Below are 115343 nucleotides of genomic sequence, written 5' to 3'. Positions count from 1 at the left end.
CTCGCCGGACCGCTGCTGGACGTCTACCGGATCGCGTTCTGCCTGTGGCCGCTGGCCTTCCTCGTTGGTGTGCTGCGCTCCCGCGTCGGCAACGCCGAGATGATCCGGCTGCTGCTCGAACGCGACGGCACCGGGCTGGCCGCGCTGGTGCAGGACGATCAGGTGTGGAAGGACAGCCGGTCGATCGACGCGCTCAACGCGGCGGCCGGGCTGGTGCTCGACAACCAGCGGCTGACCGAGGAGCTCGAACAGCGGCTGGCCGAGGTGCAGGCCTCGCGGGCGCGCATCGTGGCCGCTGGCGACGAGGAGCGCCGCCGGATCGAACGCGATCTGCACGACGGCGCCCAGCAACGGCTGGTCAGCGTCGTCCTGCTGCTGCGGATGGCCGACCGGCGGCTCGGCCCCGAGCTGGGTCCCGAGCTGCGCACGCTGCTCGCCGGGACGGTCGTGGAACTCCAGTCGGCGATCACCGAGCTGCGGGAGCTGGCGCGGGGCATCCGGCCCGCGATCCTCACCGAGGCGGGGCTGGTCGCCGCGGTCCGCTCGCTGCTGGACCGGACCCCGGTCCCGGTCGAACTCACCGTGGACGAGGTCCCCCGGCTGGACGCGGCCGTCGAGGCCACCGCGTACTTCCTCACCTCGGAGGCGCTGACGAACGCGCTGAAACACGCCAAGGCCGACCAGGTGCGGGTGCTGATCGCGGTGGAGGGCGAGGGCCTGCGGGTCGAGGTCGCCGACGACGGGGTCGGCGGGGCCGAGGTCGACGGCGGCACCGGGCTCGCCGGGCTGCGGGACCGGGTGCGGGCGCTGGGCGGCGACCTGTACGTGCACAGCCACCAGGGCGCCGGGACCTGCGTGTCCACCACGATCCCGTTGCTGCGCGACCGGTAAAGGTCCGTGGGGGCCTCCCCGAGGGACTCTAGCTCCCTCAAGGAGGCCCCCACGGACCTTCGGAGTTCAGGATCTAGACGAACATCAGGAACAGCAGGCCGTTCGGCGAGCCGAGGCCGGTGACGTCGTCGTAGCCCTTGGTGGTGTGGATCGTCAGGTTCGGGTAGTCGAACGTCCGCGCCGAGCGGAGCAGCCCGCCCGAGGCGTCCACGCTGTTGGCGTAGTCGACGCGGGCCACGGCCCCGTCCACGTGCTGGACGTCGTTGATCGCCGGGGTGCGGGCGGTCAGCTTGTACAGCACCGGGTTGATGAACCCGTGGTGGAAGTGGTCGAAGCTGTCGGCGACGGCCATGATCCCGGCGAACACCGGCGACGCGAGGCTGGTGCCGCCGATCCGGTACTGGTCGTAGTGCGCGCCCTCGGGGAAGGTCTGCGTCTGGCCGACCAGGAACCCGGTGTTCGGGTCACCGATCGCGGAGATGTCCGGGACGACGCGGCCCTTCTTGCCCCCGGTCTGGTTCTTGGTCGCGAGCGCGTCCGGCACCGAGCCCTTCTGGTAGAACGGCTGCTCGAACTGACGGCTCGTGCCGCCACCGGAACCGCTGGTGTACGCGCCGGGGAAGCCCGGCGTGTAGGTCCCGTCGGTCAGCGCGGACTTGCCGGTCTCCCAGCCGGTCTCGAACAGCCGCTTGCCGTCCTTGCCGATCCCGATGCTGGTGCCGCCGACCGCGGTGACCCACGGCGAGGACGCCGCGAAGTCCGGGGTCGGGGTGCCGACGCGGGCGACCTCGTCGCCGTTGTCGCCCGAGGAGAAGTAGACGCCGATGCCCTGGAGCACCGCGTGCACCGCGATCTGGTTGAACGCCTTGATCTCGGTGGGCGGCAGGTCCTCGCCGGTGTCGCCGTAGGAGTTCGAGATGATGTCGGCCCGGTGGTCCGCGACGACGTAGTTCAGCGCCTGGTCCAGCGAAAGGTCCTGGCAGTCCGCGCCGCCCACGTAGAGGATGTTCGCGCCGGGGGCGAGCCCGTGCGCGGCCTCGACGTCGAGGGTTTCCTCGCCGTACCAGCCGGCCGCGTCACACTTGTCCGGCGCTTCCTGTCCCGGGGTGGGCGGGAAGATCTTCTGCGAGAACTGCGAAGCCTTCAGCGGGTGCTCGGGGTCGTTGCGCCGGGCGTACTCGCTGGCGTCGGCGTAGATGGTCGGCGACGCGAAGGCGTCCACGATCGCGATCGTGGTGCCCTTGCCGTCGGCGCCGAACCGCGCCGCCTGGTCGACGCCGTAGGCCGAGCGGAGCTGGGCCGGGGTGTAGCCGCACGGCGCGTAGGGCAGCTGCTTGCCGTTGTAGGCCGGGTCGGTGGTGTCGACCTTCTCGCCGTAGTAAGTGCTGCACGGTCCGGAGTTGCGGAAACCCTTGGCGGGCGGGACGTCACCGGGCTTGGCCGACTGGGTCGGCGCGGTGTCGGCGCCGTCCGTGTGATCCGGCTTCAGCAGGTTCGTCGCCTGGTCGACGCCGATGACGCCGAGCACGTCCTTCGCCAGCGACGCGGGCACGGACAGGTCCTTGTCCGCCGCCCGCAGCGTCCGGCCCTTCACGGCGTACTTGCCGAGCTTGACCGAGAACGCCTTCTGCACCTGGTCCGCGGTGCCGACGGCCTCGACGTACGCGCGGTTCGACGGCACTTCGCCGATGCCGAAACCGCTGCCGGTCAGCCACGACTTCACCGAGTCCACGGTGGACTGTGTCGCGGCGAACCGGTCGCGGACCTGTTCGGGGCTGAGGAACTTCCGGTAGGACGGACTGTCCGGATCGGACACCGCCCGCGCCGCGGCCTCGGCGCCCGCCGGGTCGCGCTGGTTCAGATACACGCGGAAGTTCAGCTTCGACGCCGGCGCCGTGTCGGCGACCTTGGCCTGCGGGTTCGCCCAGAACGGGTGCGACTGCGGGATGTCCTGACGCTCCTGTGCCGAGGCCGTGGCCGGCACGGTCGCGGCGAGGCCACCGGCCACCGCGAGCGACAGGAACAGGGTGAGACTTCTTCGCACAGGGTTCTCCCTCTTGAGAAACCGGGCCACAGGGGCCGGTGAACACCCGGAGAGACTAGGCGCGGATTCTCCTCGCGGGGAAGGTGCGCGTTGACCACAACAGAACCGTTATCTCGTCATTCTTTCCCGGCTTCCCGTGCCCTGCTTCGATAGACACCGGAAATCCGATTTTTCGCCCGAATCATCCTCGAAGGCGAATTAAGCCCGATTTTCCGGGCGTTCCGTGGAGCACGGCGCCCACTGTCGCGCCACCTACTTCCGTAGGGTGACCGCGCGGAGAAACCCGTCCGGAGTAACCCGACGCTCAGGAAGCCCGGGTGGCGTAGGCCGAACCGAGCCACGCCTCGTCGACGCGCAGCTGCCGGTACCGCTTCGTGTCGGTGGAGGCCGCCCAGGTGCTCGTGACCTCGACCCGCACGTGGCGCTTGGTCACCGCCGGGAGGTCGATGAACTGCACCCCGCGATGGCTCGGCAACTGGCCGGTCTTCACCGCGCTCCCCCAGTGCCTGCCGTCGTCGGACACGTACACGCGGTAGTCCTTGATCCGCGCCGACTGCTCGGTGTCCGAGCGGGCGTAGCTGACCGAGTCCTCGCGCTGGTTCAGCCCGACGTACTGGACCTTCTTCGCCGCGCCGAGGTCGAAGTCCAGCGAAACCGGCAGCGTCTTCCCGTTGTCCCAGTACGTCAGGTAGTCACCGTCGCCCAGCGCCGACGCCGGGTGCCCGCTCGCCGAGGCGCTCGCCTTCTCGGTGACGGTCTTCGGGTCGTGGACGCCCGCCCGGCCCGCGGTGTCCACTTCGAACACCGTGTCGTAGGGGTCCCAAGAGGACAGTCCGGTCAGGGTCAGGCTGCCGCCGCCCTGCGTGAACGCGATCGGCGCGCCGGTGCGCTGGTTCGTCACCGCGCGGACGCGGTAGCCGTTGTCCCTGATCACCAGCCGGTCGCTCGAAGGCCTGGTCAGCACGTGGACGTACTGGGTGTCCGGCGCCGCTTTGCGCACCGTGAGCACGCCGTGCGCGCCGTCGTTCCAGAACCCGGGCTGCATTCCGCCGTGCAGATAGCCGCCGCCTTCGGTGCCACCGAGTGACGGCCAGATGGCGTCGAGATAGTCCTTCGCGAAATTGTTGAACTCTTCCTGTCTGGCCGGGAACTTCCCGTTCACCATCGCGGTTTCGGCCATCAGGGATTTCACCGAGGAACCGGCGTTGCTGATCAGCCTGCCGAGCGTGAGCCGGTAGTCCACCGCCGAATCCGAGCCGCTGTACCACCATGCCCCGCTGCTCGGCAGTTTGAAACAGGCCTCGGTGAGCCGCGGCTGTGCGGTGTAGATCGCCTGCGGGTAGTCGTAGGCGGGGCTCATCCCGGTCTTCTGCTCGTTGCTGATCGTGTCCATGATCGGCGTGTCTTCGTTGTTGTTGGAGAGCAGGTAGTCCGGCCGCCGCTGGTAGATCTGCGCGTAGAGGTCGTGCGACTCCCAGTACGCGTTGTCGTTGTCGATCCAGAACCCGCCGAGGTCCGGGTAGTTCTTCATGACCTCGAAGAAGTTGTCGTAGCTGAACTGGCCGAACCCGTCGCGGGTGGTCAGGTCGACGTCGTGGCCCTTGTACTTCGAGTAGGCCGCGGAGTCGAGCCATTCGTGACCGCCCTCGCCGTGCCACTGCGGATCGTCGGTCATGTAGAGGATGACCTTGAGCCCCTGCGGTTTCGCGGCCCTGATCAGCTCGCCGAGGAAGTCCCGGTGGGTGGCACAGCTGCCGGGAATCGCCGACGGCCAGGCCCGCGAATAGCCGAGCCTGCTGTGGAAGGAGGCGAGCACCAGGTAGGAGGCGTGCAGCTTCTTCGCCTCTTCGACCCAGTACCCCGGCGTCCAGCCGCCGTCGGTGACCGCCTTTTCCCATGCGGCACAACTGGTGTAGCCGGGGGCGGTGCGCATGCCCCAGTGCAGGAAGAGACCGGCCTGACTGTCGCGAAGCCACTGTTGCCGGGGGTTCTGCAGGTCCGCCGACGCCGGCGGCGCGAGGCCGAGTACCACGAGAAGCGCGGTGAGGGCGACGGCCAGTACGCGCCGGAGCGAACGTCTTCCTGACATACCAGGGGGTGTACTCCGGCGACCCCGGGCGGTCAAGGCAAGTACCCGGCCACCGGTCCATCTCGTCGAAAATATCTGATATATGACACAGAAAATCTGATCGCTCTTGACGTGGGATCTCTTCGGCGGGTAGACGTTCCATCAGGGTTGGCGCGCTTGCTCACCCGGCCACCGCCCAGGCGACTCGGTCGCCCCCACGGCCGGTCGGGGATGCCGACGGACGGCGGATCGGCATCCCCGGCCACCTTGCTTCACCGCGTCACCGGGGCCAGTGCAGGAAAGGACCACGCATGTCCCATTCCCTCGACCCGGCACGGCTGCCGCGGCGCACGTTCCTGGCGGGCACCCTCGCGGCCGCCGCCGCGGCGGCCGTGCCCGGTGTGGCGACGGCCGCGGCCCCCACCGGCCCGCGGCCACCGGCCGGACAGGCGGACCTCTCCCGCGCGGTCATCGACTCCACGATGAAGCGCTTCACCCCCGCCACCATCGGCGGCTGGGGCTACACGCTCGGGCTCTACATGTACGGCCAGTACCTGTGTTACCGGCGGACCGGGGAGAAGAAGTACCTCGACTTCGTCATCGCGTGGTACGACCGCTTCATCACCGACAGCGGGATCTCCAACGGGTTCACCAATCTCGACGCCATGCGGTCGTGCCAAATGCTTCCGCTGCTCTACACCGAAACCGGCGTCAAGAAGTACAAGACGGCGGCCGACCAGCTGCGCAAGCGCTTTCCCACCTACCCGCGCACCGCCGACGGCGGCATGTTCCACGCGACGAGCAAGGTCGGGCAGCTGTGGGGCGACGGCGTCTACATGGCGCAGCCGTTCCTCGCGTTGTACGGCAAGACGTTCGGCGACGCGGAGTACTGTTTCGAGGAGTCGGCCAAGAACCTCGCGGTGTACTTCAAGCACCTCTCCGAACCGGCCAAGGGCCTGCTGTACCACGCCTACGACGAGGACGGCTCGGAATCGTGGTCGTCCGGGCCCGGTCACCATTCGAAGTTCCACTGGGCGCGGGCGATCGGCTGGTTCGGCATGGCCGCCATCGACATCCTCGAGGTGCTGCCCGCCGGACACCCCCGCCGCGCCGCGCTGATCGACATGGTGCGCTTCCTCGCGGCCGGGTACCGGCGCTACCAGGATCCGGCGACCGGACGCTGGTACCAGGTCGTCGACCGCGGCGGCGACGCGAAGAACTGGCTGGAGACCTCGGCCTCGTCGATGTACACCTTCACCCTCGCCCGCGGTGTCGAGCGCGGTTACCTGCCCGCGTCGTACCAGGGCGTCGCGGACCGGGGCTACGCCGGGGTGCTGCGGAAGGTGACCCGTGACGCGGACGGGCTGACGAACGTGGCCGACATCTGCGAGGGCACCAACGTCGGCGACCTGGACTTCTACTACGGCCGGGCCCGCCGGACCAACGACTTCCACGGCCTCGGCGCCTTCCTGATCATGAACGAACAGTTCACGAAGAAGCCGCACTAGCCCGCGCCGCTCCATGCCGGTAAGGCCGCCTTACGGACGTCAGACCCCCGTAAGGCGGCCTTACCGGTTTTCACGGTCCGTGGGGGCCTCCTTGAGGGACTCAGAGTCCCTCAAGGAGGCCCCCACGGACCTACGCGAGGATCAGCAGCGCGGAGTGGAGCCGGAGGTCGCGAGGCGTGGCGCGGCGCCGGTAGTCGTGGTGGTGCCGGTGACGCAGTAGCCGTCGACGCTCTGGAAGCCGACGTCGAACGGGCTCTTCCCGCCCCGCTGCACGACGAACCGGTCGACGGCGATGCCCGCGCTGTTGTTCGCGATGATCGCCGGGCGGCCGTCGTCCTTCGCGAACCGCAGCGAGCCGCCGTCGAACCGGACGTCCGACGCGTAGTGCAGGTACCAGCCGAACGCGGGCCGGGTGCTGATGCTCTTCGGGTTGTAGTCGGTGGCCTTGTTGTCCGGCACCCCGGTCGACATGGTCCCGTTCCCGCCCGGCACGGACAGCTCGACGTTGGTGAACCGCACGTCGCTGACCCGGTTCGCCGCCCCGGCACCCCAGATGGTCGGGCTGAACGAGCCGCCGCCGGTGTAGGTGCCCTTGACGTCGTCGAAGGTGATCCCGCTGATCGAGCCGACACCGGGATCGTTCCCGCACCGCTTCCTGGTCCCGATCTTCATCATGATCGGCGAGTACGTCCCGGACATGGTGACGTTCCGGTAGTGCACGTCGGAGATCTTCGCCCCGTCCATGGACACGATGCCGATCCCCGACTTGTGCGCGCCGGTGATGACGACGTCGGAGAAGTGGTACCCGGTGAAGTCGCCGCAGGTCTCCGAGCCGAACATCAGCGCGTTGCAGCACACCGCCGACAGCTTCGCGCCGGTCACCGTGACGTCGCCGTTCGGCAGTTTCTTCCCGAGCGCGTAGTCGCTTTTGAACACGAGCGCGTCGTCGTTCGCGGCGACGGTGATGTTCGTGATGCGCACGTTCGTGGTGCTGATGATGTTCCAGCCGTCCCGGTCACTCGCGGTGTCGATCACGAGGTGGTCCGAAACGACGTCGCGACAGCCGTTGATCAGCGCCGCGAAGTGCCCGCCGCGCCGGAGCTTGATCCCGTTCAGGGTGAGACCGTCACACCGGGTGAGCGACAGGATCTTGTCGGCCTCGCCGCTCTTCGGGTTCCCGGTGATCAGGTGCCCGCCGCCGTCGATCGTGCCCGCTCCGGTGAAGGCGACACCGGTGAGGCCGTCCCCGGTGAACATCGCGTTGTGGAAATGGCTGTGGCCGTAATCCTGGTAATCGTCCCACTGATTGGGTTCCGGTTTGTCGTAGGACTTCGCGTCCGCGCCGACGACCGTGGCACCAGCGTCCAGCTGGATCGTCACCCTGCTCTTCAGATGGACCGTGTTCGCCGATTTGTAGGTGCCGGGCGGGAAACGCACCGTCCCGCCGCCGGCGCCGCCCGCCGCGGCCACCGCCTTCTCGATCGCCGGTGAGTCGTTCGCGGAGCCGTTTCCCTTGGCGCCGTAGTCTTTGACGTCGAACACGCCACCGGGAAGAGCCGAGGAAACCTGCGCTCCGGAAAGGACAAGGAGCGCGGAGACGAGCAACGCGAAACCCGGCCTGGCCGACGCGACCAGGCCCCTTCTCTGCTTTTTCACAGGGATACCGCCCAATTCGTGAGGAGAATTTCGGGACACGACGGCGGAAAACCCAGAATACGAGCGAAAAGGGGCCCGCGCCACCCCCAGTCGGGCGCGGGCCCCTCCCGGTGTCGCGCACCGGCCGGGATCCGGAACTCAGACAGGGGAAGCGCTGTCCGAGTTCCCTGGTGTAGTCCGCGTCACACCCGAGCGGGTGACCAGTGCGGGAAAGCGCTTACTCGACCGGCTCGGCAACGCCGCCGACCACCCGCGGCGACCCCTGGCCGCGTCGCGACCGGCCCGGCCGGAACCACCCGGGGACCGGCGACCCGCGGGGGCTTCGAACACACCATGTCCCCAGCCTTGCGTCCCGGCGTACACGAGTCGTACAAATCGCTGGTCGCGGGCGCGCGCACCGGGGTTCACCGAATGGAGCTAGCGGATCACCCAGATCGCCCATAGCATCCGGGCCATGGGGAACCTGCCGACTGGGGCGGCACCTCCCGCCGGGCACGCGGCTGTGCGGTTCCGGATCCTCGGCCCGCTCGAGGTGACGGTGAACGGCCAGGTGCTGCCGCTCGGCGGGCCCAAGCCGCGCCTGCTGCTGGCCGCGCTGGCCCTGCAGCCCAACGTCGTGGTGTCCACCGAAGCGCTGGTCGAGGTGCTGTGGCCAGAGACGGCGCCCCGCTCGGCGGCGGCGAACATCCGCACGTACGTGCACTCCTTGCGCCGCCGCCTCGCCGAGCACGCGCCCGAGCTGGCGGACCGGATCAGCAGCCGCGCGTCGGGCTACCTGCTGACCGCGGAGCCGGACGAGCTCGACCATGTCCTGTTCACCGGACTCGCCATGAACGCCCGCGGCGTGCTCGAACGCGGCGAGCCTGAGGCCGCGCTCGCCCTGCTCGACCGGGCCGAGTCGCTGTGGCGGGGCGAGGTCCTCGAAGGGCTCCCGCATGATCACGCCTGGAGCGCGACCATCGCCCGTCTGGGTGAAGTTCGGCTGTCGGTCCAGGAGCAGCGGGTGAAGGCCCGGATCGACATCGGCCGCTGCGACGAGGCGGTGGCCGAGCTCCGCGGGCTCGTCACCGAGCATCCGCTGCGCGAGGAGCTCTGGGCCCAGCTGATCGGCGCGCTGCGTGCCGCGGACCGCACCGCGGAGGCGATCGAGGCCTACGACATTGCCGAACGCGTCCTCGCCGAGGAACTGGACGCGCGGCCGGGCGCCCGGCTACGGGAACTGCGCGCCTCCCTGGTCACGGCACCGGCGGAGCCGCCGCCGGTAGCCCGGGAGACCCCGGCGGCCCCGATCTGCCAGCTGCCGCTGGACCTGCCTGACTTCACCGGCCGCGACGAGGTCGTCGGCGCGGTGGTCACGCTCCTGCGCGAGCGCGCGGACCACGGCGCCCCGGCCGTCGTCGTGCTGTCCGGGGCACCGGGCGCGGGCAAGTCCGCGATCGCCGTGCGGGTGGCGCACGCGGTGCGCGAGGTGTTCCCCGACGGGCAGTTGCACGTCGACCTCGCCGGGACGTCCTCCGCGCCGAGGGCACCGCTGGGCGTGCTCGCGGAACTGCTGCGGACGCTGGGAGTGCCCGACGCCGGGCTGCCCCGCGAACTGCCCGAACGCGCCGCGCTGCTGCGGTCGCGGCTCGCCGGACGGCGCCTGTGCGTCGTGCTCGACGACGCGGGCAGCGCGGCCCAGGTACGGCCGCTGCTGCCGGGCAGCGGCGCGTGCGCGGTACTGATCACCAGCCGCGTCAAGCTGCCGGACCTGGCAGGCGCGGCCCCGGTCGACGTCGGCCTGCTGCCGGAGGCCGAGGCGGCGCGGCTGCTGTCGGGCATCGTCGGCGCCCGCCGGGTGGCGGCCGAGCCGGACAGCGCCGCCGCGATCCTGCGGCAGTGCGGGCACCTGCCGCTCGCGATCCGGGTGGCCGGGGCGAAGCTCACCCACCGGCCCGGCTGGACGCTGCGGGTGCTCGCCGACCGGCTGCGCGACGAGCACCGGCGGCTCGACGAACTGCGCGTCGGCGACCTCGCGGTCCGCGCGAGCGTGTCGCTGTCCTACGACCTGCTGCCGATGTCGGCCGCGACGGCGTTTCGCGGGCTCGGCGGGCTGGGCGCGGTCCAGTTCCCGTCGTGGGTGGTCGCCGCGCTGCTCGGCAGGCCGGGCGCCGAGGACGTGCTGGACGTGCTCGTCGACGCGCACCTGGTCGAGCTCGTCGGTTCCGACGCCACCGGCCAGCCGCGCTACCGGCTGCACGACCTGCTCCGCTGCTACGCCGTCGAACTCGCCGAGCGGGACGACGCGCGGAAGAGCCGGGCGGCGGCCCGGCGGGTGCTGGAGGGGTATCTCGCGCTCGCGGTCGAGGCCGCCGGGCGGATGCCGATCCACTTCTTCGGCCAGTATCGCGACGACGACGCCGGGGATCCTCCGCTGCCGCCAGGCATCGGTGAGCTTCCCGCCGACCCCGCCACGTGGTTCGCCGCGGAGCGGCACACCGCCGTCGCGGCCGTGACGTTCGCCGCGGAAACGGGCTGTGACGAGCTGGCGTGGCGGCTGACCGCGGCGCTGACACCGTACTTCGACCTGCGCGGGCACCAGGACGACTGGCTGGCCACGCACGCGGTGGCGCTGGCGGCGGCCCAGCGGTCCGGGTCGGCGCGCGGCGAGGCGATCATCCAGCGCAACCTCGGGCAGGTCTACCTCTACCAGGACCGGTACGCCGAGTCCGAGGTGGCGTTCGCGCGGTCGAAGGCGCTCTACGACCGGATCGGGGACGCGCAGGGCGCCGGGATCGCGCTGGCCGGCCTCGCCGCGATCGTCCGGATCCAGGGCGACAACGAGACCGCGCTGGCGCACTGCCACGACGCGCTGAAGTTGTTCGCCGAGGCGGAGGACCGGCACGGCGAGGCCGTCGCGAGGATCGCGACCGGCGCGGTGTGGATGGCCCGCCACTGCTACCACTCGGCCGAACGCTGGATCCGCGACGGGCTCGAACTGTCCGTCGCGATCGGTGACCGGCACCGCGAGGCACACGGGCTGAAACGGCTCGCGCTGATGTACCAGCACAAGGGAAACCTCGCGGCCGCGCGCGAGCACGTCGACCGCGCGATCGCGATCTTCACCGAGCTCGGCGACGACCACTGCGTCGGCTACGCCAACCAGAACCTCGGCGAACTGTGCCTGTACAGCGGGGATTTCGCGCACGCGCAGCTGTTGCTGGTGAACTCGCTGAGCGTGCACCGGCGCAACGGCGACCGGCGGTCCGAGGCCGAGGTGTCCCAGCTGCTCGGCGAGCTGCACGAGGCACTCGCGCAGCCGGAACGCTCGCGGACCTACTCCGAACGCGCGCTGGCGATCTGGCGGGAACTGTCCGCGCGCCCCGAGGAGTCCGCCCTCGCCGACCGCCTCGGCGACCCCGCCCCGGACAAACCCCGCGGCCCCCGCCGTATCGCCTCCGCCTGACCGTCCCGTTCCCCGATCTCGCGTGACTGGCAACGTAACTCGCGTGATCGGAGACGTAACTCGCGTGATTCGAGGAGTTACGCGTCCAATCACGCGAGTTCGGTGTCCCATCACGCGTGTTACGCCCCTGATCACGTGAGTTCGCCGAAGTAGGTTTGTATCGATCGTGTATGGGGTGTGTCCAGGCTTCACCCGTTCTCATGCGTGTGGGTGAAGGGAGACGGGCATGGCCCGGAACGTGATGCTCCGCCGGCTCGGCGCGGCGGCACTGGCCGCCGGGGCCGTCACGGCACTGGTCTCGGCCCCGGCCGTCGCGGCGCCGTCCGGCACCTGGCGGGCCGATCTGTCCACTGTGGATGACGACGACGTCAACGTGCGGTCCGAGGGCGGGACGCTGACGCTGGCCGACGCCGCCTGGCACCGAACCGCGCTGGTGACCTCGGGCAGTGAGGGCAGGCTGCTGCTGGCCGAACACCCGCTGGACGGCCCGGCGAGCCGGGTCACCGCCGAGGTCGCCGCGGACACGCCTACCGGCACCGCGGTCGAGGTCGACGTCCGCGGCCGCACCGGCGCGGACGACTGGACCGAGTGGACTCCGGCCGGCCAGGGCGCCGCGACTTTCGGCACGCCGGTCGGCGCGGTGCAGGTGCGGATTTCGTTGTCCAGCACCACCGACGGCGTCCGTCCCACCGTCCGTGACGTCCGGCTCAGTGCCGACACCGCTCCGCAGACCGACGCCGCCACCGCCGCCGCGCCGTTGACCTACAAGGTCTACGGCACCCGCGAGGGCCTGATCGGCGGCACCACCGCCAACGGCCACAAGATCGTCGCGCGCGATCACTTCGTCTCCTTCCCGTCCGGCAGGTCGTTGTCCCCCAAGGGAACCGGCAACTACACCGCCCGCGTCTGCCGCACCGACAACAGCCGCTGCGAGTACGCGCCGGTGTGGGAGGTCGGCCCGTGGAACGAGCAGGACGACTACTGGAACCCGGCTTCGAAGCGCCAGAAGTTCAAGGATCTGCCGCAGGGCAGGCCGGAAGCGCAGGCCGCGTACCAGAACGGCTACAACGGCGGAAAGAGCGGACTCGGCACCAAGGTACAGAACCCGGCAGGCATCGACCTCGCCGACGGCGTGTTCTGGGACGGGCTCAAACTGTCCGACAACGCCTGGGTGAACGTGACCTACCTGTGGACCGGCTCCGGCCCGACCGGCGTCGTCACCACCGCGGGCGACCCGATGAACGTGCGGGCGGGCGCGAGCACCTCGGCCGCGGTCAAGGGGCTCGCGGCGAACCACGCGAAGGTGACCATCGAATGCTACGTCGTCGGCGACTCGGTCACCGGAAAGTTCGGCACCAGCAGGATCTGGGACCGGATCGGGCCCGGTCACTACGTTTCCGACACCTATCTGAAGACCGGCTCGAACAGCCCGGTCGCTCCGAAGTGTTCCTGAGCGTACTCCGACAGTGTTGCCGACATCGGTGCGGAAACACCCCGATAACGAGTGAGCCGGAACTCCTCGAGCGGATCTTGAGCGGAGTACTGTTGACTCCTATCCCGGCGGGCTCGTCCCGCCGCCGACGCGAAGGCCCGGTGAACCCCCTGCACCGGGCCTTCGCCTTGTCCGGTGCCGCCTTGTCCGGTACACCCCTGTCCGGCACGGCCTCGCCCCGCCGCCCACGCGCAGCGCACCGATCCGATTCCCGGGACGAGCGACGAATTCACATCCTTGAACAAATAGGGACCGAGTAGTTCGAGAATGCCACCGAACGCGGCTGTACAGGCGCGTCACCATTGTGCGAAACTCGGCCGTTCCCCTTTCCGGCGAAGAAGGGCGGGTATCGTGAGCGTTTCCCGGCGCACCCTGCTGAGCACCGCGGCCGGCGCCGCGGTCGCGGCGGGCACCCTGACCCCCTCGGCCGCGTCCGGCGAGGCAGCGTCCATTAAGGCAGCGTCCATTAAGGAGATGCCCGGTGAGGCCTCGGTTTCCGCGACCCTGCGCGGCGCCGCGGACTACGCCGTGGCGAAGCTGCGCGCCGTCGCTCCCGGCGTCACGGCCTTCCCGGTCGGGACGCGGTTCGAGAAATGGACCTATTCGAACAATGGCGACTGGGTGGGCGGATTCTGGCCGGGAACGCTGTGGCTGGCGTGGCTGTACAGTGGCGAGGAACAATTCCGCGCGCTGGCGCTCGCCTCGGCGGAAAAGCTCGCGCCACGGCAGCACGACACCGGGACGCACGACCTCGGATTCCTGTTTTATCCGTCCTGGGTCACCGCGTGGCGGCTCACCGGGGACGAGCACTGGCGCGCGGGCGCGGTGCGGGCGGCGGACTCGCTGATCCAGCGCTACAACCCGCGTGGGCGGTTCATCCGCGCCTGGGGCGCGCTGAACGACCCGAAGAACGCGGGCCGGATCATCATGGACACGATGATGAACCTCGATCTGCTGGCGTTCGCGACCGAACAGACCGGGGACCCGAAGTACCTCGACATCGCCACCGCACACGCGAGGACCGCGGAAAGCGTGTTCCCCCGGCCCGACGGCTCGACGCCGCACGTGTTCGACTTCGACCCGGCCACCGGGGCGCCGATCGGGCCGGGCACCGTGCAGGGCTACAGCCCGGCGTCGTGCTGGTCGCGCGGGCAGGCCTGGGGGATCTACGGGTTCACCACGATGTACCGGCGCACCGGGAACCCGGATTTCCTGGCCACCGCGCGGAAACTCGCGGACTTCGCGCTGAAGGCGCTCACCACGGACCACGTCCCGGTGTGGGACTACCTCGCCCCGCAGCAGCCGGACGACGTCAAGGACGCCTCGGCCGGCGCGATCATGGCCTGCGGGCTGCTCGACCTCGCGGTCGCGGCCCGGCGCCCGCACTACCGCGAAGCGGCGTCGCGCCTGCTCACCGCCCTGTCCCGCACCTGCCTCACGACGCGCTCGGCCCGGGCCGAGGCGATCGTGGCGCGCTGCACCCGCAACCGCCCCGGCGAGGACGGCGTGGAGATCTCCCTCCCCTACGCCGACTACTACCTGCTCGAAGGCATCCTGCGGGTGCTGCGGCCGCACGACGCCGACCGCGCGATCGACCTGTCCTCGGTCTGATCGCGCGGCCGGCGCCCGTCGTGTTCAGTGGTGCTGGTGGTGCTGGGCGTGGACGACGGCGTGGCCGAGGCCGCGGCCGATCATCCACTTGTTGACCGGGACCGTCACTACGAAGGCGATGGCCAGCGAAAGCACCAGTGACAGCCAGAACAGCACGTTGCCCAGCCCGGCGTCCATGGCGCCGGGAATCGCGACGATCACGGTGTTGTCGACGATCTCCATCACCGCGATCGACACCGTGTCCGCGGCCAGCGCGACCTTGAAGGCGGCGCCGAGGCCGAGCCCCGACTTCAGCACGCCGCGCATGGTCAGCCCGTAGCCGAAGACGAACGCCAGCGCGATCGAGAGCACCACGGTCGCCGCGTTGTGCAGGCCGAACGCCGTCCCCAGGATCATGCCGAGCACCTCGCCGATGGCGCAGCCGGTCAGGCAGTGCAGGGTCGCCGTGGCGGCCATCGACCAGCTGGCTCCGTGTCGTGTCTCGTTCATGCCGACGACTATACCCCCCTGGGGTATTCAGGCAAGTGTGACCGCCCTCGCTCCGATGAACGATCCAGTAACCCTTCGCGCACAAGCCGTTGACCGCCGTAGCCGATTCCCCTACTTTCGCCCCAGGTCTCCACCGCGCGTGGACCGTTCGTGAGTCCCGTGAGGAATGAGTGGGGATGCCTGCGCCGAGAAGAACGCTCGTACTGGGCGTCGCACTACTGTCGCTGCTGTCCGGTGTGGCCGCGTGCGGGAGCAGGGCGGCGGACGAGCCCGCGAGCGTGGGGGAACCGCGGGTGGCGTTCGTGCCGAAGGTCGCGGGCATCCCATACTTCACCGCGATGGACACCGGCGGCCAGGCCGCGGCGCGGCAGCTGGGCATCCGCTGGGTCTCGACCGGACCGTCCACCGTGGACCCGGCGGCCCAGGTGCGGATCGTGCGGGATCTCGTGCAGCAGCGCGTGAACGTGATCGCGGTGGCGCCCAACGACCCGGACGCGCTGGCCCCGGTGATCGCGGACGCCCGCGCCAAGGGCATCCACGTGCTCACCTCCGACACGGACGCGCCCGGCACCCAGCGCGAGGTGTTCGTCAACCAGGCCAGCGCGGAGGGCGTCGGCACCGCGCTCACCGACGCGCTGATGACCAAGACCGGCGGGAAGGGCAAGTACGCGATCGTGTCCTGCGGCCCCGCCGCGGCGAACCTCAACGCCTGGATCGCGGTCCAAAAGCGCTATACCGCCGAGCGGTATCCGCAGGCCCAGCTCGTCGAGACCGTGTACGCCGGGGAAGACAAGGACAACGCCACCACCCTCGCCAAGGAGCTGATGGCCCGGCACCCGGACCTCACCGGACTGGTCGGCGAGTGCACGACGTCCGCGCCGGGGGTCGCGCAGGCGGTGCGGGACCAGCAGAAGATCGGGCAGGTGTTCACCGTCGGTGTCGGCACCCCGCAGGCGATCAAGCCCTACCTGCTCGACGGGTCGGCCTCGCAGTCGGTGCTGTGGAACGTCGAATCGCTCGGCTACCTGACCGCGTGGACGGCCAAGCAACTCGCCGAGAGCAGGCCGCTCACCCCGGTCAACAAGGTCAGCCTGGAACTGCCCGCGGTGAAGTACGACCTGCCCCAGCGAACCGTCCTGCTGGGTGACCCCCTGCTGATCACGAGCCAGAACGTCGACCAGTTCAAGTACTGACCGGCGTTCCGATGCACCGGGGTCGAACGACCACCGCGCTTACCGCACGGTGATCGTGACCGTGGCGGTGCTGGTCATGGCGGGGAGCAGCGCGGTGTCGACGACCAGGTACTCGCCGTCGTCCTGGGCACCGCCGGGCAGCAGCTTCGCGCCGAGCCGGTACGGCGGCGCCGCGTTCGTCACGCGGTCGATGCCGAAGTCGCTGTCGTTGGACACCACCACGGTCCGGCCGCCGTCCGGGCTGACCACGCCCTCGATCTTGTCGTGCCCGAAGAACCCGCCAGCCGGGTCGAGCGCGGTCACCAGCGCGCCGAGGTCCAGATGCGGCTTCTTCGCCACCGGCCGGATCCCCGCGGCCGCGAGGTCCGCGGTGGCGGTGGCCGTGTCGTCGGTGCCGACGTAGGCGTCGATGCTCTTGCCCTTGACCAGCAGGCCACCCTTCGCCGCCTCGTAGGGCCCCGCCGTGGTGCGCGGGCCGACGTCGGTGGCACCGGCGAGGTCGATGGCGAACAGCTTCTTGTACGCGCCGGGCTGCGTCGCCCCGTCCCGCTCGTCGACGAGGAACCGGGTCGCCGACAGCGCGGTGATCTCGCTGACCGCCGTCTTGGTGTCCTTCGGGTTGTCGAGCAGGTACAGGTACTCCCGCGTGACGCGCGTGCCCAGGTCGACCGTGACGATCCGCAGCGTGGTGACGTTGCCCGGCTTCTTGGTGAGATCCGGCTGTTGCAGCGCGGACTGCATGATCCCGACCAGCGTCCGGCCGTCCGGGGTCAGGGTCAGGCCCTCCATGCCCTTGTTCGGCACGCGGTTCGCGAGCTCGGCGGGCAGCGTCCCGTCGAACGGCGACAGCCGCTCGATCGCGCGCCCGTCCCGGCCGAAGTGGGTGATGAACGGGCCGTACTCGTCCGAGACCCAGAACGTGCCGTCCCGCTGCACCGCCAGGCCCTCGGAGTCGTAGCCGTTCGGATCGGCGGCGAGCGGGTGGCCGGCCAGGTCGACGATCTTCTCGCCGGTGTTCGCCTGGGTGTTGACCCGCCCGGAATACGGCGTCCCGTCCGCGGCGCGCAGCGGGATCGTCTTCTCCAGCACGGCTTTCCCACCGGTGAGCCGGAACTTCCCGATCGCCGGGGTGAACGCGGGCAGCGGTTCGACCTTCCCGCCGTCCGGGGCGTCGACGTTGGGGCCGCGGTCGGTCAGCCCGTAGACCTCGTGCGGCGAGCCCGGCACGGCGGCCAGCGACGAGCCGTACGCGCCGCCGGTGACCCGCACGCCGTCGATGGTGGCCAGCGGCGGCACCTCCGCCGGGTACAGCTTCACCGCGTCCGACGCCGTGTAGGTGAAGGAATCCGTGCCGGTAAACCCGGGCGCCGGTGTGTAGCGGAACGTGCCGGACGGGTCGAGGCTCAGCGCGCCGTGCGCCGGGGCGGTGTGCCGCACCACCGAGCCGAGCCTGCCGCGCAGCCTGTCGTTGGCCAGGACACCGTGGTGCCGCACGTCCAGCGTCCGCCCGGCCCGCGCGCGGTAGTGGTCGTCCCCGGCCCGCGGGCCCTGTGCCTCGGCAGTACCCGCGGTGAGCAGCGGCAGGACCAGCACTCCCACCGCGACCGCGATTCTCGCCCGCTTCATCCGTCTCTCCTTCTCCGGCGTCCGACGACGCCGGAGAAGGAGTCTGGGTGCCCGACATGGACGGCGGCCGTCTTCGAGACAACGGTGTTGTCACCGTCCGCGCCGGACGTTGGCCGCGACCGCGCCCGCGCCGAGGATCAGCACCAGCCCGGTGACGCCCCAGCGACGCTGCGTCTTCACGCTTTCCGCGTGGGACCTTTTGGCCTCGGCCGCCTGCGTGGTGGGGGTCGGCGTCGCCTCCGGACGCCGATGTCGTGACGGCGCCGGGGAGGGCGGCGGGGCCACCATCCTGGGCGTCGGCAGCGCCGAAGGCGGCGGAGAAGGCACCGGCGGAGGTGGCTGGGGTGACGGAGGCGGCTGGGGCGGGACCACCGAGGGCGAGGGTGGCGGCTCCAGCGGCGGTGGCGGCAGCGGGCTGGACGGCGGCGCGCTGGGCGGCGTACTCGGCGGAGTCGTCGGCGGTGTGGCCGGGGGCGTGCTGGGCGGGAGCGGCGGGCCGAGGCAGCCCGCGGCGTCCGCGCTCACCAGCGGCGGACCGGTCGCGACCTCGGTGGCCGGCGCCGAACCGTCCCTCGGCAGCCGGTAGGTCACGCTGCGGTGCCCGATCCGGTTCGCGGTGGCGTAGAGCGCGCCGTCCTTGCCGAGCACCACGGCGCCGTACGCGGTCGCGGGCGGGAACCGCAGGTCCGGCCGTTCGGCGACGTGCCCGGTCGCCGGGTCGATCGTGACCACCGCGCCGCCGCCACGCGAGGAGGTCGAAACGCCGTACAGCAACCCGTCCGCGGGGTCGTAGTCGAAGTCGTCGACGCTGATCGCCAGCGAGATCGGGCGCAGCGGCGCCTGCCCGATCACACGGACGTAGCCGGGGCTCGCCGGGTCTATGTCCACTGTGTACAGTTCGCCGTCCCGGCGCACGTACCAGACGCGACCCGCCACGGCGCCTGCGGTCGCGCCGGTCACCAGGCTCCACACCGGACGGCGGGCCCCCGCGCGGGCCACCGGGCCGAGGTCGGTCACCGCGTTGTGCCGGTCGATCGTCACCGCGTGCGCGCCGTCGAGGAACCGGCCTGCCCTGTTGCCGTCCGCGACCGCGTAGACGAGGTCCTGCTTTTCCGCGTAGCCCAGCGCGTTGAGCCAGTAGCCGACCTCGGACAGTGCCTCGGTGCGGCCGGAAGGCACCGCGAACCTGCGCAGCGTGGTCGGTGCGCCCGCGTGCTCGTTCTCGGCCTGCAGGACCAGGCAGTCCGGCGGCGCGCCCGCGGTGGATCGCGGGGGCGCGAACGCGCCGGTCAGCGCGAGCAGGCCGGCGACCGCGACGGCCGCCGCGAAGGCCACCCAGTGCGCGCGCATGGCTCAGGAAAGCCGTTCCAGCGCCGCGGTGAACGCTTCCGACGAGACCTTCGCGCCGCCACTGAACGGGTTCTGCAGCTGATAGATCGTGAACAGCACCAGCGCGACGGTGCCGGCCACGGTGGACACGATGAGCACGTGCGCCACCAGCCGCGTCCCGCCGAAGAGGTTGGGCAGCAACAGCGCGAGCAGCCCGCCGAGGATGAGGGCGAACCACACCACGTCGCCGACGCTGTGATGCCCGATGTCCTCGAGCCGGCTCTGGCGGGTCTGGAAGACCTCCCACAGCTGGCTGCTCGCCTGCTGCTTGCGGTCCACGAGCCAGCCGTCCTGGCCGTCCACCTGGACCTCCGCCACCGTCTGGCGCATCTGGTCGAGCTGGGACCAGCCGGTGTCGGGCACCTTCCCGCCGTCGGCGAGCCGGGGCCACTCCTGCTTCTCGACCGTGGTGAGGTAGGCCCGCGCGAGCTGGTGCAGTTTGTCCTTGACCTCCCCCGGCAGCGATTCGGCCGCCCACGCCGCGGCGACCACGCCGTTGGCCTCCTTGTAGGACTCCTCCCGCGCGACGTTGACCCCGTCGAACAGCGAGATGAGCACGAACGCCGCGACCACCGCCTGGAGCCCGCCGACGATCGTGAAGACCTGGCCCGCCGCGTCGTTGTTGTCCCGCCTGCCCTCGTCCCAGCCGAACCGGCGTACCAGGTAGCCGATCACCCCACCCACGACAGCGGCCCCGGCGACCCACAGGATCCCGGTGACGTACATGTTCATCCGGCGTACCTTTCCGGCGTATTCGACCCGGCGACTCGCCCAAACTAGTCAGCCATTCAATACGCGACAAGCCGAGATCGACGATTCATCCGAGTGGCCTTATCGCATGGCGGAATCATCGCCTTTCGGCCCAATTGCCCCGGCGGAAACTCCTTGTTCGCTCGCCCTGCGCACCAGCCATTACCCTGGTGAACAAGGAGTTTTCCCGGTCGAGTGACGCGCGGACACATGCGGTCACCGGTGTCCGAAATGATCATTTTCACGACTCGCGACAGCCTGTCCGCCTGACCCGATCGTGTGCTTGTGCGTCGCCCCCGTCTTGCTATGTTGATTCCGCGGTGCCCTCGACCCGCGTATAGAGCGGAAATAAGACGAAACCCGGCTGTGCGCCTTTTCGCGCGCGGTCAGACATCTCGACGATGGGTGGTTCTCACTGTGACTGTCACCGAGCCGGTCGACTCCGCGAACCCGACCGACCAACCGCAACTGAGTCTCGGCCGCGCCGCCGCGCGCACACTGGCGACGACGACCAAGTCGGTTCCCCAGATGCAGGGCATCTCCTCCCGGTGGCTGCTGAAACTGCTGCCCTGGGTCGAGGTCTCCGGCGGCACCTACCGGGTCAACCGGCGGCTGAGCTACACCGTCGGCGACGGCAGGGTGCAGTTCACCTCCGCCGGTTCCGAGGTCCGCGTCATCCCGGCCGAGCTCGGCGAGCTGGCGCCGCTGCGCGGCTACGAGGACGAGGACGTGCTGGGCGAGCTGGCAGGCCGGTTCAGCCAACAGGAGTTCCAGCCCGGCGACGTGCTCGTCGAGTTCGGACACCAGGCCGACCGCGTGTACCTCATCGCGCACGGCAAGATCAGCAAGGTCGGCGCGGGCGCGTACGGGGACCAGACGGTGCTCGGCACGCTCGCCGACGGCGACTACTTCGGCGACTCCGTGCTCACCAACGGGGACGTGATCTGGGAGTACACCGCGAAGGCGGTCACCGCGTGCACGGTGCTTTCCCTGCCACGCCAGTCGTTCGACGACATCGTCGGCCGGTCGGACTCGTTGCGCGAGCACCTCGAACAGTTCGTCGCGGGCGGACAGCTGTCCCGCAACGAGCACGGCGAGGCGGAGATCGACCTCGCGTCCGGGCACGACGGCGAACCGCAGCTGCCCGGCACGTTCGTCGACTACGACGCCTCGCCGCGCGAGTACGAGCTGAGCGTCGCGCAGACCGTGCTGCGGGTGCACAGCCGCGTCGCCGACCTCTACAACCAGCCGATGAACCAGATCGAACAGCAGTTGCGGCTGACCATCGAGGCACTGCGCGAACGCCAGGAACACGAGCTGATCAACAACGGCGACTTCGGCCTGCTACACAACGCCGACTTCGACCTGCGCGTGCCGACCCGCAGCGGCCCGCCCACACCGGACGACCTCGACGAGCTGCTCGCGCTGGTGTGGAAGGACCCGGGTTTCTTCCTCGCGCACCCGAGGACGATCGCCGCGATCGGCCGCGAGTTCACCAAGGCCGGGGTCTACCCGGAGTCGGTCGACCTCGGCGGGCACCAGGTGCCCGCCTGGCGCGGGGTGCCGATCCTGCCGTGCAACAAGATCCCGGTGACCGAGACCAGGACCAGCTCCGTGCTGCTGATGCGCACCGGAGAGGAGGCGCAGGGCGTCGTCGGCCTGCACCAGACCGGGCTGCCCGACGAGTACCAGCCGGGACTGAACGTGCGGTTCATGGGCATGAGCGATCAGGCGATCATCTCCTACCTGGTCAGCGCGTACTACTCGGCGGCGGTGCTGGTGCCGGACGCGCTCGCGGTACTGGAGAACGCCGAGATCGGACGGGAAGGCTGAGCCGTGACGCTCATCGACGAACCGGCCGCGCCACCCCAGCAGTCCCTCGGCACCACCGCGGCACGCCAGCTCGCCACGACGACCAAGACCGTCCCGCAGATGCGCGGGATCACCCCGCGGTGGCTGCTTTCGCAGCTGCCGTGGGTCGGCATCCCGGCGGGCAGCTACCGGGTCAACCGGCGGCTCACCTACACCGTCGGCGACGGGAAGGTCACCTTCCTCACCACCGGCGCGCGGGTGCAGGTGATCCCCGCCGAACTCGCGGAACTGCCGCTGCTGCGCGGTTTTTCCGACGAACAGGCCCTCACCGCGCTGGCCGAACGGTTCGAACAGCGCGAGTACGGGCCGGGTGAGGTGATCGCCACCGCCGGGTCCACTGTGGACATGGTGGTGCTGATCGCGCACGGCAAGGTGAGCAGGCTCGGCACCGGTGAGTACGGCGACCCGCAGCTGCTCGGCACGTCCAGCGACGGCGACCAGCTCGGCGGCGAGATGCTCAGCGGTGAGGCCAGGGAATGGACGTTCACCGCGAAGACCGCGACCAGCTGCACGGTGCTGGTGCTGACCGCGGCGGCGTTCCGGGCGCTGAACGGGCGGGCGGACCCGCTGCGCGCGCACATCGCCGAGGTGCTCGCGAATCCGGCCAAATCGCACAACAAGGCCGGTGAGGCGAGCATCGACCTCGCGTCCGGGCACGACGGCGAACCGCCGATCCCCGGCACGTTCGTCGACTACGACGCCTCACCGCGCGAGTACGAACTGGCCGTCGCGCAGACCGTGCTGCGGGTGCACAACCGCGTCACCGACCTCTACAACGAGCCGATGGACCAGCTCGAACAGCAGCTGCGGCTGACCGTCGAGGCGCTGCGCGAACGCCAGGAGCACGATCTGGTCAACAACACCGATTTCGGCCTGCTGCACAACGCCGATCTCGCCCAGCGGATCACCACCCGCACCGGGCCGCCCACCCCGGACGACCTCGACGACCTGTTGTGCCGCCGCCGCAAGACGCGGTTCTTCCTCGCGCATCCGAAGGCGATCGCGGCGTTCGGCAGGGAGTGCACCGCGCGCCGGGTGTACCCGGCCAGCGGTGTGCTGGACGGGAAGCGGGTCAACACCTGGCGCGGCGTCCCGATGCTGCCGTGCGACAAGATCCCGATCAGCGAGACGGGCACGACCTCGATCCTGGCGATGCGCACCGGCCAGGACGACCACGGCGTGGTCGCGCTGCGGCCGGAGTCGCTGCCCGACGAACGGCAGCCGGGGCTGAACGTGCGGTTCATGGGCATCAGCGAACGTGCCGTGACGTCCTACCTGGTCAGTGCCTACCACTCGGCAGCGGTGCTGGTGCCGGACGCGCTCGGGGTGCTCCAGGACGTCGAGATCGGCCGCTGAGATGACCACGGCAGACACCCGCGTCACCGAGCGGTCCGCCGGCGAGGTCCTCGGCTGGAGCCGGGATCTGCTCGACCCGGCGCTGCGCGCGTCGGTGGACCGGCTGCCGAAGGCGATGCGGCACATCTCCGGCTATCACTTCGGCTGGTGGGACGAGCGGGGCGAGCCGATCCACGCCAGGGCCGGGAAAGCGGTCCGCCCGGCCCTGGTCCTGCTCTGTGCGGAGGCGGCGGGCGGGGCGGCCGCCGAAGCCGTCCCCGCCGCCGTCGCGGTCGAACTCGTGCACAACTTCTCGTTGCTGCACGACGACGTCATGGACGGCGACACCACGCGACGGCACCGGCCGACGGCGTGGAGCGTGTTCGGCACGTCGGCGGCGATCCTCGCCGGGGACGCCCTGCTGTCGCTGGCGATGGAGATCCTCGCGCCGGGTGGCGCGGCGGGGATCCGGGTGCTCAGCACGGCGACACTGGAGCTGCTGGAAGGCCAGAGCGAGGACCTCGAGTTCGAGCGGCGCGGCGACGTCCTGCCCGACGAGTGCGCGCGGATGGCGATGGGCAAGACCGGCGCCCTGATCGGCGCGGCCTGCACCCTCGGCGGCCTGGCCGCCGGGGGCCGGGCCGAGCAGGTCGAGCGGCTCGGACTGTTCGGGCGGTCGCTCGGGCTGGCCTTCCAGCACGTCGATGACCTGCTCGGGATCTGGGGTGATCCGGAGGTCACCGGGAAGCCGGTGTTCTCCGACCTCCAGAACCGGAAGAAGTCGCTGCCGGTGGTGTCGGCGCTCGCTTCCGGCGCCGACGGGATGCGGGAGCTGTCCTGTCTCTACGCCCAGGAACTCCCGCTGTCGGAACCACAGCTGGCACGGGCGGCGGAACTGGTCGAGCTGGCAGGCGGGCGCGCGTGGAGCCGTTCGCAGGCGGATTTCCTGCTGTCGGAGGCGATGCAGCACCTCGCGGTCGCGAACCCGTCGCCCCGGCCGGGCGCCGAACTGGCCTCGCTGGCCAGGCTGCTCACCCACCGGAGCCGCTGATCTCGTTGTCCCGCATGGGGAAAGTCGGGTTCCCCTCAGCGGGCGTGTGTCCCGGGCGCGGCACCCGGGACACGCCGAAGTGGGACTCGCCGACCTCGCGCCGCGGTCGGCGAGTCCCACCTCCGCACACGCGAGTTCTCCACTCAATCACGCGAGTTACGTCTCCAGACACGCGAGTTCCGTCTCCACGCACGCGAGTTCTCCGTTCGCGTCCCGGTCATCGGTCTCTTGACACCCTCAGCGGCACGCACGAAAGTCGGTGCGGTATCCCGTTCCGCCGCCACGAACTCGCTGAGGAGTACGCACGAATGCGTTTTCTGGGAATCCGGGTGCCCGCGCTGCTCACGGCGGCGGTGCTGGCGTGCGGTCTGGCGACGGCCCCGCCCGCCGGCGCGGCCCCGGCGTCGTGCGCGGTCGCCGACGCGATGGTGTCCGCCGGGAACCACTGGCTGGCGCACGGGACGAACCTGGCGGCGCCGGACTGGCAGAACGCGACCTTCCACGTCGGGAACCTGGCCACCGTGCGCACGACCGGCGTGTCCAACCACCAGACCCTGCCGTGGGCGAAGGCCAACGGCTATCGGTTGCGACAGGACCCGAAACGCCCGTTCTTCCCGGATTTCGAGGCGGCCGGTGAGGCGTATCTCGACCTCTACACCTACTTCCACCCGGACCCGCCGATCCTCGCCGACCTGCGGTCCCGGATCTCCGCCGAGGTCACCAGCGTCGCACAGGGACACGACGACTACTGGAACTACGTCGACGCGCTGAACATGGCGATGCCCTCGTTCGCCAGGATCGGCCTGCTCGACCACGACGAATCCATTTTGGACACCATGCAGAAACTGTTCCACCACGCGGAAAAGGAAGCGGGTGGGCACGGGCTCTTCGACGAGCGGGCCGGCCTGTGGTACCGCGACGCGCGCTACGTCGGCACCGGGACGTTCTGGTCGCGCGGCAACGGCTGGGCGCTCGCCGCGCTGACGAAGGTCCTCCAAGTGCTGCCCGTCACCGATCCGCGTCGCCCGGAGTACCTTCGCGTGTTCACGAAGATGGCGGACTCGCTGCGGTTCACCCAGCGGGGCGACGGGTTCTGGAACTCCGACCTGCTGCGCCCGTGGCATCACGGCGGTCCGGAAAGCAGTGGGACCGCGTTGTTCACCTACGGCCTCGCCTGGGGCGTGCGCGCCGGGATCCTCGACGCGGCCCGCTTCCGCCCGGTCGTCGACCGCGCCTGGAAGGCCTTGTCCACCAAGGCTTTACGCCCCGACGGCCTGCTCGGCTACGTCCAGCCCGTCGGCGCCGCCCCCGGCCCCGCGAAACCCGGCGACACCGCCGCCTACGGCGTCGGCGCCTTCCTCCTGGCGGGCCAGCAGGTCGCCACCCTCACCCCCGGCTGCGGTCCCGTTCCGGCGATCTCGCGTGATTGACGACGTAACTCACGTGATCAGACAGCGATCTCGCGTGATTGGCGGCGCATCTCACGAGTGCGCTCCCCAATCACGTGAGTGCGCGTTCTGGTCACGCGAGACAGGCGGAGGGGTCGGCTCGGTGGAGGGCCGGGTCGGTCTGGGCGAAGGTGCGGGCGGCGCCGGGGCCGGAGGTCCGGGTCTCGAAGCGGACGGTGACGCGGCCCTGTCCGGCGCCCTGGACCCAGCCGGTGCCGAACTCCTCGTGTGCGACGTCGTCGCCGGGGCGCCAGGTGCTCGGGACGTCGGGGGCGGGCGCGTCGGGGGTGGGCGCTTCGACGGCGGGCGTCGGGGCGGCCGGGGCCACCGGAGCCGGAGTGTCCGGTGTGGACACCGTCAGGGTGAACAGGGCGTCCTGGTGCGGCACGGAAAGCCCGCTGAAGGCGACCCCGGCCAGCCGCACCCCGCCGAACTCCGCCGGGTCCAGCAGCAGTCGTTCGGCCGTGGCGGTCAGCTGCTCACGGTCGTCGGTCGGGGACGCGGTGGTCTCCGAGCGGGTCACCGTGCTCATGTCGGTGTGCCGCAGCTTGATCACCACCGTCCGCGCGACCCGCCCGGCCTGGGTCAGCCGCCGATGCGCCCCGACGGCGATCTTGCGGACCTCGGCGCGCAGCGTGGCGAGGTCCTTGATGTCGACGTCGAACGTCGTCTCGGCGCTGACCTGCTTGGCCTCGCCGCGTTCGGCCACCGGCCGGTCGTCGGTGCCCCCGGCCAGCCGCCGCAGCTCCCGCCCGACGACGCCGCCGAGCGTGGTGGCGGCGTCCGCCTCGGACAGCGCGGCCAGCTCCCCCAGCGTCTGCACGCCGATGACGCGCAGCTTCGACTCGGCGACCGGGCCGATCCCCCACAGCGCCCGCACCGGCAGCGGCGCGAGGAACTCCCGCTCGGTCCCGGGCGGGACCACCAGCAGGCCGTCCGGTTTCGCCTCGTCCGAACCGATCTTCGCGACCTGTTTGCCGGTGCCCGCGCCGATCGACGCGACGAGCCCGGTCACCGACCGGATCCGCGCCCGCAGCCGCTCGCAGAACTCCGTCACGGCCGCGACGTCCGCGCCGGCGAGGTCCGGTGGCTCGGCGAAGGCCTCGTCGAGCGAGATCCGTTCGAGCACCGGCGCGAACTCGCCGACGACCTCGAAGACCTCCTTGCTCAGCAGCTCGTACACCCGGAACCGCGGCGGCAGGATCACCCCGCCCGCGGGCAGCAGCCGCCGTGCCTGCGACATCGGCATCGCCGACCGCACCCCGTACACCCGGGATTCGTAGCTCGCCCCGGACACGACGCCACGCGGGCCCGTCCCGCCGACGACCACCGCGCGCCCGGCCAGCGTCGGCCGGGTCAGCTGCTCGGCCGAGGCGTAGAAGGCGTCGAGGTCCAGATGGATCACCCAGCGCGTCACTGCCCGGCCCCCGGCACCTCCAGCAGGCGGTGCAGCGCCCGGGTGTACTCCTCGAACGCCGCCCGCCCGCGCGGGGTGAGCCGCACCAGCGTCACCGGCGTGCGGTGCTCGTAGGCCTTGGTGATCTCGACGTAGCCGGCGTCCTCCAGCTTCCGCAGATGCGTCGAGAGGTTGCCCGGGGTCATGTCGAGCAGTTGTTGCAGGCGGGGAAAGGTGATCTGCTCGTCGGCGCACAGCCCGGCGAGCGCGACCGTGACGCGCAGCCGCGCCTGCGCGTGGATCACCGGGTCGAGCTGGGGCAGCTCCTGGTTTCCCATCAGACCGCGCGACCCCGCACCCGCTGTCCCCGGCGGGCCAGCACGAGGTAGGTCACCGCCGCGGCCAGCAGGCCGCCGCCTCCCCCGAGCGCGAGCACGAGGAAGTTCGCCGGGTAGCCGACCAGGACGCCGGCCACCGCGGCGAGGATGATCCACACGCCGAGGCCGTACTGCAGCCGGTCCTGGAAGATCGCCCCGCCCGCCAGGTAGAGCACCCCGGTCAGCAGCAGGCACGAACCCGTCCACAGCAGGGAAGTCGACTCCTCGGACAGGCCGAGCTTGCCGATCTTGACGTTGATCGCCACCAGCGCCAGGTAGCCGACGCACCAGCTCCAGCCGTACATCCCCCCGGCGGTCCGCGACGGCCCGCGGATACCCCGGTTACGCCGCGTGCCGTAGTACGCCGAGTAGCCGATCGCGGCGACGAAGAGCACCGAAACCACCAGCCCGCCGACCCAGCCCGGCACCACCGACCCCACCGTGGCGACGTACACCAGCCCCCAGCCGACGAACCAGGCCACTCCCCAGACGAACAGCAGCCGCGCGGGGTCGAACCGCAGTTCCCGGCGCACCTGCTCGCTCTGCCGGGCGATCAGCGCCAGCGACTCCTCCGCCGACATCGGCTCGGATTCGTCCTCCACCCGTACCGCCCCTCCCACCGTGCCGCTCCCCCTGTTCAGCACGAAAGTTAATCACAGCTTCGCCGTGTCCAGCCGGAACCGCCGCAGCACCACCAGCGCCGGCACCACCAGCCACGCGGCCAGCACCAGCACCGCGGTCCCGATCCCGGCCTCGTGTGTCAGCGGGGAGCGGCCGAGCGCGCCCAGCCAGTACGAGGGCAGGAACCGCGCGATCGTGCCCATCCAGTCCGGCAGCATCTGCAACGGCATCCACAACCCGCCGAACATGCCCAGCGGCAGCATCATCGCACCGGTGACCGCGCCGACAGTGTCGCCCTTGCCGTGCAGCCCGGCCACCAGTCCCAGCACCGCGAACGGCAGCGCGCCCAGCCACAGCGACACCAGCGCCGTCACCCACTGGCCGGCCGTGAGGTGTTCGCCGCGGAGCATCCCCGCGGCGAAGATCACCACGACCACCGGCAGCGCCATCGCCATCGCGGAGAACACCTTGACCGAGAGGTAGCTGGACGCGCGCATCGGCGTCACCCGCAGCTGACGCTGCCAGCCCTCGGTGCGTTCGGTGGCGACCCGCGCCCCGGTGAACAACGCCCCGGCCATCGAGCCGTACGCGGCCATGTTCATCATCGTCACCACCCCGGACCGGGTGCCGTTCGGCAGGACGGTGTCCCCGAACAGCCCGCCGAAGAGCAGGAACATCACCAGCGGCATGCCGATGGTGAAGATCGCGAACTGGGGGCTGCGGACGATGCGCAGGATTTCCAGGCGCAGATAGGTGAGGTTCATCGGAGCGCGCCTTCCGGCTCGACGGTGTCGGCGTTGTCGACGTTGTCCGTGATGCCTGCGTTGTCGGAGGTCAGTGCCAGGAACGCGTCTTCGAGGCCGACCGCGGTGATCTCGATGTCGGACGCGAGCGGGAACGCGGCGAGCAGGCCGCGGATCGCCGCGTCGGAATCGGCGCACGCCAGCTCGGCGCGGTCCCCGCGCAGCCGCGCGGTGGACACCCCCGGCAGCGCGGCGAGCGCGGCCTCCGGCGCGCCGGGCACGACCGCGCGCAGCACCCGGCCCGCCACCGCCGCCCGCACCCGCGCGATCGGCCCGTCCGCGGCGATCCGGCCGTGCCGCATCAGCACGACGCGGTCGGCGTAGTCCTCGGCCTCGGCGAGGTAGTGCGTCGCGAACACCACGGTCCGCCCGGAGGCGGCGAACTCCCGCATGGACGCCCAGAACTCCCGCCTGCCCTCGACGTCGAGCGCGGCGGTCGGCTCGTCCAGCACGAGCAGGTCCGGGTTCCCGGCCAGCGCCATCGCGTACCGGACCCGCTGCTGCTGGCCGCCGGAAAGCTTGCCGCAGCGACGGTTCGCGAAATCGGTGATCCCCGCCCGCGCCATGATCTCGTCCGCCGGGAGCGGCCGCTGATGGGTCGAGCGCACCAGCGTGACGTGCTCGGCCGCGGTCATGTCCCGAAGCAGGGACCCGTTCTGCACCATCGCGGCCATCCGGCCGTGTTCCACCGCCGCCCTCGGCTCGCCGCCGAAGACCCGGACCTCGCCCGCGTCCGGCCTGGCGAGGCCGAGCAGCAGATCGATCGTGGTCGACTTGCCCGCGCCGTTCGGCCCGAGCAGCGCGACGACCTCGCCACGCGAGACCTCGACGCTCACCCCGTCCACCGCGCGCACGTCGCCGAACCGTTTGGCGAGGCCACGCAGGCTGAACGCGGCCTCCCCGGTCGTTGCCCCCATCATGCTTTCCCCTCCGAACTACTCTGAACTACAAAGTCGCTGCCAACTTTGTAACACAAAGCTCCCTGCACAGGAAAGTCACGGAGGCTGTGACGTGGTCCGTGGGGGCCTCCTTGAGGGACTCCAGGTCCCTCGGGGAGGCCCCCACGGACCACGAACGCCCCGGCAGCGCGGGGCCGCCGGGGCGCTCGTGGGGTAGCGAGGAGTCAGCCGAACAACGGCTGCTCCAGCCGGGCGCCCTGCTTCACCGGCGCGTCCGACCTGGCCGCGGCGGACGGGGGCGGCGTCGGCTGCGGCAGCGGCGCGCATTCGACGTCGGCCGTCCGGCCCGGCTTGCGGGCGGGCAGCTTGCCGGTGGCGAGGTAGTCGGCGATCTTGGTGTCCACACAGGCGTTCCCGCGCGGGGTGATCGCGTGGCTCGTGCCGCCCGGCTCGGCGATCAGCGCCGCGCCGGGGAACCGGCTACGGACCTCGAGGCTGCCCTCGAACGGCGTCGCCGCGTCGAGCGTCTCGTCGATCATCAGCACGCTCTCCACGCCCTTGCCCTGGACGTTCACCGGCTTGCCCGGCTTCACCGGCCAGTTGCGGCACGGCGCGTTGTACCAGGCGTTCTGCCAGGTGTTGTACGGCGCCTTGGCGAAGGTCCGCCAGTTGTCGGCACGCCACTGGTTCCAGCTGACCGGCCACTGGATGTCGGTGCACTGGACGGCCAGGTAGACCGCGTAGCCGTTGTCGTCGCCGCGACCGCCGAAGTTCTCGAACAGCGTCTTCATGTTCTGCCAGTCGCCCTTGTTGACGAAGCGCGACAACGCGTCACCGAGCAGCGTCCAGCGCAGCTGGTAGTACCCGGCCTGCTGGAAGACGTCGATCAGCTCGTCCGGCCCGATCACGCCGCCAGCGGGGTGGAACGACGCCTTGAGCAGCTGCTCGTCGAACACCCGCTCGACCGCCTCCCCGGTCTTGCCGAGGTGGTAGACGTCGTCGTGCTCGGCGACCCAGCCGAACCAGATGCGGAGGTTCCGGTCGAAGGCGACGTCCTGGTTCAGGTTCGCCTTGTACCAGACGTCACGCGGGTCGACCGTGGAGTCGAGGACCATCCGGCGCACGCGCTGCGGATACAGCGTCCCGTAGACCTGGCCGAGGTAGGTGCCGTAGGAGTACCCGTAGAAGTTCACCTTCTCCGCGCCGAACGCGACACGGATGCTCTCCATGTCGCGGACGGTGTCGGTGGTCTTCATGTTCTCCAGCAGGGCACGCGGGTTCTTCTTGCCACAGTCCTCGGCGTAGGACTTGACCCGGTCCAGCCAGGTCCGCTCCAGCCCCGGGGTCAGCGGGAGGTAGCCGGGCCGGTTGTAGTCCGCGTAGTTCGGCTGGCACGACAGCGCGGGCTTGCTGCTCCCGACACCACGCGGGTCGAAGCCGATCCAGTCGTAGGCGTCACCGGCGTGGTTCGGCACCCGCGCGCCCGCCAGCGCCAGCCGCAGCCCGGACGCACCGGGGCCGCCGGGGTTGGTCAGCATGACGCCCTGGTACTGCGCCTCCGGCGTCTTGTGCTTGATCCGGCTCAGCGCGAGCTGGATCTTCTCGCCGCCGGGCTTGCCGTAGTCGACCGGGACCGAGAGGAGGCCACACTGGGCACCGGCGGCCGTCAGTGCCTGGTCCGCGCAGGCGCCCCAGGCGATCGGCTCGGCCGGCGCCGGGTCGGCACTCGCGGCCGGGGCGGCCACCAGCGTCGAGGCCAGCGCAGCGGCCACCGCGGCGAAAACAGCTCGTCTCACGAAAATCTCCCTTTTCCTCAGTGGAAGCGGATGCACCATAAACCCGGCCGGCGCTGTCCGGGACGGCATCGCGGCGGGGTTGGGCCGAACGCCCTACTAAAGAAGGACCAGAAGTCGGGACAATCCGCCGAAAAGCCCGGAAAACCGATTGGCTACCGGCGCCGGGTGCGGATACGGTGAGCACCATGTTGATCTACTTCTCGCGCTTGCGGCTGTCCTGAGACGGCGCGACCGCCGGGCCCCCGCCATCGGATGAGGCCCCTTCTTCTGCGCGCCGTCCACATACTACTTTTGTTCCCCGTAAAGGACTTTCATGCGTTCGCAGAAGCACATAGCCATGATCGGCTGCACCGCGCCGAGCCACGTCTACCCCTCCCTCGGCGTCATCCGCGAGCTGGTCGCCAGGGGCCACCGGGTCAGCTACGTGGTCGGTGAACCCCTCACCGACCTGGTCGCCCCGACCGGCGCCGAGGTCATCGCCCACCCGACGATCTTCCCGCTCGGCGAGGCCGCCGTGTGGCCGGAGGAACCCGCCGAAGCCATGCGGGTCTTCCTCGACGAGGCCGTCGCGGTCTTCCCCCGGCTGACCGAGGTCTACGACCAGGATCGCCCTGACCTGCTGCTCTACGACATCGGCGGCCTGCCCGCCCCGGTGCTCGGACGGCGCTACGACGTCCCGGCGGTGCAGCTGTCCCCGACGCTCGTGGCCTGGGAGGGCTACGCCGAGGACATGGCCGAGGTGATGGCGCCGATCCGGAACTCACCGTCCGGAAAGGACTATCACGCGACCTACTCCGCCTGGCTGCGGGAAAACGGCATCGACACCGACCCCTGGGAGTGGATCGCGCAACCGGAACACGTCCTCTCGCTGATCCCGAGGGCGATGCAGCCCAACGCCGACCGCGTCTCCGAGGCCGTGCGGTTCGTCGGGCCGTGCCTGGACGAAGGCAGGCTCGCCGACCGGAGCTGGACCCCGCCCGCCGACGGGAAGCGGGTCCTGCTGGTGTCCTTCGGGACCGCGTTCAACGACCAGCTCGACGTCTACCGCGCGTGTGTGGAGGCGTTCGCCGGTTCGGACTGGCACGTGGTGATGTCGATCGGGAAGCACGTCGACCCGGCCGACCTCGGCCCGCTGCCGGAGTCGTTCGAGGCGTACCCGCAGGTCCCGCAGCTCGCCGTGCTGGAAGCCGCGTCGGCGTTCGTCACGCACGCCGGGATGGGCGGCTGCACGGAATCGCTGTGGTTCGGCGTGCCGACGGTGGCGATCCCGCAGGCGGCCGACCAGTTCGGCAACGCGGCGATGCTCGAAGAGCTGGGCGTCGGCAAGCACCTGCCCGCCGAGAAGGTGGACGCCGAAGCGCTGCGGTCGGCTGTCGGCGAGGTGGCGGACTCCCCCGCCGTCGCCGCCCGGCTGGCCGAGCTGAAGGCCGAGATCCGCGCCCACGGTGGCGTGCGCGCCGCCGCCGACGCCGTCGAGTCCTATCTGGACTGAGCGGCGCCGCAAGGTCTCTGAAGGCCACCTTGAGGGAACTCAAGTCCCTCAAGGTGGCCTTCAGAGACCGCCGGGCTACGTGCCCCGGGTTTCGTTGAGGTAGTTGTAGATCGTGTACCGGGTCACGTCGAGGCGCCCGGCCAGGTGATCGACCGCGTCCTTGATGAGGAAGAAACCCGCCTCGTCCAGTTCCCGGACCACCGCGGCCTTGTGCCGCTTCTTCATCAGCTCCACCGGGATCCCGGCCTTGCCGATCGCCCGCTCGACGAGGAACCGCTGCAGGCTGTCCACGTCGGGCGGGAACGTCTCGCGCTGCGGGAGGTCGGCCTGCTCGGCGCCGTCGAGTTCGCTGTTGACGCACAGGCAGCCGATCGCGACGCCCTCGGCGTCCCGCAGGAACAACGTCGAGGAGCGGATCGCGTGCCCGTCCGGTCCGTGCGTGCGGTAGTTCGTCAGGTCCTGGGTGGTACCGCGGCGGACGAGGCCGAGCAGCAGGTCGGTCATCGGCCCGCCGACCGTCCGGCCGGTCAGCTCACCGGCGATGGCGATGATCGAGTCCGGCAGCCTGCTCAGGTCGTGCAGCAGCACCTCGTTGCCGGGGCCGAGCATCGTGGCGAGCCCGTGCACGGCGGGGACCAGCGCGGCGAGCAGTTCCGAGGTCTCCGGCGTGGCAGGGGCAGCTGAGGGTACGACTGTCCGAACAGGACGGTTGAGCCGGTCCAGCACCGATCGCAGCGTCTCGGCGGCCTCCGCCGGGGTCGACGCGTGCGGGGAAAGGCGGACGTGCTCGGGCCGCACCGTCGCGGCGATGCCCTCGGCCGTCAGCGCGGCGCCGACCTGCTCGGCCGGATGGCCCGGCAGGCTGAACGCGAGGATGCCCGCGCGGCGCTCGGTGGCCGACACGATCTCGGCGCCGGCGGCACGCAGCACCTCCTCCAGTTCCCCGACGCGTTCGGCGATCCGCGCGGCGATCGCGGCGACCCCGGCCTCCTCGACCAGTTCCAGCGCGGCGGCGAACGCGCCCGAGGTCACCGGGCTCAGGTTGCTGATCGACCACGCCGCCGCCAGCGGATCGCTCGCGTGGATCTCGTCGTCGAACAGGCCGGGGTCCCGCGCGCCGGTCCAGCCGGACAGCACCGGGTCCATCCGCTCCAGCGCGCGATCGGACAGCACCGCGAACCCGGTCCCCCAGCCCGCGCGCAGCCACTTCTGCCCGCCGACGACCAGGACGTCCGCGACCTCCCACGGGGCCTCGGTGACGCCGAAGCCCTGGATACCGTCGACCACCAGCAGCCGATCGCCGACGACCTCGCGCAGCGCGGCGAGGTCGGCGCGGTAGCCGGTGCGGAAGTCGACCGCGCTGACCGAGACCAGCGACGTCTCCGGCGTCAGCGCGGCGGCCACCGCCTCCGGCGTCACGTACCCGCGCGGCGGGCGCATCCGCCGTACGGTGAGCCGGCCGGCCTGCTCGGCCCGCGCCCAGGGATAGGTGTTGGCCGGGAACTCCGCCGCGGACACCAGCACCTCGCCGCCCGGCGCGTTGAACGCCGCCTGGAACAGGCCGAGGCTGGTGTTCGGGAGCAGCACGGTGTGGTCGGTGTCGCTGCCGCACAGCCGCGCCGCGGCCGCCTTGGCGCGGATCTCCTGCCGCATCAGGTCGTCCACAGTGGATGGACCGGCCGTCGTGGTCCGGTCGAGCAGACGCGCGGTGGTGTCCAGCACGGCGTGCGAGGGCGGGCCGAAACGCGCGAAGTCGAGGTAGCCCGCGGGTTCGTCGAACTGGAGCAGGTAGCGGGGCGGGATCCTCATGAGGCGAGGACCCGCGCCAGGAACTGCCGGGTGCGCTCGTGTTTCGGCGCGCTCAGCACCTCGCCCGGCGGGCCGGTCTCCACCACGGCGCCGTCGGCGAGGAAGACCACCTCGTCGGCGGCTTCGGCGGCGAAGCCCATCTCGTGTGTCACGACCAGCATGGTCATCCCCTCCGCGGCCAGCGTGTTCATCACCGCCAGCACCTCACCGACCAGCTCCGGATCCAGCGCCGAGGTCGGCTCGTCGAACAGCATCAGCTTCGGGCGCATCGCCAGCGACCGCGCGATCGCGACCCGTTGCTGCTGTCCGCCGGACAGCTGGGCCGGATAGGCGTCGGCGCGGTGCGCGAGCCCGACGCGGTCCAGCAACTCCAGCGCCTCCTCCCGCGCGGTCTCCGGTGCCGTCCCGAGCACCCGGACCGGGCCCTCGACGACGTTCTCCAGCGCGGTCCGGTGCGCGAACAGGTTGAACCGCTGGAACACCATGCCGATGTCGCGCCGCTGCCGGGCGACCTCGCGTTCCTTGAGCTCGTACAGCTTCCCGTCGCGCAGCCGGAAGCCGATCGGCTCGCCGTCGACCCAGATCTGTCCGGCGTCGATGGTCTCCAGGTGGTTGACGCAGCGCAGGAACGTGCTCTTGCCCGCGCCGGACGGCCCGAGCAGGCAGACCACCTGTCCCTTGTGGACTTCGAGGTCGATTCCCCGCAATACCTCGGCCGATCCGAAATTCTTGCGCACACCGACCGCGCGCAGCAGTGGCTCAGACACGGGACCCCCTCGTCAGCGGCGCGCCCTTCAACGCCTTGGCCGCCCGCGACATCGGACTGCGCCCTTTCTGGTCGGCGGCGTCAAAGGCGCGTTCCAGGTAGTGCTGGCCGACCCCGGCGACGGTGACCACGACCATGTACCAGATCGCGGCGGCGAGCAGGGTCTCCATCACCAGCAGGTTGTTCGAGGAGATGTTGTTGGCCGCGTGGATCAGCTCGGTCACCCCGATCACCGAGGCCATCGACGTCCCCTTCAGCATGTTGATGAAGTCGTTGCCGGTCGGCGGGATGATCACCCGCATCGCCTGCGGCAGCACGACGCGGCGCAGCGTCGCGCCCGGCGTCATGCCGATCGACTTCGCCGCCTCGGTCTGTCCACTGTCGACGCTGTTGAGCCCGGCACGGACGATTTCGGCCATATACGCGCTTTCGTTGAGCGCGAGGCCGAGCAGCGCGGCGGTGAACGCGCTGATCAGCACGTTCGTCTGCTCGTGGACGAGGTAGCCGCCGAAGGGCAGCGGGATCGAGATCGTCGGGAAGATCAGCGCGAGGTTGTACCAGATCAGGATCTGCAACAGCACCGGAAGGCCGCGGAAGAGCCAGATGTAGCCCGCGGCGAACCAGCGCGCCACCGGGTTGGCACTGCGCCGCAGCAACGCGATCACGATGCCGATGACGATCGCCGCCGCCTGCGCGATCACCGCGAGCACCACGGTGTTGAGCAGGCCGACGGCCATCACCCGGTACCACAGGAAGTCCGGCACCTGGTCCCAGGCGATCTGCGCGTTGCCGAGCGCGATCCCGAGCAGCACCAGCAGCGCGAGGATGACCGCCGCGCTGACCCAGCGGCCCCAGTGCCGGAGCCGGACGATCGGCAGCGGCTCGGCTCCCGGTGTGGTGACCTCAGCTCCCGCCATTGACCCGCACCTCCTTGACCGCACCCTGCTCGACGCCCCACGCCTGGAGGATCCTGCCGTACGTGCCGTCGTTCACCAGCGCCGCCAGTGCCTTCTGGACGGCTTCGGTGAGCGGCTTGTTCTGCTTGTTCACGCCGATGCCGTACGGGCCGCCGTTGATCGGCTCGCCCGGGACGACCTCGAAGAACTTGCCCTCGCCCGCGGTGCGCGAGATGTAGACGGCGCTGGGCAGGTCGTTGAGGATGGCCGCGACACGCCCGGTGCGCAGCTGGTTCTGGTTCTGCGTGTCGCTGTCGGTCGCGGTGACGGTGACCGCGGGCTTCCCGGCCGCGGTGCACCGGCCACTCTGCTCGGTGGCGAACTTCTGGTGGCTGGTGCCCTGCACGAGCGCGACGTTCCTGCCGCACAGGGTGTCCGGCCCGGTGACGCCGTCCGGGTTGCCCTTGCGGACCATGATCGTGATGCCCGAGGAGAAGTAGTCGACGAAGTCGATCTGCTCCTGGCGGGCCTTGGTGTCGTTCATCGCGGCCATGGTCAGGTCGACGCGGCCGGACTGGAGGCTGGTGATCAGCGAGCCGAAGGCCATGTCCTGGTGCGTCACGGTGACGCCGAGCTTGGCCGCGACGGCCTTGGCGAGGTCGACCTCATAGCCGATCGGGGTCTTGCCGTCGGCGGAGTAGAAGTTGTTGGGCGCGGACTGGATGTTCGATGCCAGGCGCAGCGCGCCCGCCTGCTTGACGTTCGCGGGAAGCGCTTCCTTCAAGGCCGGATCCGGCTTCACCCCGGCCAGGATCGCGGCGTTGTCCGGGATCGCCGCCGGGTTCGCCGCCCGCGAGGCACCGCCCGCGCCGTCCGGTCCGCCACCGCAGGCGGCGGTACCCAGTGCGACGAGCACGCCCAGCACGGCGGCGCGCCACGGACGGGACGGGGACGAGGGGACCGGCGGCATGACGACCTCCAGGGGTGTTGTCACTCGGATGGGCGGCACGCTACAACTCGCTGTTGAAAGCGTCAACGTTCTGTTGAAAACCGCTGACCGGGACGCTGCTAGCCTCGCCCCATGAGCGAAACCGGGAGCGAACCGCTCCGCGTCGGGGCGCTCGGCGCCGCCCGGATCACCCCGACGGCGCTGATCAGGCCGACGCGGGAAAACCCCGAGGTCGTGGTGACTGCGGTCGCCGCGCGGGACCCGCGGCGCGGCCGGGAGTACGCCCGGCGGCACGGCGTCGCGAAGGTCCATGACAGCTACGAGGCATTGCTCGCCGATCCGGACGTGGACGCGGTCTACAACCCGCTCCCGAACGGTCTCCACGGGCGCTGGACCCTCGCCGCGCTCGCGGCGGGCAAGCACGTCCTGTGCGAGAAGCCGTTCACCGCGAACGCCGAGGAGGCCCGCGAGGTGGCCGGGGCCGCGGTGGCGTCCGGCCTGGTCGTGATGGAGGCGTTCCACTACCGGTATCACCCGCTCGCCCTGCGGATGGAGGAGATCCTCGACTCGGGCGAGCTGGGCACGCTCCGGCACGTCGAAACGGCGGTGTGTTTCCCGCTGCCCTCGTTCTCCGACATCCGCTACGACTACGGGCTGGCGGGCGGCGCGATGATGGACGCGGGCTGCTACGCCGTGCACATGGCCCGGCTCTTCGGTGGGCGGGAGCCGGAAGTCGTTTCGGCGCGGGCGAAACTGCGCGGGCCGCGGATCGACCGGGCGATGACGGCCCGGCTGCGCTTCCCCGGCGGGCACACCGGGGTGGTGCGCGCGTCGCTGTGGTCCTCGTCGCTGGCGCGGATTTCGGTGCGGGTGGTGGGCTCGCGGGGAATCCTGAGCGCGCTCAACCCGATGGCGCCGCAGTACTGGCACCGGCTCACGGTGCGCGTCGCGGGCGGCAAGCGGGTCGAACGGTTCGCGCGCCGCCCGACCTACGCCTACCAGCTCGACGCCTTCGCCGCTTCGGTCCGGCGCGGCGCCCCCGTGCTGACGCCACCGGAGGACGCGGTCGCGACGATGTCGGTGATCGACGCCGCCTACCTCGCCGCCGGGCTCCCGCTACGCGTCCCGTCCTGAGCGCGCCAGGTGCTCGCGCGCCTGCCCCAGCGCGAAGCCCAGCAGGTTCAGGCCCCGCCAGGATCGAGGGTTCGCCGACCGCGGATCGTCGGCGGCCAGGCCGATCCCCCACACCCGGTCCACCGGGCTGGCCTCGACCAGGATCCGCGAGCCGGTCCTCCGCAGGAAGTCGCCGAGTTCCTCGTGCTGTGCGAACTTGGCGACGTTCCCGGCGACCACGACGTCGAACCGCGCCGCCTCCCACGCGGCGTGGTCAAAACCCCGTACCGAACGGCCGAAATCCTTGGCCTGCTTCGGATGTACCGCGGTCAGCACCTTGGCCGCCATCGCGTGGTCCTCGAACAACATCGCCTTGCGCCACATCATGTAGTGCTCGGCGGTCGCGAACCGCGCACCGTCCACTGTGAACGGAGCGGGCCACCACTGGCTCAGCCACCAGGGGCCTGGACCGCCGCCACGCGGCGGCGTGTGCCCCCAGAAGTACAGGAACTTGCACCGCCGCCCGGCCGCGATCGCGCCGACCAGTTCGCCGACGGTGCGTATCGGCTCGGACATGCCGGCCAGCATGCCGGACGCGCCGTTCTTCCGCACCGGATTTCGGCGCCGCGTGAAGGTCCGTGGGGGCCTCCCTGAGGGACTCTAGGTCCCTCAGGGAGGCCCCCACGGACCGGCGACGAGCATCAGGCCGCGACGTAGTTGCCGCTGAGGACGAGCAGGACCTGCACGGTGATCCCGGTGCCGTAGTAGTCCTTGCTGTCCGGCGAGAACGACGAGATCCGGGTGAACAGCTTGTCCAGCCAGGCCTGGCCGCCCGGGTCGGACATCGCCGCGACCGCGAACGACGCGGTGAAGCACGGGTGATCGCCGCTCTCGGTCTTCGCGCCGGCCAGCGTGTACCCGGTGGTGATCTTGGCCGGGTCACCCCCGGTGGCCTGCTGGATCCAGGTGTTCATCTTCCGCACCTGACCGGCCGCCGCGCTGCCCTGCGCGGTGATCGCGTCCACTCCGAGCCGCCACGGGTCACGGCAGGCGTTCCAGCTGTAGGCACCGTCGTACTTGCTCTCCAGGAACTTCCCGGTGGGCGGCTTCGGCGTCGAGTCGGTGCCGAGCACGAAGTCCGGCAGCAGCCCGGTCTTCGGCGCGTGGTTCTGCTGCAGCGAGGTGACCGCGCCCTCGTGCTTGGCGCGGATGGTGTTCCAGTCGTCGTCGCCGGTGGCCTTGGCGAACGCGCGGAAGTGGCCCGGCATCCAGTCCGAGGAGCGAGAACTGTTGATGTACTTGCCGTCGGTGGCCCAGTCCCCCAGCCGCATGAACTTCGTGTCGGGGTTGACCTCGCTCTTCTTGATCGCGTTGATGATCCGGACGGCCTCGGCCTTGTAGTTCACCGAACCGCCGCTGCCCCACTTCTTGTCCGCGACGAGCAGGCCGTAGGCGATTTCCAGATCGCCGTCGGTGGCCGAGTCGCTTCCGTTGACGCTCTTGCAGTTGGCGTCCTGCTCGGCGGCGTGCAGATTCTTGTCGTTGACCGAAGGATGCGCTTTCACGAACTTCACGATGCCGTCGACGATGGCGCGGGCCTGCGGGTCCTTTTCGGCCATCATGGCCGCGATGCTCAGCCCGTAGCCCTGTCCCTCGGCGACGAAGGCGTGGTCGGCGTCGGGCGCGAGCACCGCGTAGGTGCCGCTGCCACACTTGGTGGTGAGGAAGTGCTGCTTCCAGAAGGAGTAGTACTTCTGCAGCGCCTGGTCCTGCGCCGCCTGCGATGCGGACGGGCGCAGAGTCCCTGGCAGATAAGGAGATCCCCCGGATGCCGCGGCGGCGGCCTGGCCTGGGATCCCCAGCATGCCGACGGCGAGCGCGGCCACCGCCGCCAGTGCCCGGACAGGTTTTCTCATCGTTCCTCCGTAGGACTTCGTTGGCTGCGGCGGCGACGAATCCGAGATTGACAGAAGATTCAAGAAAAGGTCAAGACTGTTAGGAAACTTTCTTTACGATTAACCTTGCCGACACCCTCGCCGATCCGCTCCACCGAACGGGCTAGCGTGGCGGCCATGACGATCGACCTCACCGGGCGGGGCCCGGACTTCGCCCTGTTCTGGACCGAACGGCGGCTGGCCTCGCTGAGCACGGTCCGCCCGGACGGGAGCCCGCACGTCGCGCCGGTCGGGGTGACCGTCGACCTCGCGGCCGGCATCGCGCGGGTGATCACCTCTGGTTCGTCGCGCAAGGCCGCGCTGGTGCGCGCGGCGGGCGCGGGCGGCGCCGCCGTCGCGGTGTGCCAGTTCGAGGGCCGCCACTGGTCCACTTTGGAGGGACGGGCGGTGCTGCGGGACGACCCGGAATCGGTGCGGGACGCGGAGAACCGTTACGCGGCAAGGTATCGGCAGCCACGGGTGAACCCGGCCCGCGTCGTCGTCGAGATCGCGGTGACCCGCGTGCTCGGCAACGTCTGAGCGGTCAGCCGAACGCCGCAGCGAGCACGCCCTCGGCACTGCGCACGACGACATGGGCCGCCGCGCGCCCGGCCCGCGGCCGGTCCGGGCGCTCCGCCTCGTGCCGCCAGCGCCGGATCGCGTCGAGCCCCGCGGCGTGCACGTCGGCCGGGTCGACCTCCGGCGGCAGCCCGAGCCGTTCGCCCGCCGAGGTGCCCTGCGCGCCCAGCAGCCGCATGGCCTCCTCGGCGGCCTCCCCGGTCAGCGCCGTCCGCCCGCCACGGAGGTCGGCGATCAGCCGCAGCTCACGGAAGTCGTGGCAGGCGGCGGCGAACCGCTCGACACGGGCGGCGAGCCGGTCGCCCTGCGGGCGGGGATCGCCACGCAGCAGGGATTCCAGGTACAGCACGGCGGTGCGGGCCTTGAGCACCCCGGCCCTGGCGACGAAACAGCTCGCGATCGTGTCGCGCAGCTCGCCGAGGCCGCTGCGCCGGACGAGTTCCGCGGACAGCCGCAGCCGGCTGTCACAGCCGGTCCGGACGAGCGTCGCGGCGAGCCGGACGCCGTAGAGCCCGAACCGGGCCAGCAGTGAACGCCGGGTTTCGGCGGGCAGCGCGACCGGAAAGGGGTCCGCGATGAACGCGTCGACCGAGATCAGATGCCGGTCCAGCTCGGCTCGCGGCACCGCGCCCAGTACCGCGAGCAGGTCGAACTCGTCGTCGCGCAGGGCGCGCCCGGCGTAGGCCAGCTGCCCGGCGACCGCGATGACGCCGGGGAACCCGGCACACAGCGGGTCCTCGCGCCAGACCCGCCGGGCGAGCTGCTTCGCGTTCAGCAGCGCGTCGATCCGGCCCGCGCCGACCTCGTCGGCCCGCGCCAGCACGAGAATCGTGTGCACCGCGCTCTGCCGGGCGAAGGCCGAGCCGCCATCCGGCCGCACCGAGGCCAGCTCGTCCGGTTCGAGGTGCCGGATCAGCCGCACGACCGCGTCGGCGGGCACCGGCGGATCGTCGAGCAGGGCGACCTCGCGCAGCGCCCGGGTCGGCCATTCGCCGAGCGCCGCGGCCAGTGTCGACTTCCCGGCGCCCGGCGGCCCGGTGAAGCCGACGCGCAGCGGCTCGTCCCAGCCGTCCAGGAACGCGCGCAGCCGCCCGGCCGCACGCGGATCGTCGCGGTAGAGCGCGGCGGCGTCGGCGAGCAGTGCCCGGACGTCCTCGGTCACGCGGACAGCTCCCTAGGCACCCGCCCGGCCCGCAGCCCCAGCTCCCCGGCGCGTTTGTGCAGCGCGGCGAGCCGGTCGATCTCCCGCCGCAGCGACGCGGACCGGCGTTCCCGCTCGGCCGAACCGGCGATGATCGTCTCGCGTTCGGCGGTCAGCTCTTCGGAGAGTTCCTCGGCTAGTTCGGTGAAGTGATCGCGCAACCGCCGCTGCACCAGCCGGATCGCGTCACGGGATTCCTTGGAGAACCGCAGGAAGACGTCGTCGACGTGGCGCTGCGCGGCGGCCTTCGCGACCGCCTGGCGGCGTTGCAGCCGCATCCCGCCCTCGTCGTGGATGGTCTTGGCGGCGAACGCGGCACCGGCGCCGATCGACACCGGGTTGATCAGCGGCATCCCGGCGAGGCTGGTGACCAGGCCGAACATCAGCACGCCGCCGTAGGAACCCCGCAGCCCGGTGAACGCCTTCTGGCCGATCTTGAACCGTTCGATCCGCGGCGCGCCGACGTCGCCGATCGTCGCGGCGCCGGAACCGTCCAGGCGCAGATCGGGCAGGTCGCGTTCGTACCGGGTGCCGAACACCGCGGCGACGGCCTGGGCGATCCACTCCGCCCGCGCGGCCAGCCAGCCGTAGTTGGTCTCGACCGCTTCGGCGAGGGTTTCGTCCAGCCAGGCGGCGAAATCCGGCCAGACCTTGCCGGGATCGCCCTCGTCGAAGGTCCGGTCGATGTGCTGCACGATGGTGCGGGTGCGTTCCCGCAGGTCGTACTCCGCGTCGGCGCTCAGGTCGGCGATCTCGTCGGCGAGCAGGTTCTGCCACTTCAGGTTCTGCCTGCGTAGTTCGTCGCCGCGGCGCTGCGCGCGGTTCAGCAGCGTGGTCTGGTCGGTCCCGGCGTCCTGCCCGGCGGCCTCGGCCCGTGCGCGCAGGGTGTCGACCAGTTCCGCCGCCGCGGCCCGCACCCCGACCGCGGCCAGCAGCGCGGCTGACTGCTCGGGGCCGCGCGCGGCCTGCTCCGCGATCCACGCCAGCAATGCCGGGAAACCGGACTGCGCGTTGAGTGCCGTGTCCCCCGTCTTCGCGGCGGCCTGCCGGACGACCGCCGAAACGGGCAGGACCGCCGCGTCGATCCCGGCCTCGGCGAGCGCGGTGCGGTCGCGCTCGGCGACCGCGCGCCAGCCGGGGCAGACGTCGATCTTGGTCAGCGCCAGTACGACGTGCGGGCACCAGGTCCGGACGTGCCGGGCCAGCGCGAGCTCCGCGGCGGTGAGCGGCGCGGTGGCGTCGGACACGAGCACGACCGCGTGCGCGTCGGCGAGGACGTCGAGCGCGGCCGCGGTGCGCGGGGACCGCGGATCGCCGACCGGCGGGGTGTCGATCAGCACGAGCCCCGCGGACAGCAGCTCGCGCGGGACACCGACCTCGACGCGGCGCAGCGTCCCGGCCGGGCGCGCGCCGAGTTCGCCGGTCAGCCGCTCCACCGCGACCGGGATCCGCTCGTGCGCCCGGCCGACCAGCGCGGCACCGGGTTCGGCGGCGTAGCCGACCTCGGTCGGCACCGGCGGGGTAACCGCGTCACCGACCGCGCAGACCGGCGCGTTCAGCACCGCGTTGAGCAGATACCCCTTGCCCTGCTTGGGAAAACCGAGCACGGCCAGCCGCGTGCCACCGGGGTCGGCGCCGCGGCGCCGGTGCAGCCGGTCGGCGAGATCCGCGCGGCCGTGGGCACGGCAGGCGGCCAGGGTCTCGTCGAGGACTTCGAGCCAGGCGGGGACGGTCACGACGAAGGAGTGTCCACCCTTCCGGAACCGGGCGCACAACGGGGACCGGCCCCGCGGCCGGAAGCGGGCCGCGGGGCCGGGGAGTCCACGATCGGTGATCGTGGCCGGATCAGAACGAGATGTGCACGTCGTTGCCGGAGGCGATGTCGCCGGTGTGGACGTGCCCGAGGTCGTTGTGGCCGAGGTCGTTGCCCGAGGCGGAGACCACGTCGTGGACACCGGAGACACCGGCGCCGTCGCCGACCGAGGAGGTGACGTCACCGGCGCCGTTGTGCGCGATGCCCGTGTCGTTGTGCGTGACGCCGTTGTGCGCGGCGTTGGCGATCTGCGTCCCGAAGTTCGAGCCCGCGTGACCCAGCTCACCACCGAAGTGCTTGGCCGTCTCGGTGGCGTGCTGCAGCCCACCGGTCAGGTCGCCGACGTGCCCGCCGCCGAGCGCGCCGGTCAGCTCGCCCGCGCCGGGGACGTGCCCGGCCGGGTTCGGCAGCTCGCCCGGAACGGGCAGGCCCGCGCCGTGCCCTGCGTCGCCCAGCTCGCCGCGGGCGTGCTCGGCGTGACCCGCGACCTCGTCGAGGGCGGGGGTGGCCGGGACGGCCGGAACAGCCGGGGCCGCGTCGAGACCGTGCGCGAGGTCACCCGCGTGGCCGAAGGCGGCGGCCGGGTCGTGCGCGAGCGCGGTGACACCGGCGGCGGCGTTGGTCACGTCGGCCTCGCCCGGCAGATGCGGCATGGCCGGGGCGTGCAGGCCGAGGTCCGGGGTGCCGGGAACGGCGGGAACGGTGGGGACGGACGGGACACCCGCCGGGACCCCGGGCAGCTCGGTGCCCGGCAGCTCCGGCGCGGCGGGCAGGCCGAGGCCGGCGGTGAGCGCCTGCAGCTGGGCGATGGCGCCCTGGAGGCCCTCCTGCGGGACGTCGGCGCGCTCGGTGAGGTCACCGAACTGCGGGACGCCGCCGAGGCCGCCCGGGTTGTCGACCGGAACGTAGTCGAGCACCAGCGGGATGACCTCGTGCACGTCGGCGGCGCTGACGTCGTCGAGCCCGGCGGCGGCGAGCGCCTGCTGCGGGTCGGTGCCGAACGCCTGCAGCGCGGCCGGGTTCGAGAGCAGGTTGAGGGTGAAGTCGTGCAGCGTCTGCGCAGAGCGCATGGGGAGTTCTCCTGGGGAGGTCCGAGGGACGGGGCGACGCGGACCGGTACTGGTCCAGCGCGTGCCGAACAAGCTAGGGAGCACCCGCCCCGGGACACATCGGGGATCACTCCGAGTCGTCGAGAGGTCCTCCATTAGGGGATCGGTACGACATCGTTAGGGAGTTAGGGGCTGATCCGAGATGCGTCCCGTTGGGTTAAATCCCTCTCCCAGCTTGCTTGAGTGCCCCGAACGGGTGAGGATTTCCGAGCCCTAGGGGTGTCCCCACCGGTCTGCGCGACGAAGGAGGAGGTGCCGATGTCCTACGTCCTCGGCATCGACGTCGCTCCCACCAGGACCCACGCCGCCACCCGCTCCCGTACCGGGGAGGGCTGGGGCCCGCCCGAGCCGCTGTGGCTCGGCGAGCAGGCGCCGTCGGCGGCGTCTGCGCTGTTCCTGGACGACGAGGGCTACCTGCTGACCGGTGACGCGGCCGCGCACGCCGGTGCCACGATCCCCTCCCGGCTGCTCACCGGATTCCACCAGCGGATCGGCGACGACGTGCCGATCATCGTTGAAGGCGAACGATTTTCACCTCAGTCGCTGAGCGGCGTGCTCGTCGAGGGCATCGTCGAACACGCGGCCGGGCTGTTCGACGGACCGCCCGAGCAGGTGATCCTGACCCACCCGGCGGGCTGGGGCGGTTACCGGCGCGAACTGCTGCGCCGGGAACTGGCCACGGCCGGGATCGCCGCGGTGACCCTGGTGCCGGGGCCGATCGCCGCGCTGCACGCCCATCTGCCCGCCCCGGGACCGGCCGACACCGCGGCCGCGGTGTGCGAGTACGGCCCGGACGGGGTGACCGTGACGCTCGCGACCGCCTCGGGCGCGAGCGGCTGGCGACCGGTGACCACGGCCGAGGGCGTCGCCCCCGCCGCCGCGGTGAGCACCGTCTTCGCGCTCGCCCACACCGCGTCGATCCCGCCGAAGGCGTTGGCGGGCATCGTGTTCTGCGGGCCGATCGCGCCGGGTTCGCTGCCGGGGCGCCTGCCGTGCCCGGTGTTCGCGGGCCCACACCCGGAACTGACCACCGCGCTCGGCGCGAGCGTGCTGACCACCAGCGCGCCCGCCCGGCGCGCCGTGGCCGAGACCACGCTGCTCCCCCAGCCCGAGGCCCCGCCCGAGGTCAGCGAACGACCGGCCCGGCCGCCGGTCGAGATCACGCCGTTCACGCTGCCCGAACGCCGGGGTCCGGGCAGGCTGTTCGGCAGACGACGTCCACTGGCCGCCGCGGCCGCGGTCCTCGCGCTCACCGCGTCGATCCTGACGATCACGCTGACCACGCACGAGGCCACCGCGGGCCCCCACCCCGCTCCCCCCACCTCCCCGACCTGCGCCCGGCCCGGCGCAGCCACATCCGCCGAGGGTCACTGTTGAACGCACTGCTGGCGACATCCGGCACCGCACTCGTCCACCCCGCCGCCCGTCGGCTGCTGGCCGACGTCTCCGCCGACCCCGGCCGCCCGGTGCGGCTCACCGTCGTCGCCCCCGGCGGGTACGGCAAGACGGCCCTCCTCGACGCGCTCGGCGCGGGCTATCGCGCCGCCGGCGTCGAAGCGGTCCTCGTCGACAACGCCGACCGGCTCGGCGAAGACGAACTCGACCGGCTCACCGCGCTCGCGGACCGGACGGACGCGCCGATGGTGCTGGCCCACCGGCCCCGGCCCCCGGCGGCGCTGCGCCTGCTCGGCGAGGCGTTCGGCAGGCGGACCCCCGGCCTGCGGCTGTCCCCGCTGGGTATGGAGGAAGTGGCTCAGCTGCGGGAAAAGCTCACCGGCGAGACGACGGACATCGCCGCGGTGGCCGAACTGCACACGCGCAGCGGCGGCGTGCCCCGGCTCGTCGTGCGGGCGCTCACCGGCGGCCTCGCCGAGTTCCGGGGCGAGCTGGCCGAGCTGGACGACGACGTGCTGCGGTACCTGCTCGCGGCCGAGGCGGGCGCCGGCCGCAACCTCGACCTGCTGAGCGTGCTGCTCGGCCGCACGCCGGACCGGCTGCCCGAGGTCGTCGACGGGGCGCGGGCGACCGGGCTGCTCGGCACCGACGACGTGCTGCTGCCACTGGCCGCGGACGCGATCCGCGCGTTCAGCCCACCGGCCCGGCGGCTCGCCACGCTGCAACGGCTCGTGGACCTCCAGCTCGGCAAGGGACTGCCGGTGCTCGACCTCGCCCGGTCCCTGCTCGACGCCGGTGGCGCCGGGGCGAGCGCGGCCGCGGCGTTCGCGGGAGCCGCGCGGGAGGCGCTGCCCGCCGACGCGGCCCTGGCGGCGCGGTTCTCCTCGGCGGCGGCCGCGTCCGGCGCCCGTGGTACCGAGCTGACCGCGGGCTGGGCCCGCGCCGCGGCGCTCTCCGGAGACCTGGACACGGCCCTGCGCCTCGGCGACAGCATGCTCGGCGGCGAAGACCCCGGCACCCGCGCGACCGGCGCGGAAATCGCCGCGACGGTCCTGGCGCACCGCGGCGAACTCGCCCGCAGCGCGGAGCTCTACCACTGGGCGGGCCGCGGCGACGCGGACGCCTTCGCGGCGATCGCGCTCGTCGGCACCGGGGACCTCGACGGCGCGAACCGCCTGCTCGGTTCCCCCGCCGCCGAGGTCGTGCCGACCCTGTTCGCGGGGGCGGCCACGCGCATGGCACACGGCGTCGCCGAGTCGGTGTCCCCGGGCGGTGCCGAAACGCTCTCCACCCTGGTGGGCGCGGCGGCGATGCTCGAACCGGCAGGCGGCGGCCTCGCCCTGCCCGACAGCCCGGCCGCGCTCGCCGCGCTCGCCGGGCTGCACTCCGGGGAGCTGGCGCTGGCCGAGTCGGTGCTGACCCGCGCGCTGACGCATCGGATCGGCGGGGACCTGCTGGCCACCCGGCACCGGCTGCTGCTCGGCTGGGTCGCGATGACCGCCGGGGATCTGGCCACCGCCGCCGAACACCGCGACGCCGTGAGCCGCCTCGGACATCCCCTCGAAGCGCGGGACGAGCTGTTCTTCGCGACGCTGGACCTCGGGCTCGCCCGGCGCGCCAGCGACCTGGTCGGCTTGCAGCACGCGTGGGACCGCGCCTACCAGGCGTCGATGCGCCAGCAGGCGGACCTGTTCACCCTGTTGCCGCTGGGCGAACTCGCCATCGCCGCCGCCCGCGCCGGCGCGCACGCCAAGCTCGCCCGGCAGCTCGACCGCGCGCACGCGCTCCTCGCCCGGCTCGGCGACCCTCCTTTGTGGACGGTTTCGCTGGCCTGGCACGAACTGCACGCCGCCATCACCATGGAGGACCCCGCCGCCGCGGAAGCCCAGCTGGCGACGCTGACCCGGCACGCGGACCACGGCCGGTACCCGGCGACGATGGCGCGGGCGGCACGTGGCTGGCTCGCCGTGCTCAGCGGGACCGTCGACCCCGGCGAGGTCGCCGCGGCCGCCGCCGAACTGCACGAACTCGGCCTGTGCTGGGACGCCGCCCGCCTGGCGGGCCAGGCCGCGATCCGCACCGCCGACCGCAAGGCCATGGTCCACCTGCTCGAAGCGGCCCGGCAGTTCCAGGGCAGCACCGCGCGCCGCGAGCCCGGCGCGTCCGAACCGGCCGGGGCGACCGGCCTGAGCGCGCTGAGCGAACGCGAGCTGCAGGTGGCGCGGCTGGTCGTCGACGGGCTGACCTACAAGCAGGCCGGGAGCAAGCTGTTCATCTCCGGGAAGACCGTCGAGCACCACATGGCCCGCATCCGCGGCAAGCTCGGCGCCGGGGACCGCCGCGAGCTGCTCGCCATCCTGCGCGAACTGCTCGCCCAGCACCCCTGACACACGGGCCTACGCCCGCACCTTGAGCCCCATCGACGTCATCAGCACCGTCGCCTGCTCCGGCGAGATGATCGCCTCGGCCAGCTCGACGTTGAACGGGTCGAACGCCGACAGATCACTGCCCCGCAGATCGGCGCGGCCGAACTTCGCGCTGTGCAGCTGGGCGGCCGAGAGGTCGACGTCGGCGAACACCGCGTCCACGCAGTTCGCCGCGGTGAGATCGGCCTCCCGGAGCCGGACCTGGTGGAACCGCACGCCCCGCAGATCGGCGCCGGGCAGCCCGGCGAACGACCAGTCCCCGCCGGTGACCCGCATCGGCCGCAGCGAGCATTCGGTGAACACACTGCCGACGAGCTTGCACCCGACGAACTCCGTGTCGAACAGGTTGCAGCGCTTGAAGGCGCAGCCGGTGAACGCCGAATCGGTGTGCCGCGAGGAGTTGAACCGCACGTTGCCGAACACGCAGTCGGTGAACACGACGCCACGCGTGCTCGCCTCGGTGAGGTCGACCTCGTGGAACTCGCACCGCACGAACCGCCGTCCGGTGAGCTCCTCGGCGTACCAGTCCTCGCGCTGGAAGACACGTTCGGTGGTCTCGGGCTGGGGTTCAGACATGGCTTCTCCGCACCGGACCACGCTAACCTCTGCCACCGACAATTCCCTCCATCCGTCGCACGGGCACCTGGCACCCGGGCGACCACCACCGGGAGTGCGATGACCACCCGGCTCAGCGCCGACGAAGTCCGCGCCGCGGTACCGATGCCCGCCGCCGTGGCCGCCGTCCGCGAGGCGTTCCTCGACCTCGCCGACGGCCACTTCGTCCAGCCACAGCGGCTGGCCTTCGGCGGCACGGCGCCGGATCAGGGCACGGTGCTGGTGATGAGCGCTCATCACCAGCCGACCGGCGCGGCCACGGTGAAGACGACGAGTGTCGTCCCCGGCCGCGACCCGCTCATCCAGAGCACGCTCGTGTGGACCACCACCGAACGGCAGCTCGTCGCCGAGGCCGCCACCATCACGACGCTGCGCACCGGCGCGGCCAGCGGAGTCGCGACCGATCTGCTCGCGCCGCGCGACGCCACCCGGCTCGCACTGATCGGTGCCGGGGCGCAGGCCGCCGACCAGGTCCGCGCCGTGGCCGCCGTCCGGGACCTGGCGACGCTGACCGTGTTCACCCGGAGCCCCGCCAGGGCACACGCCCTGCTGGCCGCGCTGGCCACCGAGTTCCCCGGGCTCCGCACCCGGGTGGCGAACACCGCCGACGACGCCGTCGCCGAGGCGGAGATCGTCTGCTGCGCCACCTCCAGCGCGACCCCCGTGCTCGACACGGCCGCGCTCCCGGACCGGGTGCACGTCAACGCGATCGGCTCGTTCCGGCCGTCCATGCGGGAACTGCCCGCCGAGCTGCTCGCGACCGCCTCGGCCGTGGTCGTCGACCAGCTCGACGCGTGTCTCGAGGAATCCGGCGAGATCCGGCACGCCGTCGGCACCGGCCTCGTCGACCGCGCCGCGATCCTCGAACTGGGCCACGCGCTGCGGAATCCGTCCACAGTGGACGGACGCACCGTGTTCAAGTCCGTCGGCGTCGCCGCTCAGGACTGGGCCATCGCCCGCCTGCTCGACCGGGACTTCGCCTTCTCACCGCCCGCTCACGATTAGCCACCCCCTCCTCGGATCCACTGTCACCAGGCAGAACTCGTTTTCCTCCGGGTCCGCCAGCACGACGTGGTCGGGCCTGCCCCGGAAGTCGTACCGACGCAGCACGGTCAGGCGCTCGGTCGCCGCCACCACGCGCGGCCACCACGTTTCCCATGGCGTGTCCCGGCCGCCGCCGACCTGGACGTCGAGGTGCAGCCGGTTCTTCACCACCGAAATGGGCGGACCACCTCTCCCAGCTTTCGCACCCGGCGCGGCCGAGCACCTCGGCGCCTCGGTGCTCCGGCACCGAAGTCACCCGGCCCGCGTGTGCCGCCCGGGACCGATCTTCGTACTCTCCGGTGATGGGCAGGAGGAACTATCTGATCGAAGGCGTTTCCGGCACCGGAAAATCGTCGGTCTGGAAGGAACTGCGGCGCCGCGGCTACCAGGCCGTCAACGGCGATCGCGAACTGGCTTATCAGGGCGATCCGGAAACCGGTGAACCGACAGACGGGTTCACGCACGAGAACCACATCTGGCGCATCGACAAGGTGAAGGCCTTGGTCGCCGACCAGGGCGAGGCGGTGACGTTCTTCTGTGGCGGCTCCAGGAATTTCGCCAGGTTCATCGGGTTGTTCGACGGTGTTTTCGTCCTCGAGGTCGACCTCGCGACACTGCACCGGCGACTCGCCACGCGCCCGGAAGACGAGTGGGGCGGAAAGCCGGCGGAGCGGGAACTCATCACGCGACTGCACCGAACACGGGAGGACCTCCCGAAGGACGGCATCGTGATCGACGCCACCGCACCGATCGCGCAAGTCGTCGACGAGATCGTCCGCCACAGCGAAGCGGACAGCCCCCTTTCCTAGACACACCGCGGCTGTCGGCACCCGCCCGAGGCGGATGTCACACCCGACCGGCCAGGCACGTTCACCCGGCAGTGGGACACCCGGCAACTCCCCCTTTCCCTCGACGTTTTCCCAGGTCAGCACGGCCTGCTCACGGCGCCCGAGGCAGGGCTCCGGCGACGCCTCACGCACCCGGCACTCCCGGAGGCGCCGTCTTCGGCGACACTGGTCCGATGAGCGAAGGGCGTTGGTTCGACAGCTGGGTGCCCTGGCCTGAACTCTCCGGCCTGGCCGCAGCGGGCCGCGCCCTGCTCCCGCAGGTCCCGGCGACTCCCGCCGCGCTCGCCCGCACCGTCACCGAACAGCTCGTCGGGCGCAGGCTCACCGCGAAGGTCGGCGACCACGAGGTCGGCCTGACACTGACCGAACTGGACTACCCCGCCGACTCGCTCAAGCTCGCGACCGGACGCCTCGGCGACGTGCGCATCGTCGCCGAGGACCTCGACTGGCCCGAGCCCGCGGACGACGCGGACAGCACGGACGGTGACGCGGAGGACAAGCGCATCCCGCTGCGCCGGGTCACGGTGCTGGCCCGCGACGTGAAACTACGCTCCCTCCCCACTCCCGCGGCGATCCCCGCCGGGGTGGAACTGCGGATCGCCGTCGCCGCCGAGGTCGTCCGGGACCGGGTGGCCGGGCATCGGCCGGGCATCGTGGCGACCCCGGCCGAAGACGGCCTGTTGCACGTGCGCTGGGCCCGGCGGCCCGGCTGGGGTCACCTGACCCTGGAATCCACTGTGGACGATTCGGCGGTGGTGCTGACCCCGCGCTCGCTCCACATCGGACGCAGGAAGTTCCGCCCACCCCCACGCTTCCAGCCCATCCGGCTCCCCCTGCCCGAACTGCCGCCGGGTATCCGCCTGACGGCCGTCGAGCCACGGCACGACGAACTCGTGCTGCACGCCGTCGCGGACGAGTGGCCGGAACGCCTCTCCCGGATCCCGCTGACCGACCTGCTGAGCTGGCTGACCACCGCGGCTCTGACCCTGACCTTGCCAAAACTGGGCGCACGCCCCTGACACCTCCCCCGTACCACGCGGGCCGAGTGACCCACACCACAACCGTACTCGAACGCTCGTTCGATGCCATCACACGATCGGGTGCTCGGCGTGACCTCAGGGAGCCGTCTCGGCCGCCGCCTTGACGTGCGCGTTGCGCTCCTCGATCAGCCGGCGCATGTAGCGGCCCAGCACCACCACGTCGGCAAGGGCCCCCAGTGGCCCGAGCGGCGCGGCGAAATCGACGACGTCGTGCATCACGGTCCCACCGCGACCGTCCGACGCGAAGTGATGCGCGTGGTGCCAGTGCCGGAACGGGCCGGACACCTGCTCGTCGACGAAGTACCCCGGCTCCTCGAACGCGCTGATCCGGGAGGTCATCCGCCAGGTCAGGCCGAAGTGCCTGGCCTCCCAGGTGACCGTGTCACCGAGCCCGAGCCCACCCGAGGTGACCCCGCCGACCGCCCGCTCGGCGGAACCGGCCATCGAGGCGGTATGCACCTCCACCTCGAGCGAGAGGCCGAAAACCCGCTGCGGCGACGCCGCGATACCCGTGGTCAACTCGAAACGCGACACGTCCCAACGCTACGCCACCCGAGCCGGTCGACCATATCGTTTTTCGATGCTATCGTTTCTCGATAACATCGAAAAACGATATGGAGGCGACGGCGTCATGAGCAAGACGACCAAGGAGCGCAACCCGTTCCAGCCCCTGCGCGGGATCGCCGAGGTACTGTCCGTGCTCTTCTGGCTCGCGCTGATCGTCGCCGTCTGGGTGAACCTGCACGCGGTGGGCTGGCTGCCGGGCGTGACCCCGGGCCCCCTCTGCGTCGACGCCGACGGCTACGTGCCCGCACACATCACCGGCGACCTCGGGGTCCCGGTGAAGGCGGGCGTCGAGGCGCACGCCCGGATCGGGAGCCTGTGCGTCGAGCAGCCGAGCGGCGGGCAGCGCTTCGCGGACATCGGCGCCAAGCTGCCGCCGGCGGTGTTCCTCGTCGGCACGATGATCCTGTTGCTGCACTTCCTCAAGACCGCGGCCAGGCAGGGGCCCTACTCCGACGCGATCCCGGGGAAGCTGCGCCTGTTCGGGTGGTACGTCCTGCTCGGCGGGCCGGTGAGCGCGCTGCTCGCGGCTCTGGCGCAGTACTCCCTGCGCCAGAGCATGGTCGGCGAGCTGCCCACCAGCTCCTGGCTCAGCGGCTGGATGGAGTTCATGCCGTGGTGGGCCGTCGTCACCGGTGCCGCGGCGCTGTCCTTCGCCCGCGTCCTGCGCATCGGCAGCCGGATGCGCGAAGACCTCGAAGGCACCGTGTAATGCCGCCCGAAGAACCGCACGGCATCGAAGTCCATCTCGACCGGATCCTGGCCGAGCGCGGGATGACGCTGACCGAGCTGGCCGACCGGGTCGGTGTCACGGTCGTCAACCTGTCCGTGCTGAAGAACGGGCGCGCCAAGGCGATCCGGTTCTCCACGCTGAGCAGGCTGTGCCAGGTGCTCGGCTGCCAGCCCGGCGACCTGCTCGGCCACCGGCCCTAGATGGCGGCCTGCTCGGCGATCGGGAGGCAGATCTCGAACCGCGTGTCCCCCGGCCCGGACTCCACGCGCACGTCGCCCTGGTGCCGTTCGACGACGATGCGCCACGAGATGTCGAGACCGAGGCCGGTGCCCTCGCCGACCGCCTTCGTGGTGAAGAACGGCTCGAAGATCCGCGGCCGGATGTCGTCCGGGATCCCGGGCCCGGTGTCGCCGATCTCCACCCGGAGCTGGTCGTCGACCCGCCACGTCCGCAGCGTCAACGTGCCTTCGCCGTTCATCGCGCCGAGCGCGTTGTCGATGACGTTCGTCCAGACCTGGTTCAGCTCGCCCGCGTAGGCCGGGATCCGCGGCAGGTCACGGTCGTACTCCTTCACGACGCGAACGTTCGCGCCGATCTTGCCCGCCAGCATGACCAGCGTGGAGTCGAGGCCCTCGTGCACGTCGACCCACTGGTGCGGCGCGCGGTCCATCTGCGAGTACTGCTTCGCCGCGCCGACCAGCGCGGTGATCCGCGTGGTCGAGTCCTCGATCTCGCTCATCAGCATCTCGGTTTCGAGCGCGTAGGCCAGCCAGCGGACGGCGCCGTCGAGGAAGGTTTCGCCCACGGATTCGAGGACGTGGTCGAGGTCTTCGGCGGTCAGCCCGGCCGCGACGAAGATGCTCGCCAGGTCCCAGCCCTGGTCGATGCCGTGCTCGTCGAGCCAGTCGCCGATCTCGTCCTCACGGTCGGCCTGCTGTATCGCGCTCAGCTTCGGCGCCGAGGCGACCTGTTTGACCAGCCGTTCCTGGACGTCGAGCAGCAGCTCCAGCAACTCGGGCTCGATGTCCTTCTTCGCCAGCAGCGCGAGCTTGTGGCGCATCCCGGCGACGCGCTCGCGCAGCGACGAGGTGGCGCGCACCGCGGCGGCGGCCGGGTTGTTCAGCTCGTGGGTGAGCCCGGCCGACAGCTCGCCGAGCGCGAGCAGGCGGCGGCGCGAGCCGATGACCGTGTCGCTGTTGCGCCACCCCAGGTACATGCCCTCCAGCAGGTGAGTCGCCATGGGGAACCACTGGCGGAACTCGATCGCGAACTCCTCGGCGGGCAGGGTGAGGAAGGTGAGGTCGCTGATCGCGTGCACCGACGCGCCGTAGCTGTGTTCGGTGCCCTGGTGCACGAAGAACTGCGTGGCGCCGCAGTAGGCGCCGCGCTGGTCGGAGCGGTTGACCTCGACCTCGGTCCCGCTGACCAGCCTGGTCAGCCGCAGCGCCCCGGAGAGCAGCAGGTAGAAACAGGTCGCCGGGTCACCCTCGCGGATGATCGTGGTGCCCGCCGGGTAGTGCTCCAGCACCGCGTGCCCGGACACCCAGTCCAGCTGCTGCTCGGTCAGGTGCTCGAACAGGAAGAGGCCGCGGAGTTCGTCGCGCGGCAGGGCGGGTTCGACTGGGGATTCGCTCACTGCTCCTCCAGGTAGCGATGGACGAGGGTGACCGCCATGGCGCCCTCCCCGACCGCGGACGCGACGCGCTTCACCGACTGCGCGCGCACGTCCCCGGCGACGAACACCCCGGGGATCGACGATTCGAGGTAGTGCGGGTCCCGGTCCAGCGGCCAGCCGGGCGGTCTGCGTCCCTCGGCGAGCAGGTCGGGGCCGGTGCGGACGAAGCCGTGGGCGTCGCGCAGCAGCCCGTCCCCGAGCCAGTCGGTGCGGGGCGCGGCGCCGATGAAGATGAACAGGTGCCCGGTCTCGACGGTCTCGGTGACGCCGTTCTCACAGAGCGTGAGAGCTTCGAGATGTTCGGCGCCATGCGCCTTCAGCACCGTCGTCCCGGTCCGCACCCGGATGTTGCCGATCGCGGCGATCTGCTCGATGAGATAGTGCGACATCGACGCCTCGAGCGACTCACCACGAATGAGAATGGTGACGGCGCTGGCGTGCTTCGAGAAGAAAACCGCCGCCTGACCAGCGGAGTTGGCGCCACCGACGATGTAGACGTGCTCGCCGTGACACTCCGGAGCCTCGGTGGCCGCCGACCCGTAGAACACGCCGCGACCGGTCAGCTCGGCGACACCGTCCGCCTCCAGCGCGCGGTAGGCGACGCCGCTCGCCAGCACCACCGAATGCGCGGCGATCTCACTCCCATCACCGAACGTGATCACCCGCGCGGAACCGCGCGCCTCCAGCCCCACGACGTCACGCGCGGTCAGCACCTCCGCGCCGAACTTCTGCGCCTGACGGCGGGCACGATCGGTGAGCTGGGCGCCGGAAACGCCGTCGGGGAAGCCCAGGTAGTTCTCGATGCGGGAGCTCTGCCCGGCCTGACCACCGGTGGCCTTGCGCTCGACGAGCACCGTGCGCAGGCCTTCGGACGCGCCGTACACCGCCGCGCCGAGCCCGGCGGGGCCGCCGCCGATCACCACCAGGTCGTAGAACTCCTGGGCCGGACGGGTGGACAGGCCGACGGCGTCGGCGATCTGGGCGCCGTCCGGCTGCCGCAGAACCGTGCCGTCCGCGGTGATGAGCACCGGGATGTCGGCGGCGGTGGCACCCGCGGCCTCCAGCAGCCGGCACGCCTCGGCGTCGTCCACCGAGTACCAGCGGTACGGCACCGAGTTGCGGGCGAGGAAGTCACGCACCTGGTACGATGGGGACGACCAGCGGTGCCCGACGACCTTGATGTCCCCGACCGCCCGATCTCCCAGCTCCCGCCAGGTCTCGACCAGCGAGTCGACCACCGGGTACAGCTTCTCCTCCGGCGGGTCCCACGGCTTGAGCAGATAGTGGTCGACGTCGACCACGTTGATCGCCTGGATCGCGGCGTCGGTGTCGGCGTACGCGGTCAGCAGCGCGCGCCGGGCGTGCGGGAACAGGTCCATGGCCTGCTCCAGGAAGGAGATGCCGTCCATCTGCGGCATCCGGTAGTCGGCGAGAATCGCGGCGACGGCGTCCCCGCGCAGCTTGATCTCCCGGAGCGCGTCGAGCGCGTCGGCCCCGGAGTCGGCACGGATGACGCGGTAGTCCTTGCCGTAACGACGGCGCAGGTCACGGGCGACGGACCGGGAGACGGCGGGATCGTCGTCGACGGTCAGCAGGATCGGCTGGCTCACGACAGGCAGCCTACGGGGAACCCCGGGACGACGACGTCTTCGGGGAAAGTGGCTGGTCACCGACAGTGAGGCACCCCCCTGTGAACGACGCCTGGACGGGGGTGTACCTTATGTACACACGAGATGCGGAGAACACCTTCGCTTCGGGGCTATGGCGCAGCTGGTAGCGCACCTCACTGGCAGTGAGGGGGTCAGGGGTTCGAGTCCCCTTAGCTCCACTGGAAGTTCGATTTTCATGCTCTGACCTGCGGATCTGTTCGTAGAGTAACCCTCTCGCTCGAAATGTGAGCGAGAGGGTTTTTGCTGGTCAGGACCTGTTTTTGTGTTCTATTCCCGTAAGGTGTCGGACTTCCTGTGGCTGGTGTTGTTTAGGTCAGGATGCCGCTGACCGTGGCTCATGGTTGGTGATGCGGCCGTCGGCCAGGTAGAGCCGGTGAAAGACCGCATGATTGAGTTGCCGGCGCTGGTCGTCGTCGCGGGCCTGGTAAACCTGGACTGCGGTGAGGAAGGTCGTCGTTCGCGGTGACCTGGTAGTCGAGTCCGCCTTGGAGCGGAAGAATCGGCACGTCGAGCGTGCCGGCGGTCGCGACAGGGTCGTCACCGCCTAGCTCAAGACACGTCCCGGGTGTGAAGCCCATCGGAAGCTTTGATCGCGGCGTCCTGACCGATAGTCGTCGCGGGTCCGCCCGTGCCACCGCTTTCTCCAGCGGAGTCAAGGCGGCGCTGGCACGCCAGGGCATCACAGCATGTGCGTCGGTGGCCGAGTAGAAGCCTCAAGACCCGGTAAGCGGCGTCCCGGCGGGTCTTCGTCCTGGCCAGGACGCTGATCGCGACGAGGCCCGAGGTAACGGCGAATAAGACTATCCCGGCGCTGCACGCGACGGCCGCCAGCGTAGACAGTTGTGTCACGGCCAGCGCGTAGCAGCCGACAACTGCTCTGGCCCTCATGGTTGTCATGAGTCAACAGTGGCTCGTCTGGTGTCCGGTTTGGTCCGGCCGCCGAAGCCGGACGCGAGACCACATAAGATTGGGCGTCAATTTCCCAGCATGATTGAGCGCCCGAGGAGTGCCGCACGTGGACCCGCGTCTCACATTTGCTGAACACCTGCGCGAGTTACGAGTACTGGTGGGCGAGCCGAGCTATCGGGAATTGGAAGTTTGCGCCAGCAGGCTGCCTGGAGCCAGGCTGGCCAGAGCCACCATCAGCGACTTGTTGAGTGGCAGAGCCTCACGGTGGCCCACGGTGGAATCGTTCGTGTTGGCATGCGAGCGATATGCCAAGGACAAACGAGCAGGCGTACCACCCGAGTCATTCGATCTGGCTCGTTGGCGGGCGGACTTCGACGCGACTCGGCGCCTGGAAGCGGATCTGGGCGGGGGACCGTTGCGAGAGCCGTACCGGCCGGCCGACAGCGCGGAAACACCGGTGCGGCTGTTGCGTGCGGAATACGCGTTGGTGCCGTTCCAGGCACGTGATGAACTGACTGTGCTGCTGGAATGGTGCCGTCAGGTCGTCGAGGGTGACCGAACGGGCATCGCGGTCGTGGACGGAATTGGCGGCGCGGGCAAAACCCGACTGGTGCTCGAGTTGGCCAACCGATTCCGGCAGGAGGGCTGGTACTCGGGCGTGCTGCCCAAGGGCGCCGATCCGACTTCGTTGACGACCGTGAGCACACCCCTCCTGGTAGTGGTGGACTACGCGGACGGTCGGGTCAGCGAGGTGACGAACCTGCTAAAACTGCTGCGTGCCGGACGAGACCGGCCGTCGGTCGTGGTGCTCACAGCTCGGTCCGCCGCCGGCCAGTGGTTCACCGACATCGTGGGCGCCCTGGACGACGACCGGCACTCTTACCGACGTGAGGAAATCACCCTTCCGGACGAGCACCCGAGCACGACGGACATATTTCTCCGGACGATCGCCGCGCTGGCTCCCAACGGCCGGGTGTCGATTCCGCTCACACCAAGTACCGCCATCCGATGGACGACGCTTGACCTCGTGCTCCTCGGGTGGATCGCCGCTTCCGGTGTCACCACACTGCCTACCACCCAAACTGAACTGTACGACGAAGCGTTGCGGCACGAAGAGAACTACTGGTGCAAGGTGTATACGGAGCTGGCAGGCCGTACACCTGACCGGAGACTGCTGCGCACCGCCGCGGCCTGCGTGTCGCTCGTGGCCGCGGACGAAAAGCAGGCGGGTCGGGTGCTCACCGCCATCGACGACCTGAACGACGACCCAACGGAACGACGCCTCATCCGGCGCACGCTGCAGACCTGCCTCAACCCGGCCAGCGGGGAAGGACTCGCCGTCCGCCCCGATCCGATCGGCGACCACCTGCTGCTCAGCGAACTCGCTCGAGACGAATCACTGCTCCACGCGACGCTCGCCCACGCTGGTGAGCAGCGGACTGACACCGCGATCGCCATCCTGGACAGGGCCGGACAGCGCGAGCCGGCCACCACCGTCCCCATGATCACCGCGATCCTCGATGCCGAGCCGACACGGTGGCGAGCCGCGTTCGCCGTGGCGATCCGACAGCCCGGGCCAGCACTCACCGCACTGTGCGACGTCGTCTCCCGTCCTTCGACCGCCATTCCGCTGGATTCCCTCTCTGCCGAACTGCCATTCAGGACCATGCCGATGTACGAACTCGGCCTCATCGTCGACAAGACCCGCCTGGACGACGCGCGGCGGAACGGGGCGCCTCGGCATATCGTCGCCGAGCTTCTCGCACAGGTCGCAGAGCGTGCCCGCTATGCCGGTGACCCGGTCACCGGCTTCGCCGCGATCACCGAAGCGGTTGGTCACTACCGGGAACTCGTGATCACCGAGCCCGCCGGCTACGAGCGCGATCTGGCAATGTCCCTGGAACGCCAGGCCGTGTTCCAGGTCCAGCTGGGACATCCACAAGAGGCGCTGACGACCACCAAGGAGGCCGTCTCACGTTACCGGCTGATGGCGCGGACAGAGCTCGGAACGGGCCTGCCCCAACTGGCAAGCGGGGTGGCTAGCCTCGCCAACCGACTGCTCGCTCTGGGGCGTCATGAGGATGCGCTCGCAGCCGCTGAAGAGGCCGTGGACCTCCATCAACGCCTGACCACGCCTGACTCGACCTTTCGCCGACGTGAACGGGCCAGAGCGTGGTCGATCCTCGGCGCGACCCGGAGCGTCATGGGCATTCATCAGAAGGCACTGGACGCGACCGAAGAAGCAGTGACGCTGTATCGGCAGCTCGCCGCTGACGACCCGGCGGGCTTCCTGGCCGATCTCGCTGGTTCGCTGGCCAACCTCGGCGTGCAGTTATCCGACGTGGATCGACTGGGTGAGGCGCTCAACGTGGCGGTGGAGGCCGTCCACATTCACGAATATCTGGCCGACGCCAACCCCGCCGTCCATCTTCCGGATCTCGCGGCGGCGTTGACCAACCTCGGCCATCGTTTGTCCGAAGTAGACATCCGGGAAGCCCTCGCGGTCGTCACGAAGGCCGTTGACATCTACCGGCGACTAGCGGGATCGGGACGGGCCGGACATGGGGCTCACTTCGCAGCGTCGCTCATCAGCCTGAGCAAATGCCAGATGGCTGCCAAACAGTGGGAAGAAGCGCTCGAAACCGCGCAGGAAGCCGCGGAGAGCTGCCGGCAACTGTTCATAATGAATCCGGACGCCCACATTCGAAACCTTGCCATGGCCACCCTCACGCTCAGTCTCGCCCTGATGTGCACGAACAATTACGAGAAGGCGCTCGAAGCAGCAGAAGAAGCCGTTACCCTTCATCGGCGACTCGCCGCAGCGAATCGGGTCGCTCACCTGAACGGGCTGGCCAACGCACTGAACGCTCTCAAAAGCGCACGATTGAATCTGGGGCGGCACGGGGAAGCGCTGGAAGCAGCGGAGGAAACACTCGACCTGTACCGGCGACTCATCCGACTCGACCCGGCACGCCACCAGCGGCACCTCGCCGACTCGATGTTCTCCGTCAGTCGTCTGCTCTCCGCGACGGAGCGTCGCGACGAGGAGTTCGCCGCGGGAGAGGAAGCCACGGCACTGTATCGACGATTGGCCGAGGAGAACCCGACTCTTGACGACCTGTCCAAGTTCGGTGCCGCACTGATCAGCTTCAGCCTGAGTCTGGTAGGTCAGGGGCAGTGGCGACGTGCGCACCAGTGTGTCGTAGAAGCCGTCGACCTCTTCGAACATCTAACCGATGTGAATTCCGCCAGACACCTTCCTGATCTGGCTCGTGCACGGGACTTACTCGGAGCGATCCAGACCAACTTGGGATGGTTCGATGACGGGCTGGCATCTGCGAAGAATGCCGTTGGTCTGTATCGCAAACTGGCTGACGCGGACCGGAACGCCTACCTCCCCGGCCTTGCCGCGTCGCTGCACAACCTCGGCGCCATTTACTCTGGGATGGACCGGCGGCAAGAGGCGCTGCTCGCCGCTGAGGAGGCTGTCCAGCTCTATCAGGAACTGACTGCGGACGACGTGTTGGCTTATCTGCCCCAGTTTCCCAACGCTTTGAGTGGTCTCAGTAATGTCTTGTCCGCGCTGGAGCGGCGGGAGGAAGCACTGCTGGCCGTTGAGGAAGCCGTCGCGCTGTACGAGCAGCTCGACGAGCTGAGCCGAGTCCGAATTTCGCCTGAGTGGGCGGGTTCACTGATCACTCTCGGCGGCCGACTGGAAGCGGTGGGTCGGCATCAGGAGGCGGTCGCGGCCACAGAACAAGGTGTTGCGATCCAGCGCCGGCTGGCCGAGGAGAATCCGATCGCGCACCTTTCCAAACTTGCCGACTCACTGAACAATTTCGGCGTTTACCTGTCCCGCGTGGATCGGCCCCACGACGCGACCGCGGCCATGTCGGAGTCTGTCGCGCTGTACCGTCAGCTTACCGAAGCGGATCCGGTCGCACACCTGCCCCGTTTTTGCGTTGTGCTGAACACACTCAGCAAACAGTTTGACGTGGACGAGAACGACGAGGCCGCCGGGAAGGTGTGGGACGACGCGATCAACGCTGTGCCGCCCGGACCGGCGCGCGCAGAGCTACGCACTGCCCTGGCGCGGCGGTGGGCAGCGGCGGACCATACCGAGGCGGCGCTGGAACAGGTGTTCCGCGCCGTGGCCGAAGTGGACGACCCAGCGCTCGACACGGCCGATGCAGCGGCACACGCTTTCCGTGTCAGACAATCGATCCGCGGCGTCGTCATTGAGTACGGCATGATCTCCGACGCCTTGCCGACGTGGGCGGTGCGGCCGATTCCACGAGCGCAGCTCGAACTTTGTGACGCTATGGAAACAGTCGAGGACTGGATCACCGCACGGAAGCTGTTGTGCGAGTACAAGGAGGTGTTCGACGACGTCGAGTTCGCCGCGAACGTGGAGATCATCGCAGCTCTTCGGTCGAGTACCTCGATCGAAAGCAAGCTGGGTGTGCCGCTGAAGGTGATTGCGCGAGACGGGTTCGACGCGTACGTGGCCGATCAGGACGCCCGCCACGCTGAGCACGAACTTCTGAAGTCCTGGCTCGCAATGCCGAGCCGGGACGACTTCGCACGGTTCTACCGCACGCACTGGGACGCGCTCTCGCGCGACAGCTGCCAGCGGCGTCTGGCCACCTTCGACGATCCGGCGACGCCAGTTGGTCTCGCGGTCCTGGCCCTCGGGACCACTCTGTCCCCGGATGACGTGTTGGCCATCGTCACCGATTCCGCGACGGCCACGGACGCCGCGTTCCAAGCCATCGAGACTGGGCACCTCGGTCGGCTCTGGGCCATCGCCGAAACGGCGCCCGAGTTGCGGGCAACACCGACCACCTGGGGGTTGATCGTCGTCGGTCACCTGCTAGAACAGGGTCGGCCGGACGCGGCGATGGATGTCGGCCGTCAACTCGCCGAGTTGGGCACCCCAATTGTTCGCCGGGCGCACGCCGCACGGCTACGTGCGCTCCTGAAGTGCCGACCGGAGCTGGCCGAACTGCCAGAACTGATCAACATCATCGACCACACGCCATCCGGCTGACGTCCCGGTAGCGGAGGAGCGATGGCCGAGCGTGGCCTGCCAGCCCAACTAGTTCTCCTGCGGACCGAAATTTTCTTCCACGAACAGCTCCGCGGGAAGATCGGACAGTGCCATGATGCGTATTCGCCGGTTGTCGAGAGCGCGAATGCGCTCGAAGCCGGTTACGGCACGGGAACCTTGCATCAACCGATGACGGCCGCAGGCTCTGACCTCTCCCTCGTGGGCGATCTCGCCGCCAAGATCACTGCCGCAACTGCGCTGGAAACGGCTGGCCACTACGCACACCGCCTTCCCAGCGAACAGCTGACCATTGCCCTCCAAGCACGCCGCGGATGGACCGGCCCCTTCGACCTCGGCTACACCGGCAACGCTCGCTGGGCATCCGCCATCGCGCCGCCGCATGAGGACTGTCCTACGTGCGGCAAGCCGTGACAGACACCGTCCCCGCCGCCATCATCGTTACCACGCCTGCCGTCAACGCCATCGCCCACGAGGCACGAGCTTCCCGTGACGGCACCGAAACCGGCGGGATTCTACTCGGCACGACAGAGCGCAGCGGCCTCGTTATCCGTCATGCCGGTGGACCCGGTCGACATGCCACTCGACGAGCGACATCCTTCGAACGCGATCTCAACTATGCCCAGGCGCTCGGCGATTGGGCCTTCGAACAGGCCGGAAGCGGGTGTGGGTCGGAGAATGGCACACCCACCTCCGAGTTCCGGCCGTGCCGAGCTCCCGAGATCTCGCTATCTACCAGGGCCTGCTCGCTGAACCCGAGCTCGCCTTTGACGTCTTCGTAGCGATCATCCTCGCTGATCCAACAACGAATGGGAGCAACCACAAATAGCACCATGGCTCATCACATCCGCCCAGGCCCAAGCCGTAATAGCAGATTACGGCGGTGTAGCCAACGACGATCGACCCAACCGATGAGCGACGTTCGAGGTGGCCTGTAGTTCAGGCTGCAAGGGGCTGCCCTTCTCAGCGTCACGCGGTGAACGGCTCAGCCGTTGATCGCCCTCAATAGGTTCCTGGTACTCGGAGCGCACGGCCTTGACCAGTCGCCGCGCCGGAGTCGCGCCTATGCCTAACTGAACACGAAGGGTTTCGCCGAATCGGCTTCTGGTGCACGGCACGATGCGCGGTTGGCCGGTGAGCCACGCGCTCGACAGCCCCGTTCACGACATGGGAAGGTTAAGACCCCCCCAGTCACGTCTGGTGCTCACTGTCATTTGGGTCTGGCTGGGCGCGCTAAACTGGGTTACGGCCCTCGGTAAGGGCCTCGGCAGTGAGTTCGACGCGGCTTCCGTTCGGGTCGAAGCCGAACATCCGCGTCGGACGGTTCAGGGGTGCGGATTTCGAGGGATAGTGGAAGTAGAGAACCTCGCCACAGTAGGGGCGCGCCTCTGTCATGATTGCGTCTTGACAGGTCGCCAGAATGGTGATGCCGTGATCCTTGGCCACGGTCGCAATAGCGTCAAGGACCTCGCGCCGATGTTCTGCTCCGAGTGAATCGGCGAGTTCATCAAGAATGAGTACCCGTCCACGCGGGTGAGGCGCGGCGAGCAGAGCCGCAAGGACAAGGTGGATCGAAAACAGCTTCTCCTGCGCCGTGTTGGTGACATTGTCGTAGGGAAGCAGGGGGCCACCCGGATTCCTGCGCCACCGGGGGGTGACGCGGCATGTCCAGTCTTGGTCCGGCGCACCGGGAGGAATTGTCGGCGCGTGAACTGAACCATGTGACGACAAAGGCGGGGTCGAATCATTCGTCGTTTGTCCGCAGCGGTCTTCTTCACCTCCTCGTACTCAGCCCGGCTCAACCCCGCGCAGAACGTAGGGGGGTTGCCGCAGTGACAGGAGCGACGCGAGAAGCAGGAACTGGGTGCGGTTCACCACCGTCACAGTTGAGTGCGGCTCACGTACGATCAGTGGCGAAGATCGACAAGGAGGGGGCGGGAGAATGTTCGATGCCGTGATCCGGCCATGAGCACGCCACGGTCAGCGATCGGTGATCTCGAGGTGGTGCGGCGGCAGGCCGGAGAACTCGACGACAGGCTCGCCGCAGCGCGTCACACGTCGCGGTCCCCGGACGGCCTGATCACCGCGGTCGTGACAGGCCAGGGCACGCTGATCGACCTGAGCATCGCGGACCGCGCGCTGGAGGGACCCCACGTCCAGACGGTGGGCATTCGCATCGTCCAGGCGGTCACAGCGGCACGCGACGCCGCGCGGGCCGAGGCTCTTCCGCAGCTGAACGCCCTGTTCGGCAAACAACCGCCACCACCAGTCGACGGCCCTGCCGCCGGTAGGCCGACCGCACACCACCACGACAGCGTTCCCTCACCCGGACAACAGAGTCCTCGCGGCACCCGCGCCAGCGTCTCCGCCGACGACGAGGAAAGCTTCGAGGAACTTGACTTTCTCTCACTCGACGAGCCGGATGAACGGGGCGGGCACTGGTGAGTAGCGAGGACATGCTGTACCACCTGGCCAAGGAGATCGACGCCCGCGTCGCGGCCGTCGAGAACGCGGCAACCGCCGGCGAGGCACTGCCGCTGGTGACCGACATCGGGGCGGGCCTCGGTGCGGTCACGGTCGACGGGTCGGGAACGCTGGTGTCGATCGACCTCGATCGGGACGCGATGGCGACCCAGACCGGCGCCAGTCTGGCAGGTCATGTTCTGCGAGCTGTCAACCGAGCGGAAACCGCGGCCTCGCGGCGACGTGAGGCGATGATCGCCGAGGCCGCGAAGGAGGGCGATTTCCGGTGACCACGCGTGAGTTCGACCTGGGAGGGGCCTCGTCCGGGTTCGAGGTGTACCCGGACGCGCTACGGAAAGCGAAGAGCGAGGTTTTCTTCGCGGCCGACCGTGTCATCTCCTTCGCGGGACACGACCTGCCCCCGCTGGTGCTCAAGGAGAACGACGTCGGGATGCTGGGAACCAAGGCGGGCATCGTCGATGTATTCAACTCGGTCGTCGACAGCATGCGGGACAAGAGCGAACGCGGCGCAGCGCAGTTGACCGGGCTGGCCGCTGCCTTGGCCAAGGCAGCGGACTTCTACGAAGCACAAGACGAGGAATTCTACAAACGTCTCCGCGACAAGGAAACCGAGACGAAGTGATCATGCCCCACGCCGCGCCACCCGCACCGGTCTCCGAAACACCGCCGCCCTACCCCGTCGACTCCGACGCGAAAATCCGGCAGGTGGCGACCGTCTTCCACCGCCCCGACATCATCAGGATGCTCGACGACATCCGCACACGACTGCTCGGCGACGCGCTCGGAGTCGAAGCCCTCGCCGCGGAATTCGCGAAGAACAAGACGCTGTACGCGGCGAAGGAAGACATCGGCAAGGCCGTCCAGGCGGTCAGCGGCACCTGGTCGGGCCGAGCGGCGGACCAGTTCACCACCTACGCTTCACGGGTCGGCGAGGCGCTCGACAAGGAGCAGTCCGCGGTCGGCAAGATGTCCGGGATCCTGGGCGAGGTCGCCAAGACTGTGATCCACACCTACGCCGAGGCCCTGCGCTTCCTGGGCAGATGCGCGACCGAACTGGGCAAGCTCTTCGCGAAAGGCCTGATCGCGATCGTCACCGCCGAGGTCCCGATCCTGGACGTCATCACCTCGAAAGACGTGCTCGACACCGTCATCGACGCCTTCAGCACGTTCGTCGACGGCGTCGTGGGCCTGTTCGCGAAAGCAGAAGAACAGATCGGCGACTTTGTGAAAAATGCTAACGCGCTCGTGCAGAACAACACCGATTTCCCCGAGATTCCCGAGCTCCCAGGAAACTCGGGAATGGACAATGATAAGCAGTGGAAGATCAACCCGTCGGCTTTCCCGGAGTGAGAATGGCAACCATGTCAAGGAGGCTGGCTGGCGGCTGCGCGATAGTCGTGGGCTTGTCCCTGGTGGTCGCATGCGGGCCACAACAGCCGAAACCTACCCTTTCGCAACGGCCAGAAGCCGCGAAGACGGGGCAGGCCCTGCCGTTCACACCGATTCAACAACCGCTGTCATTGAACGGTTTAACCGCTGATCCCTGCCGGATATTGAATCGTGAGCAGGTCGCCGCCACGGTGGCTGACCCGCCCGACGACGTCAAGGCCACCCCCCGGAGTGATGAACTCGGGATCCGCTGCTCCTGGGTTCAGTGGGGCGCTCCCCTTATCTCAGTCGTCGTCCCGTCGAGAACGTTGACGAACCTTGACGAGCTGGCGAAGTACCACGAGAAGCGGGCTGGCAATCTGGAGCCCTGGGCCGAGACCTCGATGTACGGCCTTCCAGTCGTCATCTATCGCGAAGTTCCCGGGCCGGCGAACTGCGACGTCGCGGTCGGGATCACCGACACCACGATGATCCATGTCGGTCTGGTCGGCAACCAGACCCATTCGCAGTATTGGGAGAACGATCCGTGCGGGAACGCACTCAAGACCACCGAGTTCGTGATCAACGCCCTCCGCAATCACTGACCCCGCACGAGGCACTACTTCGTCGCATCGCGGAATGACTGGTCGGCGGTGCGGGTCCCGCGTCGGCTGAACACCAACCTTGTCCTCGGTCCGGCGCGCACCGTCCCCGTTGTCGCGCCGGACTCGCACCCACTACGCGTCGATAGCGCGGCGCGGCCGATGCGATGTCGAGGATGGTGCTGTACCAATCGAGGGTGAAGCTGCCCGGCCCGGCCCAGCGCCACGGCCGCCGGTGCGGGTCGGTGGTTTTCGATGCCCGGGATGGTGAGGCGCGTGGTGGGTATGGCGGTAGAACCCGGCCGCGGCTGCTGCGGGAGGCCGCCAGGATGCAGCTGGGGCTGCTCGGCAAAGCCGAGGAGTTACCCCGCCCGGGTGCACGGGACATCCGACGCCCCGGAGTTCCTCACGGGCCAGGCACACCGGCGTGGCCACCGCGACCGCCAGCGCGGCACCGTAGGTTCTTCTGCTGGTTCTGGAAATGCGCACGAAAACCCTCCCAAGTATGTACGTGCACTACTGATTTCGTGAACCACTACGTCAGTTCCACGCATTTGTGCGCAGAGCTGACTTCTGCCGAATTTCAATGATTCGACAGAAAAAAGGGACGCTTTTCAGACGGGGTTGGTGAGGAGCGAGGTGGCGAGCGCGACCAGCGCGTCGGCACTCACCGGAATCTGTGGCGCAGGCGTTCCGCCCTGCCAGAACAGCGAGGTGTCCCGGGTGACCGACCGGGTGGCCCGTACGCGCAGCGGCACGCCGTGATCTGACCGGTAGACGTCCACGAGCACGGTCTGTGAGACGTTGTCGCCAGTGATGACCGCGGTGGCGTCGCCGATCTCACGGGTGCTGCAGGCATACATCCACGGCGCGCAAGTGGCCTCGCCGGACGTCGTCGGCGGGTCCATCACCTCGGCCGACAACGCCGCATAGAACCGCTGTTCAGGCTGCACAAGGACGCCCGCGCGATACGACGCCGACGCGCCGGCGCCGCCGCGATCGGTCACCCGTGACTCGCCGGTATCGGTGATCGGTACGGCCGCCGGGACCGTCTGCCGCAGCCTCTCCACCAGACGCTTGGCCCGCTCGTCACCCTGCCCGTCAGTGGCGATCCGCTGCGGGATCGGTGACGTCGGCGACGCCACCGCCGACGTCACCGGCGGAACCGGCCTCGACGGCGCGACCCCGCTCCCGTCGGCACAACTCGCCAAAGCAGCAATAAGCAGAACACTCGCGGAAAAACACAGAAATGTACGCACAGCCCCTTCGTTCCCCCTCTCCCGAACAGACACTATCGGCGGCAAATGACCAACGTCAAGCAAGATCCGCCACTCTGCGATTATATGCCCCGATCGGCGCAGATGTTCCCGCCGTCATTCACGACACGTTCAGCGGAATTTCCTTCATGCACGCCCCCATATGGCGGATATCTCGCCGACCTGGCCGCGGCGAGGTGGGGATCGTCGGGTGCGCCGCGGGTGAGACGGGATGTAGCAGGACGACAGATCTCAGCGATCAGTTCGAGGTGACAGAACGAACGGTTGTCCCGCCTGAGCCTGCCTCGTCCGCCGCCGACGAGTGGAAGCCCGGCCACCGCCACTGGCGGGTGACCACGACCGTAGCGATCGCGTCGGCCGTGGTCGCGGCGGTCAGTGCGACCGCCGCGGTGGTCACCGCCACGCGGGCACGCGAGACGCCGAAGGTGGTGGCGGAGGTCAACCTTCCCGAAATCTCGGGCAATCCGGGGATCGTGGCGATCGATCCGGCCGCGTCGTCGTGCACGGACGATCGGTCCAAGGTCCTCGTGGGCTGGGGACCCGAGCGGCCCATGTTCGGCGAAGAGGGAAGTGCGTACATCGGATTCAACTCGGTGAAGAACAACCCGAACCTCGGTGACGAACGCGCGTTCTACGGTGCACGTGTCGAAGGCTCCCCGAACCTCTGGAGCCACAAGATCGCGGTCGAACGCGGAAAGACGTACAGGCTGAGGATCTACGTGCACAACGGCAGCAGCCCGGCCCTCACCGCGGAGGACACCCTGCTCAAGGTCAACTTGCCCACTTGCGCCGGGCACAGCATCGGCACCGCGGCATTCCTCCGCAGCCGGGACGCCTTCCCGGCGGAGGTGTACGACGGCGTGACCTTCCAAGCGAACGAAACCTTCAACCTCGTCTACGTCGAGGGCAGCGCCGTTTTGGACGGGAACACGTTCGGTGAACACGGACTACGAGTCAGCGGCGGCGACTTCTTCACCGCGAAGGGTTTGCCTGTCGGCACCGGCGGGCTCGACGGGAAGATCCTCGGCGGCTACGGCAATTCCGTGTACTTCTCGTTCCTGGTCCGGGCGCAGTTCGCGGACTGACCACCAGGATGTTCCCGGCCACGGTCCTTGCCCTGAATGGCCAACTCTTCTCAGTGAGCCGACGTTGAAGAATCCCGAAGGATCGGCTCACCAAACCACCTGTGCAGGGCGACCGACAGGGCGGATATATCCGGGTTCTCGTCGGCGGCCCAAGCGACGTACCCGTCGGGCCGGACGAGCAGCGCGGACCATGCCACCTGCTGCGCGGGTTCGACCGACACCACCCGTACCCGACCCGCCCAGCCATCGACCGCATCCCGCACTGTCGCGTTGTCGGCCAGATCCACCAACAGCGCGCGTCCGTCGGCGCAATGGTCACCAACGCGTGTGCCGTCGGCCAGTTCGACGTCCGGGGCGGGTGCTCCGACCAGGTCGTGGTCCCCTGGCTCATACCGGTGCAGCATGCCGGAAAGCTTGGTGAGCACATAGGTCGCGCCGCTGGGCGTGGAGATCAGGTCGCTGAGCACGGTGCGCAGCGCCGAGCTGCGCGCGTCGGTTCGCATGGCGGCGACCTGTGCGCGCGTCCACTCCAACACCCACTCGCCGACCGGATGCCGCTCGGCGGTGTAGGTGTCGAGCAAACCCTCTGGCGCCGAACCCCGCACAACGGCGGCGAGTTTCCACCCCAGGTTCACCGCGTCACCGATGCCGAGATTCTGCCCTTGCCCACCCAATGGCGAATGCACGTGTGCCGCGTCGCCGGCGAGCAGCACCCGCCCCAGCCGATACGTGTTCGCCTGTCGTGTGTGGTCGGTGAAGCGGGTAGCCGAGTGGATCGCGGTGACCTTGACGTCGACGCCTGCCACCTTCCGCACCGTCGCCTCCAGTTCCGCCGGCGTGATGGGTGCTTCCCGGTCTTCCGGTGGACCGTCGAACTCCACGGTGACCAACCGCCCCGGGTATGGCCCATGCAGATACACGCCGCCAGCGGTGCGATTCCACCCTACTCGCAGTTTCTCGTGACCGATCATGTCGACAATGAACTGGCGCGCCGTGACCGCCGGGTCCACGCCGGGGAACTCGAACCCGGCGAGCTTGCGCACGACACTGCGCCCGCCATCGGCACCCACGAGCCATTCACCTCGAACCGTGCGCCCGTCGCTCAATTCGACTGTGACACCGGCCCCTTCGGCGGTGAATCCGGCGACTTCGGCGCCGCGCAGCACCGTGACGCCGAGGTCGGCCGCACGCTCGTTCAGCAGCGCCTCGATCTCCTGCTGCGACACCAGGATCACGCCGGCCGCCGGTCCGGCATGCGCGAACGTCGGACCCGTGAAATCGACCAGACCGATGTCGAGCACTATGCCCGCGAAGTGGGGTCCGACCGGACCGCCGCCGACAGCGTTCTCGATTCCCTTGGCTGCCAGGAACTTCCGCGTCCGCTCCACCGCGGCGTCGTGCCGCTCCTGCAGTTGTGGCAACATGCCACGCCGGTGGAAGGCTTGAGCCGTCGCCAAGTTCACGTACCCGGCTTTCATGGTCGGGTCGATACTCGTGAGCCGCTCGATCACCAGCACGTCGACGCCGGCCAACCCCAGCTCGCACGCCAACATCAGGCCAACCGGGCCACCTCCGGCAATCACCACGGAGTAGTCGGCGGCCTTGCTTGACCGACTGCCTACGGCCTCTGTCGATGGTGTCACAAAGATTCCTCTCAATCGCTGGTTGCGTCGACCATGGCTGACGTGGACAGCGATTCCCCCTGGAGAACTGAAGCAGTCCTTGACCGCGCTAGTGGACTATATGGAGGTTGCCGCGCAAACGCAAGCGCCGACTGCGTTAAGGTGCGGGGGTGAACGAGCGACAGCCAGCCCGACGGCCCGGCGGCCGCGCCGCCCGAGTCGGCGCGGCGGTCCACCGGGCCGTCACCGACCTGATCAGCGAACGCGGCTACGGCAACTTCACCGTCGGCGAGGTCGCGGCCCGCGCGGGCGTAGCCGACAGCAGCATCTACCGCCGGTGGGGCAATCTGGAAAACCTGCTCACCGAGGTGGCGCTCGCCCGCCTCAACGCGGTGTCACCGGTGCCTGACACTGGGAGCCTGGACGGCGACCTGCGCACCTACGCGGCCCAAATGGCCCGCGAGATCAGCGGACCCGACGGCCCGGCGGTGCTGCACCTGGCCGTCGCCCTGTCGAATTACGGCCAGCAAGGCCTGCGGGCCGCGGACAACCTCCGCGCCGAACGCATGCGGCAGTTGCAGTCCATGCTCGATCGCGCCCACGACCGCGGCGAGCAGGCACCCGACGCGCTCGACGTGCTGGATCACATCCTGTCCCCCATGTACATCCGCGTCCTGTTCGGCATGGGCCCGCTCACCGCGGACTACGTCGACGGGCTCGTCGACCGATTGCTGTGATCCCCGCTTCCCGCGACAACCGCGACGGCGAGTGGTAGCGCTGGCTCTACCGTGAATTCGGGAGTTGAAGGTATGTTGGCGTGCTTCGGCGGTTTCTAGTGTTTTCGGCATGGAATTGGAAGCTTCCCGCAGCCGCCAGGCCGGCGGCCCGGTCGTCACCACCCTGCTCTGGCTGATCTTCATCGCCAGCGCCGCCACGAACTCGATCGGCGGCTTCACCGGGCTGGACACCATGTTCCGGATGACGGCTGGCGGGATCGCCGTCGCCTGCCTGCTGATCCTGATCGTGCGCTTCGTCGCGCGCCGCAAGGACTGACGCCGGTGTTGAACACTGTGCCGTTGGTGCTGGCCGCGTCGCTGCTCGCGCCCGCGGCGCCGGCTGCCGCCGCTCCGGATCCGGTTCGCACGCTCGCGCAGGAGATCGTCTCGTCCGGCGCGACCGGGGTGCAGATCCGCACGGTCCAGGGCGGCAGCGCCCGCACCGTCACCGCCGGAGTGTCCGAACTGGACTCCCGGCGGCCGGTATCGCCGACCGGACGATTCCGGATCGGCAGTGCGACCAAGATGTTCACGTCCACTGTGGTCCTTCAACTCGTCGCCGAACACCGGATCGGGCTGGACACCCCGGTCGAGCGGTACCTGCCCGGGCTGCTGCCGCGCGGTGAAGAGATCACCGTGCGGATGCTCCTGCAGCACACCAGCGGGCTCTACGACTACGTCGATTCCCTCCCGCTGCGCGGGTCCGACCTGGAGAAGATCCGGTACCGGCACCATTCACCGGAGTCGATGGTCGCGATCTCGACCGCCAAGCCGCTGGGCTTCCCGCCCGGCAGCAAACATTCCTACTCCAACACCAACTTCATCGTGCTCGGGATGCTGATCGAACGAACCACCGGGCACGCATGGGGTGACGAGGCGGCGCAGCGCATCCTGCGGCCGCTCGGGCTGCACCACACGTCGGTTTCCGGGGACCGGCCCGGGATCCCGGGTCCGCACGCGCACGGATACCAGGAGATGGACGGGAAGCTGGTCGACGTCACCGAGCTGAACCCGAGCGTCGCCTGGTCGGCCGGTGAGATTGTTTCGACCACGGCGGATCTGGACAGGTTCGTCCGGGCGCTGGTAGCGGGACGGCTGCTGCCGCCGGACCTGCTGGCGCAGATGACGACCCCGCGTTCCGCGACCGAGGAGTACGGGCTCGGCCTGCGAACCCCGACCACCGCGTGCGGGGCACGGGTGTTCGGACATACCGGCGGGATTCCCGGGTTCCAGACCGTCGCGTTCACCAGCCCGGACGGGAAACGGCGCGTCGAGGCTTCGGTGACGTTGGGGCGGGGCCCGGACTTCGACTGGACTCGCGCCGTGCTCGACAAGGTCTTTTGCCGCTGAGTACCAACACCGAACGAGGAAACCGATGCTCAACACTGTGTCTTTCGTCCTGACCACTGCCCTGCTCGCACCCGCCGCACCGGCCGCGGCCGACCCCGTCCGCACGGCCGCGCAGGAAACAGTCTCGGCCGGCGCGACCGGCGTCCAGATCCGCGCGGTCCGGGACGGCCACACCCGAACGGCCACCGCCGGAGTGTCCGAACTGGACTCCCGGAAGCCGGTCTCGCCGACCGGACGATTCCGGATCGGCAGCACGACCAAGTCCTTCGTGGCCACTGTGGTCCTGCAACTCGTCGCCGAGCACCGGATCGAGCTGGACACCCCGGTCGAGCGGTACCTGCCCGGGCTGCTGCCACGCGGTGAAGAGATCACCGTGCGGATGCTGCTCCAGCACACCAGCGGGCTCTACAACTACCTCCGGTCGATCTCGCTGGCGGGCGCCGATCTGGAGAAGGTCCGCTACCAGCACTTTTCGCCGGAGTCGCTGGTTGCCATCGCGACCGCGCGGCCGCTCGAGTTCCCGCCGGGCAGCAGGTTTTCGTATTCCAACACCAACTACGTCGTGCTCGGCATGCTCGTCGAACGGGCCACCGGGCATGCCTGGGGCGAGGAGGTGACCAGGCGAATCCTGCGACCGCTCGGCATGCACCAAACGTCGGTTCCCGGCGACCGCACCCGGATCCCTGGCCGGCACGCACACGGATACCAGGAGATGAACGGGAAGCTGGCCGACATCTCCGAGCTGAACCCGAGCGTCGCCGGCGCCTCGGGCGAGATGATCTCCACCACCGTGGATCTGGACAAGTTCGTCCAGGCGCTGGCGGCGGGGCGGCTGGTGCCGCCGGCACTGCTGGGGCAGATGACCACCCCGCGATCGGCGACCGAGGAGTACGGGCTGGGGTTGCAGATCAGGACCACGCCGTGCGGGATTCCGGTCTTCGGGCACACCGGCGGGATCCCCGGGTACGGAACGATCGCGTTCACCAGCGCGGACGGGAAGCGCCGGGTGGAGGCTTCGCTGACGATGGGGCGCGGACCCGGCGATGACGCCTACTATTCGTTGATCGACAAGGTGATCTGCGCCTGAGCGCGGCACGGCCTGGGCCCGGCCGGGGAGCCGGCCCCAGGCCGGAATCCGCTGTGTGCACGAGGCTCACTCGTGCCGCTTCCAGCGATCGCCGGCGAAGCGGATGAGCGCCGCGTCGAGTTCTGACGGCACCGCCCCCTTGGCCCCCACCGAGTACAGCGCGACCCACCCGGTGGAGTCGACCCGTACCCAGGTGTCGAGTGCCAAAGAGGGGGCCGGACGGAGTTGCAGCATGAACCCGCCACCTATGCCCCGCGGTGGCTCGAACCTGCGCACTGCGACTTCCTCGACGTCGGTCCAGTGGAAGGTGCCAGTCCGGCGTCCGAAGCCCGCCTCGATGACTTCACTGGTCAGTCTCAGCTTGGCCTTCCGGCTCATCAGGCGCCACGGCACCCAGCAAAGCAGCGCGATGCCACCCCAGGTCGCCCCGACGGACAGTCACATCCCGACCTCCGCCCAGGCATCAAGCTTGGCGATCACCACCACCGAACCACCGGCCATGACCAGCGCCAGCTTCCACCCGCTCCCGAAACGGCAGGGGTCCCCGGCGCCGCGCTGGTGTCATCGAGCCGTGTCGCGAAACCCTGCCCGCAATCAATTCATCACACCGGAAACAGTAAATCAGCCAGCATACTCACTCAGAAAGAACTCGAACTTCCCTTCGTCGAGTCGAGCTTCAACAACCGAATCGCTGGAGGCTAAACGAAGCGCTGAAACCACCTGCCGCGCAGTCAGCGGGTAGCTGGCTGGGATTGATATGTCACTCAACCCCAACTCCTTTTTCAGCTCATCGCGGCTGACGTCGATGAGCGCGACCTCCCACTCAAGTAGCTCATCGGATCTCCGAAACGCTTCAACCTGCCAGGCCATGGATCCACCTTTCAGGGACTGCGCCCTTACCTAATATGAGTTGCCGATTTCAAGTACGCACGCAACGAAGCGGCATCTGTTCACCTTCCCAGCTCAAAGCACCTTTGCGAAATGTCTGACATCGCCAAGCGCGTCTTCGGCGATACCACCCACCACGGGGTCACCTAGTAGCCCCTCAAGGCGAGTGACGAGCCGGGAACTGACAAGTCCGTGCATCCTCCCAAGGTGACCCACGCATGTCACTGCCAGCGCACACAGTTGAGGGTCGTTTCTCTTCTGCAGCTGCGCCGACAGCAAATCCTCCACCCAGGTACGGTCCGGGTCGTTGTAGGTCAGCGAGAGAAGCGCTCGCGTCGATCGAGCGGCATCACCGCTTGCGAGATCTTCCAACATCTCCACTCGCCACGCCTGGTCCACCATTGTGTCGTCGCTCATGGCTGCACCACATCCCCGCCACCTTGATAGCGCGCCCCAGCGCGTTCTTTTTAGCCTGAGCCTCCGGTCCAAGTTGATGTCCACACATTCCCGTGGGACATTCTACCCGCTACCGCGAGCGGGTCGCAGGGCGGGAGAGTCGACTACCTCTTCGAGACCATTGAAATCCCACCCGCCGCAAGGGAGAACATGCGCGTCAGCGCCTTGCGGACATCTGGGTCTCTGTCAAGCCGATCCAAGGATTCAAACCTCGCCGGATCAAGATCGATCGTGACAACTCCGCCGGCATCTCCGCCATCCACAGCCGAGAAGAGGAGAAGACATCGATAGGATCGTACAACTCCCCCTCTCTCTTCGCGCATCATCGCCTGAAGGAGCCCAGGCCCTTCCTTGACCTGACCGCGGAGCGCCTCCGCCGAGGTCCACCGAGTCGCCCAGCCACGCTCCTCTGCCTCCATCTGGATTTCGAGCAACACGTCAAAGCTGATCTGACAGACACGAAAGTCGGGGTCATCCACGTGAATCACAGACATCAGTGCATCATCCCTCACCCAAACCATCAACTCGGATTGGTGTTCCCGGGTCGATTCGCCCGTCCCGGATTAATTTTAGATCCACGCTGACGCCAGGGAGACTTCGCCGGAGTCGAAGATTCCGAACATCATCAGTCAGCGCGAGAAGTCGTCAAGATCCAGTTCTTCTTTGACATATTCTTCGTAAGTTTGAGTTGCCACCAACAGCAGGTCGATCGACTGCCCTATCTCGGCTGCCAGTCGAACCACGTCCGGCCGGGCAATTCCGGGACAAGCAGGCTGAGACGACACATACTCGCCAAGAGTTCTTCGGAAAAATAATCAGCCAGCCCAAGGCGTCAACTTTTGGCACTCACCAGCACCAGTTCCATCCGAAACAAACGGAACGATGTCACGCAAATCGCGATAACCATTCCACCCTTCCGGAAATTCTCTCTCAGCGATTTCCATTATGAGTATTCCACACTGCAGGCTGACGCTCTTTGAGCCAGCCAGGCGCCACGTCATCCCACGGAAAGACGCCACTACCATCGGGCCAAGCCATAATCAAGACAGGGTACGAATCAGACTTGTAGAAGTTTTTCGCCTGCGTCAGGTATTCATTACAGCCAGCTTCGCCGAGATCCCGGAACACGACCTCCACACCCTCCAAGACTTCAGGAGAGATATCTCCTTCCTGAAACACCGATCCCGCCTGCACAAGGCCACAGATTGTATCCAAGATAGCAAACTCTGTCTCTATTTCGAGACCGAATACGACCACTTCGGCATGCTGGAACGTATGAAACATGCCAATGGTGTACGAATACTCGGACTCGCCAGAAATCTCGGAGAATACGCCTACTTTATGAAAGCCATCCTCGCGAATATCGGCCAGCATTTCTCCACCGCGTCCAACTGAGCGCAAATCAGCTTCACGCACCACGCCGCACAACTCGCACGAGTCGTCATGCGATTTAAAACTCATCACTTATCCCATTTCTCACGGTTGCATATGCGGCATAGTAGCTGACCATTGGACCTGTCACCGGAACCTCCGCGCGACTTTGGGTGATGTGATCGACCTGACCATCAGTCACCGGAGGTGTTACACCTTTTTGCGACTTTTGCGGCTCTGCGCACCCGCGAGCGGTACACCGGCGAGCACTGGAACTCCTCCCAGCCACCACCGCGCGTGTCGCCGAACTGCTCGACGCCCTGCGCCCCGACATCGCCACCTGACACCACCGGAGACCCTGCACGGGACCACAGGTTTCGACGCGTGCCAGCCGCGCACCAGTGTTCGGTCGCTACGCTCTGCCGCGGCTCCTGCGCGCGCCCTCCCCCTAGCTGCGCTGGAGCCCTGTGCACGGAGGTATGTTTCACGACGTCACGGACAGACCCATCACGATCAGCTACGCTGACGTACTGGACGACTACGCAGGCGAACGCGCAGGTCGCCGTGCCGGTGAGGTCGGCTGAGGTAGGTGGGGTCGTCGGAGGTAGGGGAGGCTGTACCGACGTGTCGCTGGATGTCGCCAAGCTCGAGCGGCAGGCTGCCGAGCTGGACGCGGAACTGGCGCGGTCCCGGTTTTCCGGCCGCTCGGCCGACGGGGTCGCGACCGCGATGGTCACCGGGCAGGGACGGCTGGTCGGGCTGACCATCGCCGATCACGCGCTGCGCGGCGCGCACCCGCAGGCAGTCGGTCCGGCCGTGGTGGAGGCCGTGAACGCCGCGCGACGGGCCGCGGCGGCGGTCGGCGGGCCGAAGCTTTCCGCGGTGCTGGACAAGAACCAGGAGTGGCAGCCGGAATCGGTCCCGCCCACCGCGGATGCCCGCGACGTCGCGGCCCCGCCGTCAGCACCGACCACGACGAGCCGGTCGGCGCGGGGTGAGGTGGAGGACGAGAACTTCGAGGAGATCGACTTCCTGGAGTACCCGGACGACGACACGGGCGGGCGGGGTCGCTGGTGAACTACGAAGACATGCTCTACCACCGGGTCAACGAGCTCGAGGCGAAGTTCGCCGCGTTCACCGAGGCCGTCGCCCACGCCGAGCGTGCCCGCGTGCCGTGGCAACTTCCCGGGGAGCTGGGCACCGTCACCGTCAGCGGCGCGGGCGAGCTGCTCGAGGTATCCCTCGACGTGGACGAGATGAGGAACTACACCGCCGAGAGCCTGGCACGTCAGGTCCTGCACGGTATCCAGCAGGCCGAGCACACCGCGACCGAACAGCACGCGGCCACGCTGGCCGTGGCCGAGGAAGAGGCGCAGATCCGGTGAACTTCGACCTGGCCGATCCCGGCCCCGGTGCGGGCTACCACGTCTATCCCGAAACGCTGCGCGCGGCCGCCGACGGCCTCACCGACGCCACCGATCTCGTGAACTCGTTCGTCGAATCCGACCTGGTGACCATGCGGCTCGGTGAGCACGACCTCGGGCTTCCCGGCACCGCCACGGTGCTCATGCCCGGCCTGGCCGGCGCCGGGACCGTGGCCCGCTACAACCAGATGCTCGACCGTATCCAGGAGATCTCGCTCGCGAACACGATGCAGCTGGCCAAGCTCACCGACGCGCTGCGGCAGGCCGCGGCACATTACGAGCAGCTGGATCGGGAAGCCTACGAGCGGCTGAAGAAGATCGAGGGAGGGCTGAAATGACCACTCCCGACATCAAAACCAGCGCCGACAAGCTCCCCACCCTGCGCTTCCCGGAAAAGCAAGCCGCGACCATCCACAAATACGCCGACCTCATCGGCGCGGACGGCATCATCACCCTCCTGGACAAGCTGCGCATCTTCGTCGCCGGCGACCTCAAAAAAGTGTTCGAGACGGCCAACGGCTTCGCTCAGGAAGGCAAACTGTCCCGCGCGGCGGGCACCATCGACCAGCAGCGCCTGACACTCAAGACCGCGTGGCGAGGCGATGCCGCCGACCAGTTCGACACCTACGCCACGCTCGCCACCGCCGCGCTCACCAAGGGACAGACGGCGATCAGCCAGCTGACCAAGTCGATGGCCGCGATCGCCGCCGCCGTGGTGAAGACCTACTCCGACATCCTCGAAGCCATCTTCAAATGCGCGATCAACCTCGGCCAGCTCGGCGGCAAAGTTCTCATCACCCTCGGCACCACGGTGTTCCCGCCACTGATCCCCGCCGCGATCAAGGAGCTCGCCGATACGGTCAACAACGCCTTCGCCCAGTTCTGGCGGGACTGCCTGGCACTCATGACCGGCATGATCGCCACCATCACCACCGAAGCCACCACCGCACTCGACTTCACCACCATCGAAACCACCTTCCCCTCTCTTCCCGACGTCGGTACCAGTGCCACCGTCATGGACAACCCCGGCCGCTGGCACATCAAACCCGGAGCCGACCCCTCGTGACCCGCCGAACCCGCCCCCTCACCACGGCGTTCATCGGCTGCGTTCTGGTTCTGGCAGGCTGCTCACCGACACCTCCACCCGCGGTCTATCCCTCCGAAGACCCCAAGATCCCCGTGCCGCCGATTCCGGCGCCGCTCAACGGCGAGAAGTTCATCGCCGACCCATGCACCGCGATCACCGTCCAGCAACTCAACGACATCGGTTTCAGCGGAGGTACCCAGGAACGCGACCCCGGCGGCACCCGCTGCGACATCAAGTTCGGCAATCTCGCCCGGGTCGGTGCCTGGCGAAGCCAAGGCTTCCGGGAAACACTGCGCTTCCTCTACACCGAACACGCCAAAGGCCACGGCGCCGGAATCAACAACCGCTGGGACGAACTCATCGTCAACGGCTACCCCGGCGTCATCGTCCGCGTCGAGGACAACATCCCCAGCCACAAGGACAAGGGCCCCGTGAGCTGCACCCTCGCCCTCGGCATCGACAACGACACCCTCATCTACCTCAACGCTGCCACCTACGAATCCCCCCAAGCCGGCCCCTGGCGATACGACCCCTGCGGCGCCACCAAGAAAGTCGCCGAGCTCGCCATCACCAACCTCCGCAGCTGAACGGCTCCAGACGCGGCAAGTCTCCGATGCCAGCGCATCGAAGCACACCCACGATCGACCTGCCCCACCAGATACCTCGCGGCCACGATGACCGGCGCGGTGATCCATATGCTGTCCGCAGGATGATCTCATCCGTGCCGCCAACCAGCCCGACGGGCAACACGCGCCGACAACCGTTCGCGCGGTGAACCGGTTCCGGTGGCACGCTCACCACCGGAACCAATCCCCCTCTCACGCGGCGGTCTTCTTCCGGGACCGGCGCTTGCGCGGTGCCTCCGGCTCGACTTCCTGCGAGGCGGTCTCGGCGGTGTCGGCGTTCTCGAAGGCCTCCACAACCTCCACCGGGATACGACCACGGTCGGACACCGCGTACCCGCTTTGTCAGACGGGGTTGGCGAGGAGCGAGGTGGCGAGCGCGACCATCGCGTCGGTACTCACCGGAATGTGCGGCGCTGGCGTTCCCCTTTGCCACGGGCTTTCGGCGTGCGGGCAGGGGTTTGTCGTGTCCTGAAGGTGGCCTTCGGGACGCTCACCGTCCTCAAGGGATCCTTCAGGACATCACCTAGGCCGAGCCCGCGTCGCGAACGGAGCGTCGGGGACATCGAACGTCCCCAACGACGCGTACGAGACACCCCCACCCGGGCTACGCCACCCGAGAACATAACAGGAGGCCGTCAAGCGAGAGGGCACCTCCGTGCGACCTCGTTGCGTCGCTCACGGCCGATCTTCTTCCCTCGTGCGGAGAGTCTTTCGTGATTGCAGGCTGACGAGCTCGGCGTCGACTGCCTCCATGTTCTGTCGCAGCCGGACCGTTCCGGCGGCTTTGTCGACCACCTCTACCACTTTGGCGAGCACATTGACCGTTTCCGTGTACCCGGATTCCGCTGCCAATTGGACGGCGCGGCCCAGCGCGGCGGTCGCGACGTCCACTTCTCCTGACGCTCGCGCAGCCAGCCCCGCTTGAATAGCTTCGGCCAATTCGGTTTGCCCGGTGTAATGTGCCGCCTGCGGATTGATTGGGGCGGTCAGCGCGGTGTCGTTCGTCCAATGGACCCGGACGACGCGTTCGGCCAGTTCGTCCCCGCCCACCGCCACGCTCACCCTGGCGATCACCCGTTCGTCTCCGACCATGCCTGCTGGCACCTCCATCGACAGGTGGAAGTCCTTGGTTTCCGCGCCCCATTGTCCGGTCGGGTAGTCGCTGATCCGGGCGCTGACCGGCGCCCCGCGGTCGGTGAGGTCGACGATACGGGGGTGCACCTGCCTGAGAAACCGGATCCTGGTGCCGGCCGGGGTCCACACCCGCAGCGACACGTCGGCGGCCGCCTTGCCCATGACCGCCTCGGTAATGGCCTGGAAATCGGCCACCAGCCGGGAGGGCTCGGTGAGGCCGTCCGCGGAACCCAGCAGCGTCTCGGCGATCGCCAGCAGTGGCGTCGCTGCCCAATCGTGGCCGATGCCGCGGCTGTCGCAGACAAACTTGCCCCGGCACCGCTCGAGGGCGACCGCGAGCTCCTCGGCCGTCTGGCTTTCGTTGTGTCCATCGGTGAGCAGGATCGCGTGCTTGATCTCAGCGGATTGACCGGCCAGCAGCGCGTCGGTCAGCTCGAGCCAACTGCCGATCGCAGTCCCACCGCCGGCCCGCAGGCGATGCACGGCTTCCTTCGCCGCCGCACGAGTGGTCGCCGAAGCCGGCAGCATCCGCTGCGCGGGCGGGTACACCATCGTGCCCGTGCTGGTGCCGGACACGATCGCGAAGGCGACCTCGTCGCGTAGCGAGTCGATAGCCGCGATGGTGGCGCGTTTCGCCGCGGCGAGTTTCTCGCCGACCATGGAGCCCGAGCAGTCAATCATGATGACCTGCGCGGCGGTCGGTGGCGGCCCGTCCAGCTCCGCCGTGCAGGTCACCGAGATCACCGCGTCCATGATCCGGTCGCCGACGGGCAGATATTCGTTCTGGTGGATCTGCGCTTCGAAGCCGACCTGGTGCGTGACGGCAGGCTGGCGTGCACGCCTCACCTTCGGAGCCTCCACGGTAGGCGATGCTGTCCGGTCAGTATGGCCGGCGTCGTTCGCCGTCGTTGAAGCTTGTCCTTGCTCGAGAGCACCGGCGGTCGAGTAGGATCGCTTCTCGGTGGGGCCGCTCCCACGCATCTCGGCGATTCGCCGGACAACCTCGGGCGTCGACCGGCCGAGCTTCTCGTCGAGCACGATCCGGAGCTGGGCGGCAGCCACTTCCTCCTCGGTGGGCTGGAGTGGCTGGATCATGACGCTTGGTGTCCTTCCTCGGCACGCTCGGACAGGTCATCGAGGACCGTGTCCAGTACACGGTCCTGGAACACGTCGAGCAACACGCACTCATCATGTTGTGCCAGGTCGGACTGGGCAAGCTCGGTCAGCAGCTTCAGCCCGGTCACCCGCTTGGCGGGTGATTCGGCGAGTGCGAGTTCAGCGGCCCAGGTGAACCGTCGCCACCACTCTTCGCGCCGCGCCGCGAGTTCCCGCTGTTCGGTGGCGCGGTCGTTGCCACGGACCGTGTGCCGGACGCCGACGAAGGCGCCGCCTGCGGTGAGAAGGCCGACGAGCAGGGACAGCCCGGCCTGTAGCCACGGATTCATGATCACCTGCGGTCATCGGATGATGGCGGAGCACGCATCGTAGCGAGCGGCAGCCGGTACGGCACGCGATTCGCGGCAAAGCTCGATGGCCTGTCGGGTGCGGTACCGGTCGGCACAGTAGGCCCGAAAGAACGTCCAACCACCACCCCGCGGGGCAAGCGTCAGTCCGGCCAGTTGCGTAACCACGTTGTCCGGCGGTCGTTCTCGACGTCGATCCAGGAACGACCTCGGTGAGCCACGGCCTCCAGTATCGGGATGGCGGCGTCTATCCCGGAGGTCACGGCGGCGAGCTGCTCCTGTTCTGTTTCGTCGTCGACTTCCGTGTCGCTCTCGACATCGGCGCGTTGGCTGATGGTGAGGATCTCCGAGCCGTCCAGCAGCCGAAGCCGAAACTCCCGGTTGCGCACCTTGCGCTCAGACTGGTCGAGTCCCCTCCTGAACGTCTTCTCACGGACCTTCAGCGAGGCGGACGCGATGCGGTCGTACCCGAACATGTTCCGGTCCTCATTTTTGACATCGCCAGTAACGAAGTCGAGGTATACGCGCGATGACTGGGCACCGTGGCGGGTCAGCAAGATGACAGTGACCAAGTACGCCTCGTACCGCGGTGGGCCATGCGACACCGCCCCACGGCGCGCCCAGGGAGTTCGCTCATTGAGGACGACATACGAGACGAGCTCCCGGTCGGCGATCCGGCCTCCGCGCATCGCTTCCGCCTTGAGGTGCGCCTTGTCCAAGGCCAGCCAGTGGGCCATATCACCGTCGTCCGGGCGATCGGACAGCTCATCACGCCATCGGTGGTACTCGGCCATCTCCTCGTCGAACCGCGCGTCAGCGTCGTCCAGCAGGAGTTGCGTGGTGCGGCGAGCGGCGAAGAACTTGACCACCGCGAGCAGTACGAAGTGTCCCCCCACCGCGAGCGGCACGACCAGCCAGTGGTGAGCGGCAGCCAGCAGCACCACCCCCGCCACGGCCAGTACGACGCCGACGGCCCGCCACGCACGCGCCCCTTCAGGGGCTGCGGGCTCTGGCCGTAGTTGGGAGGGATGGGCAGGCCACTGCTGCGCGACTCGACGCGCGTGCCAGTCGAACAGCCATTTCAGCCGTTTGACGGTCTGGCTGTAGTTCTGGTCGTGGCGGAGTTGGTCGTTGAACCTCCGCTGCAGGAGCCGGCGGTACCCGGCTGCGTACTGCAGCCAGCCTTGAGCGCCGGGCGGGCACGCGTCACGGAAGCACCGCTCAATCAGCTTGTCGGCTTGGGTCAACACGCTCGGCTCGTCAGCCGGCCGTTCGGCGTCGCGCCGAAACGCGAGATACAGCATGTGTCCGATGTGCTCGATGCCGTAGCGGACCATCACGGCACAGCCCGCCACCAGCACCGCCAGCCCTCCCCACAAGGGAAGGTCCAGGGCGCCGAAGAACAGGCCGGCGAACGCCGGGAGCGCAACCGTGCCCCCGATGATCGCCGACCGAAGGTCACCGATGTCGGTGAACGACGTACGGGGCTGATACCGAACAGGCAGTACGGGATCAGGTTCGAAGAACTTCCATGCCCGCTTTTCCCGGTCACGAGAGAAGCGCTCGGTACTGACCTTGTGCTTGCGTTCCACTTCCAACTGTTCTTCGATAGCGCCGCTGACGAGAAGCGACAGGTGCCTGCTGATCTCGTCCTGCCGGTCGGCGGGCAGCCCACCGAAGGCGGTCACCGCGGTGAACGCCCTGTCCCCCTTGTGGGACCGGACGAGCTCGACGAGGCTCCGCACGACATGGTGTGCCCGCGACCATTCGTCTTCCCGCAATGAGGCACAGAGCTTTCCGGCGTTGTGAACATTGCTGGCCAGGTCCGCGGTGAGGTCCCCGAAGCGGCGTTCGCTGAGCACCGCGAGCACGTAGTAGTAGATACGTTCGGTCGACTGGTCACCGTCGAAGACAAGCTCGTGAAAGATCGCCTCGGCGCGACGCGGTACGCCGCCGGTGAGGTAGGCGAGCGCGACGTCGTGCTTGCGCTCGGCGGTATCTCCCTCGGTGATGTTGTAGATGGTCGCGTGGTGGAAGACGCTGTCCACGTGCTGCACGCCGATCTGCTGGTCGACGTGGGCGTTGTCGGAGGCGATGTTCTGGTTCTCGACGGTGTCGCCGAGCGTGTCCTCGTTCATCGTAACCGCCTGCCGGGTCCGAGGTTGAGGCCGATCTGCTGGCCCACGCGGGCGTTGTCCCGCGCGGTGTTCGTGCTGTGAACGACCAAGCTGCCCGTGGACGAGGGTTCTTCGTCCACGGGGACACTCTCGTCGGGTTCGAGAGCGGTGATCAGGGCGATGGCGAACGCCGCCGCGTTGCGGGCCGCGAGCAGTTGCCCTCCCTTGCGGTCCGCCGCGGCCTTGCCGCCGTCGGCGAAGTCGCTGATGCCACGTACCGCCACCGCGCGGGCCTGGTCTCCCAGGTGAGCCGCGTGCGCGAAGCCAGAGCTCTCCATATCGACGGCGACGGCGTCGTTGTAGGACGTGCGCAACCTTCGGGCGAGCTCGGAGACACGAGAGTTGAGGACGACATCACCCACCGCGATGGCCTCGAAGTAGGCCACTGGCGCGTCATCCTCGACGGAGTCCGGCAGGAACGAGTGCCACGCGTTGCCTCGCAGCAGTCGCCGCGCCTCCTGGTCAAGACGGTGCGCCACCGACCAGGCGGACGGGCGCACCAAAAACTCGTCGTCCTCGCTGCGACCGCCCTGATACGAATAGATCTTCGTGGCCACGACAACGTCACCGATCACGAGCCAGTCGCGCAAACCACCCGCTACGCCGACGAACACCATCGCCTCCGGAGCGAACTCCGCATGAGCACGCTCGGTCAACGTCGCGGCGGCGGTGGTGCCCATCCCGGTCTCCACCAGCGCGACACGGTGCCCAGGATGCCCCGCCACAGTACCGACGTCGAACACAGTCCCGGACCGATGCCGGTGCGGACGCACGTCGACCAGATGCTCCAGCACAGCCGCGTGCTCCACGCTCAACGCGGTCATGATCACATTCACCGGTTCCCACTCCACCACAGCTCGAGGACGTTCCAGAAGCCGGACGCCCACAAGGCGCCCGACGCGATCAGCGAGACCCAGCGGCGGGCTCAGGGCCGGATCGCACGCCAGTTAATGTCATCATGACAGGAATTAGCGAGCCACGCAAGGCTTTCCACGTAGCCAATAGTCACCATGACAAGAAACCCATTCCCTGGACACACCGAGTCACCGGTTGAGTTCGCTCGTCCACGCGCCACGAACAGCCCGCCTATCGCAAGCGAAGCCGCGTAGTACAGGTGGACACCAGAAGACCGTCAACGCCGGTAGGCTCACAGCAGAAGACCCAGCAGAAGAGGAGCCTCGCCCGAGCCTGTTCTCGTCGGCGCCCTGAACAGCCGTTCTTCCCGAAGAGTTTTGGTCCCGCGACAGAATCTAGTCTTGCGCGGTAGCGAACAGTCCCGGTCGGATGGATGTGATCGACTGAGCTGACGCACGAGACCGACGGTGGCAGCTGCCAGCTCTGCGATTGTTCTCTGCGCACGTTCCGTGGAAACGCTGTGGAGAGGGCTGTGGCGACATCGTTCGAGTTCAGTATGAGCGGGCTCGCGATCCGGCTCGTCGGGTTCGCGCTTGGCGTCGAGGTTCGCCGGGACCCGTTGTCCGTCCCGGACCTGGCGCCGGGGCCGAACGCCCGGGATCGGGCGGCACGCGAGGTGGCCGCGCAGCTGAGGCGGAGCCGACTGCTCGCACGGGGCCGGGTGAACCCGTATCTGCAGGTCGCGTTCGAGTTGTTCCGTTCCTGCCGCGCCTCGGTGGCGCTGACCGGGATCGACCATGACGAGCGGCAGTTCGGAGTGCTGGGACTCAGCGATTTCCGGCAGGCTCTCGTCGTGTGGCAGGGCCATGACACAGAGGACACGCGGTTCACGTTGCTCCCCGACGAGGACTGGATCGAGGCCGTGACCGCAGCCGCGCCGTCGGCGCGGGCCGCGGCCGGGCGGGAGCTGGTCATGGAGGTTCCGGTGACCCCGGCGATGTCCGCCCACTCGCGTCGGCGGCTGGATCGGGCGGAGCGCGACGAGCAGGAGACTCGCGAGTTCGACGACCTCAGCGTGCAGTCGATGATCCGCCCGCCACAGCGGGGGTTCTCCGGCCGGGTCCGCAGTGACCGTGAACTCGTCGAAGCCGTGATGGCCGGCGAGCGGCTGGGCTCCGGGCGGCTGAGCGTGACCGCGCGCCGGCGCACCGGCCCGCGAACCAGCGCACCCGATGTCGGATGGTTCGATACCGGCCACGGCCGGTATCTCCTGCACACCACGCGCTCGCGCGCGGCCATGACCATCACGGTGCGGCCTGGCGGAACCCGGGAGATGGGCGAGGAAGTCCGCGCCGCCATCGGCGCACTGAGCACCTAGATCCACCACCGGAACCGGACCCGCGCGATCACCGACGCACCCTCAGCCACTTCTTCTCGGAGAAATCATGGAGGTCTCTCCCACCACACCGGACCCGCCGCCGCTAGGACAACCGCCCGTCTTCACCCCGGATCAGCCCGCCTCCGGCGATGTCACCAACGACTTGGCGGAAAGACTGGTCCCGTGGACAACGCGAACTACTCAGCTGATCCTCGACGCGGCGCGCAGCGGAGGGTTCAGAGTTGACGCGGGCTTCGCCGCTGTCCTGATCGGCTGCCTGCAAGACATCGAGGAAGAGCTCCGGAAACTGGAGCAGAGAACCGCGGTACTGCGGGAACGCTCGCCGCTGGGCCACACCGAGACCGCAATCGCGCTAACCGACATGCTCGTCGCCGGCGCGACCGACGAGCAGGGCATGCTCACTCAGCTGTCCAGGGCCGCCGACGAGGTCAAGAAGTTCGCCGACGCGCTCGACCTGGCCAAGCGACGCTTCACCGGCCATGAACAGGACGTCGTAGACGTGCTCCGCAGGCGACACTCGGGGCTGTTCCAATGAGCGAACCGAACACGGACCCGTTCGAGATCACCACGTTCACCGACTTCACCAGGGCTCTGGGCGGCACGGACGCGTCCGATACCGACATCCGCGCGGTGCCGGAGGACGCAGTCCCTCTCTCCCCCGATGGCGAGTGGCTGGACGACAAGACCACGCTGAACAACTACCGGGACCGCCGCGGCCTGCGGGCTGCGGATCTGCCCAGAACTCCCTGGGAGCTCTACGGCCACCAGCAGATGCTGGACGCGATCACCACCGACGCCGATCCCACCACCGTCACCGCACACGCCGACGCGTGGCGCGGTCCCGGCGAGCCGTCCACGCTGCCGGTGCAGCAGGTACAACTCATCGCGACGCTCGACCGGGCCGGCCCGCTGTGGGCGGGCCCCGCGGCTCAGGCCGCCTACACGCATCTGCGGAAGATCGGCTACTGGCTGAAGGAAATCGCGGAAGCGGCTGCCACGGCTGGTCGGCAACACACCGATCACGGCAACTTCCTGACGGCAGCGAGACTGCTGATGAATGACAACCCGCCGGTCCACTACGACGTCCGCGCCGCCAACACACAACGAAACCAGGCGCCCGCCCTCGAGTTCGCCCAGCTGCTGAGCCAAGAGTCACGGCTGCGCGAACAGCAAGAGCTGGCTCGTAGCCGGGCCCAGGAGATCATGACCGGCTACGAACAGAACCTCGCGGACAGCGCGCGGATCCCGTACTTCGTCTCCCCTCCTCAGGCCGGAGCGCCCACCCCGGCACCGCCAGGACCGCCACCTCCAGGGCGAGGACCGGCGGTCCCGGGGCCGGACCACCCCCACCGGCCGGTAGCCGGTGCGGATAGCGGCCACCACATCGAGAAGAAGCCCATCGCCGTTCCCAGCGGGGACACACCGGCCACCGCTCCCCCACCGGCCTCCCCTCACCCGGCGCAGGCCGTGACGGGAACCTCCCCCCACCTGCTCGTGCGGGACAGCAGCGGTGACGACACACGTGCCGCCAGCGTCTCCACCTCTGCCCTCGGCGGCGGAACACCGGTTCCGGGAACACCACCGGCAGCACCGTCAGCCGGCGAACTGGGCGGCCGAACCCCGCAGGACCGTACGACACAGCTGCCGCGCGGGACCGGGCTGCTCGGCGACCCGGTCCCCGGAGCACGGACCTCCCTGCCATCGGAGCCGGGACGGCGCACCGGGAGCGCGGGCCCCGGCGAACCCGCGGCACGACGCGGCAGCAGCGCCGTACCCGGCACCTCGGCCCCGAGCCGGAACGCGAGTGGGATGCTCGGCGGTCAGGGCGGACGCCCGAACGCGAAAGACGAGCAGGACAAGCAGCGCCGCAGCCCCGAATACCTACGAGACCACGAGACTCCGGAGATTTTCGACAACGACCAGCTGGTCGTGCTACCGACAATCGGCGTACCCGGCACCGGCCAATCCACTCAGCCCTGAATTCCGCGACCTGCCCGGCAGGAGCCGACGCCGCCTGGCCGTCGAGCTGATCACCAGCTGACAACCGCAGAATCAACACGTCCTCGTCCCGGTTCGCCGATCCGAGGAAGATGACGACCTTGTCGTGCTGACCGATGAGCTGGCCGTTGAGTTCAATGTCCTGAGTGGCGGTCCAGGCGAACTGGACAAGCGGTGTGGCGTACCGGAGGAACTCGTCAACCGCCGTGCCGATGTGTGTCTCGAAATCGCTCGCCAGCAACTCCTTCTGGGCGGGATCGCGCCAGAGCTGGACGACTGCCTGCGACGTCGTTTGTTTGGTGATGTCGTTGCCGCCGACGCTGAGCAGGATCATGATCTGCTGGACGTCCTCGCCCGTGAGCTCGTTACCGTGCTCCTTGGCATCGGCCTCGCAGGATCTCGAGCTGTTGCGTCCTGAAGGCAACCGGGTCAGTGCCGCCGTTGACCTCGGGCTCGGCGAACCGCAAGGCCTTGTCCCCGACCGGCGAATTCGTGGAACTGCCGAAGCAGCTGGCCGCCGACGTCGACACACTCCGGTACGACATCGTGCGACCGTTCCAGAACGGCAACGAGGTTTCCAGCAGCAGGTGCTTCACCTGACCATGACCGACGGGTCACGCAGTGAAGTACACGCGGAGATGTACTTCCGGTTCGACAGCAGTCTCATCGGCCGCAGCGAGGAATACTTCTCCGTCGTACCGATCGACGCATCCACACCGTCCTCGTACCCGCTGTCATGATCGCCTTCGCTCGCCGCTCACCGAAGCCGGCCAAGATCGGCCAGCCTGCCACCGTGCGGGCTTTCGAACGCTGAAACCGGTGAAACGACAATCAGCGAGGACCAACGGATATGGCCGCTCGGCTCGTGAGTTGCCGCCCGGTGCGCTGGACTTCGTCGACGACGGAAAGTTGGCCGATCACAGTGCCGGGGGCAGGCCCAGCCATGGCTTGCCGGTGGCGTCGAATCCGGTGAGCTCGGCGATCTTCCCGTCGGCGATGCGCAGGACCGCGATGGCGAACAGCCGGTGTTCCGGGTCGCCGGGGGTGCGGAGATAGAGCGCGGCGGCGGGCATGCGGTTGACCGTCGTGGTGATACCGCGCCAGTCGTCGTGGCCGCACTGGAAGAGCCCACCGGAGACCCAGCCCTCCACCGCGTCCTTGGCCGTCGTGGTCAAGGTGCCCGCATCGGGCAGCATCGCGAAGCGCAGGTCGTCGCGCAGCAGGGACGTCAAGCCGTCGAGGTCGTTGCGCTCATGGGCGTCGATATACGACTTCACCACGCCGCGCTCGTCGTTCGACAGCTCGTGGGCGTCGGTGATCCGCCAGTCGAAGCGGCGGTCGGGCAACTGTTCGCGCATCGTCACGCGCGCCCGTTGCAGTGCGCTGGTCACCGATGCGACGGTCAGCTCGAGGGAGTCGGCGGCCTTCGACGCCGGCCAGCCGAGGACGTCGCGCAGGATGAACACCGCCCGCTGCCGCGGCGGCAGATGCTGGACGGCGACGATGAACGCCAGCTCGATCGTCTCCCGCGCCACCACCGATTCCTGCGGGTCCTCGGGGAGCATCCGGTCGGGGTACGGCTGCAGGTACAGCACTTCCCAGTCCGCGCCCGACAGCCCGGCCGGTACCGGTGTGCGGTCGTTGCGCTTCTCCAGGAAGTCGAGGCAGGCGTTCGTCGCGATCCGGTACAGCCAGGTCCGCAGCGCGGCGTGGCCCTTGAACGACTCTCGCTTGTGCCACGCCCGCAGGAACGTCTCCTGCGTCAGGTCCTGGGCGTCCTCGTAGTTCGCGAGCATCCGGTAGCAGTGCACCCGCAGCGCACGCCGGTAGCGCTCCGTGATGAGCGCGAACCGCGCTGTGTCGTCCGCGCGGACCGCCGCGAGGAAGGTGGCCTCGTCGGCACCCAGCGGCCTGTCGTCGGTCATGTCATCAATCCTTCCACCGGTGCGAGGGCTACCAGAACTGACGACGTGGCGCGGGATTTCTGATCGGTGAGGCCGCGGACACCGGACCGTTCGTCAGGCCGTGCTGTCAGCCCCACTGGGCCTCGACGGCGGTGGGCCGGTCCGGGCAGGTCGGGCACACGAACAGGTACAGGTCCCCGACATCGCCGATCATCAGATCCAACCGGCCCGGCTGGGCGTCATCACCGGGGATGACACGCTCCGTCACCGTTTCCGGCGCCACCGCCCTGCCGAAGAAGGTGCGGGTGGCATCGAACTGCTCGTCAAGCCCGATCTTGGCACTGGTGGTGCTGCCGTCGGCCAGCGCGAATCGCACCTGCTTCACGAACTCCGTCCCGGCCCGCTCCTCCAGCGGCATCCACGTCCGCCAGGACTCGTCACCCCACTCACCGGTGGCGACGGTGAGCAGGTGATCCATCCGATGCCCACGGTCGCACTCCGGCCAGAACGGATCCTGCACCCAGCTGACCCAGCCCCCGACCTTCGAACCCGGCGCGACCGACAAATGCTCGCTGTAGGACCACTCCCGCTCCTTCTCCCACACCGCGACCCGTTCGCGTACCTCGTCGGAGGGCAGGTCGCGCCAGTGCGGGAACTCCACCACCCGTTCCGGCCAGACCCGGCAGGGCACCGGCAGAGACTCCTCGGCGCTGAGCACGGGATCCGGCTCTACCGCCGCGCCCACCGCGGTCACGCTCGCCGAGTCCCGCCACCGCACCACCGGCCGCGGCCCATAGTGAGGCTCGTGATCGGTCGGGCACCACAACACCTGACACACATCACTCCCCTCCGGGAACGGCAACTCCGGCACATCACGCGCGTAGAACTGCGCGACCGGCACCATCGGCAACGACGCCGCCGGATCATCGGCGAACTCCGTGCGCCGCAACTCCCGGATCGCGGCCTCCAGTTCCTTCAACTCCCGATAGAACACGCCGACCGCGTCGTGTTCTCCGGCGCGGGCGAGGTCGTTCACCTTCGTGCCGAGCTCGTCCCGGCGTCGCTCCAGCCGCTGCCCCCGCACACTGGTCAACGGCCGAGAATCGGGATGGTCGATCGTGCACACCGGCCACGCTTCCTCGGCCGGCCACAACAACGGCCCACCCAACGACGACTCGCGCGCCGTCACCGAGCCCTGCCACGGGTGCAACCGCACCGTCGTCCGCGCCAGCCCGGCCAGTTCCGGAAACTCCACCCCGACATCCACCGGCTTGCCCGGTGTCGTGAACCCCATCAACCCAGCCTCCCCCATTTGGTCCCACCCTCACGATGGCACGTCCCCGCTCAATAGTCTTCCAGCCAGCTCACCAGCACCGGCCCGCGGGAGCGCGATCACCGGCCTCGGTGCCCCCAGTCCGCACACAGTGAACGATCTCGTGCTCGATCACGGGCACGCTATCTCGGATGTTGTCGAGCGATCTCCAGTGCGCGTGGGAGCTATTCGTACTCAGGGTGAGGCCGCCAAACTCCGTTTCCCAGTGCACGTGGACAGCACCCTGAAAACCGCGGGCTCGTCATCGAGGTTCCAGCGGAGGATGTTGTTTTTGTCAGCGTTGGAAAACAACTCCAGGATGATCTCGGCCATCGAAGTATGACGTTCTCTCCATTCGTTGAGATCTTGGTTGTAGTAGGCGACCGGCCAGCCGTCGGACTCCACCGGGTCGGTGATCCAGCAGAAAAGGCCACCCTGGAGGTCGTCACCCCAGGGAAGCAGCCCACCGGGCTCCGGAAATAACCGGTAGTCTACTCCGTTAAGATATTCAAGCTCCTCGTTGCCAAGAAGTTCGATGTTGCCCCATATTTATCCGGATGGCGACACGGGATCAGGGAGGCCCGGACCTGGGGCTTTGTATCTCGACGATCCGCTCCACCAGTTTTTTCACAGGCTCCGCCTCATTCCATGCTCTTTCGATAGTCGACGCCGAGAACTTCAAGGGCTTGCCCAGTTCCACACCTCCGACAGCCGCGTTCGGCAGCGCCTTCGCCCCTGTGCGCCGTGGCGATTCCGTCAGACCTGCGGGAGGCACGCCGACACGCTCACCACGTTACTTAGGGGTTCTGATCAGAGATCCACCAGGATCTCCAGGGCTCGCTTTCGCACCTCAATCCACTCGGCGGCACTCTCCAAGGCCGAAACTTCCCATATCTCCGCCTTCTCGGGTCCGCTCATCACCCCCAGCAGCGTGTCCAGCCCACGCAACTTCTTCGCCAGCCGTTCCGAAATCCATCCATGCTCGACAAATTGCGCCAACAGCAGGCAACCGTCGCCGAATTCTTGCGCCAACTCGTCCGCAATCGCCGCTCCGCCAGGGAGACCCAATGAATTGAGCCACCGAATTTGACCGTCAGCGGGAAGTGCGAGAACAGCAATCGACCGCACGAAACCCACCAACGCCATCACTGGCTTCTCATTCATTGCGGAGACCTCACAGTATCTAATGGATCATGGGGCGACCTTCCAGTGCGGAACCCCATTGAGGTGCCGGGACGATCCCGGGTGGCACTGGATGCAGCAACCAGCATAGTCGGTTCCGGCCCGCATTCCACGCACAGAATGTCCGCCACCGACTCCGGTCGACGGTCCGCAGGCCATTACCACCCTCGGGACCCTTACTCCGGCTCGTCGAGCAGGTCGAGGTCGCGGGGCACCAGTGTCGCCGACATGAGCAGTTCGGTCAGCAGGTTGTGGTTGAGCGCGTTGCCGAGCGGCTCCGGCACCTCGTCCCTGGTCAGGCCGGGCACCCCCGCGCGGGAGAGCCGGAGGCGGACTTCGCCGACCAGTTCCTCGACGCGGCGGGACTTCCAGCCGAAGCCGGGCTGGATCTCGGCGAGCAGCTGGGCGGTGTCCTTCCACGACCACGGTTGCGGCCGTGCCTCGTGGAGCAGGTACCGCTGGCCGAGCGCCACCAGCGCCAGCCGTTCCGCGGGGCTGAGCGGGTAGACCTCGCCGGGGCAGGTCTGCCGCGAGTACTGCGGCTGGGGCATCCCGCCGTCCGGGCCGCTGACGTAGATCTCCAGCAGATGCTCCCGGCTGCCCGAACCGCGCACGAACAACGGCGTGTAGCCGGTGTCGAGCGGAACCTGGTCCTCGTCCCGGAACAGCAGCCGGGACCCGGCGAGCCGGATCGGCACCCCGCCGTGGTTGCTGACCCACCACCGGCCGCTCTCACAGGTCAGCGTGCCGTGGTGGCGGCTGACCCGCAGGTCGTTCTCGCCAAGGCAGACATGCACCTCCGGCCGGTTGCGGCCGAAGATGAGCCGCCGTCCCTCCTTGGGGCCCCAGCTCACGCCGCCGGTCAGTGACAGCGCCGAAACCGCGCCCGGCGGCGTCGAAGTGATGCCTCTGGCGAGGCTTTCGTGCGAGGCGGACAGGAGCCGTCCGCCCCGGGGCCTGAGGGTCTGAGGTGTCTCCGGCACTTCGGCCTCCTCCACCGGGTCGCGCCCCCGTGACGGTAGCCACCGGGTCCGGGACCGGTCCCGTTCACCGCGGCAGCTTGAGCGCGGCCGCGAGCGTGCTCGCCATCGCGCACCGCTGCGCCTCCGGCCAGGAGCCGAACACCTTGACCACGACCAGTTCGACCATCGGATCCCCGTTGGTGTCCTGGTACGGGCGGTGCTGGACCCGGACGGTGCAGTCGTCGGGCCCGTCGAACTGCGGCTTCACGAAACCCGCCCGGCCGGCGAGCCGCACCGGCTGGCCGTCGTCGGCGGTCAGCGGCTGGTTCCGGTCGAAGAACAGGTCGACGCCGCCGCTGTGCTCGGTCGTGCTGGTCCACCGGCAACGCCAGTTGCCGAAGCCCGCTTCGGGATGCAGCGCGTCGATGCCGGGGACGCTGCTGAGCGCTCCGGCCTCGAGTAACCCGCAGGCGTCGGCCGAGGCCAGCGACGTCGCGGGCGGCGCCGCGCGCCGGGGAACCGGGCCGCGGTTGAGCACCTCGACCGCGTAGTCGGTGGCCCCGTCGGCGAGCGCGCACGGCTCCGGCCCCGCCGGGTCGTACTTCTTGCCGGTGAGTTCGACCCGGTTGCCGTCGGGCAGGCCGAGCAGCCGGACGCAGTGGTTCCCGTCGGCCGGCGCGGAAAGGACCTCCACCGAGCCCGCCTGTCTGCTCAGCAGACTCGGATTCCGCTCCGGCGGGCCCGTGGCGAGATTCAGTTCGACGCCGCCGACGGGCTTCTCTCGCGGTCGCACCAGCAGATCGCATCGGTCGAAGTTGCCGGAGTCCAGGGAAAGCGTGACCCTGCCGAACCGGGCCATCGAAGCGGTACTGACCAGGGCGCAGGGGTCGGCCGTGCGCGCGTCACCCATCCCCACCGGCGGGGGAACCGCGGCGGGGGCGGCGCCGGAACGGGGCAGGAGAAGGAAAACGATCCCGGCGACGGCGGCGATCGACACGATCACCGTCGCGCCGAGCAGGACCCGCCGCCGGCGGACACGGCGGCGTTCGAACTCCGGTGGCCTGCTCGTGGCCCGCCAGCGCGCGTCCCATTCCAGGATCTTCGGGTCCGGCGGGCTGATCTTCTTGAAGGCTTCCGTCGCGTGGGCCGCGTCGAGACGGCGCTTCGGGTCCGACAGCAACAGCTGGGTCAACGGCGAAGCCAGTTCGCCTGCCTTGCGGGGCGTTTCGACCTCGCACGCCGCCGCCTTCGCCACCCATGCCGCCGGGTGGTCGGCCTCGCCGAGCGGCGAATGTCCTTCGACAGCCGCGAAAAGCGTGGCGCCGAGGGAAAACATGTCGGATTCGCGACCGGCTTGCTGTCCCTGGGCGACCTCCGGTGCGAGATAGGGCAGTTTTCCGCGCACGGCGACGGTGTCGGTCTGGGTGATTTCGCTCCAGATCGCCCGGGAAACCCCGAAATCGGTCAGTTTGGCGACGCCGTCGCCGGTGACGAGGACGTTTTCCGGCGTGACGTCGCAATGCACGACGCCCTGAGCATGCGCTTCCGCCAGCGCGTCCGCGATCTGCCAGCCGATCGCCGCGGCCCGCCGCGGTTTCAGCGTGCCGTCCTCCCGCACGATCTCCGCGAGGCTGCGAGCCTCGACGTATTCCTGTACCAGCCAGCAGGTGGTGCCCTCGTCGAAAACGTCGTACACCGCGACGATGTGCGGATGACGCAGGCGCGCGGCGTTGCGTGCCTCGATCCGGAGACGTCTGGCGCCCCGTTTGTCACCCAGCTGCGGGCATTTGAGCGCGACTTCCCGCTCGAGAACCTCGTCCGTCGCCAGCCAGACGACGCCCATTCCGCCGGATCCGAGTTTCTTTCGCAGCTTGTACCGACCGGCGATCATTTCTTCGACAGCTGCCATGGTTCGCGTCCCCCGCCCTGGACCTCAACCCTGCGACGCAGAGTACCGCAGTCGTCACTGGCGCGGGACCGGTCCCGCGAATCCGGCTGTAGAAATCCGGCCTTCGCCACACGGTGGCGTTCCGACCGGCTGGAGTGGATGTGTCCGAACAGCTGCCCCCTCGGCATCGCACGGCGAGCGAGCGGACGGCCGCCGCGCTGCGGGCGATCGCCGGACCGCGGCTGTACCGGCACAACGCCTTCCGCGTGACCGGGCTGCCCACGGACGCGGACCGGAAGGCCGTGCGGCAGCGCCGTCGGCAGGTGCTCGCCGCGCTGGAGGCCGGGGCCGACGTCGATCTCGGGCACCCGCTCCCGGTCGGGCTGGAGGAGGCACGCGCCGCGTTCGACCTGCTGCTCGACAGTCCGCACCGCAGGCTCGTGGACGAGCTGTTCTGGCTGTGGGGCGAATCAAGCACCGGTTGCGGGTGTGTCGGCACGCTGCACCGGGACCACGACGCGGCGGTGCTGGCCCACAGCGCCGCGCTCGATCGGGAAACCGCGGGTGGTGATCTCACCGACGAAGAACTCGACGAGGTCGAAAAGCTGTGGTCCACGGCGGGCCAGCGGTGGGGCCGCGTGCTGCGCCGCGCCGCCTTCTGGAACCACGTCCTCGACCGGATCGCGGCACTCGGCGAACGACAGCTCGACGAGTCCGTGCTCGACGCGCTGCGGGAAGGGGTGCCGCTCACGTTGCTCCGGCCGCTGATCGACCTCGCCGCCGGATCCACCGACGAACAGGGGTGGCTCGCCGATCAGGCACGGGCCTGGCCCGGTGTGCGGGCACGGGTCATCGACGAGCAGCTGGAGGAAGCGGTCGCGGACCGGTTCGACGCGGCCCGCGCGGCGATGACGACGGCGGGTGAGCTGCTGCACGGCGGTGAGCCCGAGAGTGCCGCTTCGCTGGTCTACCACCAGGTTCTGCCCTGCCTCGCCCAGCTCGACGCGGTGGTCCCGCACCGCAGGCACCGCCGCACCGCGACCACGCGGAACGACACCGCGCTGCTGCTCAACAACTGCGCCACCGCGCTGATCGACCGGGACGGGCCCGTCGCCGCCACGAACGCGCGCCGGTGGCTCGGCACGGCACGGGAGCTGACCTCCGACGCGGAGGCACTGGCCACCATCGACGCGAACACCGGCACGCTGGAGGAGATCGTGCGCGGCTTCGCCGCGATCGAGGCGAAGATCGCGGAGCTGACCGCGGCGCGCCGATCCGATCTCGCCAGGGAGATGCTGCTCGACATCAAGCGGCACCTGCGCGGCGGCCCGGGGACAGCGGAGATCGACCGGTTGCTCGCCGGGCTCGGCGGACAAAAGCGGTGGACGGCGGGAAGCGCCGATCGGGATCGGCGGCGAGCGCTCGCCGGACTCGGCGTCGATCCGGACGAGGCCGGGGATGCGTACCCGGGAGCGCCGGGTCCTCGCTACCCGAGGCCCGCCGAACGCTCCCGGGCCGTCCGGGGCGGCGGGGGCGAAATGCCGGATCTGAGCGCCAGAACCGGATTCTGGTGGTTGTTGTGGTACGCGCCGGAACTCATCGCCGCCGGGCTGATCGTCGCGGTGTCGGTCGTCGTCGGCTTGGTGTGGCCCAAGCCCGAAGCGACCGCGGCGTTCTTCGCGGAAACGATCGCGGGCAACGCCGTCGCGGGTACCTGCATCGCGTCGAAGGACGGGTGGAACGGCGACAAGTCGCGAGTTCCGGTGGCCGCCTGCGACGCCGAGCACTGGGGTGAGGTGCTCGGCTACGTGAAACTGGGCGCGGTGCCCTCGCCCTATCCCGGACCGGACCAGACCCCGGCGCTGGCCCGGTTCGAGTGCGGGTTCCTGCTCGCCCAGCAGGGCCTGCCCGCCGGTCGGTACGCGACGGATTTCGCCTATCCCGGCCAGGAATCCTGGAACTCGGGTGGGCACAAGGGCGAGAACTACGCGACCTGCGTGCTGCACCGGATCGACGACGGAGCACTGCCCGCGCGGCAACTGCTGAACACCGGCCCGAAGTCGTCCGAAATCGCGGTGCCGATGGATCTCTACGGCCCGGCCGTGTCCGGCAACGCGCCCGCCGGGACCTGTATCGAGTCCAAAGTGGACGATCCAACCCCGCCCCGGAACGTGCCGATCGTGCGCTGCGACCGTCCACATTGGGCTGAGATCCTCGGCTATCCCGTGCTGTACCAACCGGGTTCGACCTGGCCGGGGGACAACGCCGTCTACGCGGCCGCCTCGGAGGCGTGCCGGAAGGTGGCCGCCGAGAGGTCGCTTCCTGCCGAGTACCGCTTCGACGTCCGATGGCCCGCGAAGGCCTGGTGGGACAACCCGAAAGCGACCCTCTACGCCGGCTGCACGGCCAGGCGGACCGATGACCGGACCTTCACCGGAGGAGCCAGATGAGCGGGCTGATCTCGCGGGTGCGCGCGGAACTCCGGCAGCGGCGGCATCATCGCGCGTTCCGGATCGCGCCGCCGGAAACCGGATTCGAGCAGGTGCTCGACGAGATGACCCGGCTGCTCACCACGCCGCCCGAGGCCGCCGAAGCACCGCCGGTGCCCGACGACGGGGCACTGGCCGAGGCGGCGACGAACCTCTGGCGCGCGCGGCGGAAGCTCGCCCAGGACGAGGGTTCCTCCCGCTACGTCCGGCAGACCGACCGCTATCTGCGCCTCTGCCAGGAGGCGCTGGCCGAGGCGGCGCTGGTCGTGCAGGACCACGACGGGGATCCCTACCACCCCGGCCGGACACTCGAAGTCGTCCTCTTCGAAGACGACCCGGCCACCGACACCGAACGGGTGCTGCGGACCGTCCGCCCGTCGGTCTACTTCCGGGACCGGCACATCCAGATCGGCCAGGTCGTGGTCGGCTGCCCGCCCGCCGGGGCGGGGGCCCGGCCCGGCACCCACCGCGAAGGAGACGCCCATGCGTGAAACCATCGACTTCGGGATCGACCTCGGCACGACCAACAGTGCCATCGCGGTCGCCGCCGACCACGGCGCCGTCTCGATCGTGAAGAGTGTCGGCGACGAGCGGGAGATCACCCCGTCCGCGGTCTGGATACCCAAGCGGGATCAGGTTTTCGTGGGTGTCAGGGCACGCGAACGCGTCGAGCGGGATCCGGCGAACGCGGCCGCGGAGTTCAAACAGGACATGGGGCTCGCCGACGCGGGCAGGCCGTTCGAGCGGGCCGGGGTGACGCTGACCCCGCAGCAGCTGTCGGCCGAGGTCCTCAAGTCGTTGCGCGGGAACGTCGTGGCCCGCCTCGGCGAGTCGCCCGGCTGCGCGGTGATCACGGTGCCCGCCGCGTTCACCCTCGACCAGCGCAGGGCGACCACCGACGCGGCGGAACTGGCGGGATTCGACCTGGAGTGCCCGCTGGTACAGGAGCCGACGGCGGCCGCGTTCGCCTACGGCCTCGACAACAGCACCGAGGACGCCCACTGGATGGTGTTCGACTTCGGCGGCGGCACCTTCGACGCGGCCGTGGTCAGCAAGCGCGACGGCGAACTGCGGGTGCTCAACCACGCGGGCGATCTGCATCTCGGCGGGAAGCAGATCGACTGGGCGCTCGCCGAGCGGGTACTGGCGCCCGCCGCGGCCGACGCGCTCGGATTCGCCGGGTTCCGCCGGGACAACCCGAAGTGGCGCGCCAACTTCGCGACGCTCAAGGGCCTGGCCGAGCAGGCGAAGATCCAGCTCTCGGTCCAGTACGAGACCGTGATCATGGACGAGCTGCTCGACGAACACGGGAGCTCCGAAACCTTCGAGTACACCCTGCGTCGCGACCGGCTCGACGCGATCGCCGAGCCGTACTACGCGCGTGCGGTCGACCTGTGCCGGGACGCGCTCGCCGAGGCGATGCTCGACGCGGGCGACATCGACCGGCTGCTCCTGGTCGGCGGCGCCACCCTCGCGCCGGGCCTGCGTGAGCGGCTCGCGGATCCGCGGCACGGCCTCGGCATCGAGCTCGACATCGGCCTCGACCCCACCACCGTCGTCGCGCGCGGCGCGGCGATCTTCGCGAGCACGATCCGGCGCCCGCGTACCGGCGCGCCCGCGCCCGCCCCCGGGGAGTTCGCGGTGTCCCTCGTCTACGACCCGCGGGTGAGCACGCGCACGACCAGCGTCGCGGGCACCCTGCACAGTTCGTCCACTGTGGACTGGTCGGGATACGCGGTCACGCTCGCCAACCCGGGCGGGGTGCCGTCGTTCCGTTCGGCCCGCACCCCGGTGAACCGGACGGGCGCGTTCGTCACCGAGGTCGACGTCGACCCGCACCGGACCTCCCGGTTCACCATCGAGCTGACCGACGGCACCGGCGCCCGCTGCGCGCTCACCCCGGACAGCCTGTCGATCACGCACGGGGAAACCGAGTTCGGCGGCGTCACCCTCGAGCACTCGCTGGGCATCCAGCTGCACGACCGCCTGTTCGCCCCGGTGCTGGCCAAGGGCACACCGCTGCCGAAGGCCAGGACGGAGCGGTTCGTCACCGCCGAGGCGCTGCGCCGCGCGGACACCGAGGCGATGATCCGCATCCCGGTGGTGCAGGGCGAACGCCGCCGGGGAGATCGCAACCGGGAGGTGGGGATGTTGCAGATCCGGCCCCGCGATCTCCGGATCGATCTCCCGCAGGGCAGCGACATCGAGGTCACCTTTGAGATGAACGCGTCGAGCCTCGTCACGGTCAGCGCCGAGGTCCCGCTGCTCGACGCCCTGTTCGAAGCGCGCATCGACATGTCCGGCCTCCGGACGCAGGCACCGGAGGTGCTGGAGGTGATGCTGATCGACACGCAGCGGCGGCGGGACTCGCTGCGTGGTGAGTCGGCGAAGTCCCCCGACGCCGGGCGCCGGATGGCGGAGCTGGAGCGGAAGGATCCCTTCGCGGTCGCGCGCGAGCAGGTCAGAGTGTCCAAAGTGGACCCCAGTGCGGCCAAGGACGCCGAGGACCGGCTGCGCGACATCCAGGCGGAGCTGGACGAGGTCGAGGACGCGGTCCGGCTGACCGAGCTGGTGCAGGAGCTGCAAGATCTGCTCAACGAGGCCGCGCAGCTGGTCGGGCAGGCCGGCTCCCCCGCCGACCGCCAGGAGCTCGACGCGCTGAACGGCCGCGCGCGGGACGCGATCCGGTCCCAGGACGCGGCGGCGGTGCGGACGCAGATCGACCGGGGCACCGCGTTCGTGATCGAGCTGGAGCGGCGTACCCCCGACTGGCCGGTCAAGGTGTTCTACAGCCTGGTCGCCAGGGTCGGCACGGCGCCGGGGGCGGGCCCGCTGGTCGACGCGGGCAAGCGGGCCATCGGCGCCGGCGACCAGCGGGCGCTGACCGAGGTGAACCGGCAGCTGTTCGGCCTGATCCCGCCGGAGAAACGGGACGGGACCATCGGGGTGGTGCAGAAGCGATGAACACCGTGCGCCACCAGGGATCGGACGCGGATCCGCGGGTGTACCGGGCCTGGCTGGCCGCCTGGGCGGGCGACCTCGACCGGGCGGAAACCCTGCTGCGCGGGCTCGACGACGTCGCCGGACTCGATCTGCGGGCCAGGGTGCACGCGCAGCGCGGTGAGCCGGCCGAGGCGGATCGATGCTGGGCCAGGGTGCAGGAACTGGTGCCGGACGATCCGGACGCCGCCGCCGGCCGCCGGACCCTCGCCCGGATCCGCGCGAAGCGCCGCCCGGCCCGGCCGATCCTCACCGCGGGCCGGACCGTGGTCGTCGCGTCCGTGCTCGTCTGCGCGGCGCTGGCCGCCGGAGCGGGCCTGCTCGCGTCCGGCGGGCCCGTCTCACCGGCGGAACCGGTGCGGCCGCCGGAACAACCTTCACGGGCGCAGATCCTGCAGGATCGCCTCGACGCGCTCGACGCCGCCAACGCGACCGCGGCCGCCCGTCGCGCGCGGGACCTCGACGCGATCGCCGCCGGGCTGGCGATGCCGGGCGTGCTCGTGCGGCGGCGCGCCGGGGACGTCCAAGTCCTCTTCGCCTCCGGGCTGTTTCCCGCGGAGACCGTGATCAGCGGGCCGGGTGCCGCGCTTCTCGACGGGCTCGGCCGCCGGCTGGCGGCGTTGCGGGTCAGGACCACCGTGATCGGGCACGTGGTCGCCGTGCCCGGCGGCCCGGCGACCGGGGGCGCGGGCATCGCGCTGGCCCGTGCCCAGGTGGCCGCCGAACACCTCGCGGCGGGCGGCGGTCTGCCGCTGACGGCGTTCGCCCTCGTCAGCGCGGACCAGCGGGAGGGGCCCTTCCCCGACGCGCCGCGCAACCGCACGGTCACGCTGTCGCTCGGTCCGGCGGAATCCTGACCGGACCCGGCGGACTCACCGCCGTCCGACGGTGGCCTCGATCAGTTCGTAGGCCAGGTCGGTGCGGACGCCGTCGGGATTGCTCAGCCCCTTCTCCGCGTACCAGGAGGCGTCGGCCTCCGGGTGCGGGCCGCTGACCCCGACCCGGCCCCTGCCGTACGGGGCGACGACGACGGCGGCCGTTCCGTTGGGGTAGGTCGCCAGCACGGTGGCGTCGGCACCCTTGTCGAGGACGAAGGCCGGTCCGTCCTGGAAGTACATGTGCCGCCGCCTGCCCTGCCAGTCCACCGGCACCACGGTGTCGCGGGCGTCGGGAACCGTGGCGCCCTCGGTGCCGGTGTACCCGCGGGTGTCGCCGGGCAGCAGGTCGAAGCCCGGATCGCGCCCGGCGAGATAGGCGCCGAAGCACAGGCCGAGATAGCTGCCGCCGTCGCGGACCCAGGCGCGGACCACCTCGGCGGAGGCGCTCAGCCGCCGCCAGGTTCCGTCGAGGTCGGCGCCACCGCCGGGCTGGACGTACAGCCGCGCCTCGGCCAGCACCTCGGCGGTGAGCGGGGTCCCGGTGCCGGGGCCCACGTACTGGACCCGAAAGGGCTGCGGCGCCTTCCGCAGCAGGGTGGCGATCGCCGGCGCGCAGTCGGCGCAGCCCTGCGGGCCGTTGTAGACCAGCGCGAGGGGTGGCGGCGTGCTCCGTTCCTCGGCGGCCGACCGGGCGCAGCCGGTGAGCAGCAGGGCCGCGGCCGGGAGGACACCGAACAGCAACCGCCGCCGGTCCACATCGGACATGCTTCTTCCCTCCGTCTGCCGGTCCGGAAACGGACCCGCGGTCGAGCCGAAAGCCACCGAGGCGACCTCGACAAAGGCCGGAACGTCCCGGCATGACCGCCTTGTGACGGTTCCAGCTGTACCCGGTGCCGGGCGGGCCCGCCTTTCCCAGAACCGGAAACGGACCTTTCGGCCAGTGCGGTTTGCTCGATCGCATCGCGAGACGTCGCTAAAGTGGGCACATGGGGGAAGGACAAGAACTCGTACGCGCTTCCGAAACCGATCGCGAACGGGCACTCGACCGGCTCACCCACGCGGTCGGCGAGGGAACGCTCCGGCTCGACGAGGTCGGCGGCCGGTTCGACCGGGTGCTCGCCGCCGGTACCCGGGGCGAACTCGCCGAGGTGCTGGCCGACCTGCCCGCCGCGCCGTCGCGATCGGAACCGCCGGCGCTGGTCCTGCACACCACCAACGGCCACGTCCGGCAGACGGGCCCCTGGGTGGTGCCCCGGGAAATCGTCGCGCGCTGCGGTGTCGGCCGGATCCGGATCGACCTCACGGAGGCGACCTGCCCGTATTCCGAGGTCGTCCTCCGCGCGAAGCTCGACACCGTCGGCTGCATCACGGTGGTCGTCCCGCACGGCTGGGCGGTGCGGGTCGAACAGGTCGAGGCCACCCGGGGCCGGGTGATCAACAGGATCACCGCCCCCGCCCGTGACGACGCGCCGCTGCTGCGCGTGCTCGCCGACGTCGGCAGCGGCCGCCTCAAGCTCAAGCACTGACGCCGGTCAGTGCTGCCCGGCCAGGCCCCGCTGTCTTTCCCGGTCCGCGGCGGGAGCGACCGGTGTCGGCGTGGTCAGGAACTGGCGCAGCCGCAGCGTCGGTTTTTCGAGGTAGTTCCAGGACAGCTGCCCGACGAGGTAGGCGGTCGGCACCGCGAGCAGGATCAGCAGCCAGACCTGCCGCACCCCGGCGAGGATGAACAGCTGCTGGATCGGGAAGCCCCAGATGTAGGTGCCGTAGCTGCCGTAGACGTACTTCCCGGTGCTCTCCAGCCGTTTCGGCCAGTTCATCGCCCAGGTGATCGCCCCGTAGGCCGCGCTGATCGCCAGCGCGTAGCGGCTCGCCGGCGTCTGGCTCAGCGCGAGGTAACCGGCGAACAGGATGACCGCGTACAGCGGCCGGAACGGGACCCGGTGCCGGTAGGCGCGAAGCACCATCCCGATGACGAACGGGACAAGGAAGGACACCGTCGAGCCGATCGGCACGACCAGCAGCGAGCCACCCGCGCCGTGGTACTCGAAGGTCGCGCGCAGGACGCTGTCGGCGCCGACCATGCCGCCGAGGACCAGGAACAGGAACCAGCGCGGCACGCCGATCAGGATGATCAGGCCGACGACCAGGACCAGCCCGTAGCCCAGCATCTCCATGGGCAGCGTCCAGATCGCGCCGTTCACCGAGAAGGGATACGGGTTTTCGGTGAACACCCCGGGCAACTGGTGCTGCAGGTAGAACAGCACGGTGGTGCCGACCAGGTAGCGCCAGGTCTGGATGTGGGTCCAGTAGTCGTGCGCCGACCACGTCGTCACCAGCGGGCCGAGCACGAACACGGTCACCAGCAGCACGAAGATCAGCGGCGGCATGATCCGCAGCAGCCGGCGGGTGGTGAAGCGCCACCACGACGGGTCGCGGGCCCAGCTGTCCTGGATCTGGTAGCCGCTCATCGCGAAGAACCCCATCAGCGCGATGTAGCCGGGCGACATGTGCCAGGACGCGGGGAAGATCGTCAGCCGCTGCGGATGCAGCAGCGGCATGCTGTGATCGACGATGACGATGATCGCGCCGATCATTCTCAGCCACGCGAAGCCGACGTTGGGGTGGGCGTGGATCTTCCGCTTCGCCGTGGGCACGGTGGCCGATGCTAGCCCAACCGACCTCCTCGCCTGGGCCGAATGGCTGAGAATGCCCTCGGTACCGCACAACTCACTGCGCGTGACCGGGCCCGATCATCGGCCCGGATCGGCGACAGGTCGCGGATCCGGGCCGATGACCGTCCACTATGGACTACGTCAGGCCGCCTTGGCGTAGACGATGATGTTGTCGCGGTAGCTGTGCTCGGCCTTGTCGAACGAGCCACCGCAGGTGATCAGCCGCAGTTCGGGGCCAGGAGTGTCGCCGTACACGGCGTCCGAGGGCAGCTGGTCCTTGTCGATCTGCTGCGTGCGGGTCACGGTGAACGTCGTCTGGCTCCCGTCGCCGTTGCCCACGACCACCTGGTCACCCGCGGCGACCTCCCGCAGCCGGAAGAAGATGCCCGGCTGCTGACGGCCGTCGACGTGGCCGACGATGAGGGCCGGTCCGCGGTTGCCCGGTACCGGGCTTTCGCGGTACCAGGCGGCCTGCATCGGCTTGTCCACCGGCGGGACGTCGAGCGTGCCGTCGGCCTTCAGGCCGATCTGGACCAGCGAGGACTCCGCGCCGATCTTGGGAATGCGCACCGTGGCCGGCGGAGCGGTCTTCTCCGCCGGTGCTCCGGCCGCGGCGGCTGGCTGCGCCGCCGACGGCTGGGGAGCGGGCGCGGGCGCGGTGCCGCAGCCGGTGACCCCGAACAGCGCCGACACGAACAACGTGGCGACGGCGACCGTCCGGCGGCCACCTCGGAGGTGGATACCCATCCGATCAGCGCTGCGCGGTCGCGCCGCCACCGGTCTCGACCCGGCCCTTCGGCCGGACCTTGACCTGGGGCTTGGCCGAGGCGCCCTTGCCGGCACCGGCCTGCGCCCTGGCCTGCTCGGCCGCGCCCGCCGAGGAACCGCCGCCCGGAGCCGGGGCGGTGGTCGGCTTCTCGTTCTTGGGGCCGTCCAGCACCTCGAAGGAGTAGGTGAGCGTCTCGGTACCGCAGCGCGCGGTCACCGTGTGCTTGCCGAGCGACGCGCTGTCCTTGACGCTCGCCGACGCCGCGTAGGAGGCCGAGTGCGGAATGAGCTTGAGGTTGTCGGGGATCAGCTTCAGCCCCTCCAGATCGAGGGCGTCCGAGCTGAGCCCGGTGGGCGCGCCCTCACGGTCGTCGCACCGGATGTACACGAAGTACGGCTTGAGACCGAGGAAGGTGATGCCCTTCTTGGCGGTCGTCGTGTCGACCGTGGGATTGGTGTAGTCCACCAGGCTGATCAGGCTCGGGACGTGGTCGCCCGGCTTCGGCGTGGTGGGCGGTACGTCGGTGGTGGGCGGCGTGGCCGTGGTGGTGGGCGCGGCCGTGGTGGTCGGGGCCCCGGTGGGCGAGGCGGAGTTCGTGGCCACTGCCGGGGTCTGCGTGCCGGTCGTGGTCTGCGCGAGTGCGGCCGGAGCGGCGAGCACGGTCAGCGCGGTCAGGGCCAGCGTCGGCCCCACGAGCTTCTTCACGGAAGTGTTCTCCCAGTTCACTGTCAGTGCCCCGCAAAGGCGGAGCACACCCCTCGAAGTCGTCCATGACGACATTCCATGTGCTGTGCTGCTTCGTTACCAATCCGACGGCAGCCACGGCGGAAACGGGTCCCGGCGAGCACGTCGGCCGCGGACCGTATCCGCCTACTTTCGGTCGGCTTGGTAACCAGAATCATTAACCGACGAGAATGTCGATGATCCTGCGAAAAATTCACGGCCATCCCCGTGTGGCCGGTGATCCGAATCATCGAACCGTATCCACACTCCTCACCGCAAGTGTGTTTGCCTGGCGGCGCCGCGTGGGGTCGATCACGCCGAAAACCGGTAACAATCCCGCCCGGCCAACGATTATGCACGGAAGCTCGCCTAACGACCGTTACCCGTTTCAGTGGGCTTGCCGCCATTCGGCCCAGCCACGCGCGTTCCCGGCTGTCCACACACGACAGCGTTGTCCCGCATAGCATCCCCGGTCCGCACTGGTTCATACCACCGGTTCGGGCGCGCCGGGCACCTCGAGCGTGGCCGCCAGGAGGCTTCGCGTGTAGGAATGCGCGGGCCTGGAGAGGACGTCGTCGGCCGCACCCGACTCGACGACCCGGCCCCGGCTCAGCACGACGACGGTGTCCGCGATGCTGCGCACCACCGCGAGGTCGTGGGTGACGAAGAGCATCGACAGGCCGTCGGCCAGGAGCGAACGCAACAGTTCCACCAGGGACGCCTGCACCGAGACGTCCAATGCGGACGTCGCCTCGTCGCAGATGAGGAGTTTCGGCTCGCACACCAGGGCGCGGGCGATCGCGACACGTTGACGCTGCCCGCCGGAGAGTTCGGCGGGATGGCGACCGGCGAGCCGGGACGGTATCCCCACGCGCTCCAGTGCTTCCCGCGCCCGCTTCGCGCCTTCGCGCGCGCCCACCCCGAAATAGTGCCGCAGCGGCACGATCAGGCTGCTCTCCACACTGCGGTGGGGATTGAGCGAACCGTAGGGATTCTGGAAAACGTACTGCACCTGGCGGCGGATTTCGTTGTCGCGTCTGGCCGCCGCGGCGGGAACCGGCCTGCCCTCGAAGGCCAGGGTCCCGTCCTGTTCCTCGTGCAGTCCCACCAGACATCGCGACATCGTGGTCTTGCCGCTGCCCGATTCGCCGACGACGGCCAGGCACTCTCCCCGCGCGAGACCGAAGGACACGTCGAAAAGGATTTGCCTGCCGCCGTGGGCCGCGTTCAGCCCGGCGACCGAAAACACGTCCGGTTCGCCGCTCGCGGCGGGTTTCGCGGTCAAGCGCGGCGGAATCCGTGGTGTCCCCACGACCTCGTCCGCGCGCAGGCAGCGCGTCAGCGTCCCGGACGGCCCCGGCACGAGCTCGGGCCGCGTCCGCTCGCAGGCGGTCACGACGTGTTCGCACCGCGGCGCGAACCCGCATCCTCGCCCGCTTTCGCCGACGCCGGGCGCGCGGCCCGGGATCGGGACGAGGGCGTGCCGGTGGGTCGCGGACGGGACGGCGGCCAGCAGGGCGCGGGTGTAGGGGTGGGCGGCGCGGGTGAGCACGTCCCGGTCGGTGCCGCGCTCGACCACCTCGCCGCCGTACATGACGGTGACGTGGTCGGCGACGTCGGCCACGACGGCGAGGTCGTGGGAGACGTAGATCGCCGCCATGTCGTGGGCCCGGCAGAGCCCGCGCACCAGTTCGAGCACGCGGGCCTGGGTGGAGACGTCGAGCCCGGTCGTCGGCTCGTCGAGCACGATCAGCCGCGGCCCGGCCGCGATCGCCGTCGCGATGGCGAGACGTTGCTGCTGGCCGCCGGAGAGCTGCCGGGGACGACGCCTGAGGAACGCGCCGTCGTCCGGCAGTCCGACGGCTTCGAGCAGCGGCCGGACCCGCGACAGCGCTTCGCGCCGGGGCAGCCGGAGCCCCTCGGTCAGCTGCGTCGCGAGGCTCAGGCTCGGGTTCAGCGCGGTGGCCGGGTCCTGCGGGACGTAGGCGACCCTGCTCCCCCGTTCGCGGCGCAGTCGCCCTTCCGGCAGGGAAAGGAGGTCGACACCGTCGACGACCACTCGCCCGGCGGTGATCGTCGCGCCCTTCCGCGCGAACCCCAGCAGGGCGAGCGCGAGCGTGCTCTTGCCGGACCCCGATTCGCCGACCACGCCCATGACCTCGCCCCGGCCGAGGGTGAAGCCGACGTCCTTGACGATGTCGCTCCCCGTGGCCTCGACCGTCACGGTGACGCCCGAGACCTCCACTTCCGCCGCCACGTCAGCCCTTTCCTTCCGTGCGGCCGACCGTCCTTGCCACGGACTCGGCCACGAGGTTGCCGCCGAGCGCCAGCAGGAGGATCAGCACGATCGGCGCCAGCACCGGCAGCGGCGCGATCGGCAGGCCGTCCTGGTTCTCGCCGACCATCAGGCCCCAGTCCGCGGCGGGCGGCGCGATGCCGAATCCCAGATAACTCAGCGAGGCGATCGCCCCGATCGCCCAGACGAGCCGCATCCCGGTCTCCACCATCAGCGGCGAGGTCACCCCGGGGAGGACTTCACGCAGGAGCAGATGTCGCGTCGGCAGCCCGTTCGCCTTCGCCCAGAGCACGTACTCGCTGCCGAGCACCGGCAGGGCCGCGCCACGCATCACGCGGGAGACACCGGGCACGAACGCCACGCCGACGAGCACCGCGGTCAGCAGCGTGCTCCGGCCGAGCATGGACACGAACAGCAGCACGAAGACGATCTCCGGGAAGCTCAGGAGGATGTCCATGGCACGCATGAGAAACGTGTCGACGGCGCCGCCACGGTACGCGGCGGTGAAGCCGACGAGACAGCCGAGAAACACCCCGAGCCCCGCGGCGAGGATCGCCATCCAGGTGAGGTCGAGGCCGCCCCGGAGCAGGCGGCTCAGCACGTCCCGGCCGAGCAGGTCCGTCCCCAGCGGGAACCGCGCGCCCGGCTCCTCGAACGGCCGCCCGACGATGACGTCGGGGGCGTGGCGGGCGAACAGCGGGCCGAACACGATGACGAGCGCGACCACCGCGAGGAGGACGAGGCCGAGCCGGGCCCGCCCGGTGCGGATCGCCCCGCCCAGCACCGAAAGCCCGCTTTCCGTTGGCACCACTCGCTTCTTCACCGGGACCCGCCCATGACCGCGAAGATGTCCGCGAGGACGTTGAAGAGGTAGTACGCCGTCGCGAGGATGAGGACGCAGGCCTGCATGACGGGCAGGTCATGGGCGTTCACGGCGCCGACCAGCCCCGTGCCGAGGCCCGGGTAGGAGTACACGTACTCGACCACGACGACACCGGTGATCGTGACCGCGGCGACCAGGCCGGCCGCCGGCAGGCTCGCCGCGACCGCGTTGGGCAGCGCGTGCCGGAACAGCACGCGCCGGTCGCCGAGTCCCTTCAGGAGCGCCATTTCGACGTACTCGCTGTTCATCGCGTCGATGAAGGAGGCGCGCACCAGGCGGCCGAGGTACAGGACACCCATCAGCGTCAGCGTGGTGACCGGCAGGACCAGTTCCGCCGGATGCCACCAGGGCAGGTCGCCCGGCGGGATGTTCGAGACGCCGGGGAGCACGCCGAGCGCCGACGTGGCGAAGAACGCGATGAGCAGCATTCCCACGACGAAGGTGGGAAGCGCGGTGAAAAGCGAAGACACCGCGACGAAAACCCGGTCCGGCACGCTGTCGCGATGGCAGGCGGTGAAGACACCGATGAGCACGGAAAGCGGCAGGATCAGCACCATCGAGATGAGGCCCAGTGCGAACGAATTCAGCATTCTCGGCCCGATGACGCCGGCCACGGGCTCGCCGTTCTGCAGCGAGTTCCCCAGTTCTCCGGTGCACACGCCGGAAAGCCAGTGCCAGTACTGGACCACCACCGGCCGGTCGAGCCCGAGCCGCTGCCGCAGGCCCGCCACCTGCTCGGCGGTCGCGTCCTTGCCCAGGATGATCCGCGCGACGTCGCCGGGCAGCGCCTGCGTCACGAGAAAGAGCAGTACCGACACCAGGAACAGGACGAGCACCCCGGCCAGGATCCGGCGGACCAGCCAGGGAATCCCCGGTGTTGCGCGCCGGGAAACGGATGTCGCGAACCGGGACATGGCGGTCAGCCTCCGACGGTCACGTTCGTCAGGAAGGTGAGCGGGCGGCCGTTCACGTCCGGGACCAGGCCCCGGACACCGGCCCGATGCGGGACGAGCACGTCGGCGAACGCGGGCGTGATGTTCGCCCCCTGCTCGTACTCGATCCCGTGCATCCGGTTCATGATCGGGCACTGCCGTGCCTCGGGTGTCACGAACAGCTCGCCGGCGAGCCCGACGAAACCGGGATCGTCCCAGTGCGTGGCGTTTCCCACGCGTCCGGGCAACAGGGAGCCGAGCACGGTCGGCAGGTAGGGAACCGGGTTGAAGTCGATGAACACCGGCCATTGGCCCCATTTCGCGAGGAATTCCGTGGGTGTGACGCGGCTGACCTCGACCTTCACCCCGGCCTTCGCGGCGTTCTCGGCGAACACCTGGGCCAGTTCCTGCATCCCGGGCAGCAGCCCGTCGGTGGCGATGGTGAAGGCCAGCGTGCTTTGGCCCGCCTCGGCGAGCAGGCTCTTCGCCCGCTCGATGTCCTGCGCGCGCTGCGGCAGGTCCGGGGCGGGGCACTGCGGCGTCCCCGCCTCGTGGTCGTTCGCCGGCCTGGCGTAGCCGCCGAAGGCGTTGGACACCACCTGCCGCCGATCCACCAGGAGGCGCAGCGCCTGCCGCACGCGCGCGTCGCCGAAGGGCGCCACCGTCGTGTTGAGGCCGATCCGCAGCGTGAAATCGCCTTTGCTGTCAAGGAGTTCGATGTCGTTCTTGCCGACAAGCGACTTCGCGATGGTGGGGGACGTACTCGAAGCGACGTCGACCTGGCCGGACAGCAGGGCGTTCGCCTGCGCCTGCTGGGTCTGGTACTCGATGAGGTCGACCGCGCCGAGTTTCGGCCTGTTCCCCCAGTATCCGTCGAATCGTTCCACTGTGGACCCCCGCCCGGCGGCGAAGGTCCTGACGGCGAACGGTCCGGTACCGATCGGCTTCCCCGGCGCCGAACCCGCCTTCGTCATGGGGAGCAGGACACTGGCCCAGATCTCCCGGAAGGGCCCGAAGGGCCTGCTCAGCCCGACCCGGACGGTCAGCCCGTCCACCGCTTCGACGGCGTTCGGGTCGATCCGCTCGACGAACGCCAGTCCCTGGGCGGCGTGCTCGGGCGCGCGCAGGTACCTGATGCTCGCCACCACGTCGGCGGAGGTGAAGTCGCTGCCGTCGGTGAACCTGACGCCGGGACGGAGCTTGATCGTCCACACGCTGAAGTCCGCGTTCGGGGTCATGTCCGTGGCGAGGGCCCATTCGACCCTTCCCGCGGGGTCCAGTCGGGTCAGGCCCTCGTACAGCAGGGCGCTGCGGAGTTCCTGGGTGGGACTTTGCTTGCTGGCGTAGGGATTCAGGCTCTCGCCCGCGTCCGTGACGGTGGCGACGCGGAGTGTGCCGCCGCCACTTCCGGCACGTCGGGGCGGCGCGCAGGCCGCGAGCACCGTCGCCGCGAGCACGGCGCACAGCAGGGCGGGCACGAGCCGTCCGGGACGTGGGGGTCTGCGCGACACTGGGCAACTCCGGTTCCGAGCAGGGACTCTAAGCCTTTAGATCAACTCTCTCGCTGCCGACGACGAACGAATTTCGCCATACAGTACGACGCTGCCCGGCCCAGAGGAAGGGGAACGAGAAAACTTTCTAATCGCTTAGATCGTGCTAGCGTCGGCTCGTTATGCCCCGGAACCACGCGAGGAAGAGGGACGATGACCAGTCCGTACGAGCACCTGTTCGTCAGGAAGATGCCCAACTGCCTCGACGATCTCGTCAACGAAGGAGCCGCCGCCGGCGTCGTCGAACCGGACAACGTCGGCCCGGCACTCGCGCTCATGCGCGCGAAGGAGGTTCCCGAGAGCAGGATCCACCTGACCTACACCTGGATCCACGAATGCGACGAGCCGGTGCAGTGGGTGAAGGAGCACGAGCACGACTACGACGAGATCCTGATCTGGCACGGCAACGACCCGGCCGACCCGGACGATCTCGGCGCGGAGATCTACCTCGACGTCGAAGGCGTCCGGCACACGATCACCACGAGCGGCTCGGTCTACCTCCCCGCGGGCACCCGCCACTGCCCGCTCGGCTTCACCCGCGTCGACCGCCCGTTCCGGTTCAGCGCGCTGTCGCTGAACCCGACCTACGCGTCGGACGAGCACGCACCGGCGCGGTAGGGCGGCGTCGGGCCGGGTGCTGAAGGACGCCTTCAGTGCATTGGCCGCAATGAAGGACGCTTTCAGTGCATTGAGCGCACCGAAGGCGTCCTTCAGCCGCGCGCGGCCACGCCCTCCCGGGTGGCGTCCGCGGCCGCGCCGGGCTCGCATCCGCAGGTCACGCCGAGGCTGAGGGTGCCCTCCAGCACCACCGGCGCCGCCGGGCCGCCTCCGGCGAGCGTCTCGTCCAGTACGTCGAAGGCACGGTCCGCGAGGTCCGCCAGCGGGAGGCTGACGGTGGTGAGCGGGAAGCTCCCGAGCCGGGCTTCGCGGACGCCGTCGAAGCCCACGACCGCGAGGTCACCGGGCACCCGCAGGCCCAGGCTCGTCGCCGTGCGGATGGTCACGAGCGCCTGTTCGTCGGTCGTGGCGTAGACGGCCCGCGGCCTCGTGCCGCTCTCGAGCACCTGCCGTACCGCCCGTCCCGCCTCGACCCGGTCGAAGGCGGTCCGGACGAGCCTGCCCTCGGTGGACAGCCCCGCGTCCGCCATCGCCCGGCGCCAGCCGCCCTCGCGACCCTCCGCGGGCCCGGCCGCGAACTCCCCCGCCACGCAGCAGATGTCCCGATAGCCGTGTGAGAGCAGATGTTCGGTGGCGAGCTTCGCGCCGTGGAAGTCGTCGAAAGTGACACTCGGCGAGCCGGGAACGGCCCACTGCAGGTGGACCCGGACGGTTTCGTCCTCAGTGGACGCCTCCTCCCCGGTGGTCACGAAGATCCCGCGTGGCCGGAGCTCCGAGAACGTCTCGCCGTACTCGTCCGCGAGGGACGCGCTGTAACCGGTGTTGCCCAGCAGCGTGAGCAGACCGCGACGGCGTCCTTCCGCCTCGATGTGCCGCGAAAGCTCGCCGAAGAAGGCGTTCGCGGTGTCGGGCACCAGCAGGCCGACGAGGTTGGACCGGCCGCCGCTCAGCGCACCGGCGAGCGGATTGCGCCGGTAGCCGAGCAGGTGGATGGCCTCCTCCACCTTGACCCGCGTTTTCTCCGAAACCGCGCGCGGGCCGCCGTTGAGCACGTAGCTGACGACGGCGGTCGAAGTCCCCGCCAGCCGCCCGACGTCCAGCAGGGTCGGCTTGCGGGCAGGACGCCTGGTTCCCACGCGCACACCTCCTGTCACCGGGCCCCGGTGCCGGGGCCGCCCTCCCGGTCACCCTACGTGCCGAAAGCGCACGGCGGCACCGGCCACACTCGACGGTGCCATCCACCGGATCGCCACCGGAAACGACCGTCCGTCCTCTTAGGACAGACGCGCGCCGGTGTCCTACGGGGTCGAGCGCCCCAATGTGGCATTGGGTGCGCTGGACGCAGCGA

General features: G+C 69.4%; 102 protein-coding genes, 1 tRNA gene and 2 pseudogenes (1 of these 105 cut by a window edge). 50 read left to right on the top strand and 55 right to left on the bottom strand.

Annotation, left to right across the window (positions count from 1 at the left end):
- Positions 1 to 891: the 3' portion of a sensor histidine kinase gene (locus tag ABD987_RS08130; protein ID WP_345389870.1), read on the top strand. Its footprint begins 636 nt before the window's first position; only the last 891 of its 1527 coding nucleotides appear in the window; the start codon falls outside the window, past its left edge; the stop codon is at positions 889 to 891.
- 73 nt (positions 892 to 964) lie between these two features.
- Here ABD987_RS08130 and ABD987_RS08125 read toward each other — a convergent pair whose 3' ends face one another.
- Both ABD987_RS08125 and ABD987_RS08120 read right to left on the bottom strand, forming a co-directional pair.
- Positions 965 to 2935: a S53 family peptidase gene (locus ABD987_RS08125; protein ID WP_345388732.1), complete on the bottom strand. Its 1971-nt coding sequence runs from the start codon at positions 2933 to 2935 to the stop codon at positions 965 to 967.
- A 304-nt stretch (positions 2936 to 3239) separates the two neighbouring features.
- Entirely contained in the window at positions 3240 to 5024 is a 1785-nt protein-coding gene (locus ABD987_RS08120) for a discoidin domain-containing protein (RefSeq protein ID WP_345388730.1), read from the bottom strand.
- A 290-nt stretch (positions 5025 to 5314) separates the two neighbouring features.
- Here ABD987_RS08120 and ABD987_RS08115 point away from each other — a divergent pair, with 290 nt between their 5' ends.
- Positions 5315 to 6511 carry a glycoside hydrolase family 88/105 protein gene (locus ABD987_RS08115; protein WP_345388729.1) on the top strand — a complete coding sequence of 399 codons (1197 nt, stop codon included), beginning with the start codon at positions 5315 to 5317 and terminating at the stop codon, positions 6509 to 6511.
- 141 nt (positions 6512 to 6652) lie between these two features.
- On the opposite strand, the gene ABD987_RS08110 is transcribed toward ABD987_RS08115, so the two are convergent.
- Positions 6653 to 8167 carry a glycoside hydrolase family 28 protein gene (locus tag ABD987_RS08110; RefSeq protein WP_345388727.1) on the bottom strand — a complete coding sequence of 505 codons (1515 nt, stop codon included), beginning with the start codon at positions 8165 to 8167 and terminating at the stop codon, positions 6653 to 6655.
- A gap of 454 nt (positions 8168 to 8621) precedes the next feature.
- Here ABD987_RS08110 and ABD987_RS08105 point away from each other — a divergent pair, with 454 nt between their 5' ends.
- The 3 genes from ABD987_RS08105 to ABD987_RS08095 all read left to right on the top strand — a co-directional run bounded on the left by ABD987_RS08105 (position 8622) and on the right by ABD987_RS08095 (position 14715).
- Entirely contained in the window at positions 8622 to 11612 is a 2991-nt protein-coding gene (locus ABD987_RS08105; protein WP_345388725.1) for an AfsR/SARP family transcriptional regulator, read from the top strand.
- 226 nt (positions 11613 to 11838) lie between these two features.
- Positions 11839 to 13065, top strand: coding sequence for a hypothetical protein (locus ABD987_RS08100; RefSeq protein ID WP_345388723.1), 1227 nt, complete (start codon positions 11839 to 11841; stop codon positions 13063 to 13065).
- A gap of 390 nt (positions 13066 to 13455) precedes the next feature.
- A complete protein-coding gene (locus ABD987_RS08095) occupies positions 13456 to 14715 on the top strand; it encodes a glycoside hydrolase family 88 protein (protein ID WP_345388721.1) in 1260 nt (419 codons plus the stop codon).
- A 24-nt stretch (positions 14716 to 14739) separates the two neighbouring features.
- Here the strand turns inward: ABD987_RS08095 and ABD987_RS08090 are convergent, their stop codons facing one another.
- Positions 14740 to 15171 (bottom strand): DUF4396 domain-containing protein, encoded by a 432-nt coding sequence (locus ABD987_RS08090; protein ID WP_425551078.1) that lies wholly within the window; start codon positions 15169 to 15171, stop codon positions 14740 to 14742.
- Positions 15172 to 15374: 203 nt separating this feature from the next.
- Here ABD987_RS08090 and ABD987_RS08085 point away from each other — a divergent pair, with 203 nt between their 5' ends.
- Entirely contained in the window at positions 15375 to 16397 is a 1023-nt protein-coding gene (locus tag ABD987_RS08085) for an autoinducer 2 ABC transporter substrate-binding protein (protein ID WP_345388717.1), read from the top strand.
- Between the two features lie 39 nt (positions 16398 to 16436).
- Here ABD987_RS08085 and ABD987_RS08080 read toward each other — a convergent pair whose 3' ends face one another.
- From ABD987_RS08080 to ABD987_RS08070, 3 genes are all read right to left on the bottom strand, one after another.
- Entirely contained in the window at positions 16437 to 18023 is a 1587-nt protein-coding gene (locus ABD987_RS08080) for an esterase-like activity of phytase family protein (RefSeq protein WP_345388715.1), read from the bottom strand.
- A 90-nt stretch (positions 18024 to 18113) separates the two neighbouring features.
- Positions 18114 to 19373: a DUF6923 family protein gene (locus ABD987_RS08075; RefSeq protein WP_345388713.1), complete on the bottom strand. Its 1260-nt coding sequence runs from the start codon at positions 19371 to 19373 to the stop codon at positions 18114 to 18116.
- A gap of 3 nt (positions 19374 to 19376) precedes the next feature.
- Positions 19377 to 20144, bottom strand: coding sequence for a bestrophin-like domain (locus ABD987_RS08070; protein WP_345388711.1), 768 nt, complete (start codon positions 20142 to 20144; stop codon positions 19377 to 19379).
- A gap of 435 nt (positions 20145 to 20579) precedes the next feature.
- Between ABD987_RS08070 and ABD987_RS08065 the strand changes: the two genes are divergently transcribed.
- The 4 genes from ABD987_RS08065 (at position 20580) to ABD987_RS08050 (ending at position 25850) form a co-directional block, all read left to right on the top strand.
- Positions 20580 to 21995, top strand: a complete 1416-nt coding sequence (locus ABD987_RS08065) for a family 2B encapsulin nanocompartment shell protein (RefSeq protein WP_345388709.1) — start codon at positions 20580 to 20582, stop codon at positions 21993 to 21995.
- Positions 21996 to 21998: 3 nt separating this feature from the next.
- Complete coding sequence (locus ABD987_RS08060) at positions 21999 to 23390, top strand: family 2B encapsulin nanocompartment shell protein (protein WP_345388707.1); 1392 nt, start codon at positions 21999 to 22001, stop codon at positions 23388 to 23390.
- 1 nt (position 23391) lies between these two features.
- Positions 23392 to 24420: a family 2 encapsulin nanocompartment cargo protein polyprenyl transferase gene (locus ABD987_RS08055; protein ID WP_345388705.1), complete on the top strand. Its 1029-nt coding sequence runs from the start codon at positions 23392 to 23394 to the stop codon at positions 24418 to 24420.
- Between the two features lie 308 nt (positions 24421 to 24728).
- Entirely contained in the window at positions 24729 to 25850 is a 1122-nt protein-coding gene (locus ABD987_RS08050; RefSeq protein ID WP_345388703.1) for a glycoside hydrolase family 88 protein, read from the top strand.
- A gap of 91 nt (positions 25851 to 25941) precedes the next feature.
- Here ABD987_RS08050 and ABD987_RS08045 read toward each other — a convergent pair whose 3' ends face one another.
- The 6 genes from ABD987_RS08045 to ABD987_RS08020 form a co-directional block, all read right to left on the bottom strand.
- Entirely contained in the window at positions 25942 to 27285 is a 1344-nt protein-coding gene (locus ABD987_RS08045) for a DNA polymerase IV (RefSeq protein ID WP_345388701.1), read from the bottom strand.
- On the bottom strand, positions 27282 to 27602 hold the full coding sequence (locus tag ABD987_RS08040) for a winged helix-turn-helix domain-containing protein (protein ID WP_345388699.1): 321 nt from the start codon (positions 27600 to 27602) through the stop codon (positions 27282 to 27284). The genes ABD987_RS08045 and ABD987_RS08040 overlap by 4 nt, the downstream gene beginning before the upstream one ends.
- On the bottom strand, positions 27602 to 28261 hold the full coding sequence (locus tag ABD987_RS08035; protein WP_345388697.1) for a hypothetical protein: 660 nt from the start codon (positions 28259 to 28261) through the stop codon (positions 27602 to 27604). The genes ABD987_RS08040 and ABD987_RS08035 overlap by 1 nt, the downstream gene beginning before the upstream one ends.
- A gap of 33 nt (positions 28262 to 28294) precedes the next feature.
- The gene (locus tag ABD987_RS08030) at positions 28295 to 29026 is read right to left on the bottom strand and encodes an ABC transporter permease (RefSeq protein WP_345388695.1); all 732 of its coding nucleotides are present in this window, start codon (positions 29024 to 29026) and stop codon (positions 28295 to 28297) included.
- Positions 29023 to 29985, bottom strand: coding sequence for an ABC transporter ATP-binding protein (locus ABD987_RS08025; protein ID WP_345388693.1), 963 nt, complete (start codon positions 29983 to 29985; stop codon positions 29023 to 29025). The genes ABD987_RS08030 and ABD987_RS08025 overlap by 4 nt, the downstream gene beginning before the upstream one ends.
- A gap of 203 nt (positions 29986 to 30188) precedes the next feature.
- Positions 30189 to 31760: an alpha/beta hydrolase gene (locus ABD987_RS08020; RefSeq protein ID WP_345388691.1), complete on the bottom strand. Its 1572-nt coding sequence runs from the start codon at positions 31758 to 31760 to the stop codon at positions 30189 to 30191.
- A 313-nt stretch (positions 31761 to 32073) separates the two neighbouring features.
- On the opposite strand from ABD987_RS08020, the gene ABD987_RS08015 reads away from it, so the two are divergent.
- Positions 32074 to 33252, top strand: coding sequence for a macrolide family glycosyltransferase (locus tag ABD987_RS08015; RefSeq protein WP_345388689.1), 1179 nt, complete (start codon positions 32074 to 32076; stop codon positions 33250 to 33252).
- A 75-nt stretch (positions 33253 to 33327) separates the two neighbouring features.
- Here ABD987_RS08015 and ABD987_RS08010 read toward each other — a convergent pair whose 3' ends face one another.
- The 4 genes from ABD987_RS08010 to ABD987_RS07995 are packed head-to-tail and all read right to left on the bottom strand — an operon-like array spanning position 33328 to position 37693.
- Positions 33328 to 35061, bottom strand: coding sequence for an aminotransferase class V-fold PLP-dependent enzyme (locus tag ABD987_RS08010; protein WP_345388687.1), 1734 nt, complete (start codon positions 35059 to 35061; stop codon positions 33328 to 33330).
- Entirely contained in the window at positions 35058 to 35828 is a 771-nt protein-coding gene (locus tag ABD987_RS08005) for an amino acid ABC transporter ATP-binding protein (protein ID WP_345388685.1), read from the bottom strand. The genes ABD987_RS08010 and ABD987_RS08005 overlap by 4 nt, the downstream gene beginning before the upstream one ends.
- On the bottom strand, positions 35821 to 36744 hold the full coding sequence (locus ABD987_RS08000) for an amino acid ABC transporter permease (protein WP_345388684.1): 924 nt from the start codon (positions 36742 to 36744) through the stop codon (positions 35821 to 35823). Before ABD987_RS08000 ends, ABD987_RS08005 begins: the two co-directional genes overlap by 8 nt.
- Complete coding sequence (locus ABD987_RS07995; protein WP_345389867.1) at positions 36731 to 37693, bottom strand: ABC transporter substrate-binding protein; 963 nt, start codon at positions 37691 to 37693, stop codon at positions 36731 to 36733. Before ABD987_RS07995 ends, ABD987_RS08000 begins: the two co-directional genes overlap by 14 nt.
- Positions 37694 to 37804: 111 nt before the next feature.
- Between ABD987_RS07995 and ABD987_RS07990 the strand changes: the two genes are divergently transcribed.
- A complete protein-coding gene (locus ABD987_RS07990) occupies positions 37805 to 38806 on the top strand; it encodes a Gfo/Idh/MocA family protein (protein ID WP_345388683.1) in 1002 nt (333 codons plus the stop codon).
- On the opposite strand, the gene ybiA is transcribed toward ABD987_RS07990, so the two are convergent.
- Complete coding sequence (gene ybiA / locus ABD987_RS07985; RefSeq protein WP_345388682.1) at positions 38789 to 39361, bottom strand: riboflavin biosynthesis intermediates N-glycosidase; 573 nt, start codon at positions 39359 to 39361, stop codon at positions 38789 to 38791. The two genes, ABD987_RS07990 and ybiA, sit on opposite strands and share 18 nt — an antisense overlap.
- A 125-nt stretch (positions 39362 to 39486) precedes the next feature.
- Entirely contained in the window at positions 39487 to 40701 is a 1215-nt protein-coding gene (locus tag ABD987_RS07980) for a family 8 glycosyl hydrolase (RefSeq protein WP_345388680.1), read from the bottom strand.
- Between the two features lie 156 nt (positions 40702 to 40857).
- On the opposite strand from ABD987_RS07980, the gene ABD987_RS07975 reads away from it, so the two are divergent.
- Positions 40858 to 41259 (top strand): TIGR03618 family F420-dependent PPOX class oxidoreductase, encoded by a 402-nt coding sequence (locus ABD987_RS07975; RefSeq protein ID WP_345388678.1) that lies wholly within the window; start codon positions 40858 to 40860, stop codon positions 41257 to 41259.
- 4 nt (positions 41260 to 41263) lie between these two features.
- Here the strand turns inward: ABD987_RS07975 and ABD987_RS07970 are convergent, their stop codons facing one another.
- The 3 genes from ABD987_RS07970 to ABD987_RS07960 all read right to left on the bottom strand — a co-directional run bounded on the left by ABD987_RS07970 (position 41264) and on the right by ABD987_RS07960 (position 45382).
- The gene (locus ABD987_RS07970) at positions 41264 to 42460 is read right to left on the bottom strand and encodes a GTPase (protein WP_345388676.1); all 1197 of its coding nucleotides are present in this window, start codon (positions 42458 to 42460) and stop codon (positions 41264 to 41266) included.
- Positions 42457 to 44235 (bottom strand): P-loop NTPase family protein, encoded by a 1779-nt coding sequence (locus ABD987_RS07965; RefSeq protein WP_345388674.1) that lies wholly within the window; start codon positions 44233 to 44235, stop codon positions 42457 to 42459. Before ABD987_RS07965 ends, ABD987_RS07970 begins: the two co-directional genes overlap by 4 nt.
- Positions 44236 to 44344: 109 nt before the next feature.
- On the bottom strand, positions 44345 to 45382 hold the full coding sequence (locus ABD987_RS07960; RefSeq protein WP_345388672.1) for an IniB N-terminal domain-containing protein: 1038 nt from the start codon (positions 45380 to 45382) through the stop codon (positions 44345 to 44347).
- A 297-nt stretch (positions 45383 to 45679) separates the two neighbouring features.
- Here ABD987_RS07960 and ABD987_RS07955 point away from each other — a divergent pair, with 297 nt between their 5' ends.
- Both ABD987_RS07955 and ABD987_RS07950 read left to right on the top strand, forming a co-directional pair.
- Positions 45680 to 46798, top strand: a complete 1119-nt coding sequence (locus tag ABD987_RS07955; protein ID WP_345388670.1) for a molecular chaperone DnaK — start codon at positions 45680 to 45682, stop codon at positions 46796 to 46798.
- A complete protein-coding gene (locus ABD987_RS07950; RefSeq protein ID WP_345388668.1) occupies positions 46795 to 49203 on the top strand; it encodes a helix-turn-helix transcriptional regulator in 2409 nt (802 codons plus the stop codon). Before ABD987_RS07955 ends, ABD987_RS07950 begins: the two co-directional genes overlap by 4 nt.
- 9 nt (positions 49204 to 49212) lie before the next feature.
- Here the strand turns inward: ABD987_RS07950 and ABD987_RS07945 are convergent, their stop codons facing one another.
- Positions 49213 to 49818, bottom strand: coding sequence for a pentapeptide repeat-containing protein (locus ABD987_RS07945; RefSeq protein WP_345388667.1), 606 nt, complete (start codon positions 49816 to 49818; stop codon positions 49213 to 49215).
- A 99-nt stretch (positions 49819 to 49917) separates the two neighbouring features.
- Between ABD987_RS07945 and ABD987_RS07940 the strand changes: the two genes are divergently transcribed.
- Positions 49918 to 50862 (top strand): ornithine cyclodeaminase family protein, encoded by a 945-nt coding sequence (locus ABD987_RS07940; protein ID WP_345388665.1) that lies wholly within the window; start codon positions 49918 to 49920, stop codon positions 50860 to 50862.
- On the opposite strand, the gene ABD987_RS07935 is transcribed toward ABD987_RS07940, so the two are convergent.
- Positions 50842 to 51072, bottom strand: a complete 231-nt coding sequence (locus tag ABD987_RS07935) for a VOC family protein (RefSeq protein WP_345388663.1) — start codon at positions 51070 to 51072, stop codon at positions 50842 to 50844. The two genes, ABD987_RS07940 and ABD987_RS07935, sit on opposite strands and share 21 nt — an antisense overlap.
- Before the next feature lie 131 nt (positions 51073 to 51203).
- Here ABD987_RS07935 and ABD987_RS07930 point away from each other — a divergent pair, with 131 nt between their 5' ends.
- Both ABD987_RS07930 and ABD987_RS07925 read left to right on the top strand, forming a co-directional pair.
- The gene (locus ABD987_RS07930) at positions 51204 to 51710 is read left to right on the top strand and encodes an AAA family ATPase (protein WP_345388661.1); all 507 of its coding nucleotides are present in this window, start codon (positions 51204 to 51206) and stop codon (positions 51708 to 51710) included.
- 212 nt (positions 51711 to 51922) lie between these two features.
- Positions 51923 to 52768, top strand: coding sequence for a hypothetical protein (locus ABD987_RS07925; RefSeq protein WP_345388659.1), 846 nt, complete (start codon positions 51923 to 51925; stop codon positions 52766 to 52768).
- 96 nt (positions 52769 to 52864) lie between these two features.
- Here the strand turns inward: ABD987_RS07925 and ABD987_RS07920 are convergent, their stop codons facing one another.
- The gene (locus ABD987_RS07920) at positions 52865 to 53323 is read right to left on the bottom strand and encodes an SRPBCC family protein (RefSeq protein ID WP_345388657.1); all 459 of its coding nucleotides are present in this window, start codon (positions 53321 to 53323) and stop codon (positions 52865 to 52867) included.
- A gap of 97 nt (positions 53324 to 53420) precedes the next feature.
- Here ABD987_RS07920 and ABD987_RS07915 point away from each other — a divergent pair, with 97 nt between their 5' ends.
- Together ABD987_RS07915 and ABD987_RS07910 are read left to right on the top strand one after the other, a co-directional pair.
- Complete coding sequence (locus ABD987_RS07915; RefSeq protein ID WP_345388655.1) at positions 53421 to 54065, top strand: hypothetical protein; 645 nt, start codon at positions 53421 to 53423, stop codon at positions 54063 to 54065.
- Positions 54065 to 54286, top strand: coding sequence for a helix-turn-helix domain-containing protein (locus tag ABD987_RS07910; RefSeq protein WP_345388653.1), 222 nt, complete (start codon positions 54065 to 54067; stop codon positions 54284 to 54286). The genes ABD987_RS07915 and ABD987_RS07910 overlap by 1 nt, the downstream gene beginning before the upstream one ends.
- Here the strand turns inward: ABD987_RS07910 and ABD987_RS07905 are convergent.
- Positions 54283 to 55722, bottom strand: coding sequence for an ATP-binding protein (locus tag ABD987_RS07905; RefSeq protein ID WP_345388651.1), 1440 nt, complete (start codon positions 55720 to 55722; stop codon positions 54283 to 54285). The two genes, ABD987_RS07910 and ABD987_RS07905, sit on opposite strands and share 4 nt — an antisense overlap.
- Positions 55719 to 57371 (bottom strand): NAD(P)/FAD-dependent oxidoreductase, encoded by a 1653-nt coding sequence (locus tag ABD987_RS07900; protein ID WP_345388649.1) that lies wholly within the window; start codon positions 57369 to 57371, stop codon positions 55719 to 55721. The genes ABD987_RS07905 and ABD987_RS07900 overlap by 4 nt, the downstream gene beginning before the upstream one ends.
- A 145-nt stretch (positions 57372 to 57516) precedes the next feature.
- Between ABD987_RS07900 and ABD987_RS07895 the strand changes: the two genes are divergently transcribed.
- The 3 genes from ABD987_RS07895 to ABD987_RS07885 all read left to right on the top strand — a co-directional run bounded on the left by ABD987_RS07895 (position 57517) and on the right by ABD987_RS07885 (position 63822).
- Positions 57517 to 57589: transfer RNA gene (locus ABD987_RS07895), tRNA-Ala, on the top strand.
- 1025 nt (positions 57590 to 58614) lie between these two features.
- The gene (locus ABD987_RS07890; protein WP_345388647.1) at positions 58615 to 63390 is read left to right on the top strand and encodes a tetratricopeptide repeat protein; all 4776 of its coding nucleotides are present in this window, start codon (positions 58615 to 58617) and stop codon (positions 63388 to 63390) included.
- A gap of 21 nt (positions 63391 to 63411) precedes the next feature.
- Positions 63412 to 63822, top strand: a complete 411-nt coding sequence (locus ABD987_RS07885) for a hypothetical protein (protein WP_345388645.1) — start codon at positions 63412 to 63414, stop codon at positions 63820 to 63822.
- Between the two features lie 819 nt (positions 63823 to 64641).
- Here ABD987_RS07885 and ABD987_RS07880 read toward each other — a convergent pair.
- Positions 64642 to 64854, bottom strand: coding sequence for a hypothetical protein (locus ABD987_RS07880; protein ID WP_345388643.1), 213 nt, complete (start codon positions 64852 to 64854; stop codon positions 64642 to 64644).
- 519 nt (positions 64855 to 65373) lie between these two features.
- Here ABD987_RS07880 and ABD987_RS07875 point away from each other — a divergent pair.
- From ABD987_RS07875 to ABD987_RS07855, 5 genes are all read left to right on the top strand, one after another.
- The gene (locus ABD987_RS07875) at positions 65374 to 65853 is read left to right on the top strand and encodes a YbaB/EbfC family nucleoid-associated protein (protein WP_345388641.1); all 480 of its coding nucleotides are present in this window, start codon (positions 65374 to 65376) and stop codon (positions 65851 to 65853) included.
- Positions 65850 to 66161, top strand: coding sequence for a YbaB/EbfC family nucleoid-associated protein (locus ABD987_RS07870; RefSeq protein ID WP_345388639.1), 312 nt, complete (start codon positions 65850 to 65852; stop codon positions 66159 to 66161). Before ABD987_RS07875 ends, ABD987_RS07870 begins: the two co-directional genes overlap by 4 nt.
- Positions 66158 to 66514: a hypothetical protein gene (locus ABD987_RS07865; RefSeq protein WP_345388637.1), complete on the top strand. Its 357-nt coding sequence runs from the start codon at positions 66158 to 66160 to the stop codon at positions 66512 to 66514. Before ABD987_RS07870 ends, ABD987_RS07865 begins: the two co-directional genes overlap by 4 nt.
- A 2-nt stretch (positions 66515 to 66516) precedes the next feature.
- On the top strand, positions 66517 to 67242 hold the full coding sequence (locus ABD987_RS07860) for a WXG100 family type VII secretion target (RefSeq protein WP_345388635.1): 726 nt from the start codon (positions 66517 to 66519) through the stop codon (positions 67240 to 67242).
- Positions 67243 to 67304: 62 nt separating this feature from the next.
- The gene (locus ABD987_RS07855; RefSeq protein WP_345389864.1) at positions 67305 to 67865 is read left to right on the top strand and encodes a DUF3558 domain-containing protein; all 561 of its coding nucleotides are present in this window, start codon (positions 67305 to 67307) and stop codon (positions 67863 to 67865) included.
- A 611-nt stretch (positions 67866 to 68476) separates the two neighbouring features.
- Here ABD987_RS07855 and ABD987_RS07850 read toward each other — a convergent pair.
- The gene (locus ABD987_RS07850) at positions 68477 to 69019 is read right to left on the bottom strand and encodes a hypothetical protein (RefSeq protein WP_345388633.1); all 543 of its coding nucleotides are present in this window, start codon (positions 69017 to 69019) and stop codon (positions 68477 to 68479) included.
- A gap of 92 nt (positions 69020 to 69111) precedes the next feature.
- On the opposite strand from ABD987_RS07850, the gene ABD987_RS07845 reads away from it, so the two are divergent.
- On the top strand, positions 69112 to 70224 hold the full coding sequence (locus ABD987_RS07845) for a hypothetical protein (RefSeq protein WP_345388631.1): 1113 nt from the start codon (positions 69112 to 69114) through the stop codon (positions 70222 to 70224).
- A gap of 50 nt (positions 70225 to 70274) precedes the next feature.
- On the opposite strand, the gene ABD987_RS07840 is transcribed toward ABD987_RS07845, so the two are convergent.
- Positions 70275 to 71867, bottom strand: a complete 1593-nt coding sequence (locus tag ABD987_RS07840) for an FAD-dependent monooxygenase (RefSeq protein WP_345388629.1) — start codon at positions 71865 to 71867, stop codon at positions 70275 to 70277.
- A gap of 149 nt (positions 71868 to 72016) precedes the next feature.
- Between ABD987_RS07840 and ABD987_RS07835 the strand changes: the two genes are divergently transcribed.
- The 4 genes from ABD987_RS07835 to ABD987_RS07820 all read left to right on the top strand — a co-directional run bounded on the left by ABD987_RS07835 (position 72017) and on the right by ABD987_RS07820 (position 75059).
- A complete protein-coding gene (locus ABD987_RS07835; protein ID WP_345388627.1) occupies positions 72017 to 72583 on the top strand; it encodes a TetR/AcrR family transcriptional regulator in 567 nt (188 codons plus the stop codon).
- A gap of 109 nt (positions 72584 to 72692) precedes the next feature.
- A complete protein-coding gene (locus ABD987_RS07830; RefSeq protein ID WP_345388625.1) occupies positions 72693 to 72899 on the top strand; it encodes a hypothetical protein in 207 nt (68 codons plus the stop codon).
- Between the two features lie 5 nt (positions 72900 to 72904).
- The gene (locus tag ABD987_RS07825; protein WP_345388623.1) at positions 72905 to 73972 is read left to right on the top strand and encodes a serine hydrolase domain-containing protein; all 1068 of its coding nucleotides are present in this window, start codon (positions 72905 to 72907) and stop codon (positions 73970 to 73972) included.
- Between the two features lie 25 nt (positions 73973 to 73997).
- Positions 73998 to 75059: a serine hydrolase domain-containing protein gene (locus ABD987_RS07820; protein WP_345388621.1), complete on the top strand. Its 1062-nt coding sequence runs from the start codon at positions 73998 to 74000 to the stop codon at positions 75057 to 75059.
- Positions 75060 to 75125: 66 nt separating this feature from the next.
- Here ABD987_RS07820 and ABD987_RS07815 read toward each other — a convergent pair whose 3' ends face one another.
- The 6 genes and pseudogenes from ABD987_RS07815 to ABD987_RS44545 form a co-directional block, all read right to left on the bottom strand.
- Positions 75126 to 75437 (bottom strand): hypothetical protein, encoded by a 312-nt coding sequence (locus ABD987_RS07815; RefSeq protein WP_345388619.1) that lies wholly within the window; start codon positions 75435 to 75437, stop codon positions 75126 to 75128.
- Between the two features lie 243 nt (positions 75438 to 75680).
- Complete coding sequence (locus ABD987_RS07810; protein WP_345388617.1) at positions 75681 to 75929, bottom strand: DUF7683 domain-containing protein; 249 nt, start codon at positions 75927 to 75929, stop codon at positions 75681 to 75683.
- A 93-nt stretch (positions 75930 to 76022) separates the two neighbouring features.
- Entirely contained in the window at positions 76023 to 76364 is a 342-nt protein-coding gene (locus ABD987_RS07805) for a hypothetical protein (RefSeq protein WP_345388615.1), read from the bottom strand.
- A gap of 143 nt (positions 76365 to 76507) precedes the next feature.
- Complete coding sequence (locus tag ABD987_RS07800) at positions 76508 to 76897, bottom strand: hypothetical protein (RefSeq protein WP_345388613.1); 390 nt, start codon at positions 76895 to 76897, stop codon at positions 76508 to 76510.
- A 436-nt stretch (positions 76898 to 77333) separates the two neighbouring features.
- Positions 77334 to 77864, bottom strand: coding sequence for a DUF4262 domain-containing protein (locus tag ABD987_RS07795; protein WP_345388611.1), 531 nt, complete (start codon positions 77862 to 77864; stop codon positions 77334 to 77336).
- A pseudogene (locus ABD987_RS44545) lies at positions 77864 to 77941 on the bottom strand (HNH endonuclease); the annotation flags it as partial. The gene ABD987_RS07795 and the pseudogene ABD987_RS44545, both read right to left, overlap by 1 nt.
- Before the next feature lie 457 nt (positions 77942 to 78398).
- On the opposite strand from ABD987_RS44545, the gene ABD987_RS07790 reads away from it, so the two are divergent.
- Genes ABD987_RS07790 through ABD987_RS07770 form a run of 5 tightly spaced genes read left to right on the top strand, consistent with a single transcriptional unit; the run spans position 78399 to position 80872 of the window.
- Entirely contained in the window at positions 78399 to 78851 is a 453-nt protein-coding gene (locus ABD987_RS07790; protein ID WP_345388609.1) for a YbaB/EbfC family nucleoid-associated protein, read from the top strand.
- Positions 78848 to 79159 carry a hypothetical protein gene (locus ABD987_RS07785; protein WP_345388607.1) on the top strand — a complete coding sequence of 104 codons (312 nt, stop codon included), beginning with the start codon at positions 78848 to 78850 and terminating at the stop codon, positions 79157 to 79159. Before ABD987_RS07790 ends, ABD987_RS07785 begins: the two co-directional genes overlap by 4 nt.
- A complete protein-coding gene (locus ABD987_RS07780) occupies positions 79156 to 79536 on the top strand; it encodes a hypothetical protein (RefSeq protein ID WP_345388605.1) in 381 nt (126 codons plus the stop codon). Before ABD987_RS07785 ends, ABD987_RS07780 begins: the two co-directional genes overlap by 4 nt.
- Complete coding sequence (locus ABD987_RS07775; protein WP_345388603.1) at positions 79533 to 80264, top strand: hypothetical protein; 732 nt, start codon at positions 79533 to 79535, stop codon at positions 80262 to 80264. The genes ABD987_RS07780 and ABD987_RS07775 overlap by 4 nt, the downstream gene beginning before the upstream one ends.
- Entirely contained in the window at positions 80261 to 80872 is a 612-nt protein-coding gene (locus ABD987_RS07770) for a DUF3558 domain-containing protein (protein ID WP_345388601.1), read from the top strand. Before ABD987_RS07775 ends, ABD987_RS07770 begins: the two co-directional genes overlap by 4 nt.
- 231 nt (positions 80873 to 81103) lie before the next feature.
- Here ABD987_RS07770 and ABD987_RS07765 read toward each other — a convergent pair.
- The 5 genes and pseudogenes from ABD987_RS07765 to ABD987_RS07745 form a co-directional block, all read right to left on the bottom strand.
- Positions 81104 to 81244, bottom strand: a pseudogene (locus ABD987_RS07765) (Lsr2 family DNA-binding protein); the annotation flags it as partial.
- Between the two features lie 342 nt (positions 81245 to 81586).
- Entirely contained in the window at positions 81587 to 83140 is a 1554-nt protein-coding gene (locus tag ABD987_RS07760; protein WP_345388597.1) for a VWA domain-containing protein, read from the bottom strand.
- On the bottom strand, positions 83137 to 83490 hold the full coding sequence (locus ABD987_RS07755) for a hypothetical protein (RefSeq protein WP_345388595.1): 354 nt from the start codon (positions 83488 to 83490) through the stop codon (positions 83137 to 83139). The genes ABD987_RS07760 and ABD987_RS07755 overlap by 4 nt, the downstream gene beginning before the upstream one ends.
- 161 nt (positions 83491 to 83651) lie before the next feature.
- Positions 83652 to 85646, bottom strand: a complete 1995-nt coding sequence (locus ABD987_RS07750; RefSeq protein ID WP_345388593.1) for a hypothetical protein — start codon at positions 85644 to 85646, stop codon at positions 83652 to 83654.
- On the bottom strand, positions 85643 to 86521 hold the full coding sequence (locus ABD987_RS07745) for a 5'-methylthioadenosine/S-adenosylhomocysteine nucleosidase (RefSeq protein ID WP_345388591.1): 879 nt from the start codon (positions 86519 to 86521) through the stop codon (positions 85643 to 85645). Before ABD987_RS07745 ends, ABD987_RS07750 begins: the two co-directional genes overlap by 4 nt.
- A 551-nt stretch (positions 86522 to 87072) precedes the next feature.
- Between ABD987_RS07745 and ABD987_RS07740 the strand changes: the two genes are divergently transcribed.
- The 6 genes from ABD987_RS07740 (at position 87073) to ABD987_RS07715 (ending at position 90677) form a co-directional block, all read left to right on the top strand.
- Complete coding sequence (locus ABD987_RS07740; RefSeq protein WP_345388589.1) at positions 87073 to 87918, top strand: ESX secretion-associated protein EspG; 846 nt, start codon at positions 87073 to 87075, stop codon at positions 87916 to 87918.
- A 67-nt stretch (positions 87919 to 87985) separates the two neighbouring features.
- On the top strand, positions 87986 to 88474 hold the full coding sequence (locus ABD987_RS07735) for a hypothetical protein (RefSeq protein WP_345388587.1): 489 nt from the start codon (positions 87986 to 87988) through the stop codon (positions 88472 to 88474).
- Positions 88471 to 89919 carry a hypothetical protein gene (locus ABD987_RS07730; RefSeq protein WP_345388585.1) on the top strand — a complete coding sequence of 483 codons (1449 nt, stop codon included), beginning with the start codon at positions 88471 to 88473 and terminating at the stop codon, positions 89917 to 89919. The genes ABD987_RS07735 and ABD987_RS07730 overlap by 4 nt, the downstream gene beginning before the upstream one ends.
- Positions 89920 to 90043: 124 nt before the next feature.
- Positions 90044 to 90355: a hypothetical protein gene (locus ABD987_RS07725; RefSeq protein ID WP_345388583.1), complete on the top strand. Its 312-nt coding sequence runs from the start codon at positions 90044 to 90046 to the stop codon at positions 90353 to 90355.
- 14 nt (positions 90356 to 90369) lie between these two features.
- Positions 90370 to 90537 (top strand): hypothetical protein, encoded by a 168-nt coding sequence (locus ABD987_RS07720; protein WP_345388581.1) that lies wholly within the window; start codon positions 90370 to 90372, stop codon positions 90535 to 90537.
- A 2-nt stretch (positions 90538 to 90539) separates the two neighbouring features.
- The gene (locus ABD987_RS07715; protein WP_345388579.1) at positions 90540 to 90677 is read left to right on the top strand and encodes a hypothetical protein; all 138 of its coding nucleotides are present in this window, start codon (positions 90540 to 90542) and stop codon (positions 90675 to 90677) included.
- Between the two features lie 177 nt (positions 90678 to 90854).
- Here ABD987_RS07715 and ABD987_RS07710 read toward each other — a convergent pair whose 3' ends face one another.
- The 5 genes from ABD987_RS07710 to ABD987_RS07690 all read right to left on the bottom strand — a co-directional run bounded on the left by ABD987_RS07710 (position 90855) and on the right by ABD987_RS07690 (position 97206).
- Positions 90855 to 91862 carry an RNA polymerase subunit sigma-70 gene (locus ABD987_RS07710; protein WP_345388577.1) on the bottom strand — a complete coding sequence of 336 codons (1008 nt, stop codon included), beginning with the start codon at positions 91860 to 91862 and terminating at the stop codon, positions 90855 to 90857.
- A 106-nt stretch (positions 91863 to 91968) separates the two neighbouring features.
- Positions 91969 to 93135, bottom strand: a complete 1167-nt coding sequence (locus tag ABD987_RS07705; RefSeq protein ID WP_345388575.1) for a hypothetical protein — start codon at positions 93133 to 93135, stop codon at positions 91969 to 91971.
- 828 nt (positions 93136 to 93963) lie between these two features.
- A complete protein-coding gene (locus ABD987_RS07700; RefSeq protein ID WP_345388573.1) occupies positions 93964 to 94317 on the bottom strand; it encodes a hypothetical protein in 354 nt (117 codons plus the stop codon).
- Between the two features lie 194 nt (positions 94318 to 94511).
- Positions 94512 to 95318 carry an FHA domain-containing protein gene (locus ABD987_RS07695; RefSeq protein ID WP_345388571.1) on the bottom strand — a complete coding sequence of 269 codons (807 nt, stop codon included), beginning with the start codon at positions 95316 to 95318 and terminating at the stop codon, positions 94512 to 94514.
- 64 nt (positions 95319 to 95382) lie between these two features.
- Complete coding sequence (locus ABD987_RS07690; protein WP_345388569.1) at positions 95383 to 97206, bottom strand: serine/threonine-protein kinase; 1824 nt, start codon at positions 97204 to 97206, stop codon at positions 95383 to 95385.
- A gap of 140 nt (positions 97207 to 97346) precedes the next feature.
- On the opposite strand from ABD987_RS07690, the gene ABD987_RS07685 reads away from it, so the two are divergent.
- The 4 genes from ABD987_RS07685 to ABD987_RS07670 are packed head-to-tail and all read left to right on the top strand — an operon-like array spanning position 97347 to position 103531.
- Positions 97347 to 99635, top strand: a complete 2289-nt coding sequence (locus tag ABD987_RS07685; RefSeq protein ID WP_345388568.1) for a septum formation family protein — start codon at positions 97347 to 97349, stop codon at positions 99633 to 99635.
- Entirely contained in the window at positions 99632 to 100165 is a 534-nt protein-coding gene (locus tag ABD987_RS07680; protein WP_345388567.1) for a hypothetical protein, read from the top strand. Before ABD987_RS07685 ends, ABD987_RS07680 begins: the two co-directional genes overlap by 4 nt.
- The gene (locus tag ABD987_RS07675; RefSeq protein WP_345388565.1) at positions 100158 to 102638 is read left to right on the top strand and encodes an Hsp70 family protein; all 2481 of its coding nucleotides are present in this window, start codon (positions 100158 to 100160) and stop codon (positions 102636 to 102638) included. Before ABD987_RS07680 ends, ABD987_RS07675 begins: the two co-directional genes overlap by 8 nt.
- Positions 102635 to 103531 carry a tetratricopeptide repeat protein gene (locus ABD987_RS07670; RefSeq protein ID WP_345388563.1) on the top strand — a complete coding sequence of 299 codons (897 nt, stop codon included), beginning with the start codon at positions 102635 to 102637 and terminating at the stop codon, positions 103529 to 103531. The genes ABD987_RS07675 and ABD987_RS07670 overlap by 4 nt, the downstream gene beginning before the upstream one ends.
- Before the next feature lie 15 nt (positions 103532 to 103546).
- Here the strand turns inward: ABD987_RS07670 and ABD987_RS07665 are convergent, their stop codons facing one another.
- Positions 103547 to 104317 carry a BPL-N domain-containing protein gene (locus tag ABD987_RS07665; RefSeq protein WP_345388561.1) on the bottom strand — a complete coding sequence of 257 codons (771 nt, stop codon included), beginning with the start codon at positions 104315 to 104317 and terminating at the stop codon, positions 103547 to 103549.
- Between the two features lie 221 nt (positions 104318 to 104538).
- Here ABD987_RS07665 and ABD987_RS07660 point away from each other — a divergent pair, with 221 nt between their 5' ends.
- Entirely contained in the window at positions 104539 to 105078 is a 540-nt protein-coding gene (locus ABD987_RS07660) for a DUF1707 SHOCT-like domain-containing protein (protein WP_345388559.1), read from the top strand.
- A gap of 6 nt (positions 105079 to 105084) precedes the next feature.
- On the opposite strand, the gene ABD987_RS07655 is transcribed toward ABD987_RS07660, so the two are convergent.
- From ABD987_RS07655 to ABD987_RS07625, 7 genes are all read right to left on the bottom strand, one after another.
- Complete coding sequence (locus tag ABD987_RS07655; protein ID WP_345388557.1) at positions 105085 to 106206, bottom strand: acyltransferase family protein; 1122 nt, start codon at positions 106204 to 106206, stop codon at positions 105085 to 105087.
- Between the two features lie 159 nt (positions 106207 to 106365).
- Complete coding sequence (locus ABD987_RS07650; RefSeq protein WP_345388555.1) at positions 106366 to 106971, bottom strand: class F sortase; 606 nt, start codon at positions 106969 to 106971, stop codon at positions 106366 to 106368.
- Between the two features lie 4 nt (positions 106972 to 106975).
- A complete protein-coding gene (locus ABD987_RS07645; RefSeq protein ID WP_345388553.1) occupies positions 106976 to 107698 on the bottom strand; it encodes a hypothetical protein in 723 nt (240 codons plus the stop codon).
- 502 nt (positions 107699 to 108200) lie between these two features.
- Entirely contained in the window at positions 108201 to 109973 is a 1773-nt protein-coding gene (locus ABD987_RS07640; protein WP_345388551.1) for a dipeptide ABC transporter ATP-binding protein, read from the bottom strand.
- 1 nt (position 109974) lies between these two features.
- A complete protein-coding gene (locus tag ABD987_RS07635) occupies positions 109975 to 110820 on the bottom strand; it encodes an ABC transporter permease (RefSeq protein ID WP_345388549.1) in 846 nt (281 codons plus the stop codon).
- Between the two features lie 11 nt (positions 110821 to 110831).
- On the bottom strand, positions 110832 to 111809 hold the full coding sequence (locus ABD987_RS07630) for an ABC transporter permease (protein ID WP_345388547.1): 978 nt from the start codon (positions 111807 to 111809) through the stop codon (positions 110832 to 110834).
- Between the two features lie 5 nt (positions 111810 to 111814).
- Positions 111815 to 113338: an ABC transporter substrate-binding protein gene (locus ABD987_RS07625; RefSeq protein WP_345388545.1), complete on the bottom strand. Its 1524-nt coding sequence runs from the start codon at positions 113336 to 113338 to the stop codon at positions 111815 to 111817.
- Positions 113339 to 113530: 192 nt separating this feature from the next.
- Between ABD987_RS07625 and ABD987_RS07620 the strand changes: the two genes are divergently transcribed.
- Positions 113531 to 113995, top strand: coding sequence for a hypothetical protein (locus tag ABD987_RS07620; RefSeq protein WP_345388543.1), 465 nt, complete (start codon positions 113531 to 113533; stop codon positions 113993 to 113995).
- A gap of 92 nt (positions 113996 to 114087) precedes the next feature.
- Here ABD987_RS07620 and ABD987_RS07615 read toward each other — a convergent pair whose 3' ends face one another.
- Entirely contained in the window at positions 114088 to 115131 is a 1044-nt protein-coding gene (locus ABD987_RS07615) for a LacI family DNA-binding transcriptional regulator (protein ID WP_345388541.1), read from the bottom strand.
- Between the last annotated feature and the right edge of the window lie 212 nt (positions 115132 to 115343).

Source organism: Amycolatopsis samaneae (assembly GCF_039541975.1).
GTDB lineage: Bacteria > Actinomycetota > Actinomycetes > Mycobacteriales > Pseudonocardiaceae > Amycolatopsis > Amycolatopsis samaneae.
This window is presented reverse-complemented; position numbering and strand designations above follow the sequence as displayed.

Coding starts and splice junctions, on each gene's coding strand:
- ABD987_RS07930 (WP_345388661.1), top strand. CDS start 51,204: ATGGGCAGGAGGAACTATCTGATCGAAGGCGTTTCCGGCACCGGAAAA.
- ABD987_RS07860 (WP_345388635.1), top strand. CDS start 66,517: ATGCCCCACGCCGCGCCACCCGCACCGGTCTCCGAAACACCGCCGCCC.
- ABD987_RS07960 (WP_345388672.1), bottom strand. CDS start 45,382: ATGCGCTCTGCGCAGACGCTGCACGACTTCACCCTCAACCTGCTCTCG.
- ABD987_RS07760 (WP_345388597.1), bottom strand. CDS start 83,140: ATGATCCAGCCACTCCAGCCCACCGAGGAGGAAGTGGCTGCCGCCCAG.
- ABD987_RS07925 (WP_345388659.1), top strand. CDS start 51,923: ATGAGCGAAGGGCGTTGGTTCGACAGCTGGGTGCCCTGGCCTGAACTC.
- ABD987_RS07715 (WP_345388579.1), top strand. CDS start 90,540: ATGACCGACGGGTCACGCAGTGAAGTACACGCGGAGATGTACTTCCGG.
- ABD987_RS08105 (WP_345388725.1), top strand. CDS start 8,622: ATGGGGAACCTGCCGACTGGGGCGGCACCTCCCGCCGGGCACGCGGCT.
- ABD987_RS08090 (WP_425551078.1), bottom strand. CDS start 15,171: ATGGCCGCCACGGCGACCCTGCACTGCCTGACCGGCTGCGCCATCGGC.
- ABD987_RS07885 (WP_345388645.1), top strand. CDS start 63,412: ATGGCCGAGCGTGGCCTGCCAGCCCAACTAGTTCTCCTGCGGACCGAA.
- ABD987_RS07990 (WP_345388683.1), top strand. CDS start 37,805: ATGAGCGAAACCGGGAGCGAACCGCTCCGCGTCGGGGCGCTCGGCGCC.
- ABD987_RS07660 (WP_345388559.1), top strand. CDS start 104,539: ATGGGGGAAGGACAAGAACTCGTACGCGCTTCCGAAACCGATCGCGAA.
- ABD987_RS07690 (WP_345388569.1), bottom strand. CDS start 97,206: ATGGCAGCTGTCGAAGAAATGATCGCCGGTCGGTACAAGCTGCGAAAG.
- ABD987_RS07820 (WP_345388621.1), top strand. CDS start 73,998: ATGCTCAACACTGTGTCTTTCGTCCTGACCACTGCCCTGCTCGCACCC.
- ABD987_RS07975 (WP_345388678.1), top strand. CDS start 40,858: ATGACGATCGACCTCACCGGGCGGGGCCCGGACTTCGCCCTGTTCTGG.
- ABD987_RS07800 (WP_345388613.1), bottom strand. CDS start 76,897: ATGTCTGTGATTCACGTGGATGACCCCGACTTTCGTGTCTGTCAGATC.
- ABD987_RS07830 (WP_345388625.1), top strand. CDS start 72,693: ATGGAATTGGAAGCTTCCCGCAGCCGCCAGGCCGGCGGCCCGGTCGTC.
- ABD987_RS08015 (WP_345388689.1), top strand. CDS start 32,074: ATGCGTTCGCAGAAGCACATAGCCATGATCGGCTGCACCGCGCCGAGC.
- ABD987_RS07995 (WP_345389867.1), bottom strand. CDS start 37,693: ATGCCGCCGGTCCCCTCGTCCCCGTCCCGTCCGTGGCGCGCCGCCGTG.
- ABD987_RS07955 (WP_345388670.1), top strand. CDS start 45,680: ATGTCCTACGTCCTCGGCATCGACGTCGCTCCCACCAGGACCCACGCC.
- ABD987_RS07735 (WP_345388587.1), top strand. CDS start 87,986: ATGGAGGTCTCTCCCACCACACCGGACCCGCCGCCGCTAGGACAACCG.
- ABD987_RS07730 (WP_345388585.1), top strand. CDS start 88,471: ATGAGCGAACCGAACACGGACCCGTTCGAGATCACCACGTTCACCGAC.
- ABD987_RS08000 (WP_345388684.1), bottom strand. CDS start 36,744: ATGGCGGGAGCTGAGGTCACCACACCGGGAGCCGAGCCGCTGCCGATC.
- ABD987_RS07675 (WP_345388565.1), top strand. CDS start 100,158: ATGCGTGAAACCATCGACTTCGGGATCGACCTCGGCACGACCAACAGT.
- ABD987_RS07665 (WP_345388561.1), bottom strand. CDS start 104,317: ATGTCCGATGTGGACCGGCGGCGGTTGCTGTTCGGTGTCCTCCCGGCC.
- ABD987_RS08080 (WP_345388715.1), bottom strand. CDS start 18,023: ATGAAGCGGGCGAGAATCGCGGTCGCGGTGGGAGTGCTGGTCCTGCCG.
- ABD987_RS07755 (WP_345388595.1), bottom strand. CDS start 83,490: ATGAATCCGTGGCTACAGGCCGGGCTGTCCCTGCTCGTCGGCCTTCTC.
- ABD987_RS07810 (WP_345388617.1), bottom strand. CDS start 75,929: ATGGCCTGGCAGGTTGAAGCGTTTCGGAGATCCGATGAGCTACTTGAG.
- ABD987_RS08100 (WP_345388723.1), top strand. CDS start 11,839: ATGGCCCGGAACGTGATGCTCCGCCGGCTCGGCGCGGCGGCACTGGCC.
- ABD987_RS07815 (WP_345388619.1), bottom strand. CDS start 75,437: ATGAGCCGGAAGGCCAAGCTGAGACTGACCAGTGAAGTCATCGAGGCG.
- ABD987_RS07775 (WP_345388603.1), top strand. CDS start 79,533: ATGACCACTCCCGACATCAAAACCAGCGCCGACAAGCTCCCCACCCTG.
- ABD987_RS08055 (WP_345388705.1), top strand. CDS start 23,392: ATGACCACGGCAGACACCCGCGTCACCGAGCGGTCCGCCGGCGAGGTC.
- ABD987_RS07940 (WP_345388665.1), top strand. CDS start 49,918: ATGACCACCCGGCTCAGCGCCGACGAAGTCCGCGCCGCGGTACCGATG.
- ABD987_RS07630 (WP_345388547.1), bottom strand. CDS start 111,809: ATGTCCCGGTTCGCGACATCCGTTTCCCGGCGCGCAACACCGGGGATT.
- ABD987_RS08075 (WP_345388713.1), bottom strand. CDS start 19,373: ATGCGCGCGCACTGGGTGGCCTTCGCGGCGGCCGTCGCGGTCGCCGGC.
- ABD987_RS07670 (WP_345388563.1), top strand. CDS start 102,635: ATGAACACCGTGCGCCACCAGGGATCGGACGCGGATCCGCGGGTGTAC.
- ABD987_RS07875 (WP_345388641.1), top strand. CDS start 65,374: ATGAGCACGCCACGGTCAGCGATCGGTGATCTCGAGGTGGTGCGGCGG.
- ABD987_RS07620 (WP_345388543.1), top strand. CDS start 113,531: ATGACCAGTCCGTACGAGCACCTGTTCGTCAGGAAGATGCCCAACTGC.
- ABD987_RS08030 (WP_345388695.1), bottom strand. CDS start 29,026: ATGAACCTCACCTATCTGCGCCTGGAAATCCTGCGCATCGTCCGCAGC.
- ABD987_RS07980 (WP_345388680.1), bottom strand. CDS start 40,701: ATGAGAAAACCTGTCCGGGCACTGGCGGCGGTGGCCGCGCTCGCCGTC.
- ABD987_RS07700 (WP_345388573.1), bottom strand. CDS start 94,317: ATGAATGAGAAGCCAGTGATGGCGTTGGTGGGTTTCGTGCGGTCGATT.
- ABD987_RS07915 (WP_345388655.1), top strand. CDS start 53,421: ATGAGCAAGACGACCAAGGAGCGCAACCCGTTCCAGCCCCTGCGCGGG.
- ABD987_RS07705 (WP_345388575.1), bottom strand. CDS start 93,135: ATGGGGTTCACGACACCGGGCAAGCCGGTGGATGTCGGGGTGGAGTTT.
- ABD987_RS07680 (WP_345388567.1), top strand. CDS start 99,632: ATGAGCGGGCTGATCTCGCGGGTGCGCGCGGAACTCCGGCAGCGGCGG.
- ABD987_RS07945 (WP_345388667.1), bottom strand. CDS start 49,818: ATGTCTGAACCCCAGCCCGAGACCACCGAACGTGTCTTCCAGCGCGAG.
- ABD987_RS07795 (WP_345388611.1), bottom strand. CDS start 77,864: ATGAGTTTTAAATCGCATGACGACTCGTGCGAGTTGTGCGGCGTGGTG.
- ABD987_RS08115 (WP_345388729.1), top strand. CDS start 5,315: ATGTCCCATTCCCTCGACCCGGCACGGCTGCCGCGGCGCACGTTCCTG.
- ABD987_RS07910 (WP_345388653.1), top strand. CDS start 54,065: ATGCCGCCCGAAGAACCGCACGGCATCGAAGTCCATCTCGACCGGATC.
- ybiA (WP_345388682.1), bottom strand. CDS start 39,361: ATGTCCGAGCCGATACGCACCGTCGGCGAACTGGTCGGCGCGATCGCG.
- ABD987_RS08050 (WP_345388703.1), top strand. CDS start 24,729: ATGCGTTTTCTGGGAATCCGGGTGCCCGCGCTGCTCACGGCGGCGGTG.
- ABD987_RS07805 (WP_345388615.1), bottom strand. CDS start 76,364: ATGAGCGACGACACAATGGTGGACCAGGCGTGGCGAGTGGAGATGTTG.
- ABD987_RS08025 (WP_345388693.1), bottom strand. CDS start 29,985: ATGATGGGGGCAACGACCGGGGAGGCCGCGTTCAGCCTGCGTGGCCTC.
- ABD987_RS07710 (WP_345388577.1), bottom strand. CDS start 91,862: ATGACCGACGACAGGCCGCTGGGTGCCGACGAGGCCACCTTCCTCGCG.
- ABD987_RS07845 (WP_345388631.1), top strand. CDS start 69,112: ATGTACGCACAGCCCCTTCGTTCCCCCTCTCCCGAACAGACACTATCG.
- ABD987_RS08070 (WP_345388711.1), bottom strand. CDS start 20,144: ATGAACATGTACGTCACCGGGATCCTGTGGGTCGCCGGGGCCGCTGTC.
- ABD987_RS07650 (WP_345388555.1), bottom strand. CDS start 106,971: ATGGGTATCCACCTCCGAGGTGGCCGCCGGACGGTCGCCGTCGCCACG.
- ABD987_RS08120 (WP_345388730.1), bottom strand. CDS start 5,024: ATGTCAGGAAGACGTTCGCTCCGGCGCGTACTGGCCGTCGCCCTCACC.
- ABD987_RS07750 (WP_345388593.1), bottom strand. CDS start 85,646: ATGAACGAGGACACGCTCGGCGACACCGTCGAGAACCAGAACATCGCC.
- ABD987_RS08040 (WP_345388699.1), bottom strand. CDS start 27,602: ATGGGAAACCAGGAGCTGCCCCAGCTCGACCCGGTGATCCACGCGCAG.
- ABD987_RS08010 (WP_345388687.1), bottom strand. CDS start 35,061: ATGAGGATCCCGCCCCGCTACCTGCTCCAGTTCGACGAACCCGCGGGC.